Annotated in this window: 111 protein-coding genes and 1 tRNA gene (2 of these 112 cut by a window edge); 63 read left to right on the forward strand and 49 right to left on the reverse strand. The window is 36.4% G+C overall.

Translation table 11 applies throughout. From position 1 onward, the window contains the following. The 4 genes from AC2JF9_RS04975 to AC2JF9_RS04990 form a co-directional block, all read right to left on the reverse strand. A protein-coding gene (locus AC2JF9_RS04975; RefSeq protein WP_500725691.1) for an ATP-binding cassette domain-containing protein crosses the window boundary here: on the reverse strand, window positions 1-250 show its beginning. The gene continues 1,307 nt to the left of window position 1, outside the view; only the first 250 of its 1,557 coding nucleotides appear in the window; the start codon lies at window positions 248-250; its stop codon lies off the left edge, out of view. A gap of 305 nt (window positions 251-555) precedes the next feature. Continuing rightward, complete coding sequence (locus tag AC2JF9_RS04980; RefSeq protein ID WP_500725692.1) at window positions 556-987, reverse strand: ASCH domain-containing protein; 432 nt, start codon at window positions 985-987, stop codon at window positions 556-558. A 38-nt stretch (window positions 988-1,025) separates the two neighbouring features. Beyond that, window positions 1,026-1,511, reverse strand: coding sequence for a GNAT family N-acetyltransferase (locus tag AC2JF9_RS04985; RefSeq protein ID WP_500725693.1), 486 nt, complete (start codon window positions 1,509-1,511; stop codon window positions 1,026-1,028). Window positions 1,512-1,627: 116 nt separating this feature from the next. Further along, the gene (locus AC2JF9_RS04990; protein WP_500725694.1) at window positions 1,628-2,515 is read right to left on the reverse strand and encodes an SDR family oxidoreductase; all 888 of its coding nucleotides are present in this window, start codon (window positions 2,513-2,515) and stop codon (window positions 1,628-1,630) included. 161 nt (window positions 2,516-2,676) lie between these two features. On the opposite strand from AC2JF9_RS04990, the gene AC2JF9_RS04995 reads away from it, so the two are divergent. Further along, complete coding sequence (locus tag AC2JF9_RS04995) at window positions 2,677-3,045, forward strand: DUF805 domain-containing protein (protein ID WP_500725695.1); 369 nt, start codon at window positions 2,677-2,679, stop codon at window positions 3,043-3,045. A 65-nt stretch (window positions 3,046-3,110) separates the two neighbouring features. Here the strand turns inward: AC2JF9_RS04995 and AC2JF9_RS05000 are convergent, their stop codons facing one another. Continuing rightward, window positions 3,111-3,551, reverse strand: a complete 441-nt coding sequence (locus AC2JF9_RS05000; protein ID WP_500725696.1) for a MerR family transcriptional regulator — start codon at window positions 3,549-3,551, stop codon at window positions 3,111-3,113. Between the two features lie 193 nt (window positions 3,552-3,744). Between AC2JF9_RS05000 and AC2JF9_RS05005 the strand changes: the two genes are divergently transcribed. The 4 genes from AC2JF9_RS05005 to AC2JF9_RS05020 all read left to right on the forward strand — a co-directional run bounded on the left by AC2JF9_RS05005 (window position 3,745) and on the right by AC2JF9_RS05020 (window position 6,743). After that, window positions 3,745-4,389 carry an NAD(P)H-binding protein gene (locus tag AC2JF9_RS05005; RefSeq protein ID WP_500725697.1) on the forward strand — a complete coding sequence of 215 codons (645 nt, stop codon included), beginning with the start codon at window positions 3,745-3,747 and terminating at the stop codon, window positions 4,387-4,389. A gap of 40 nt (window positions 4,390-4,429) precedes the next feature. Next, window positions 4,430-5,473 (forward strand): zinc-binding dehydrogenase, encoded by a 1,044-nt coding sequence (locus tag AC2JF9_RS05010; RefSeq protein ID WP_500725698.1) that lies wholly within the window; start codon window positions 4,430-4,432, stop codon window positions 5,471-5,473. Window positions 5,474-5,481: 8 nt separating this feature from the next. Next, a complete protein-coding gene (locus tag AC2JF9_RS05015) occupies window positions 5,482-5,943 on the forward strand; it encodes a flavodoxin family protein (protein WP_500725699.1) in 462 nt (153 codons plus the stop codon). 245 nt (window positions 5,944-6,188) lie between these two features. Continuing rightward, window positions 6,189-6,743, forward strand: a complete 555-nt coding sequence (locus AC2JF9_RS05020) for a hypothetical protein (RefSeq protein WP_500725700.1) — start codon at window positions 6,189-6,191, stop codon at window positions 6,741-6,743. 25 nt (window positions 6,744-6,768) lie between these two features. Here the strand turns inward: AC2JF9_RS05020 and AC2JF9_RS05025 are convergent, their stop codons facing one another. The 4 genes from AC2JF9_RS05025 to AC2JF9_RS05040 all read right to left on the reverse strand — a co-directional run bounded on the left by AC2JF9_RS05025 (window position 6,769) and on the right by AC2JF9_RS05040 (window position 9,628). Then, on the reverse strand, window positions 6,769-6,999 hold the full coding sequence (locus AC2JF9_RS05025) for a hypothetical protein (RefSeq protein ID WP_500725701.1): 231 nt from the start codon (window positions 6,997-6,999) through the stop codon (window positions 6,769-6,771). 236 nt (window positions 7,000-7,235) lie between these two features. Next, window positions 7,236-7,592: a hypothetical protein gene (locus AC2JF9_RS05030; RefSeq protein ID WP_500725702.1), complete on the reverse strand. Its 357-nt coding sequence runs from the start codon at window positions 7,590-7,592 to the stop codon at window positions 7,236-7,238. A 265-nt stretch (window positions 7,593-7,857) separates the two neighbouring features. Beyond that, window positions 7,858-8,097, reverse strand: a complete 240-nt coding sequence (locus tag AC2JF9_RS05035) for a hypothetical protein (RefSeq protein WP_500725703.1) — start codon at window positions 8,095-8,097, stop codon at window positions 7,858-7,860. A 709-nt stretch (window positions 8,098-8,806) separates the two neighbouring features. After that, window positions 8,807-9,628, reverse strand: coding sequence for an AraC family transcriptional regulator (locus AC2JF9_RS05040; RefSeq protein ID WP_500725704.1), 822 nt, complete (start codon window positions 9,626-9,628; stop codon window positions 8,807-8,809). Window positions 9,629-9,919: 291 nt separating this feature from the next. Between AC2JF9_RS05040 and AC2JF9_RS05045 the strand changes: the two genes are divergently transcribed. Together AC2JF9_RS05045 and AC2JF9_RS05050 are read left to right on the forward strand one after the other, a co-directional pair. Beyond that, the gene (locus AC2JF9_RS05045) at window positions 9,920-11,386 is read left to right on the forward strand and encodes a glycoside hydrolase family 1 protein (protein ID WP_500725705.1); all 1,467 of its coding nucleotides are present in this window, start codon (window positions 9,920-9,922) and stop codon (window positions 11,384-11,386) included. Between the two features lie 27 nt (window positions 11,387-11,413). Then, a complete protein-coding gene (locus AC2JF9_RS05050) occupies window positions 11,414-13,267 on the forward strand; it encodes a glucose PTS transporter subunit IIA (protein ID WP_500725706.1) in 1,854 nt (617 codons plus the stop codon). 595 nt (window positions 13,268-13,862) lie between these two features. Here the strand turns inward: AC2JF9_RS05050 and AC2JF9_RS05055 are convergent. Further along, a complete protein-coding gene (locus tag AC2JF9_RS05055) occupies window positions 13,863-14,816 on the reverse strand; it encodes a 1-phosphofructokinase family hexose kinase (RefSeq protein ID WP_500725707.1) in 954 nt (317 codons plus the stop codon). Window positions 14,817-14,837: 21 nt separating this feature from the next. Next, on the reverse strand, window positions 14,838-15,581 hold the full coding sequence (locus tag AC2JF9_RS05060; protein WP_500725708.1) for a DeoR/GlpR family DNA-binding transcription regulator: 744 nt from the start codon (window positions 15,579-15,581) through the stop codon (window positions 14,838-14,840). Between the two features lie 165 nt (window positions 15,582-15,746). On the opposite strand from AC2JF9_RS05060, the gene AC2JF9_RS05065 reads away from it, so the two are divergent. The 5 genes from AC2JF9_RS05065 to AC2JF9_RS05085 are packed head-to-tail and all read left to right on the forward strand — an operon-like array spanning window position 15,747 to window position 18,885. After that, complete coding sequence (locus tag AC2JF9_RS05065; protein ID WP_500725709.1) at window positions 15,747-16,205, forward strand: PTS sugar transporter subunit IIA; 459 nt, start codon at window positions 15,747-15,749, stop codon at window positions 16,203-16,205. Then, complete coding sequence (locus AC2JF9_RS05070; RefSeq protein ID WP_500725710.1) at window positions 16,202-16,525, forward strand: PTS sugar transporter subunit IIB; 324 nt, start codon at window positions 16,202-16,204, stop codon at window positions 16,523-16,525. Before AC2JF9_RS05065 ends, AC2JF9_RS05070 begins: the two co-directional genes overlap by 4 nt. 24 nt (window positions 16,526-16,549) lie before the next feature. Next, window positions 16,550-17,902, forward strand: a complete 1,353-nt coding sequence (locus AC2JF9_RS05075; protein ID WP_500725711.1) for a PTS galactitol transporter subunit IIC — start codon at window positions 16,550-16,552, stop codon at window positions 17,900-17,902. A 9-nt stretch (window positions 17,903-17,911) separates the two neighbouring features. Beyond that, window positions 17,912-18,097, forward strand: coding sequence for a hypothetical protein (locus AC2JF9_RS05080; protein ID WP_500725712.1), 186 nt, complete (start codon window positions 17,912-17,914; stop codon window positions 18,095-18,097). A 20-nt stretch (window positions 18,098-18,117) separates the two neighbouring features. Next, window positions 18,118-18,885, forward strand: coding sequence for a class II aldolase/adducin family protein (locus AC2JF9_RS05085; RefSeq protein WP_500725713.1), 768 nt, complete (start codon window positions 18,118-18,120; stop codon window positions 18,883-18,885). 209 nt (window positions 18,886-19,094) lie between these two features. On the opposite strand, the gene AC2JF9_RS05090 is transcribed toward AC2JF9_RS05085, so the two are convergent. From AC2JF9_RS05090 to AC2JF9_RS05140, 11 genes are all read right to left on the reverse strand, one after another. Beyond that, entirely contained in the window at window positions 19,095-20,117 is a 1,023-nt protein-coding gene (locus AC2JF9_RS05090) for a branched-chain amino acid aminotransferase (protein WP_500725714.1), read from the reverse strand. A gap of 236 nt (window positions 20,118-20,353) precedes the next feature. After that, window positions 20,354-22,459, reverse strand: coding sequence for an ATP-dependent Clp protease ATP-binding subunit (locus tag AC2JF9_RS05095; protein ID WP_500725715.1), 2,106 nt, complete (start codon window positions 22,457-22,459; stop codon window positions 20,354-20,356). A gap of 220 nt (window positions 22,460-22,679) precedes the next feature. After that, window positions 22,680-25,211, reverse strand: a complete 2,532-nt coding sequence (locus AC2JF9_RS05100; protein ID WP_500725716.1) for an AAA family ATPase — start codon at window positions 25,209-25,211, stop codon at window positions 22,680-22,682. A gap of 302 nt (window positions 25,212-25,513) precedes the next feature. Then, the gene (locus AC2JF9_RS05105; protein ID WP_500725717.1) at window positions 25,514-26,215 is read right to left on the reverse strand and encodes a DUF975 family protein; all 702 of its coding nucleotides are present in this window, start codon (window positions 26,213-26,215) and stop codon (window positions 25,514-25,516) included. A gap of 258 nt (window positions 26,216-26,473) precedes the next feature. Next, window positions 26,474-27,424 (reverse strand): serine hydrolase domain-containing protein, encoded by a 951-nt coding sequence (locus AC2JF9_RS05110; protein WP_500725718.1) that lies wholly within the window; start codon window positions 27,422-27,424, stop codon window positions 26,474-26,476. Continuing rightward, window positions 27,424-28,719 (reverse strand): D-alanyl-lipoteichoic acid biosynthesis protein DltD, encoded by a 1,296-nt coding sequence (dltD, locus tag AC2JF9_RS05115; protein ID WP_500725719.1) that lies wholly within the window; start codon window positions 28,717-28,719, stop codon window positions 27,424-27,426. Before dltD ends, AC2JF9_RS05110 begins: the two co-directional genes overlap by 1 nt. Continuing rightward, window positions 28,712-28,951: a D-alanine--poly(phosphoribitol) ligase subunit DltC gene (gene dltC, locus AC2JF9_RS05120; RefSeq protein WP_500725720.1), complete on the reverse strand. Its 240-nt coding sequence runs from the start codon at window positions 28,949-28,951 to the stop codon at window positions 28,712-28,714. Before dltC ends, dltD begins: the two co-directional genes overlap by 8 nt. Before the next feature lie 29 nt (window positions 28,952-28,980). Continuing rightward, entirely contained in the window at window positions 28,981-30,219 is a 1,239-nt protein-coding gene (dltB, locus tag AC2JF9_RS05125) for a D-alanyl-lipoteichoic acid biosynthesis protein DltB (protein WP_500725721.1), read from the reverse strand. Continuing rightward, window positions 30,219-31,733 carry a D-alanine--poly(phosphoribitol) ligase subunit DltA gene (gene dltA, locus AC2JF9_RS05130; protein ID WP_500725722.1) on the reverse strand — a complete coding sequence of 505 codons (1,515 nt, stop codon included), beginning with the start codon at window positions 31,731-31,733 and terminating at the stop codon, window positions 30,219-30,221. Before dltA ends, dltB begins: the two co-directional genes overlap by 1 nt. A 12-nt stretch (window positions 31,734-31,745) precedes the next feature. Then, window positions 31,746-31,898: a teichoic acid D-Ala incorporation-associated protein DltX gene (locus AC2JF9_RS05135; RefSeq protein WP_500725838.1), complete on the reverse strand. Its 153-nt coding sequence runs from the start codon at window positions 31,896-31,898 to the stop codon at window positions 31,746-31,748. 130 nt (window positions 31,899-32,028) lie between these two features. Further along, entirely contained in the window at window positions 32,029-32,346 is a 318-nt protein-coding gene (locus tag AC2JF9_RS05140) for a hypothetical protein (protein WP_500725723.1), read from the reverse strand. A gap of 568 nt (window positions 32,347-32,914) precedes the next feature. Here AC2JF9_RS05140 and cbpB point away from each other — a divergent pair. The 3 genes from cbpB (at window position 32,915) to AC2JF9_RS05155 (ending at window position 36,386) form a co-directional block, all read left to right on the forward strand. Further along, window positions 32,915-33,394, forward strand: coding sequence for a cyclic-di-AMP-binding protein CbpB (gene cbpB, locus AC2JF9_RS05145; protein WP_500725724.1), 480 nt, complete (start codon window positions 32,915-32,917; stop codon window positions 33,392-33,394). Between the two features lie 286 nt (window positions 33,395-33,680). Next, a complete protein-coding gene (locus AC2JF9_RS05150) occupies window positions 33,681-34,325 on the forward strand; it encodes a hypothetical protein (protein ID WP_500725725.1) in 645 nt (214 codons plus the stop codon). Between the two features lie 186 nt (window positions 34,326-34,511). Continuing rightward, complete coding sequence (locus AC2JF9_RS05155; RefSeq protein WP_500725726.1) at window positions 34,512-36,386, forward strand: heavy metal translocating P-type ATPase; 1,875 nt, start codon at window positions 34,512-34,514, stop codon at window positions 36,384-36,386. 87 nt (window positions 36,387-36,473) lie between these two features. On the opposite strand, the gene AC2JF9_RS05160 is transcribed toward AC2JF9_RS05155, so the two are convergent. Then, window positions 36,474-37,160 carry a CPBP family intramembrane glutamic endopeptidase gene (locus AC2JF9_RS05160; protein ID WP_500725727.1) on the reverse strand — a complete coding sequence of 229 codons (687 nt, stop codon included), beginning with the start codon at window positions 37,158-37,160 and terminating at the stop codon, window positions 36,474-36,476. A 267-nt stretch (window positions 37,161-37,427) separates the two neighbouring features. Here AC2JF9_RS05160 and AC2JF9_RS05165 point away from each other — a divergent pair, with 267 nt between their 5' ends. The 12 genes from AC2JF9_RS05165 to AC2JF9_RS05220 all read left to right on the forward strand — a co-directional run bounded on the left by AC2JF9_RS05165 (window position 37,428) and on the right by AC2JF9_RS05220 (window position 47,987). Further along, window positions 37,428-38,516 (forward strand): YdcF family protein, encoded by a 1,089-nt coding sequence (locus AC2JF9_RS05165; RefSeq protein WP_500725728.1) that lies wholly within the window; start codon window positions 37,428-37,430, stop codon window positions 38,514-38,516. Between the two features lie 197 nt (window positions 38,517-38,713). Beyond that, window positions 38,714-41,059: an ABC transporter ATP-binding protein/permease gene (locus tag AC2JF9_RS05170; protein ID WP_500725729.1), complete on the forward strand. Its 2,346-nt coding sequence runs from the start codon at window positions 38,714-38,716 to the stop codon at window positions 41,057-41,059. A gap of 161 nt (window positions 41,060-41,220) precedes the next feature. Next, window positions 41,221-41,946 carry a glucosamine-6-phosphate deaminase gene (locus AC2JF9_RS05175; RefSeq protein ID WP_500725730.1) on the forward strand — a complete coding sequence of 242 codons (726 nt, stop codon included), beginning with the start codon at window positions 41,221-41,223 and terminating at the stop codon, window positions 41,944-41,946. 153 nt (window positions 41,947-42,099) lie between these two features. Continuing rightward, on the forward strand, window positions 42,100-42,654 hold the full coding sequence (gene amaP, locus AC2JF9_RS05180; RefSeq protein WP_500725731.1) for an alkaline shock response membrane anchor protein AmaP: 555 nt from the start codon (window positions 42,100-42,102) through the stop codon (window positions 42,652-42,654). 11 nt (window positions 42,655-42,665) lie between these two features. Continuing rightward, a complete protein-coding gene (locus tag AC2JF9_RS05185) occupies window positions 42,666-42,845 on the forward strand; it encodes a DUF2273 domain-containing protein (RefSeq protein WP_500725732.1) in 180 nt (59 codons plus the stop codon). 22 nt (window positions 42,846-42,867) lie between these two features. Continuing rightward, window positions 42,868-43,374, forward strand: a complete 507-nt coding sequence (locus AC2JF9_RS05190) for an Asp23/Gls24 family envelope stress response protein (RefSeq protein WP_500725733.1) — start codon at window positions 42,868-42,870, stop codon at window positions 43,372-43,374. Between the two features lie 180 nt (window positions 43,375-43,554). Continuing rightward, window positions 43,555-44,052, forward strand: a complete 498-nt coding sequence (locus AC2JF9_RS05195; protein WP_500725734.1) for a GNAT family N-acetyltransferase — start codon at window positions 43,555-43,557, stop codon at window positions 44,050-44,052. Between the two features lie 213 nt (window positions 44,053-44,265). Then, window positions 44,266-44,916 carry a deoxynucleoside kinase gene (locus AC2JF9_RS05200; protein ID WP_500725840.1) on the forward strand — a complete coding sequence of 217 codons (651 nt, stop codon included), beginning with the start codon at window positions 44,266-44,268 and terminating at the stop codon, window positions 44,914-44,916. A 12-nt stretch (window positions 44,917-44,928) separates the two neighbouring features. After that, a complete protein-coding gene (locus AC2JF9_RS05205) occupies window positions 44,929-45,615 on the forward strand; it encodes a deoxynucleoside kinase (protein WP_500725735.1) in 687 nt (228 codons plus the stop codon). Between the two features lie 202 nt (window positions 45,616-45,817). Continuing rightward, entirely contained in the window at window positions 45,818-46,459 is a 642-nt protein-coding gene (locus AC2JF9_RS05210; protein ID WP_500725736.1) for an amino acid ABC transporter permease, read from the forward strand. 15 nt (window positions 46,460-46,474) lie between these two features. Continuing rightward, window positions 46,475-47,140, forward strand: coding sequence for an amino acid ABC transporter ATP-binding protein (locus AC2JF9_RS05215; protein ID WP_500725737.1), 666 nt, complete (start codon window positions 46,475-46,477; stop codon window positions 47,138-47,140). Then, complete coding sequence (locus AC2JF9_RS05220) at window positions 47,130-47,987, forward strand: amino acid ABC transporter substrate-binding protein (protein ID WP_500725738.1); 858 nt, start codon at window positions 47,130-47,132, stop codon at window positions 47,985-47,987. The genes AC2JF9_RS05215 and AC2JF9_RS05220 overlap by 11 nt, the downstream gene beginning before the upstream one ends. Here the strand turns inward: AC2JF9_RS05220 and AC2JF9_RS05225 are convergent. After that, complete coding sequence (locus tag AC2JF9_RS05225; protein WP_500725841.1) at window positions 47,984-48,781, reverse strand: Cof-type HAD-IIB family hydrolase; 798 nt, start codon at window positions 48,779-48,781, stop codon at window positions 47,984-47,986. The genes AC2JF9_RS05220 and AC2JF9_RS05225 overlap by 4 nt on opposite strands. A gap of 223 nt (window positions 48,782-49,004) precedes the next feature. Between AC2JF9_RS05225 and AC2JF9_RS05230 the strand changes: the two genes are divergently transcribed. Together AC2JF9_RS05230 and AC2JF9_RS05235 are read left to right on the forward strand one after the other, a co-directional pair. After that, on the forward strand, window positions 49,005-50,312 hold the full coding sequence (locus tag AC2JF9_RS05230) for an NCS2 family permease (protein ID WP_500725739.1): 1,308 nt from the start codon (window positions 49,005-49,007) through the stop codon (window positions 50,310-50,312). 130 nt (window positions 50,313-50,442) lie between these two features. Beyond that, on the forward strand, window positions 50,443-51,753 hold the full coding sequence (locus AC2JF9_RS05235) for an NCS2 family permease (RefSeq protein ID WP_500725740.1): 1,311 nt from the start codon (window positions 50,443-50,445) through the stop codon (window positions 51,751-51,753). Window positions 51,754-51,902: 149 nt separating this feature from the next. Here AC2JF9_RS05235 and gnd read toward each other — a convergent pair whose 3' ends face one another. From gnd to AC2JF9_RS05300, 13 genes are all read right to left on the reverse strand, one after another. Continuing rightward, window positions 51,903-53,288 carry an NADP-dependent phosphogluconate dehydrogenase gene (gnd, locus tag AC2JF9_RS05240; RefSeq protein WP_500725741.1) on the reverse strand — a complete coding sequence of 462 codons (1,386 nt, stop codon included), beginning with the start codon at window positions 53,286-53,288 and terminating at the stop codon, window positions 51,903-51,905. Between the two features lie 107 nt (window positions 53,289-53,395). Next, window positions 53,396-55,207: a pyruvate oxidase gene (gene spxB, locus AC2JF9_RS05245; RefSeq protein WP_500725742.1), complete on the reverse strand. Its 1,812-nt coding sequence runs from the start codon at window positions 55,205-55,207 to the stop codon at window positions 53,396-53,398. Between the two features lie 266 nt (window positions 55,208-55,473). After that, window positions 55,474-57,369, reverse strand: a complete 1,896-nt coding sequence (mnmG, locus tag AC2JF9_RS05250; protein WP_500725743.1) for a tRNA uridine-5-carboxymethylaminomethyl(34) synthesis enzyme MnmG — start codon at window positions 57,367-57,369, stop codon at window positions 55,474-55,476. Between the two features lie 12 nt (window positions 57,370-57,381). Next, complete coding sequence (gene mnmE / locus AC2JF9_RS05255) at window positions 57,382-58,767, reverse strand: tRNA uridine-5-carboxymethylaminomethyl(34) synthesis GTPase MnmE (RefSeq protein WP_500725744.1); 1,386 nt, start codon at window positions 58,765-58,767, stop codon at window positions 57,382-57,384. A 109-nt stretch (window positions 58,768-58,876) separates the two neighbouring features. Continuing rightward, complete coding sequence (locus AC2JF9_RS05260) at window positions 58,877-59,743, reverse strand: membrane protein insertase YidC (RefSeq protein ID WP_500725745.1); 867 nt, start codon at window positions 59,741-59,743, stop codon at window positions 58,877-58,879. Between the two features lies 1 nt (window position 59,744). Then, entirely contained in the window at window positions 59,745-60,113 is a 369-nt protein-coding gene (gene rnpA, locus AC2JF9_RS05265) for a ribonuclease P protein component (RefSeq protein ID WP_500725746.1), read from the reverse strand. A gap of 51 nt (window positions 60,114-60,164) precedes the next feature. After that, the gene (rpmH, locus tag AC2JF9_RS05270; protein WP_003549412.1) at window positions 60,165-60,305 is read right to left on the reverse strand and encodes a 50S ribosomal protein L34; all 141 of its coding nucleotides are present in this window, start codon (window positions 60,303-60,305) and stop codon (window positions 60,165-60,167) included. A 149-nt stretch (window positions 60,306-60,454) separates the two neighbouring features. After that, window positions 60,455-60,733: a hypothetical protein gene (locus tag AC2JF9_RS05275; RefSeq protein WP_500725747.1), complete on the reverse strand. Its 279-nt coding sequence runs from the start codon at window positions 60,731-60,733 to the stop codon at window positions 60,455-60,457. 236 nt (window positions 60,734-60,969) lie between these two features. After that, window positions 60,970-61,707, reverse strand: a complete 738-nt coding sequence (locus tag AC2JF9_RS05280) for an SIS domain-containing protein (RefSeq protein ID WP_500725748.1) — start codon at window positions 61,705-61,707, stop codon at window positions 60,970-60,972. 1 nt (window position 61,708) lies between these two features. Further along, window positions 61,709-62,968, reverse strand: a complete 1,260-nt coding sequence (gene ulaA, locus AC2JF9_RS05285; protein ID WP_500725749.1) for a PTS ascorbate transporter subunit IIC — start codon at window positions 62,966-62,968, stop codon at window positions 61,709-61,711. Window positions 62,969-62,971: 3 nt separating this feature from the next. Then, the gene (locus tag AC2JF9_RS05290; protein WP_500725843.1) at window positions 62,972-63,256 is read right to left on the reverse strand and encodes a PTS sugar transporter subunit IIB; all 285 of its coding nucleotides are present in this window, start codon (window positions 63,254-63,256) and stop codon (window positions 62,972-62,974) included. A gap of 2 nt (window positions 63,257-63,258) precedes the next feature. Next, window positions 63,259-63,696, reverse strand: coding sequence for a PTS sugar transporter subunit IIA (locus tag AC2JF9_RS05295; protein ID WP_500725750.1), 438 nt, complete (start codon window positions 63,694-63,696; stop codon window positions 63,259-63,261). A 2-nt stretch (window positions 63,697-63,698) separates the two neighbouring features. Next, the gene (locus tag AC2JF9_RS05300) at window positions 63,699-65,348 is read right to left on the reverse strand and encodes a BglG family transcription antiterminator (RefSeq protein ID WP_500725751.1); all 1,650 of its coding nucleotides are present in this window, start codon (window positions 65,346-65,348) and stop codon (window positions 63,699-63,701) included. 464 nt (window positions 65,349-65,812) lie between these two features. Between AC2JF9_RS05300 and dnaA the strand changes: the two genes are divergently transcribed. The 13 genes from dnaA to AC2JF9_RS05365 all read left to right on the forward strand — a co-directional run bounded on the left by dnaA (window position 65,813) and on the right by AC2JF9_RS05365 (window position 80,246). Next, on the forward strand, window positions 65,813-67,180 hold the full coding sequence (gene dnaA, locus AC2JF9_RS05305) for a chromosomal replication initiator protein DnaA (RefSeq protein ID WP_500725752.1): 1,368 nt from the start codon (window positions 65,813-65,815) through the stop codon (window positions 67,178-67,180). 176 nt (window positions 67,181-67,356) lie between these two features. Next, window positions 67,357-68,487 carry a DNA polymerase III subunit beta gene (gene dnaN, locus AC2JF9_RS05310; RefSeq protein ID WP_500725753.1) on the forward strand — a complete coding sequence of 377 codons (1,131 nt, stop codon included), beginning with the start codon at window positions 67,357-67,359 and terminating at the stop codon, window positions 68,485-68,487. A 219-nt stretch (window positions 68,488-68,706) separates the two neighbouring features. Then, entirely contained in the window at window positions 68,707-68,922 is a 216-nt protein-coding gene (yaaA, locus tag AC2JF9_RS05315) for a S4 domain-containing protein YaaA (RefSeq protein WP_500725754.1), read from the forward strand. Window positions 68,923-68,928: 6 nt separating this feature from the next. Next, window positions 68,929-70,065 (forward strand): DNA replication/repair protein RecF, encoded by a 1,137-nt coding sequence (recF, locus tag AC2JF9_RS05320; RefSeq protein ID WP_500725755.1) that lies wholly within the window; start codon window positions 68,929-68,931, stop codon window positions 70,063-70,065. Continuing rightward, a complete protein-coding gene (gene gyrB / locus AC2JF9_RS05325) occupies window positions 70,058-72,019 on the forward strand; it encodes a DNA topoisomerase (ATP-hydrolyzing) subunit B (protein WP_500725756.1) in 1,962 nt (653 codons plus the stop codon). Before recF ends, gyrB begins: the two co-directional genes overlap by 8 nt. Before the next feature lie 9 nt (window positions 72,020-72,028). Next, a complete protein-coding gene (gyrA, locus tag AC2JF9_RS05330) occupies window positions 72,029-74,542 on the forward strand; it encodes a DNA gyrase subunit A (RefSeq protein ID WP_500725757.1) in 2,514 nt (837 codons plus the stop codon). 208 nt (window positions 74,543-74,750) lie between these two features. Beyond that, window positions 74,751-75,047: a 30S ribosomal protein S6 gene (rpsF, locus tag AC2JF9_RS05335; protein ID WP_220220418.1), complete on the forward strand. Its 297-nt coding sequence runs from the start codon at window positions 74,751-74,753 to the stop codon at window positions 75,045-75,047. Window positions 75,048-75,092: 45 nt separating this feature from the next. Further along, window positions 75,093-75,614, forward strand: coding sequence for a single-stranded DNA-binding protein (gene ssb / locus AC2JF9_RS05340; RefSeq protein WP_500725758.1), 522 nt, complete (start codon window positions 75,093-75,095; stop codon window positions 75,612-75,614). Between the two features lie 22 nt (window positions 75,615-75,636). Continuing rightward, window positions 75,637-75,873: a 30S ribosomal protein S18 gene (rpsR, locus tag AC2JF9_RS05345; RefSeq protein WP_500725759.1), complete on the forward strand. Its 237-nt coding sequence runs from the start codon at window positions 75,637-75,639 to the stop codon at window positions 75,871-75,873. 143 nt (window positions 75,874-76,016) lie between these two features. Further along, the gene (locus AC2JF9_RS05350; RefSeq protein ID WP_500725760.1) at window positions 76,017-78,035 is read left to right on the forward strand and encodes a DHH family phosphoesterase; all 2,019 of its coding nucleotides are present in this window, start codon (window positions 76,017-76,019) and stop codon (window positions 78,033-78,035) included. An 11-nt stretch (window positions 78,036-78,046) separates the two neighbouring features. Next, window positions 78,047-78,502: a 50S ribosomal protein L9 gene (rplI, locus tag AC2JF9_RS05355; protein ID WP_500725761.1), complete on the forward strand. Its 456-nt coding sequence runs from the start codon at window positions 78,047-78,049 to the stop codon at window positions 78,500-78,502. A gap of 42 nt (window positions 78,503-78,544) precedes the next feature. Further along, window positions 78,545-79,927, forward strand: a complete 1,383-nt coding sequence (gene dnaB / locus AC2JF9_RS05360; RefSeq protein WP_500725762.1) for a replicative DNA helicase — start codon at window positions 78,545-78,547, stop codon at window positions 79,925-79,927. Window positions 79,928-80,087: 160 nt separating this feature from the next. Beyond that, window positions 80,088-80,246: a hypothetical protein gene (locus AC2JF9_RS05365; RefSeq protein ID WP_500725763.1), complete on the forward strand. Its 159-nt coding sequence runs from the start codon at window positions 80,088-80,090 to the stop codon at window positions 80,244-80,246. Window positions 80,247-80,320: 74 nt separating this feature from the next. Here the strand turns inward: AC2JF9_RS05365 and AC2JF9_RS05370 are convergent, their stop codons facing one another. The 3 genes from AC2JF9_RS05370 to AC2JF9_RS05380 form a co-directional block, all read right to left on the reverse strand. Beyond that, on the reverse strand, window positions 80,321-81,520 hold the full coding sequence (locus AC2JF9_RS05370) for a DUF2974 domain-containing protein (protein WP_500725764.1): 1,200 nt from the start codon (window positions 81,518-81,520) through the stop codon (window positions 80,321-80,323). Window positions 81,521-81,625: 105 nt separating this feature from the next. After that, window positions 81,626-82,327, reverse strand: coding sequence for an MgtC/SapB family protein (locus AC2JF9_RS05375; protein ID WP_500725765.1), 702 nt, complete (start codon window positions 82,325-82,327; stop codon window positions 81,626-81,628). A gap of 137 nt (window positions 82,328-82,464) precedes the next feature. After that, on the reverse strand, window positions 82,465-83,211 hold the full coding sequence (locus tag AC2JF9_RS05380; protein WP_500725766.1) for a MurR/RpiR family transcriptional regulator: 747 nt from the start codon (window positions 83,209-83,211) through the stop codon (window positions 82,465-82,467). A gap of 152 nt (window positions 83,212-83,363) precedes the next feature. Here AC2JF9_RS05380 and AC2JF9_RS05385 point away from each other — a divergent pair, with 152 nt between their 5' ends. From AC2JF9_RS05385 to AC2JF9_RS05395, 3 genes are all read left to right on the forward strand, one after another. Beyond that, on the forward strand, window positions 83,364-84,773 hold the full coding sequence (locus AC2JF9_RS05385) for a glycoside hydrolase family 1 protein (protein WP_500725767.1): 1,410 nt from the start codon (window positions 83,364-83,366) through the stop codon (window positions 84,771-84,773). 18 nt (window positions 84,774-84,791) lie between these two features. After that, a complete protein-coding gene (locus AC2JF9_RS05390; protein ID WP_500725768.1) occupies window positions 84,792-86,201 on the forward strand; it encodes a PTS transporter subunit EIIC in 1,410 nt (469 codons plus the stop codon). A 150-nt stretch (window positions 86,202-86,351) separates the two neighbouring features. Further along, a tRNA-Thr gene (locus AC2JF9_RS05395) sits at window positions 86,352-86,424 on the forward strand. 586 nt (window positions 86,425-87,010) lie between these two features. On the opposite strand, the gene AC2JF9_RS05400 is transcribed toward AC2JF9_RS05395, so the two are convergent. The 4 genes from AC2JF9_RS05400 to AC2JF9_RS05415 form a co-directional block, all read right to left on the reverse strand. Continuing rightward, complete coding sequence (locus AC2JF9_RS05400; protein ID WP_500725769.1) at window positions 87,011-88,930, reverse strand: FtsX-like permease family protein; 1,920 nt, start codon at window positions 88,928-88,930, stop codon at window positions 87,011-87,013. Between the two features lie 16 nt (window positions 88,931-88,946). Next, a complete protein-coding gene (locus tag AC2JF9_RS05405; RefSeq protein WP_500725770.1) occupies window positions 88,947-89,690 on the reverse strand; it encodes an ABC transporter ATP-binding protein in 744 nt (247 codons plus the stop codon). Window positions 89,691-89,802: 112 nt separating this feature from the next. Beyond that, window positions 89,803-90,087, reverse strand: coding sequence for a lanthionine synthetase LanC family protein (locus AC2JF9_RS05410; protein WP_500725771.1), 285 nt, complete (start codon window positions 90,085-90,087; stop codon window positions 89,803-89,805). A gap of 144 nt (window positions 90,088-90,231) precedes the next feature. After that, a complete protein-coding gene (locus AC2JF9_RS05415) occupies window positions 90,232-91,068 on the reverse strand; it encodes an Rgg family transcriptional regulator (RefSeq protein WP_500725772.1) in 837 nt (278 codons plus the stop codon). 125 nt (window positions 91,069-91,193) lie between these two features. On the opposite strand from AC2JF9_RS05415, the gene AC2JF9_RS05420 reads away from it, so the two are divergent. From AC2JF9_RS05420 to AC2JF9_RS05435, 4 genes are all read left to right on the forward strand, one after another. After that, the gene (locus AC2JF9_RS05420; protein WP_500725773.1) at window positions 91,194-92,774 is read left to right on the forward strand and encodes an ATP-binding cassette domain-containing protein; all 1,581 of its coding nucleotides are present in this window, start codon (window positions 91,194-91,196) and stop codon (window positions 92,772-92,774) included. Between the two features lie 346 nt (window positions 92,775-93,120). Continuing rightward, the gene (locus AC2JF9_RS05425; RefSeq protein ID WP_500725844.1) at window positions 93,121-93,327 is read left to right on the forward strand and encodes a helix-turn-helix transcriptional regulator; all 207 of its coding nucleotides are present in this window, start codon (window positions 93,121-93,123) and stop codon (window positions 93,325-93,327) included. Further along, window positions 93,311-93,751, forward strand: a complete 441-nt coding sequence (locus tag AC2JF9_RS05430; protein ID WP_500725774.1) for a hypothetical protein — start codon at window positions 93,311-93,313, stop codon at window positions 93,749-93,751. Before AC2JF9_RS05425 ends, AC2JF9_RS05430 begins: the two co-directional genes overlap by 17 nt. 390 nt (window positions 93,752-94,141) lie before the next feature. Beyond that, window positions 94,142-94,756, forward strand: a complete 615-nt coding sequence (locus AC2JF9_RS05435; RefSeq protein ID WP_500725775.1) for a Type 1 glutamine amidotransferase-like domain-containing protein — start codon at window positions 94,142-94,144, stop codon at window positions 94,754-94,756. A gap of 467 nt (window positions 94,757-95,223) precedes the next feature. On the opposite strand, the gene AC2JF9_RS05440 is transcribed toward AC2JF9_RS05435, so the two are convergent. Further along, entirely contained in the window at window positions 95,224-97,494 is a 2,271-nt protein-coding gene (locus tag AC2JF9_RS05440) for a BspA family leucine-rich repeat surface protein (protein ID WP_500725776.1), read from the reverse strand. Between the two features lie 381 nt (window positions 97,495-97,875). Between AC2JF9_RS05440 and AC2JF9_RS05445 the strand changes: the two genes are divergently transcribed. Both AC2JF9_RS05445 and AC2JF9_RS05450 read left to right on the forward strand, forming a co-directional pair. Beyond that, on the forward strand, window positions 97,876-98,073 hold the full coding sequence (locus AC2JF9_RS05445) for a hypothetical protein (RefSeq protein ID WP_500725777.1): 198 nt from the start codon (window positions 97,876-97,878) through the stop codon (window positions 98,071-98,073). 499 nt (window positions 98,074-98,572) lie between these two features. After that, a complete protein-coding gene (locus tag AC2JF9_RS05450; RefSeq protein ID WP_500725778.1) occupies window positions 98,573-99,463 on the forward strand; it encodes a LysR family transcriptional regulator in 891 nt (296 codons plus the stop codon). 129 nt (window positions 99,464-99,592) lie between these two features. Here the strand turns inward: AC2JF9_RS05450 and AC2JF9_RS05455 are convergent, their stop codons facing one another. Together AC2JF9_RS05455 and AC2JF9_RS05460 are read right to left on the reverse strand one after the other, a co-directional pair. Continuing rightward, entirely contained in the window at window positions 99,593-101,428 is a 1,836-nt protein-coding gene (locus tag AC2JF9_RS05455; RefSeq protein ID WP_500725779.1) for an FAD-dependent oxidoreductase, read from the reverse strand. A 70-nt stretch (window positions 101,429-101,498) separates the two neighbouring features. Further along, window positions 101,499-102,914: a DASS family sodium-coupled anion symporter gene (locus tag AC2JF9_RS05460; RefSeq protein WP_500725780.1), complete on the reverse strand. Its 1,416-nt coding sequence runs from the start codon at window positions 102,912-102,914 to the stop codon at window positions 101,499-101,501. Window positions 102,915-103,244: 330 nt separating this feature from the next. Between AC2JF9_RS05460 and AC2JF9_RS05465 the strand changes: the two genes are divergently transcribed. Continuing rightward, window positions 103,245-104,270 carry an alpha-L-fucosidase gene (locus tag AC2JF9_RS05465; RefSeq protein ID WP_500725781.1) on the forward strand — a complete coding sequence of 342 codons (1,026 nt, stop codon included), beginning with the start codon at window positions 103,245-103,247 and terminating at the stop codon, window positions 104,268-104,270. Between the two features lie 155 nt (window positions 104,271-104,425). On the opposite strand, the gene AC2JF9_RS05470 is transcribed toward AC2JF9_RS05465, so the two are convergent. Continuing rightward, complete coding sequence (locus AC2JF9_RS05470) at window positions 104,426-104,968, reverse strand: PAS domain-containing protein (protein ID WP_500725782.1); 543 nt, start codon at window positions 104,966-104,968, stop codon at window positions 104,426-104,428. 118 nt (window positions 104,969-105,086) lie between these two features. Here AC2JF9_RS05470 and AC2JF9_RS05475 point away from each other — a divergent pair, with 118 nt between their 5' ends. The 7 genes from AC2JF9_RS05475 (at window position 105,087) to AC2JF9_RS05505 (ending at window position 110,653) form a co-directional block, all read left to right on the forward strand. Continuing rightward, complete coding sequence (locus AC2JF9_RS05475; protein ID WP_500725783.1) at window positions 105,087-105,992, forward strand: LysR family transcriptional regulator; 906 nt, start codon at window positions 105,087-105,089, stop codon at window positions 105,990-105,992. A 461-nt stretch (window positions 105,993-106,453) separates the two neighbouring features. After that, on the forward strand, window positions 106,454-107,146 hold the full coding sequence (gene deoC, locus AC2JF9_RS05480) for a deoxyribose-phosphate aldolase (protein ID WP_500725784.1): 693 nt from the start codon (window positions 106,454-106,456) through the stop codon (window positions 107,144-107,146). Between the two features lie 101 nt (window positions 107,147-107,247). Next, window positions 107,248-107,988 (forward strand): GntR family transcriptional regulator, encoded by a 741-nt coding sequence (locus tag AC2JF9_RS05485; RefSeq protein ID WP_500725785.1) that lies wholly within the window; start codon window positions 107,248-107,250, stop codon window positions 107,986-107,988. Window positions 107,989-107,996: 8 nt separating this feature from the next. After that, window positions 107,997-108,413 carry a PTS sugar transporter subunit IIA gene (locus tag AC2JF9_RS05490; RefSeq protein WP_500725786.1) on the forward strand — a complete coding sequence of 139 codons (417 nt, stop codon included), beginning with the start codon at window positions 107,997-107,999 and terminating at the stop codon, window positions 108,411-108,413. A 20-nt stretch (window positions 108,414-108,433) separates the two neighbouring features. Continuing rightward, the gene (locus AC2JF9_RS05495; RefSeq protein ID WP_500725787.1) at window positions 108,434-108,940 is read left to right on the forward strand and encodes a PTS sugar transporter subunit IIB; all 507 of its coding nucleotides are present in this window, start codon (window positions 108,434-108,436) and stop codon (window positions 108,938-108,940) included. A 1-nt stretch (window position 108,941) separates the two neighbouring features. Beyond that, window positions 108,942-109,784 (forward strand): PTS mannose/fructose/sorbose/N-acetylgalactosamine transporter subunit IIC, encoded by an 843-nt coding sequence (locus tag AC2JF9_RS05500; RefSeq protein ID WP_500725788.1) that lies wholly within the window; start codon window positions 108,942-108,944, stop codon window positions 109,782-109,784. An 11-nt stretch (window positions 109,785-109,795) separates the two neighbouring features. Beyond that, on the forward strand, window positions 109,796-110,653 hold the full coding sequence (locus tag AC2JF9_RS05505) for a PTS system mannose/fructose/sorbose family transporter subunit IID (protein ID WP_500725789.1): 858 nt from the start codon (window positions 109,796-109,798) through the stop codon (window positions 110,651-110,653). 124 nt (window positions 110,654-110,777) lie between these two features. Here AC2JF9_RS05505 and AC2JF9_RS05510 read toward each other — a convergent pair whose 3' ends face one another. After that, window positions 110,778-112,673, reverse strand: coding sequence for a BglG family transcription antiterminator (locus AC2JF9_RS05510; RefSeq protein WP_500725790.1), 1,896 nt, complete (start codon window positions 112,671-112,673; stop codon window positions 110,778-110,780). A 203-nt stretch (window positions 112,674-112,876) separates the two neighbouring features. Here AC2JF9_RS05510 and AC2JF9_RS05515 point away from each other — a divergent pair, with 203 nt between their 5' ends. The 4 genes in view from AC2JF9_RS05515 to AC2JF9_RS05530 are tightly spaced (at most 12 nt apart) and all read left to right on the forward strand, a layout consistent with a single transcriptional unit that may run on beyond the window. Then, complete coding sequence (locus AC2JF9_RS05515; RefSeq protein WP_500725791.1) at window positions 112,877-113,197, forward strand: PTS sugar transporter subunit IIB; 321 nt, start codon at window positions 112,877-112,879, stop codon at window positions 113,195-113,197. Between the two features lie 12 nt (window positions 113,198-113,209). Further along, complete coding sequence (locus tag AC2JF9_RS05520) at window positions 113,210-114,448, forward strand: PTS sugar transporter subunit IIC (protein ID WP_500725792.1); 1,239 nt, start codon at window positions 113,210-113,212, stop codon at window positions 114,446-114,448. A gap of 7 nt (window positions 114,449-114,455) precedes the next feature. Further along, a complete protein-coding gene (locus AC2JF9_RS05525; RefSeq protein WP_500725793.1) occupies window positions 114,456-114,800 on the forward strand; it encodes a PTS sugar transporter subunit IIA in 345 nt (114 codons plus the stop codon). Continuing rightward, window positions 114,800-115,343, forward strand: partial view of a glycoside hydrolase family 1 protein gene (locus AC2JF9_RS05530; RefSeq protein WP_500725794.1) — the 5' end (the start) only. Its footprint extends 896 nt past the window's final position; only the first 544 of its 1,440 coding nucleotides appear in the window; its start codon is at window positions 114,800-114,802; its stop codon lies beyond the right edge, outside the window. The genes AC2JF9_RS05525 and AC2JF9_RS05530 overlap by 1 nt, the downstream gene beginning before the upstream one ends.

Genomic DNA, 115,343 nt, shown 5'->3' on the forward strand with positions numbered 1-115,343 from the left:
CACCACCGCTTTGTTCGTTATAAGACAGTACCTGTGGAACCATGACAATTGGGCAGTTGCGTCTAATCTGTCCAGTAACACTGAAAATGGTTTGTTCCTGGTTTATGACCTTAAATAATGTTGTTTTACCAGCACCATTTTCACCAATCAAGCCAATTTTTTGTCCTTCATTGACACTTAAATTTGTTATCTGCAGCAATTTTTCGTTTCTATATTCAAGGGCTAGCCCATTTATTTTGATGTATTCCATACTTAACACCTACTTTTTTGTAAAGAAAAAGCACTGATAACCAAATTACCTACGTTTTGATTAGCAGTACACAAAAAAGCCAGTATTCAAGCCAAATACGCCCTTAATGAGTTAATACTAATTTCTGATTATAGGCAAAAGTGCGTACAGAAAACGCAGATTGGTTACCAATCTTTTTTTGCTTATTTATAGAATCAGAAATTAATTTTTCATTTTGGCCGTATCCTCTTTTCTTAAGTTGTCTTTAATATATCATATTAATTTCATTTTGCAATTTAAATTTTGGGATTTACTAGATACAATGGTTATTCAACCTTTTCAAAAACTTCACAAACCATCGGCGCTTGAGGATAAAAAGTGCGATTTTTACTTTCATATTCTTGCTTAAAAAATTCGTCATGGATTTGGCGCCATTCTTCAAAAGTACCTTCGCCTTCGTGATAAGCATGTTCAGCAGAAATTTGATTGTAGGGAACAATTTCCACCACCTTTTCGCGAACCACACAAACTGGCTCACCAGCGCCATCAAGAATAACACTTAGTTCTCCAACTTTAGGTAACGGTTCTTCTCCATAGAATTCATAAGCTGACGTAGTTGCAGTTTTTATGCCACAGTTAACCTTATCTGCTAAATTATCTTCGTCCGTTCCAAACGACCATGCATCGTACGGCGTGTCTTCAGCCCAATTATGTTTTTGGCAAAAAATTCGCCAAAATTCTGTTATTGCTCGTTTCATTAATTACCCCATTTTGTTATTGCTTATCCATAAATTTATTAATTAAGCGCTTTTTCCATCACAACAAATCTGTATGTGCCACCATTTGACTCCGTGTCTTCAGTACCCGTAGTCTGATAACCTGCTTTCTGATAGACTTTTTGAGCACGTTGATTAAACTCAGCTACTGACAAAATAATTTTTTTATATTGATGCTTTTGTTCAACAAAATCTTGGATAATTTTCATCAAAGTTAATCCGCGGCCGTGACCAGTTAGTTCAGGCGCCATACCAAGGCCAACTTCTACTTGGCTTGGTTCTTTTTCAACCGGGTCTAAGCAAAAGAACGCAGTAAGTTGACCATTCTCATCTAAAATTTGGAAATAATGATCTGATCTTAACTCAGGCGTGACAATTTCTTCATAATCCTCTGGGTCATTTTTCATGTCATAAAACGCATAATCGCCATCATAATGCCAGTTATTTGCAATTACTTCAGCATTTTTTTGCGATAGTTGCTCGACTCGACTAAATTCACTTTTCATTTTAGCTCCCCCTATAATAGTTAAAGAATACGATACAAGCCCTATAAAATCAAATTTATATAAACAAAAAGTCCTTACTTGCTGACACAAGTAAGGATGTTCTTTAGTATCATTTTTTAATTAATTGGTTGACCGCCAGTTACACCATAAACTTGCCCAGTAATGTAACTTGCCATATTTGAAGCTAGGAAGATATAAACAGGAGCCAACTCATCTGGTTGACCTGCCCGATTCAGAGGTTCCTCATGTCCAAACTCTGGAATGCCCTCTTTTGGCTGACCGCCACAAACTTGTAATGGTGTCCAAATTGGACCAGGAGCAACACTGTTAACCCGAATTCCCTTAGGAGCCAATTCCTGTGAAAGGTTAATTGAAAAGTTGACAATTGCTGCCTTGGTTGCTGCATAATCCAACAAAATTGGTGTAGGACTAAACCCTTGTACTGAAGTTGTTGTCAAAATGACGCTGCCTGGTTTCATATGAGGAACAGCAGTTTTTACCATTTCATACATTGAAATAATGTTGACTTCGAAAGTGTCATGAACACTATCTATCGATAGTTCTGCTAGGCTATTTGTGTGCTGCTGAATCGCTGCATTCATCACCAGCAGTTCCAGACTACCAAATTCTTTCAATGCTTCCTTGACAACACGTTCGGCTTCACCACGTTTGCGAAAATCTGCCGGAAGCAGAGCCGCCTTACGACCTGCATTTTCAACCAGCTTTGCTACTTCTTTAGCATCTGATTCTTCTTCTGGCAGAAACTGAATAGCAACATCGGCGCCTTCTTTAGCAAAACCAACTGCAACAGAACGACCGATCCCAGAGTCACCACCAGTAACTAATGCATGTCTCCCCTTCAGTAAATCATGGCCTTCATAGTTTGCCATATCACCATCAGGCTGCGGATCCATTTTGCTCTGAATTCCCGGATATTGCTGTGATTGTCCTGAAAACTTACCATCATGATAACGGGTTAACGGATTTGTTAGGTTATTATCCATAGTTAAAATCTCCCTTCTTAAATCCACCCTCAATGTACAGCGTTTGTATTATTAAAACAAAATATATGCTCATAAATGCACACTAATCATATTTTTTGCTGTCTGGCGGTTTTCGTTTTATGATGGAAATAAGAGTTCTATACTCAAGGAGGTTATACTTAATGATTAAAGCTTATAAGAAGTTCTGGAGCAATATTTTTAATTTTTCAGGTCTTGCTAGTCGTTTTGAGTACTGGGTTCCGGTGATTATTAACTGGATTTTAGGCTTTATTTTAATGGCAATTGTGCAGGCGATTTTAGGCCACTCAATCGAAGACATTTATACTTGGGGTGATTGGAGCGCAAAAACTGGGTCACTGATAATTAGCTTTGTTGTTTGGCTTGCAACTTTGTCTATAAGCTTTCGTCGCCTACATGATTCAAATCATTCGGGTTGGTGGATTTTGGTTAACATTCTGCCGTTAATTGGGCAGTTATGGTTTATCATCTTGCTACTTTTGCCTTCTCGCCAAAATCGTTATCAAAAGTGATTCGAACTAGAAACTTAAATCTATCATTTTGACATAAAGTGCAATTAATACGCTATTGTAGTGCATTATTGCACTTTTTGTCTGCCCGCTAAAATATCTTCAAGCCATGCTTTACGATCACTCTGGCAAACGTTTAGGCTTTGCTTTTTGGCTGCCTCGTTGTAAAAATTGATTTTTCGATCAATTATTTTCATTGATTTATTCAATGCTGCAATTTCTTTAGTGACTTTTTGCTTTTGCTCTAAAAACAATTTTTTACGCTTCTCAACCGAATTTAGACCATCATCAGCTAACCTTAGATATTCCTTGATGTTTTTTAAGGACATGCCGGTTTCTTTCAAGCAAATAATGGTATTAATTGTCATTAAATCAGCGGGTTCAAATTCTCGAATACCATTTTCATCACGCTTAACAAAGTTTAGTAAGCCAATTTTTTCGTAATAACGCAAAGTGTACGTGCTGACCCCCAGCAATTCACTAACATCTTTGATTCGATATTTTTTCATAGTTTTCTCCTTACAGTTAACTACAACTGTCAATACTATCAGCTGATTATTTTCTAATCAAACCACAAAAATGATAACACTGATTAAGTAATAATATTACTATTTTTTAGTGCTTAGACACTTATAAAAACATTTGACTTAGAGTAACTCGAAGGCCATATAATCATCTTTAGGTATTAAAAGGAGGTCACGAATGAACTTTTTGATTTTAGCCGCAAACGGCCAAATTGCGCAGATTGTTGAACAACGCATCCTGAACCAGCCTGATTTTGCAGATGTTAAACTGACGCTGGGCCTGCGCAACCATCAGCGTTTGTCTAAATTAGAACCTGATGCTCATGTTTTGGAAGTTGATTTAACCAAATTAGACGATGTTAAAAAAGCAATGCATAATCAAGACATGGTATTTGTTGCTGTTGTAGACCATACAACTGATAACATAATAACTAAAAATGTAATTACGGCTATGAAGGACAACAACGTTTCCCGCGTACTATTTACTAATATTCTAGGAATATATAACGAAGTCGGTGGTGAATTTGGTCGCTGGAATCACGAATATACCCTTCCGGGTTTACAAACAGCAATTAACTCTGACAAGCTCCTTGCCGAATCTGGTTTGCAATACACCACATTGCGCCTTCCTTGGCTTAATGATCGCGATGAAATCAAATACACAATTACGACGCGAAATGAACCGTATGACGGTGTATCTGGTTCACGTAAGAGCATTGCGGATGCCATTATCAAAATGATTCTCAACCCCAAGCTTTATGTGAATGACAGTATCGGTATAGCTGATCCTGACACTCAAGGCGAGGATCGCCCAGTATACTAAAATGTTTTTTAAAAAAATGAATTACAGGAGATATTGCTAAATGAAAGCAGGAACTTTTATTAAACCAGGAAAAGTTGAATTACGTGAATATCCAATGCCTGAACTTAAAGCTGAAGATGATGCAATTTTAAAAATTGTTTGTGCTTCAGTCTGTGGCTCAGACTTATGGTGGTTTAGAGGAATATCGCAGCGCGAATCCGGCATAACTACCGGTCACGAAGCTCTTGGCGTTGTTGAAAAGGTTGGTGCAAATGTAACTAATGTTAAACCTGGTGATTTTGTCGTTGCTCCTTTCACCCACGGTTGTGGTCACTGTGCAGCTTGCCTAGCTGGCTTTGACGGAAATTGTCTTAACAAAAGTAATGAAGTTAATGGTGGCTACCAAGGCGAATATCTTAGATTTTTTAATGCGAATTGGGCATTAGTTAAAATTCCGGGTACCCCTGAGGATTATTCCGATGATCAGCTGAAAGATTTAATGACCCTGTCTGACGTCATGGCCACCGGCTATCATGCGGCTACCAATGCGGAGGTTAAGTCCGGAGATACTGTTGTTGTTCTTGGTGATGGTGCAGTTGGTTTGTGCGGTATCATTGCTTCCAAAATGCGTGGCGCAAAAAGAATAATTGCTATGAGCCGGCACGAAGACCGCCAAAAACTAGCAGTCGAATTTGGCGCAACCGCTATTATTCCTGAACGTGGAAGCGAAGCTGTTAAGCGGGTAATGGATTTAACTAATGGTGCTGGGGCTGACGCAGTTTTAGAATGTGTTGGAACTAATCAAGCGGTTGAAACAGCTCTTGCAGTTGGACGCCCAGGCGCTGTAGTTGGTAGAGTTGGCGTGCCGCAAAATCCTAAAATTGATACTACCAAAATGTTTTGGAACAATATCGGCATGCGTGGCGGCATTGCTTCAGTAACTACCTATGACCGGAAAGTTTTACTTGATGCGGTTTTAAAAGGAAAAATTCATCCTGGCAAAGTCTTCACTAAGACTTTTCGTTTAGATCAAATTCAAGCAGCCTACGAAGCAATGGATCGTAGAGAAGCTATTAAGTCTTTAGTGATTGTTGATCATAAATAGTTTTTCTATTGCTAGCATGCCTTGCTTTAGTTAAAAAGGAAGTAGTTAAAATTATTATTTTTATTAATGCCAGTCAAAATTCAGCAGGAAATACTAGTCGCATGGGACAAGATTTCTTGCGTGGTCAAGACTACAAGCAAATCAACCTATTAGATTATAAAATCTATCAAATTAATCAAGAATATTCTGACGATCAATTTGCAGAAATATTTACGCAACTGCAAAAAGCCGACTGGATTGTTATGGGAACCCCAGCTTATTGGCACTATATGAGTGGCTACCTTAAGACATTTATTGAGAGAGTTGGCCAAAGTCCAAAATTTGATTCTTTAGCTGGAAAAAAGATATCAGTATTTATCCAAGGAACTGACCCCACTGATGCAATTGGACCTGTAACTACCGTAATTAAACGCTTTGCTGATGTTGCTAATATGACTTACGTTGATATCCAAGACAATTTTACAAAATAAACTATTAAAATGTTTCACGTAAAACAATAAAGCGGCCTTTACGTTTTCTGTAAAGCACAGGCAATAACCCCAGCTATCTATAAATCCACTAAGCTGTGTTTGTGTTAAATTTAATCTACATTAATCAAACAAGTTTTCTTTACAATAAAAGCAGAGCAACCTTCAGAAAAGTGCCCTGCTTTTTAAGCATATCAGACTAGTTAACAACCTCTCCTTGCTATAATGAGCAAAGGGAGGTAGATATTATGCGTATTAAAAAGCACATTGTTAATTGGCCTCAAAATTTTATACATGCTCGACCAGTTAAGCAATGGTTCAAGAAAATCGAGCAAGCAACTAATCAGCTACCGCTAATTTGGCGAAAATTGGAAGACCGTAGCTACTCCTGGGATTTATCAGGTTTAAAACAGCTTCAAAGCTTGTTACAAAGTTCTGCCAAACATAGCAAAAAAGTTCAAATACAACTTAAAAAATTATCGCAAGAGGCTAACTCTCAGCTAATCCCCATTTTTAAAAGTCAAACATTTCTAAATGCTCTTGCTCACGAAATGAAGCTTTCTCACCGAACTATTAGCACTATTCCTGCTTTGTTAAATAAATTTGCGCAAACCGAAACTCCGTTTTCATCTACAAACCTACTTATTTTAGTGCTTTTTGTTGCGTTTGGTACGCAAGTACCACTAATTATTAAAGGGTCATTCAATGCGAAAAAAGCACTTTTTACAGTTACTACCGTGTTGGATTACGTTACGACAGCTATTCAGTTAGCTAAACATTTTCAGAAAAATAAAGCGCAATAAGGTTGGAACAATATTCTAATCTTTTTTATTTTCTCTTTTCATACCATCGAACAGCTCCTGGAACGGCAATACAAATCAAAACACTACCACATACTTGCAAAATCCTAACTCCCCAATTGTTTTGTATATCTGTCGGAACGAGTAGCGAATATATAAAACCGTATATGAACATAACTACTCCTACTGCCACACCAGCATGCCAGTCCAAGTCTTTTTTTGGTTTATGTTTAAATTTGTCTTTTAGCTTTCGTGTCATTTTTAGTTCTCACTTTTTAAGAAGTAAATAATTTTGTTATTGCCAGCCACATGGTAGTGTAATCCAGTTCAAATCAAACCAAAGACCACCTTTTACCTGACTGGTTATAATTGAATTTATAACTGCACCAATGGCTGACGCAGCAATTGCGGCACCCGGACTGCCCGTGCCATAACTAATAAGTCCAATAATACCTGAAATACTTCCTGTAAGAGCACCTTTAACAAGCTCCTTATCTAATACACTCTAATATAATTCCAACCAACTGTAACTTTATTTACGCCGTAATGATAGTGACTACACGTTTGAAGTCCTGAATTCTGAAGACCTGAATTTTGTGTTGATGGTGGTAAAACTCTAACTGATTTTCCAGAATCAATAACTTCAAACTCTAAACTTGCAGTTTTGGTAGTTTGGCTTATTACAAGAGATGATTCACTAATAAATTGATTAGCACTAGCTATTTGTGCTTTAGTAGAATTATATTCAGATGAAGTAATAGCATTTTTTACTTCATCATTTGGATTAATTTTGTCCACTATATTTTGAGTTAAAACCTCATTTGGTTGATTAGAAGTAGAAGCTGCTGCCAATAATAAAGTGTTTGATCAAAATAGTGCTGATATTGCTTTATTGAAGCGTTTCATGATTTTTGCCTCCTTTGTCGAAAGCAATAAGTAATAATAACTATATTTTTTAAAAAACATATATGATTAAGCTAAATATAATCTATTATATTTATAAAGTCAAAACAATTATGAAATAACACCATAGTTTAATAATTAAGAAAAGCCACAGGAAAACAAAAAACCAGTCCCAGCAATACTTTGGCTGCTATTGGGCTGGTCTTTTTATTTACTAATTTATATGTTTTCTCTTTTCATACCATCGAACAGCTTCTGCCACGGCAATACAAATCAAAGCACCACCACCTGTTTGCCAGAGTATTTCTTCCCAATAGTCATGTATAACTTTCTGAATGAGTAGCGAATATATAAAAACGCATATGAACCCAATTGCTCCTGCTGCCACAACTGCATGCCTGTCAAAGTCTATTTTTGGTTTATGTTTAAATTTGTCTTTTAGCTTTCGTGTCATTTTTAGTTGTCTCCTTTTTAAGAAGTAAATAATTTTGTTATTGCCAGCCACATGGTAGTGTATATCCAGTTAATATCAATCCAAAAGCCACCTTTAATTTGACCGCTTACAAGTGAACGTATAAAATCTCCAATGAGTGCTTCAGCAGTGTTCGTAATGGCTGGAGCATCTCCCAATAATAGAGCTGATATTACTTTATTAAACCGTTTTACGATTATGTCTCTTTTACCGGAAACATTAGAAAATAATAACTATATTTTTACAAATTTGCATATGTTTAGCCTAAATATAATCCAGTATATTTAGAAAGTCAAAACAATTAAGGAATAATACAATATTTAAATAATTAAGAAAAAGCCGGCAAACAAAAAGACCATCTCAACAATAACTTCGGCTAGTTATAGGATTGGTCTTTTAATTGCTTCGTATGCTTTTCACTATCTTGCAATGTTTGTTGAATTACAAAATACTAAATTAATATATTTATTGTTTGTCATTATTCGAATCACTCCACATTTACGGTATTATAAAAAAAGTTACACTGGCTAATATCCGTATCACGATAACAGCAGATATTTTATGTAGTACACTTGAAAGCTAGAGAAATGCAAATAGACTATTGCTTTGTCAATTAACATCAGCAAGAAAAAAGATGACAGAACAAGGCTTACAACTAAAAAAGTTTCTAGTCTGCTTTAAAGCCAAAATGTCAAATTTCGATTGATCTGTGTTTTTGTCTATATTCTTTTGGTGTTGCACCAAACTTTTTTAAAAATTTGTCGTAGAAAAAAGTAGTGTTTTTAATACCTGTATCTAGCATAATATCTGTAATCGACATTGATGTTTCGGTTAAGAGAAACTTTGCTTTTTTTAGCTGAGCATCAATTTTAATTTGCGTAAAATTCTTACCAGTTGCCGTCACCAACAATTTATAAATTGTACTAGCAGAAAAATGAAATTTCTCCGCCAATTCATTTAAAGAGCAATTGCCATCTTTGTTCTCTATTTCCTGAAGTATCTTCAATACATTTCTATCATTACGATCAATTATTAGGTTTTGGCTGACATCACCAACTAAACGGCTTAGAAAGAAAAAAAGCACTGAGCAATAACTTTCAATCACATGGATACTATTCGCTTTAGGAAAATAATGTTCTTGTAAAATCATGTCAAATACAGCAGCAAATTCAGGAATTTTAGAAGTATGAAAGATCAAAAAGTTATCAAAACTTTTTTTACCTATGACTGCATTTAATAAAAATTCGCTTAAGACATCCGAGCCATTAAACTGAGACAAAAAAATAGATGAGAAAAATTCTTTTTTGAAAATAATGTTGAAAACTATATCATCTTTTTTTTTATACTCAGCGCTATTCACAACATCGGTGTCTAAAATACACACATCCCCTTTTTTTAGAGTTATTCGCTTTCCATTAATTAAAAACGTACACTTTCCCGAATATACATAATTCATTTCCATATCTTTATGCAAGTGGGATGGAATAGTAGTATATCTTGTTTCTCTAATCATTCCCACATTACATCCCTTTAGTGTATTAACGAAATCAAAAAAATACACCTTTTTGCCATTATAATTTTTTGTTTTCAATGATTTATAGAATGGGCTCAGCGTATTTTTATTCTGTATATGCCATTTCTCACTAACGGTAGTTTGATAAATTCTTTTATTTAGTATTTTGTTAATCATTATTTTATTGAATATGATAAAGTAATAAAGCAATTATGATATTTTAAAAAACATTTACTCCTTCTATTATAACATTGTAAGCGGTATTAGCAATTAAATAGAAGAGGGCAATACATGATAAAAAAAGATTATGATAAAAAGTATTTACTAGGCGGGGCAATTTCATGTTCTCAAGCAGATGGAGGGTTTAATGAAGGCGGAAAAGGTATTTCCACTCAAGATTTACGGTATCTAGATTCTACATGGACACCAGAAAAAATAGAAGAAAAGCATCAAAATAATCCATTTTCAAAAGAAGAATATAGTAATGCTCTTAAGGACAATAAGACAGACTACTATCCTTTTAGGCGAGGCATTGACTTTTATCATCACTACAAAGACGATATTAAATTATTTTCCGAACTGGGATTACAAATTTTTAGAACATCAATTAGTTGGTCAAGAATTTTTCCAAATGGAGATGAAAGCCAACCCAATGAAGAAGGCATTAAGTATTACCGCGATATGTTTTCCGATTTTCAGAAAAGTGGCATTAAAGTTTTTGCAACAATGGTTCATTACGACATCCCTGTTAACTTAGTAGAAAAATATGGTGGTTGGAAAAACAGAAAAATTATCAAATTTTTTGAAAGATATGTAACCGTTTTATACGAGCGTCTTGGTGACTTAGTTGATTATTGGCTGCCATTCAATGAAATTAACGCAGCAAAATTTTCCCCTTGGGATGGCGTTTGCTTAATTCCTGGTTCAGAAAAAGATATGGATCAAGAGATTTTTCAATGTTTACATCATCAGTTTTTATGTAGCGCCAAAGCTGTTCAATTAGGTAGAAAACTAGTTCCAGGAAAACCAGTAGGTGCTATGATTGCACGCTTTACAACCTATCCAGCAACATCAAAGCCAGAAGACAACTTGCAAGCTATACAAGACGACCAATATTCAAATTGGTTTTATCTAGATGTACTTGCACGGGGCTATTATCCAGAGTACATGAAACGATACTTCAATAAGATCAATGTCCATGTTCACTTTGAACCAGGCGATGCAGACTTACTAAAAGATGGAACTGTTGAATTTGTTTCGTTTTCCTACTATTTTTCACAAGTATCTACAAATGAAGCGAACTGGGAAAAAACAGCTGGAAATTTGATTATGACTAAAAAAAATCCATATTTAAAAGCGTCAGAATGGGGCTGGCAAATTGATCCAATTGGTTTACGTTTCACTTTAAATCAAATTTATGATCGCTACCATTTACCAATTATTGTTGCTGAAAATGGGTTAGGTGCTCTCGACGAATTAACAAAAGATTATAAAGTACATGATGATTATCGAATTGCTTATCTGAAAGCCCATATTGATCAACTTGACGAAGCCGTTAAAGATGGAGTCGATCTAATCGCTTATACCATGTGGGGAATTATTGACATTGTTTCATGCGGTCCTTTAACAATGGATAAACGATACGGTGTTATATACGTTGATTTAGATAACGGGGGCAAGGGTACTGGCAAACGCTATAAAAAAGATTCTTTCTACTGGTACAGGGATAGGATTAAACAGCACACTAAGAAACAATAAATTCAAAAGTAAAAAGGAGGTATCGATATGGATAAAAAGGAGTTAGCCCAAAAAATTATTAATTTTCTTGGAGGGCCTGAAAATATTAATAACTATTGGCACTGTGTTACTAGACTAAGGTTTACAATTGATAGAGATGAAAAAGCTAATCTATCTGAAATCGAAAAATTACCTGGAGTTTTAGGAACTACCATTAAAAACAATCAGTATCAAGTTGTCATTGGACCTAGTGTAGATACACTATTTTTAGAAATAGAAAAAATTTTAGGTGGTGTAAACAAGAATAGCAGAGATACTAACAAAACATCATCACACAAGATTAATGGAAAAATAATTTTAGATGTTATTTCTGGTGTTTTCCAGCCAATTTTACCTGCCTTAGTTGCTGGAGGGATGTTGAAAGGAATATTAGCAATCATTTTAGCCTTTTCTCCTACACTTGAAAAAAGCACTACAATGGCACTGTTCAGCTTGATTGCTGATGTCCCATTTTACTTTTTGCCTTTTTTACTAGCAATCTCTTCAGCAAGAAAGTTTAAGTTAAATGAATTTTTAGGTATTTGTATGGCTGGAGCCATACTTTATCCTACCTTTGTAGCTAAAATTGCTAGCGGAAATTCTGGATTAACTTTATTTGGACTAAAAATACCAGTTTTCAATTATGCCAATTCAGTTTTTCCAGTAATTTTAGGCGTAGGACTCATGGCCATAATTTATCACTTCATAGACCGTTTTATTCCTGACGTTCTAAAACTGGTTGTCGTCCCGGCTATTACTTTAATTATAGCTGTGCCAATTGCAATGTGGGTTTTGGCTCCCCTAGGCGCTTATGGTGGCTTATATTTAGCAAAGGGCATTGTATGGCTATTTAACAAAGCTGGATTATTAGCCGGATTTCTGCTGGGATTTTTCATGCCGCTGATCGTTTTGACTGGTATGCATCAGTCAACTTCACCAATTCAAATACAAAACATTGCAACTTTGGGCTATGATTACTTATTACCTGTTTCTTTTGTACATAACATGGCAGAATCAGGAGCAGCATTTGGAACTTCTTTACGAATGAAGAATAAGGAACTAAGAGCTGCTGGATTATCGACAAGCTTTTCGGCATTTCTCGGTATATCTGAGCCGGCCTTATACACTATCAACGTTGTTCATAGAAGCTCAATGCTAGCAGCGATGTGCGGTTCTGGCTTTGGTGGTATGTTGACAGTACTACTAGGCATTAAGTGCTTTGCTTTTGTTATGCCTGGCATAACTTCATTACCTGTTTACGTAAAAGCTGGACAAGGCTTTACAAATGTTTTGTTAATGATAGTTTGCTTACTAACATCTTTTTTGGTAAGTGCATTAGTAGCTTTAATCCTAGGTGGTAAAGTTAATAAAGAAAATACAACAGAACTCAAAACTAATAGTAGCGTCGAAATTGTATCGCCTGCTTCGGGGAAGATTGTGCCACTTCAAAATGTCAATGACCCTGTTTTTTCGAAAAAGACAATGGGAGAAGGATTTGCAGTTAAACCTTCATCAGGTAATATCTATGCGCCCGTTTCTGGAAAAATCACTATGATTGCATCAACCAAGCATGGTATTGGTATCACAACTAAAAATGGTATAGAAGTTTTATTACACCTAGGAATTGATACAGTAGATTTGAACGGAGATCCTTTTGAACTATTTATTCACGATGGTGATGAAGTAACTGTCGGCCAAAAAATAGCATTGATGGACATTCAAAAAATAGAAAAGAATAACAAAGACACAACGATTATACTTGTTGTAACTAATTCAAAGGACAAAATTAAAAATGTTACATTTTCAGATAATTTGAAATCAGCTACCGCAGAAAGCAAAGTTATGTTTGCAGATCTAATTTAAAAATCCACATTCATCTGCCAATTCATTTATTTGAATTGGCTTTTTCTATTTCTCGAGAAGTAATCAAATTAATAGTATTGGTTGCAACTATGCTATAAAGAAAAAACAAAAATTATATTCTTCATTCTTTTTAATAGATAAGCGCTCTTTGCCAACCTATCCCTAAAATTCATCCATCAAATCATACATTTGAATTTCAAATATGTTCGTAAAACCTTATAGACGTTGAGTCCTTCAACTAAATTTACTTATTTTGAAACCTTTTTTCTTAAATAGCCTAACTTTAGTATTTAACACTAAACATATTAATTTAGATATCTACTTTATTAGTAATGCTCATGTAATTTAGCATGGTTGAAAAATCAAAAAGCAATAAACCTATTTTTATGGTTTATTGCTTTTTAACATGTACCATTTTTATTTAACTTTACCAACAAAGTGATGCATAATCTAAATTGCGTAAAATCTATTTTAATAGCATCATTTTTAATTGTCTTAAAGATCCACACATATATCTGCTTCTTTAGTGTTTAAGCGACTAAATTTAGCAATTAACTTATAAATTTTCCTATCAAAAATCTTATATGCTAAATATTTATTTAGTTAGTTTTGTCATTTTAATTGTTTTCACTATTTCAAAAACACGTTCTCGTTTAACAAAACCTGTTTTGGTTTCCATTGCATTCGCTGTACCAGCTGCAATTGCCAACTTAATTGCACTTTCAAAGTCATATTTGTGCTCTAACGCATATAGCAATCCGCCAACTACTGAGTCACCCGATCCTTCAGTGTTAACTACAGAAACTGGATCAAAACTAACCTGATAAAAGTCTTTTCTGTGCTTAACTATTGCGCCCTTATCGCCGAGAGAAATAATTATGTTACTAACCTTATCTAACAAGCTATCGCTAATTTCATGTTTTAGCAAATTGCAGTCACGTGTTATAGGCGCATTTAATAATTCTGCCACTTCTTGCTCGTTTGGCTTAATATAGTCCGGCAAATTATTACTTTGCAAAACATCTATCAGTGCTTGACCGGAAGTATCTAAAACAACTTTTATTTCAGAATCAAGTTTTCTTATTAGGGAAATAATTTTTGAATAAATATTTTCACCTTTCATGGGAGGAACGCTTCCATTCAAAGAAATAGCACTGACCTCATTGTTTTTAATTAATGCTGTAACTGTCTCTAAAAGTTGATCCAAGCATCTTGAATCAAGAGGATCTCCAAACTCATTAATTTCTGTTTTTTTACCATCTCTTTGAATAATAGTGTAGCAATTACGCGTATTGCCATTAGTCTTAACAAAGTCACAATTATATTCGTCACTTTTAGCTTGGTCTAGTATGTACTGACCATTAGAACCAGCCAAAAAACCCGTAGCAGAAGTTTTAGCTCCAAGACTGGCTGCCACACGAGCAGCATTTATTCCTTTTCCTCCAACCATTTTCTTTATCAATTGCACTCTATTTAATTCACCAGTTTTTAAATGTTCAAGACGATATAGTCGATCAACAGAAGGATTAACTGTAACTGTAATATCCATTTTTATTCCTATCTTACGTAGTTAATAAATTACCTTAGTATATTTTGAATACTTTTTGACATTTTCTTTACTAATCTTCGAATCGGTAACTAAAAAATCGAATTTATCAAGATTTTGAAAAGTAATAATATCTGAATGATTTAACTTAGTAGTATCAGCTACGACCAACGATTTTTCTGCATGAGCCATTGCTATATTCTGAATATTACCTTCAGGAATAGTACTTGTTGTTACACTATTACCACTAATACCATTAGTAGAACAAATAGCATAGTCGAAGTTAAGTCCTTCAAAAATATTCTCAGCTTTTTCTCCTAAAAATTCTTCTGTATTTCTATGCAACTCGCCACCAGTCAAAAAAAGACGGCAATCGCTTTTATTAATTTCGTTAAAAGCTAGTAAGCTATTAGTAACAAAGGTTATGTTCTTTTTTATTAATAATGGAACTGACATTAATAAAGTTGTTCCTGCACCCAAAAAGATTGTCGAATTATTGGTAATTTTATTTGCCAATAATTTCGCAATTTCTTTTTTTTCTGAAATATTTTTTTGCAACTTTTCATTTGTTGTAGATTCAGTTTGGTAATTGCTTTTTGCACCACCATAAATTCTGGTAATTTGACCTTGTTCTTCTAGCCTTTTTAAATCACGCCTAACTGTCATTGAGGAAACCTGCAAACTTTCAGCTATGTCGACAGTTGTCATAAAGCCTGTTTTACGTAAAAGACTGTTTATGGCTGTTAATCTTTTTTCTTGTAGACTCAAAAAATCACTTCTTTATTTTTTTATTTTACCATCACGTTATAAGTATATCAAACAATCTATAACAATAAAAGTTCATCTATGTTAAAGTTTGTTAAATTTAGGTTGACATTGTTTGACTTACGTATTATATTGAAAACGTATTCAAAAGAGGAAGGAGGTTGTATTTTGTTTTACCAAGACTTAATTGATTTGCACATCAATGTTAAAACTGAGGAACAGCTATTTGATTTTGTGGGATCTCGTGTCATTGACCTTGACTATGCTAGTTTAGGCTACATTTCAAATTTAGAAAAAAGAGAACTGTCTTACCCAACTGGTTTACAGTTCCCCCTGATTTCTTTAGCTTTACCTCATGTTGATCCACAATATGTTAATCATCCATTTATTTATATTGGGCGTACAACTATGTCGTTAAAGCTCAAACAAATGGGTGACTGCTCAGAAATGACTGCTAATAATTTTTTATTCTTAGGATTAAAAAACGGAGAAAAACAACCCGAGCTTCTAGCTCAAGTTATCTCTGCATTTCAAGATGTACAATTTGTAAACCAATTTAAAGATACAAAAAATACAAAAGACATGCTTTATTTAGTTAAAGAAAAATTTAGGGGGTTATTAAAATGAAAACTATTTTAGTCTGCTGTGGAACAGGCGTTGCTACAAGCCCACAGGTTTCCAATAAAATTAATGAATTTTTAACCGAACAAAAGTTGGATCACGTTGCCAAAGCCATTCCAGAACCAATTGGTGAGGCCAAAACTACAGTTGAAAATGATTCTAACGTAATCATATATGTTGGAATTGCACCTGCTGATGCTGAGCTACAGGAAGCGCTTGATGCAAATAATGTTGTTGGTATGGTGGGATTGCCATGGTTAACTGGAATGCAACAAGATGAAGCTAACCAAAAGGTAGCAGATATTGTTAAAAAAACAACAGAATAAATTAAATAGTCAGAGGTGATCTTTATGGACTGGAACGGAATAGTTCAAGGAATCTTAGGCGTTGGCGCCCAAGTTTTAATTCCAATTTTAATTATAATATTGGGTCTTGTCTTTGGAATGAAACCTTCTAAAGCAATTCTCTCGGGACTTTATCTAGGCACTGGTTTTATCGGCATGTCGATGGCAATTAATCAATTAACCGAAACAGTTAGCCCAGCTGCAAAGGCCTTGGCCAAATACACTGGAATTAACTTACCAGCAGTAGATTTTGGCTGGACAGGTGCTGCTGCAATAACTTGGAGCTGGACTCTAGCCTTTTTATTCTTCTTAGTTGAAATTGTAGTTAATCTCGTGATGATATTTGCAAATATGACTAACACAATGAATGCAGACATGTGGAACGTCTGGGGTATTGCCTTGACCGCTTATATGGTTTACCAGATTTCTGGAAGTTTAATTTGGGGATTTGTTTGTGGTGCAATTCAAGTAGTTATTTGCCTTAAATTAGGTGATATGTGGAGTAAAGAAATTGCTAACATGCTAGGATATGATGGAGTTACTGTGACTCATATTGAGGCATTTACAGCAGTTATTATGTCCCCTATTAACAAATTAATGGACTACATTCCTATTTTCAATCGCGAATGGGATGCTTCATCCTTGAAGCGCAAAATAGGTGTATTCAGTGAGCCCGTAACTATGGGGGCAATTATTGGGCTAGTTCTCGCACTTGCTGGACGATACAGCATTGGTGATGCACTTAACCTCTCAGTAACCGTTGGAGCGGTCATGGCTATCTTCCCAGTTATGGCAAAATTTTTCATGGATGCTTTAACTCCATTTGGAACAACCATGAGTAACTTCATGAAAAAGCATGTTAAAGGTCGAACCTTTTCAATCGGTCTAGATTGGCCAATTTTAGGGCAAAGCACTGAATTGTGGGTAACTATGGTTTTAATGATTCCTATCTCCATTATTTATGCCGCTATTTTACCAGGAAATACTATTTTGCCAATTGCAGGAGTTATAAACTATTGTATTGGCGTTGGCGGCTTATTACTAACTGGGGGTAATTTACTAAGAATGCTAGTATTAGGCATTATTTACGAGCCAGTTTTCTTATATGGAGCTTCTTATTTTGCTGGTGTCTTCACTAAATTGGCAAAGTCCAGCACTTCAATCAGAGTTCCAGTCGGTGCACAAGTTTCTTGGAGTTCAATTGAAGCTCCAGAGTTAAGATTTTTGATGGCTTGGGCAGGTCGCGGAAATGTTTGGGCAATTGTTGGATTAGTTGCCTTACTTGCACTTTTCTGGCTTCTTTACCGTTCTTTCAAGAAAAATCCGATTCCTTCGTTAAGGTACAGTAAATTAAAATAGGAGCAAACTATGAAGAAAATGTTGAGTGAAAAATTTTTTTGGACATGCTTATCTTTTCTAGCTTTTGGTTTGTTTAGCTTAGCAATTATTTCTAAAAATTATTGGATAAATTTTTTTGTCATTGGTTTAAGTTTACTAATTAGTAAGAAGGGAAGTGATATCCTTTTTACTAAAAAATCTACTAAAAACAATTGATATAAGAAAGGAAATAATTTATGAAATATCCAGCAGGAAGAATTCCATTCGAATATGAGCGCGAAGATTTAGCAAAAGTCGTTCGAGAAGTGATGGAACGTCGTGATACTAATATAGTTGGTGGGAATATTAGTATTAAAGTTCAAGATGAAATCGGAAAAAACTACTATGTTATGACTCCTACCATGATGTCAGAGGCGTACATGGGTTACTTAACTGCTGATCAAATTTTAGTAATAGAGCCTCATACGCGTAAAGTTATTTCCGGTAACGGTAAAGTTACACGTGAGATTAATATGCATGAAGCAATATATGATACAAATTCGGACATTAAATGCGTGTTTCATTCTCATGCAGATCAATGCATGTTTTGGGGAACAAGTGGTTTAAATATGCCTAATGTTACTGAAGCAACTCAAAAGCTTAAAGAAATTCGTACACTTGACTGGCATCCAATGTGTACTGAAGAACTAGCCCGATATGTAGCGTTTGAAATAAAAAAAATTGGATCTAAAGCTCTTAGAAATGGCTTTATTCTAAATTCACATGGTACATTATTTACTTCCGGAGGAAATGATATAGATCCAATAACAGCACTTCACAAGTCACTGGCAGATGTCGATATCACAGAATATAATGCAAAAGTTGCCTATAAACAAACCGTTTTTCAACAAATTGGTGTCCTAGACGGATATTATTCTGAAGGTACAAGAATTGGTACTTGGGAAGACGTTAAAGCTGGAAAAGCACTTTACAATAAAAAAACACAAAATAAAAAGGGCGACTAAATAGTACCCCTTCTATAAAAATAACTACAATGACAATATAACAAACGCTTACTAATTGCAACTATAATTTCACCTTATTTATATTGAGATTCGGTAAGATCTTTTCAATCAGCAAAAACGCTGGAAATTACATTATTCCAGCGTTTTTATATTGTCATCTATTCGCTTTTTTTGAGATTTACATCAAATACTTAAGTTCTGCTTCCCTATTACTCAATAGTTTGAACCCAGCCTTCAGGTCCTTTCTTGTTGCCATACTGAATATCAATCAATTCGTTATAAAGCTTAGTTGTCACAGGACCCGTTTCAGTTTCACTGTGAATGACATGCTTTTTACCTTTATAAGTAATTGAACCTACTGGCGAAATTACCGCAGCGGTACCCATCGCGCCAGCTTCCTTCATATCAAAAGCCTCTTCCAAAGTGATTTTTCGTTCAACAGGATTCAAACCTTGCCATTCGGCTACTTCAAGCAAAGAGCGTTTTGTAATAGAGATTAGAATTGATTTTGATTTCGGAGTGACAAATTGACCGTCTTGCGTAATGCCATAAAAGTTAGCACCACCGAATTCGTCAACATACTTATGTTGACGCGGATCAAGATACAAGCAATCGGCATAGCCATTTTTGTGAGCTTCAACCGATGGAAGCAAACTACTAGCGTAGTTACCTGACGTTTTGGCTTGACCAGTACCAGCATATGCTGCGCGGTCATAATCACTAACAAGGTAATCGGCTGGATTCAAACCTTTGATGTATGCTCCAACTGGAACCGCAAAAATACGGAAAATATATTCATCTGCAGCTTGAACACCTAAGACATCTGAGCTACCAACCATGAATGGACGCAAATACAAGGTAGCGCCACTATCATATGGCGGAACAAATTCTTCATTGGCACGAACTACTTGTTTTACGGCTTCAACAAATCGGTCTTCTGGAAATGGTGGCATTGCCAAACGTTGAGCAGACAACGTGAAACGATGAGCGTTTTGATCTGGACGGAACAAGTTAATTTTACCGTCTTGTCTACGGTAGGCCTTCAAACCTTCAAAAATTTCCTGTCCGTAATGCAGTACTTCTGACCCTTCGGAAAGTGTAATTGTTGATTTCTCAGTCAGCTTCCCTTCTTGCCATTCACCGTCTTTATATTTAGCTTCATAGCGATATGGTAAATCGCGATATATGAAACCTAGATTTTTCCAATCAAGATCTTCTACTCGTTGTTTCATAACAATACACCTTTTTACTCCTTATAATACAAAAGCAAAGAATAAATTATTCTTAAACTATTTTAATTAATGATTAATTGCTATCTAATTTAGACTATTAATTTTGCAAAGTCAATAGGTTTTCACTTTTAGGCAATAAAAAATAATTACAGCTATTTTCACGTGGAACAACATCGAAATTATTATTTTTGGCAAAAAAAAGCCACCTTTTTGAGGTGGCTTTCATGAAGCAAAAACTATTCAGTTTTTTCTTCATCCTTTGCTTCTGATTTTGCAGCTTTATCTTCCGCTTTTGATGCAATGTCCAAGATGGCATCACCGTTTAAATAAACGTGCTTGTCATCAGCAGTGAATTTAATTTCTTTAGTATCAGATTTTTTCATCAGCAATTTAGCAATTGGTGTTTCTAAGTCTTGCTCAACTACTCGACGCAGCGGTCGAGCACCAAACTTCTTGTCATAACCTTTTTCAGCCAGATAAGACTTAGCTTCATCGGAAATTTCAACTTTAACATCTCTTTTAGCCAAGACATGTGACATTTTCTTTAGATAAATATCGATAATCTTGGTCATATCATTCTTGGTCAAAGAGTTGAACGGAACAATAGCATCTAACCGGTTCAAAAATTCTGGTCTGAAGTATGCCTCCAAAGCGCTAATCATTTTATCATGATCAACCTTGCCGTCTTTAAGCAGGCTATCTGAATAGCCAGCATTTGAAGTCATAATTAAAATTGTATCTTTAAATGAAACTGTTCTGCCTTGAGCATCAGTCAATCGTCCATCATCCATGATTTGAAGTAATGCATTAAATACTTGTGGATTGGCTTTTTCGATTTCATCAAACAAAATTAAGCTGTACGGTTGATGACGCACTTTTTCCGTCAATTGACCGCCTTCACCATAGCCAACATAGCCTGGTGCAGAACCAATTAACTTGTTAACCGCCATTTGATCCTGGTATTCAGACATATCCAGCCTAATTAAGTGATCTTCACCGCCAAATAATTGAATTGCTAGCTGTTTAGCCAACTCAGTTTTACCGACTCCAGTAGGACCCGTGAGTAAAAATGAACCAGTTGGACGATTATTGTCTTTGAAAACTTGCTTACGGGCAATCGCATCCGTAATAACATCAATTGCATGATCTTGATCAATAACTGCCTTCTTCAGCTTTTCAGCTAAATCAAGGTTCTTTTGACTCTCACTTGCATGCAACTCACTCATTGGAATTTTGGTCTTAGCTTCGATTAAAGCGTAAATATCTTGATCTGTTACTCGTGGAGTAGCCGCATCATCAACATGCTCTGCCTTATCACGAAGCTCTGCAATTTTCTTCTTTAAATCACTAGCTTTGGTATAGTCTTCATTTTTAGCTGCTTCTGCTTTTTCATGCTCTAAGTTCTGGATTCGCTTTTGCAAAGTAGCTTCATCACTTGGAATTGAGTCAAGACCCTTCTTAGCACCAGCTTCATCCATTAAGTCAATCGCCTTATCTGGTAAATAACGACCCTGAATATATCTTTGAGACAATTCAACAGCTAAACGTAGTGCGCTATCGCTGTATTTAACGTGGTGATAGTCCTCGTACTTCTTTTTAAGACCTTCCAAAATCTTAATTGTTACTTCAGTTGAAGGCTCAGGAACTTGAACTGGTTGGAACCGACGAGCTAAAGCAGCATCGTTTTCAATTTTACGGTATTCACTAGTAGTTGTTGCCCCAATTAGGTTCAAGTCACCACTAGCTAAGGCTGGCTTTAAAATGTTAGCAGCATCGCCACTATTGTTTTCAGAATCTGTTGAACCAGCACCAACAATGTTGTGAATTTCATCAATGAACAAGATAATATTAGGATTCTGCTTTGCTTCATCGATTACTTTCTTCAGGCGCTCTTCAAAACTACCACGAAGACTAGAACCGGCAACCATATCGTTAATGTTAACCGCAATAATATGCTTGTCTTTCATCTTGTCAGGAACATCGCCTTGGGCAATCTTTTGCGCTAGACCTTCAACAATTGCCGTTTTACCAACACCCGCAGGTCCAACTAAAACCGGATTGTTCTTTTTTCTTCTGCTTAAAATTTCAATTACTTCTTGAATTTGTTCGTCACGTCCAATTACTGGATCGTATTTATTGTTTTTAGCTTGTTCAACTAGGTCTACACCTATTGGTTTTTCCTTCTTAGGCTGACCATTCATTTGACCATTTTGTTGAATATCTTGTGGAGAAATGTTCATGCTCGAATAATGAACTGGAATCGAGCCACTATTATCATTATTAAAGAAAGAACTGTTTAGTTCGTTAAAAAGATTATCAAATTCGTTGTCAAAATATGCCATACATATACACCCCTTATTAGGTAAATTTTCAGTAATTAGCACTCGAACAAGTCGACTGCTAATTCCTTACATCTATTATTGTAGCAGGTTATCCACAGAATGCAACATTTTTGTTTAACTTTTCCACATTTATTTCCAAAACTTGTGAATTTGCCTTTATCTATTTAAAAAGCCTTGCTGCTGCAGCGTTTTTAGCTTCAACAACAAGGCTTAATTGTTCTTATTTTTGATATAAATTAAAGTGCTCGCATAAATATTTAGCGGTTAAACTCGTGCTCTTTTGAGAAATATCCACAGGTAAACCACAAGCAGTAATTCTTCCGCCTTGTTTGCCACCACGTGGTCCCATATCAATCATATAATCGCTGTTTGCCATAATATCTAAATCATGGGTGATGGCAATAATCGTTGCTTTTTGATTAAGCAACTTTTGAAAGACCTGCAGCAATGTCCTAACATCGTATGGATGCAATCCCACGGTTGGCTCATCAAAGACGAATAAACTACCGCTTTGCTGACGGTGAATATGACTAGTTAACTTCAGCCGCTGTGCCTCGCCACCAGAAAGTGCTGGCGTTGATTCACCCAGATGCAAATAACCCAGTCCCATATCATGTAGAGTTGTGATTGTTTTTTCAATTTTTGGTTGATCAGAAAACAAGTTTTGCTTTAGCGTATCGTCTACTGAATGATCTAGTACATCTGCAATACTTAAATTGTGCCACTTAACCTTTAACACACTCTGATTAAATCGCCGACCTCCACAAACTGAGCATGTCTCTACCATGTCAGGCAAATACTGTATATCAAGGGAAATAACTCCCGTGCCTCCACACGCAGGACAAGCACCCTCTTTATTATTATAAGAAAAATGAGAAGCTCGATACTTCAGCTTCTTAGCTAAAGGCCGACTGGCATATAGCTTACGCAAATTGTCCATGATATCAGTATAAGTTGCTACCGTTGAGCGCTGATTTTTGCCAACAGGTGCAGAGTCAACACTAATTACATTTTTGATTCCACTGTTAGACAAGTCTTTTACCCAATCAGGACCTGCTGTTCCATCTTTTTGTGCTTTTAATGCCGGCACTAGTGAATCGAGAATCAGTGTAGTTTTACCAGCACCCGAAAAACCAGTAATGGCTGTCAAACGGCCAATTGGAATTTCAGAATGAACATTTTGCAAGTTAAACCGCTTTGTTACTGTAAATGCGACTTTGCCTTCAGTAAAAATTTGCTTTTTTTGGGCACATGAACGCACGTAGAGAGATGCGTCCCCCTTTAAATATGGACCAATTAACGAGTTTTTATCCTGTTTTATCTCCTCTGGCGTACCTTGAGCAATTATTTTACCACCTTGCGAACCAGATCCTGGTCCAATTTCAACAATCCAGTCAGCTGCTCCAATAATAGCAGCTTCGTGATCAACAACTACTAGGGAGTTACCTTGATTGACCAGTTCGTGAAAAACGTCAATCAGGCCGGCAACATTATCAGGATGAAGACCAACCGAAGGTTCATCTAATACATAAAGCACCCCAGTCGTTTCCGTACGTAATGTCCGACCCAGCTGAATTCGCTGCAACTCGCCCGTAGACAAGGTATTGGCCTGGCGCGAAAGGCTCAAGTAATCTAATCCTAATTTTATCAGTGGCTTAACTTGGTGCATTAATTCTCCGGTAAGGTTTTCAGCTAAATTTTGCATGTCAGCTGGTAACCAGCGCAGAATCTCTTGCATATAACTATTCAATTCGCCCAAAGTTAGCTGCTCAGCCTCTACAATGTTTTTTCCAGCTACCAACTGATCCCAGCGACTCGGATCAATACGATAGCCTTGGCAACGAGGACAAGTACTAAACTTATAGAAAGCATTAATGCGCTCAAGTCCACGCTCCGACTTAGTAGTTTTGCGCGAATTAGCCACAGCGTTATATGCATTCTCATATAATGCATCTAGATGATAAACCCGACCAGTTGAAGACGGAATATCAACTGGTACTTTACGTTCTTGACCATGCAACACAATTTCTCGTTCAGCTTTAGTTAATTTCTCGTATGGAACATCGGTACGCACGCCTAGCTCACGCGCAATGCGCCACATCCAGTTGCGACCGGGAATTTGCCAGGTTGCAACCGCCCCATTTTCTAAACTTAGCTTTTCATTAGCAATAATTTTTTCATCGTCGATCTGCTCAACCGTTCCCAGCCCTTGACACTTTTTGCAGGCTCCATCCGAATTAAAGGCAAAATCTTCAGCGCTAAAAGCATAAAATTGTTGGCCACAAGTTGGACAAGTAATTCGACCCATTGCCTCACCAGCTAAATCCATTGCTTGAGCGATTTTAATTGTCGCAGGAATACGATGGCCATTCGGGCATACAGGTGATCCTAATCGCGAAAAAATCAAACGTAAAACATTAAAAACTTCGGTAACAGTTCCAACCGTTGAACGTATTCCTGGGATTGCTGGGCGTTGACGCAAAGCTAAAGCAGATGGAATATGACGCACTTCATCTACTTGAGCTTGACCTACCTGACTAATGCGCCTTCTAGTATAAGCTGCTAAAGAGTCAAGATAACGGCGTGCACCTTCAGAATAAAGAATTCCCATCGCCAGACTAGACTTGCCTGATCCACTTAGACCTGATATTGCAACAAATTTATGCAGTGGAATATCAACATCAATATTTTTTAGGTTATTAACCCGGCCGCCGATTACTTCAATTTTTGTTGGCTGTTTATGGTATTGCATCAATTATTTGCCTCTTTTTCCATTGGGTTTTAACTGCTTATTTGGTTTTCTTACCACCATATTAGTATTTTTTATAAAATAAAAGCAAATATCAGCCTAACGCTGCTATTAATGCAACGCAAATCATTTTGCTTCACGTGAAACAGCACTTAAAATACAACGCTAATCCATTAATAATTAAAGTGCATCATTGAAAACAGTCTAAGCACGGCTTATTACTTTAAAAATGTTCTTTTTCTTTATACTTAAGTAAATAGTTTTCCCAAGTAAAAAGAGCAGAATCTAAAACTCTGCTCTTATTTTTAATTGTCAAGTTGGTCTCCAATAATATTGCGATAAAAGTTAGCTTTGGTCGTTTGTTCATATGGAACTAGCCAAATAAAACCGATCCCAAAACTTAAGATGGCTAGAATTTCCCAGCCAATAAAGCTCAAATTAAGCACGAATAATTCCCACTTGTGGCCATTCATTAGCCTTCTGCTTTCGGAAATGCCACTTGTTGCATGGACTTCTTCGCCTCTTTTAACCATATCACTAACGATATAAGGTGTTAAAGCATAAGAGTATGACTTAACTATGCCAGGAATAACGAGCAATAATGTCCACAAAAATTGAAAGATACTACTTAAAAGATAATTTAAAAACTCTGGCACAAAACGACCTTCCGTAAATACGGAAAAAAGACCATTAAAAATATGATATTTGTGACCCTCAGTAAATCTTAAAAAGGTAATCGTCAAACTCAGTAAGAAAAACCCGCCAAGGAAAGAGACCCCCGAGTTACGACCAATTTGACCTGCCAAAAGTTCAGGTTCAAAAATTGAGGTGGTACTTGCACTGCCCATTGCATCATTTAAGCTATTCATGGCCTTAAATGCCGTGGAGAAAGCTTGGCCCCAAAATAAGTCGTAAATTATAGCGGTAACAATTCCTAGCCAAGCAGCCCAGCCCCAATTGCCACGAAGCTGTTTTTTCGACTCCGCTTTTAATTCAGCTCTAGTCATAAATACTCCTCCTTTAATACTATATTTCTATTATGATACTATCAAATAGCATAAAATAGCAAAGAAAATACAAAAAGCCTAGTTCCACCAACATCGGAACTAAGCTCACACAGTGTTTGTGCCGCCATTACTGACCACATATAGAAATTTGCATTTTCGCTACCGGAGAAAATGAGTACATTTCCTTTGGCGACACAACAAAATTTTAGCATGCAATCAATGAAAAAACAAGGTTCAACAGATTATATTCTTACTACTTTACTTGCTATCAAGCAATTGTTTCATAATTTGATTAACTTGACCTCGCAATATTTCAAACCTACCACGTCGCGTTTCGTTAGATTGAATAATCAACATTGTCTTACCATTATTTGTGGTCCGCACGAAAGTATAATAGCCTTCACCTGCACCATTAGCAATTTTAGTCTTCATTTCTCTGTTATTATACAAACCACCATTATAATAGCTTGGCGGTCCCGCTGCATATAGTAGCTTGCGGCTCTTTTTCGTCAGCATATTACCGGCTAGAATATAATGAAGCACTTTAGCAAGATCAGAGTTTGACATTACGACCGACCCGGCTCCTAGCTCATTATGAGCATCCCGCAAGGCTTTTTGATGTTTGATTACATTATAGTGACCATTGCGGTAAAAGGTCCCGGGAACTAAGCGACTTGCTACAATTTTACTGGGCTTAGACCACAAAAACTCGGTATGTTTTAATTGTAGCGGTTCAACATAAGTCTCACGGAAAAGTTCTTCATAACTCTTTCCAGTTATTTTAGTAATAATCCCGCAGAGATAGACATAGTTTAATGAGCTGTAATACCATTTGCCAAGCATGTTAGGCGTGTAAACAGTTTTGGTAATGTCACGCTGAAGATTGTCCTCATCCGAAATAAAATGTCGGCAGCCTAGGTTAGTGCCTGGCTTTAAATCAAGCCCAGCGGTCATTGCTAGCAGGTTTTCAATCTTGATTTTGCTAGCGCCGGGAACTTGTGGATAAAACTTGCTGAGTCGATCATGCAAACTCAGCTTTTTTTCTTGCACTAACCGCATTACCATAGCAGCAGTCATCGATTTTTGAACAGAATTAATGAGATAACTAGTGTCAGTAGAATTTTTTTCAGCATAGTTAAGTAAAACATGATTATTTTTAATAACTAAAACTGAGCCTTTGATGTTTAAAGCATCAATTTGCTGGCGCACTATTTTTCTTTTAAACTGTGACCTATTGGGCTTTTATCGGTTTTACTGTCTTCAAATAACTGTTTTTGCCACTTTTTGGTATAGAAGTAGTTATGGATATTATAATTATAGCGAGTATTTGCTTGTTTCATAAACGGTTTAATTGCCTGATCAGCGGCAACCCAACCTCGCCAGCCGAGGTGAATCGTGTCTTCCATGAAGTAATTCTCACAACCTCGTTTAGACAAATCCGCTACATTTTCAAAGCCCTGACTTGCTAACTGATACTTAATCTTTGAAACTGATTTTTGATACATAGTTTGCGATAAGCCGGTATAATTGGACCACTTTTGGTTGATTGGTGGAATAATGAATAGCACATTAGTATGTTGCTTAGCAAATTGGTGTAGCATCAACTCAAAATCGCTATATTCAACTGATTTAGTATAATCAAACTTCTTCTGGCTGTTCTTCAGTTTCGCTAAATTTCGTTTATTTAGTCGCATTTTGAAAAACTTATTATTGATTCCAAAAGCATTGGAATTAGTGTGACTAGCAGCTTGCTCGCTGGCAACCTTATCTAGCGCCGTAGTTGAATAGGCACTTGGCAACAATTTAGCCTGTTTATTAATCTTTTTAATTCGATCACGCAACTGGAACGTACTGAAAAATTTATCCTCATTGTTCAACATCCGGCGCTGGTTTTCAAGCAAAAAACGCTGTGTGCCTGTAAGTTTGCTGCCAGCCGCAACTCTCTTCATTCCAGATTTAATTACACCTTTTACTTCAGGCATTTGTAAGAAACGCTTAGCCGCGTAGCGATTCGTTACGCTATCCTTTTTTACCCCTAGCAAAAAATTGCAGGCCTGCAAAGGTGAGTAATAAAGTGCAAAAGCATCTCGATTTTGTCCTTGTTTGGTAAACCACTGAGGCGAAATAATCACAACCGCTTTTTTATTCTTTAGTTGTTCGGATGTTCCCTGCATCCCTAAAAACTGGGCTAATGACTGACTTCCGGGTCCCCCCAATAAGAACGGTCGATAATTACGGTGATATTTTTGCGCTAAAACACTAGGATGCAATGGATCAAGTCGCGATAACTCACTTGAACCATAGAATGGCACATAGTTGTCCTTAAAGGCATCTTGTTTCATCAATGAGCCCTTAAAAACGGTTGTTGTTTGCGAATTCGCTGCTTGGTAAATTGATCCTTTAGAAAAAGTACGTTCCCATGGCAACAGAAAAATGACCAATAATAAAATAATCGCGCAAAGAACTGGACCGAAGATATGCCACAGCCGGCGTTTATTATTCATTTTCTAAGTTTTCCACTTTTGCAACAATTTTATTTGGGGTATCCCATTCGTTGCGGTCGAATTCCGAAACAGGAACATCAATTTCAAACTTTTCCTGCAAATTAAGCAGCATTTGTACACTTGCCATTGAGTCCATCAATCCGTTATCAAAAATGTTTTCATCCATTCTTTCTGATAAATCTTCACCCGTTAAGTCTTGTAAAATAGCTAAAACTTCTTTTTTGATATCCATAATAAAACCTCTTAAATAAATCTTACTTTCTATTTCCAGCCAAACCAGAGCTCGCTGAGAAAGCCAGAGAAAATTAGAAAACTAAAACAGACAACATTGAATGTAACAAAAATCGCAAGCCCTTTTGTGAATTTGTTTGATGGTATTTTGTCTTTGTGCTTCTTTTTATACCTAATCCAACAATCGTTAATAATAATTGCGATTGCATGGAATAGTCCATATACAATATAGTACCATGTTAAACCGTGCCAAAATCCCATCACTAAGAAAAGCAACAAGTAAGCCGCTTGCGACAGCCTAACCGGGTTCTTAAACAGTTTTTTCTTCATTGCAAAGAAGGTAAAACGCATGTAAATATAATCACGGAACCAAAACGACAAAGTCATGTGCCAGCGATTCCAAAATTCCTTGATATTTTGAGAAACAAACGGCTTGTTGAAGTTCATTGGTGTATGAATTCCCATAAAATAGGAAATTGCTACAGCAAACAGCGAATAACCAGCAAAATCAAAGAACAAGTACATGCTGTAACAATACATGTAAGCTACTAGCCACCAGGACAGCTTTAATCCACCCTTGGCAGTACCTACAATTAATGCTGCCTTGGCAAGTTTTGGCAACCAGTAGGTGCCAAAAAACCACCCAAGAATAAATTTATACAAAAAACCCTGAAACAAGTAGCGGGTAGCTAGACCTAAATCACTAATATACTGTTCTTGCTGCGGTGCAGTGTCACATTCTTTAGCAAAGCGCCGATAACGATCAATTGGTCCAGATGAAATTGTTGGGAAAAAAAGCAAGAAACGCAGGTAAGTTGCCAGGTCCAATTCCTTAATGGCACCATCACGAACTTCCATGATTACCTGGACAGTCTTAAAGGTAATGTAAGAAATACCTAAAAAAGCCAATACGCCAGGTATTTTTGCCTTTGGAAAAGCCGTTTGCACTTTTACTAGTATCAACGGCACAATTGATAGAAAAACTGTTAGATAAAATACCCAGGTCTTGTTTTTACTGTTTTTTCGGTAGCGGAGATAACTGTATGTGATTAGCAGCTCGAATAACAAATAAATTATCAAGCTGATGCCTTGCTGCCATTTATCCCCGTTAAAGATGAGAAATATAAAGACTAATGAAAAAGCTGATTCATAAATCTTAAAGCGGTGTCCGTAATACAGACCTATAATAATTGGCAACAAACCAATCATCAGGTAGATGAAGTAGTGCGGATTCCCATATGGCTGCAAGTTAATAAAATTAAAATGCACTACTCATTTACCTCCTTAATTACCGCCTTAATGTCTACCTTGCCGTTCTGAGAAACCGGCAGTTTTTGGCGGTAAATGTAACGCTGCGGTATCATATATGGCATTAGATTTTTAGCCAAATCTGCACGAAGCACTTTAGTGATTTCGGCTTCAGAATAACGTTCTTGAATACCATCTTTTAGCTGGATTACGGCCACAATTTGTTTAACCGTGTGGTCTTTACCATATTTAGGAGCAGCAACACCATGGTCAACAAATTTGTTTTTACCAATATAATGATTAATTTCTTCCAGCTCAATTCGATAACCATTAAATTTAATTTGGAAATCAATTCTTCCCCGATAAAAAAGCAAGTCTTTGTCAAAGTAACCCTCGTCTCCAGAGCGGTGACTCATATACTTATCGGCTGGATCTTGAAAAAAGGCCTGCTTGGTTTTTTCAGGATTATTCATATAGCCCTTCGAAGTGCTCGGACCTTCAATGATTATCTCCCCTTCTTCGGGCTGGTCACCTTTGGTCTTATCAATGGTAATCCGAGTATCTGCTTTGACCTTGCCAATCGGTAAACGATCATATTTATTTAAAATCTTATCGGTAATTTCAACTTGGGTAACGGCAACAGTTGTTTCGGTAGGACCGTATGTGTTAAAAATTCGAGCATTAGGAAACTTCTTTTTGAGCAGCACAACTTCAGAATGCGGCAATTCTTCTCCGCAGAACAAAAAGTGTGTTAAACCTCGATGATGCTCTTCATCAAATGCTTTATCCAAAAAGCACATTTGCGCAAATGATGGCGTTGAAACCCACACATTAAATTGAAGCTGTGGCACTGTTCTAAATAGCTCGGCAAAGTTCTGAGTAGTATTATGCGGCAAAACTACTAATTTACCACCGCCTACAAGGGCGGGATATAAACTCATAACCGAAAGATCGAATGAATACGGAGCCTGAGCTAAAAAGCTTGGGTGCTCGGGCAAATCAAAATCTGTCATTTCCCAGTTAATAAAACTAAGCAAATTATTATGACTGATTTGCACCCCCTTTGGTTTCCCGCTGGTGCCTGAAGTAAAAATTGTATAAAAGTTCGCATCACCTTCAACGAAACTAGCACTATCAATATGATAGTTACCTTCCTTTACTTCATCAGGATATATAACCTGCATCTTGGGAAGATTTACTTTAGGCAGCTCGTCAATCGCAATAATTGCTTGAGCGTTGGCAACTTCCTGAATTGTTACTATTCTTTCCGGGTTAGAATAACTGGCAATCGGGATATAAGCATGGCCTGATTTGACGCATCCTAGAAAACTGGCAACCATCTCAAACGTTTGACCACCCCAAACCATGACTGGACTGTCTTGAGTGAGTTGTAATGCAGCTATTTTATGAGCCCAAGCATCTGACCGCTGCTTAAGCTCACTGTAAGTATTTGTTTGCCCAAGGTAGTCATAAGCAATCCGAGTTGGCTCAGCAACAGCTACTTCATCAATTTTCTTGATTACATCATTGATCATTTTTATACCGCCTTAAAATTCGTTGTAAATAAAGTGAACCGATGTAAGGCCGCTATATTGATACAAATAAATTAATGCCATTAAGATAACGCAATAAAATAATGTAGTTAGAACAAACTTACCAAAACTCTTTGCACGCGTTTCAGACTTTTCATTTTTTGCCATATGCTTTGAATCTCTCATAATCTCATTTAAATTTACTATTGAATATAGTACTACTATTACAAGCTAGCCCCAAAAATTTGGTTATTCTTTTACCAAATTTAAATATTTATGCTACTGCCACTAGCAATTATTACTGATCATTTAACTTTTGACACGCATTAAAAGCAAAATAGAGTGGAATAAAAACGATTATTGCAACAAACAATATAGCAATCACCATCAAAACAATAATGTTGTTAGACTTAAGCCACATTGAACTATTAGCCGTGCTTAAAACAAATACAGCAAAAGCAACAACTAGGAATAAAGCAATTAAGGCAATTGTCGAAAGATTAGATTGCCCTAAAAACCGATATAAATATAACCACACTGTAGCTGGTAATAGACACAGCCACCCCGAAAAACGAAGCCAAAAAGATATTTTTTTGCGGTATTGCTGTTTTTCCATTTATCTCCTTAGTCCTTATCAAATATTTACTGATAAACAAATCAACCATAATTATAGCAATGTCACTAATAACAGACAATTTTTCATTATTCAAAAATTTACCTTATTTGCAATTTCGTCATACTTTTTTCACATTTACTAGTTATACTGTGGGTGTGACGAGGTATAAGATGAAATACTCTTACATCATGTCACACTCAACTTTTTGTTTTTCATTCATACTCCTCCAAGTATAAATAATGAAAAAACCGAAATGACTTTACAGGTCATTTTCATATCTATCCCTTTCGACTCACGTGCGTTACGTGGGTTTTTCTATGTCTTTAAAACTTCTAAAGGAATTCTTTACTATTTCATAAGAGATTTTGCACCTTTACTTCATATTTTCAGTATATTATCTTAGATGTAGTAAGGAATAGCACCTTACTACATACTCCCACTTTTTTATTTCATTCATTCTTACTCCTTCAAAGTAGATGAAAACTAACAGGCTCGCAAATCTTGCGAGCCTTTTTCCTTTGTTATAGGATAAAGCTAGTACTGAATAGTTAATGAAAGGCCACTCTAAATGTTTTCTCCCTCAATACAACACTTAATCGAAGAAAAATCCGGTTCGTTCATCATTCCCGCAACCCGAATTGCTTTCGTAGAAGATGATAACCCGCTCTACCATGCTTTTTTAATTTTGACGCGGGTAAAATACTCTAAGATCCCTGTGCTTGACAGTAAAAGCCGTGTAGTTGGCTTGCTTAGCTTGGCAATGATTACTGACAAAATGCTAGAAACTGATACCATTTCAATTGAACCATTATCTGAATTAAAGGTCAGTGATGTCATGCAGACTGACTTTGACAAAATAAACTTTGCGCAAACTACACTAGAAACGCAGTTACACCTACTAGTTGATAACGCATTTTTGCCAGTTGTTGATGATTATGGAGTTTTTCAGGGCTTACTAACCAGGCGAGAATGGATAAAGGCTTTTAATTACGTTGTACATAATTTTGATAAAAAATATCAAGTGCAAAAAATTAAAAGAGAAAACTAGCAAAGAAAATTTGAATTTTTCTACAATTATTTAACATTTTTCAAGCGATTTATTATAAACTGTATTATAATTAAGTTAACAAAAATTTGGCGGTTTGACAGCTTTTATATATACATTATATATTAGTATACTATATATTTTTAGCTAATTATAGTGTGCATGTTTTCAATATAAAGTAGCTACGTATTTTTATGAAAAATTAAATAACAAATTGCCAGATTTAAGTTGCAGCATATGGGACAGCTGGGTAATATCCTGTTTATTAGTCAGAATGGAAGACACTGAAATGACAAGTAAAACAACTTCTGAACAATTAGAGTCTTTAATCAAAGCAATTATTAAGGACTGGACATATCCTGGTGGACAAGAACTAACGATTGAAGAACGGCAAGAACTAGTTAATCAACTAAAAGAAGCAGCACGTGATTCAAACGATATTAACGAAGCTAGAATCATCACGGATGCTTTTTATAAAGATAAAGTAGTTAAACACTTCCGCTTACTAGACACTAACTTTTCTTGGATTTTCGAAATTTTGCAACACGAACTAGTTTCTGCTAGTCGCTTACACAAACTGCTGCTTGATATTGCACACGAAGAACACTTCTCTGAAGAAGGAATTAAAAAAATAAACCATTATTTTGCTGAATCGAGCGATGATGGTAATAATGACAATTTCATTACTATGTCTTCCATGGATCTAATTGACTCAATTGGGCGAGCTAAGGCGTTCCAAGTCAATAAAAACAATGACAACGGTGACAGTACCAACTCTACACAACAAAAAGTAGTAATGAAACAGAGCAAAACTGATAACTACCTACACGTTAAGAAAGCAAATATAACTGCAAAGCAACCAGACGATAGCAATTCACGTTTAACTAAAACAAAAACTCACTCTAACAACATTATTAATTTAAAAGACTATTAAAAATACAAAAACTGTGCTGACTAATTAACTTAGCTTGTTATGCAAGTTCGTTAGGTACAGTTTTTTTGTTAATTGTGCAATGAAAAATTTAATGTAATTTAGACTTATTCTAATTAAAAATGACAATTTAGTGCTAAAATGGAAAACATGTAGTTAAATTTCATATTTATGGAGGCAATTTGAACTATGAGCTTAAAACAGCAGTGGAAGTTTTTCCTTGTACTCGCCATTGGTGCCATTGGTCTTATTTGTCAATTCGGTATTCACGCAAACAGTTTATTTACGATTGGTAATTTGCAGTTTCCAATTCAGGCAGTCATCATCGATATCGTAGGAATACTGATGGCTATTTCTCTGCTTGGTGAAATTATCCGTGACTTTAAGTCGGGACGTTATGGCGTTGACATTTTAGCCGTTATCGCTGTTATTTCAACTATTTTAATCGGGGATATTTGGGCCGAGTGGATGATTTTAGTGATGATGACTGGCGGTCAAACCTTAGAAGATTATGCCACAGGACAAGCTGACAAAGAATTGCGAACGCTACTGAGTAATTCTCCAACTATTGCTAACAAGATTGTTAATCAAGAATTAATTTCAGTCGATGTTGACCAATTAAACATTAATGATCATGTTTTAATTAAACCCGGCGAACAAGTTCCGGTGGACGGCAAAGTCATCAGCGGTTCATCAAGCTTTGATCAGTCTTCACTAACCGGTGAATCACTTCCCGTTCATAAAGATATAGGCGATGAATTAATGTCCGGTTCAATTAATGGTAACGTGGCCGTTGAAATGGTAGTCACGAAAAAAGCAAGTGATTCTGAATATCAAACAATCGTTTCATTAGTTGAATCTTCTCAAGCGGCACCGGCAAGATTTGTTAAAATGGCTGATCGTTATGCCGTTCCCTTCACAGCAATTTCACTAATTATCGGTATTGCCGCATGGATTCATTCAGGTAATCCTATTAACTTTGCTGAAGTTATGGTAGTTGCTTCACCATGCCCGCTGTTAATTGCTGCACCTGTAGCCCTTGTTTCAGGTATGAGTTCTATGTCCAAGCACCACATCATCGTTAAGTCTGGACCAACGTTAGAAAAATTAGCCACGGCTAAGACATTTGCCTTTGATAAAACCGGCACATTAACCGAAAATCGTCTAGTCATTGACGAAATTGTTCCTGCAGATACGGAAAACTTTAGTAAAGAAACCATCCAAAGTTATGCAACTAGCGTTGAACAGCAATCAAATCATATTATTGCCAATTCTTTAGTTAGCGCAACCGATAAAAATTTGCTTAAATCTGCAGCCAATATTAAAGAAACAACAGGACAGGGAGTCAGCGGAACTGTTGAAGGCTACGTAGTAAAAGTCGGCAAATTATCATTTGTAATACCAGATGAAAGTAAGGAAGTAAAAGCAATTAATGCAACGGCTATTTACGTTTCAATTGATGGTAAGTATGCCGGTTACATCACTTTTAAGGACCAGGTAAGACCTGAAAGTGCAGGCACAATTGAACGTTTGCAGCGACAAACCAATGCACATATCATGATGCTCACTGGAGATCACAAAGATGTAGCCCAAAAAATTGGTCAAGCAGTTGGCATTAATGATATTCGCTATGATTTATTGCCCGCAGAAAAAATTGAAGCAGTTAAAAATGTCGTAGAAGAGCACCGTCCAGTTGTTATGACGGGGGATGGAATTAATGATGCGCCAAGTTTAACCGCAGCAGATGTTGGCATTGCTATGGGTGCTAAAGGAGCTTCAGCAGCTAGTGAGAGTGCAGATGCAATCATTATGGTTAACGACCTGTCAAAAATTAACGATGCAGTAGCAATCTCAAAACATACTATGAAAGTTGCCAATGTTGATGTACTAACAGCTATTACAATTGTCATTATCATTGAACTTATTGCTTTTACAGGCATTATTCCGGCGTTCTGGGGAGCAATTCTGCAAGAAGTTGTTGACATGATCTCTATCAGCTTAGCCCTTTTAGCCAAAACAACCCCGAAGAACCCAAAACAAACAGGAGCTGTATCAGTTAAATAAAGCAAAATAAAATTTTCAATAAATAAAAAGACCATATGGATAAATATGGTCTTTTTATTTACAAGTCTTTGGAAGTTGAAGTTTTTTCTATATTGCAATAAGAGCTAGCAGATTATTGAACATGTGCGTCATCATTGAGCAGCGTATATCACGCGCCCTTATATATACCCAAGCTAAGATAGACCCCATCGCCCAATACAAAACAAGATACTTAGTAAACTTTGGATCATGAACAATTCCAAAGATTAACCCACTGCACAAAATACCAAGCCATTTATTAGCTGGCGTATCTTTGAAAAAGAAGGTATTGAAAAATAATCCACGAAAAATAAGTTCTTCAAAGATTGGTGCAACAATAACTACTATCACACCATACAAGTTACCTGATTGCAGAGAAATTCGATTTAAGGCCTCTTGATTATTTGACGTGGTTGAATTATTAATGCCAAGAACTATGGGAATCACAATATTTGCTGCCAGAATTAATACTACTCCTAAAAGTGAAATCAATAACTGCCTATTATTCAAAAGAAACTTTTGACTTAAGTCATGATTATTTAGCCTTTTTAATTGCCAGCGATAAAAAGCATAAATCAATAAAGCCCCGATGAGAGTTACTATCGCAATACCAATCATATACGTGTTGTCACTACTAATGTGAAATTTCCTTTTAACCACTTGGGGATAAAAATAGAGCTGCTCGATAACGCCATATATGATAAAAGCTATTATCATGGCTCCAATATTTCCTAGGAAATTAAAAAAATTCTTCATTCGTCCCTGCCTTCATGTATCTTAGTTTTGATTTTTAACTAATTAACTGATTATGTTTTCATAGTATACCCTAAATTCATCAATTTATGGTGTTTAAGTTTCACAAATACCTACTTAGTTTCTGCTAAAATATCATCTTTGTGTTATTAGCACTTATTCGTTATTTCCTAGGAAATAGTTCATTTAAGTACCACTCGTTTTATTTGTTATGACTTTTTGACACTCTCTATTATAATGAACTTAATTATATCTTTTAGGAGGATAACTATGAGTAAGCTTTTTCAAGTATTTGGCGAAAATCAACCTTTTATCTATCTTTCGCTGATGGTTCTTGGGGCCTTCTTGATTTTCATAATTTGTTGGTTGAAAGAGCCTCGTAGACTACTCAATGGTATTTTATTTACTGTTTTCCTTCTTATACTGGGTATCTGGCTAGCAGTAACTGTGTTGTCGACAAGACTGCGCCCATTAATTTTAGCTTTTGAAATTTTACTAGTTATTTTTATTGGTTTAGTCACCTTGGTAGTTACCTTTTCATGGGTCTTCTTTTTGTGGAATGCTTATTTTGTTTGGAAGCGAGAGACCCATACCGTTTCAAACTTGCTGACATTATTCATCGGACTCGCTTTATTAGCTATTTGGATTATTGCTCTAATCGGGCCATTTAATAACTTTCCTTCTTGGGCAAAAACTTTGCTGTATGCCCCAACCCTCGTAATTGACTATTTATTGTTTATTGCTTACAACTTTTTGGTTAATCTTACTCTTTATCAGCTAGTCCCCCGTCAATACAATCAGGATTATCTTATTGTTTTAGGTGCAGGATTATCAAATGGTGAAACTGTCACGCCATTGCTGGCAAGCCGTATTAACCGAGCTATCCAATTCGCCCAGAAGCAGGTTGACAAAGGACGTAAAATGCCTAAATTTATTATGTCGGGGGGCAAAGGGCCTGACGAAAAAATTGCTGAAGCACAAGCGATGACTGAATATGCGGTAGCACGAGGTATTAATCCTGATTACATTTTGAGGGAAGAAAAATCTAAGAACACATATCAAAACATGCAATTTTCAGCCCAAGTAGCCCAAAGTGATTTTGGGAGTGATAATTATCGAGCTAAGTTTTTCAGTAACAATTATCATATCTTTCGTGCCGCCTTATTTGCTAGAAACGCCGGCTTGAATGCTAACGGAATTGGTTCTTATACCCGTTTTTACTTCCTGCCAAATGCAATAGTTCGCGAATTTGCGGCAGTATTACTTATTAATAAAAAGCGCCATGCATTAGTTATTGCAATCATTTTGCTATTTTCTGTAATCTATTCTATATTACAATTTTCAGGTATCGCACATTAGTAATTAATTATTTGTTTCGTAAATTTAATAAGTAGTAGATGCACTATGTGACCTACTACTTTTTGTTTAGTGTATTCAGGGTAAAAAGGTTCTTAAAATAATATAAATTTCAATTGCTTTTCTTAGATTTACGCATCTATAAATGGTAAACTGCTTGTTATTAATTATATATAAATAAAGGGTTAAAAGGACAATATATGCTTCAATTAAAGAATTTACGCAAATCTTACCATGTTGGTGATACTGTCACTAAAGCGCTCGACAACGTTTCTATTTCGTTTCGTAACCAAGAGTTTGTTGCCGTTTTAGGACCTAGTGGCTCTGGTAAGACAACAATGCTAAATGTTATTGGTGGTTTAGATCGCTATGATAGCGGTGATTTGATTATTAATGGTAAGTCAACCAAGAATTTTAAAGAAACTGATTGGGACGCATACCGAAACAATTCGGTCGGTTTTGTTTTTCAAAATTATAACCTAATTTCCCACTTATCGATTATTGCTAATGTTGAGCTTGGGATGAACTTGTCTGGTGTTTCTGTTTCTGAGCGTCACCAGCGAGCAGTCGATGCCTTAACTCAAGTTGGTTTAAAAGATCATATTTCAAAAAATCCTAATCAATTATCCGGTGGACAAATGCAGCGCGTTGCTATTGCGCGTGCTTTAGCTAATGATCCCGACATACTTCTTTGCGATGAGCCAACTGGAGCACTCGACACAGAAACTTCTGTGCAAATTATGAAGTTGATTAAGAAACTTTCTAAAGATCGTCTAGTCGTGATGGTTACGCACAATCCTAAACTTGCCCAAGAGTATGCAACAAGAATTGTTAATTTCCAAGATGGTAAAATTTTAGATGATTCGAACCCTTATACGCCAGAAGACGAAGAAGATAGTTTCAGCTTAAAACGGACTAGGATGTCATATTGGAACGCTATTAAGCTTAGCTTTACTAATATCATGACTAAAAAAGGACGGACTACCCTAACCGCCTTTGCATCTAGTATCGGAATTATCTCAATTGCTATTGTTTTATCACTTTCAAATGGTTTTCAAAAGCAAATTGATACGACCATGAGCAAGGCTCTGGCAAAATACCCTGTTTCAGTTGCCCAAACTGCTACCGACATGGGGAGCATCAGCAGCCGCAGTGAATCAACTGAAAATGTTAAAAATCGTGGTTATTTGACCGCGAAGCAAAATGCACTTCAACAGTCATCACACCAAAACAAGATTACTAAAGAGTATATTGACTATGTCAAAAAGATTAATCCAGAATATGCCAATAATATCTCTTACCAAGTTGGTGTCTCGCTTAACTTGATTGGCAATACCAACGGTAACGTTAAACCGGTGCAGTTTTCACCACTCCCTGCGGGGACTGCTGCCTCTCAAGCTTACGGTCAAATGCAGTCTCAAGCTGCTAGCATGTCCTTTATTGGATCGGCTGTTTTTCCTACATCACTCAACAAGAACAAAGGAAACTTTTTAAAAGACAATTACCAACTGCTTTCCGGAACTTGGCCAAAAAAATCGACTGATTTGGTATTAGTAATCGACAATGAAAACTCTGTTAATATCAATGTCTTAAAAAACTTAGGTATTAAAGTAAAAGCAAATGAGAAGTTGGACTTCAATAAGCTAGTTGGCAAGGAGTTTAGAGTAGTTGCCAATAACGATTATTACCAAGAGCTGCCAACCGGAATGTTTGTTCCGAAAAAAGCTGATAAGCAGATGTATGACAGTAGCAAGATTAAATTACGTATCGTGAGTGTAATTCGTCCTAAAGATTCAAGCTCGATGGCCTTGCTTTCTGATGGAATTGCATATAGCGATAAATTAGCTGAAAGTGTCATTAAGCAAAACAAAAATTCAGCAATTGTTAAGGCGCAAAGAAAGTCTAACCGTAACGTCATGACTGGGCAAAATATGAATGCCAATGCCAAGAAACAAATGATGCAGTCAATTGGTGGGGTTAGTTTACCGGCCGGAATTATGATTTATCCAAATGATTTTGATTCCAAAGATAAGGTTTTGAACTATCTTGACAAATGGAATAAAGGTAAGAGCAAGAAAGATAAGATTATTTATACTGACATGTCCAGTGCTGTTACTTCAATGACTGGAGGATTGTTAAACGGAATTACTGCCGTGTTAATTGCTTTTGCTGCTATTTCTTTGGTTACCTCAATGATTATGATTGGGATTTTAACTTACACGTCAGTCTTGGAGAGGACAAAAGAAATTGGAATTCTGAAAGCTTTAGGGGCGCGGAAGAAGGATATTACTCGGGTATTTGATGCCGAAACTTTCATCTTAGGTATTTTTTCCGGTGTTTTAGGAATAGTCATTGCTCGACTGCTAGTGTTCCCAATCAACAGTATTCTTTATTCAATTACTGATCTGAAGAACGTTGCTCAGCTTAATCCCCTGCACGCTTTAATCTTAATTGTAATTTCAACCATTTTAACCATGCTTGGCGGTCATCTACCAGCAAGAATGGCTGCTAATAAAGACGCTGCAATTGCTCTAAGAAGTGAATAATTCGCTTAACTATAAAACCATGCTTAGTGTTACATGTGAAACAACATTAATCATGGTTTTTGTTTTGCTTAAATTTCTAGCTACATTTTTTGGTAAAAGTTAGTTGACATATTGGCATATACCAATTTATAATTATCTTAATTATAAATGGAGGCGTAAATATGAAAATAATCATCACCGCTGATAAGGCCAGCGGAAGTACAAAAGGGTTTGAAATTTTTAAAAAGAGCATTAACGATGGTGCAAAGGTCATTGGTTTAGCAACGGGCTCTACACCTGTTGGACTGTATCAGGAATGGACTAAAAGTAATCTTGACAACAGTGATTTAATCAGTATCAATCTTGATGAATATGTGGGATTAACTCCAGATAATGATCAAAGTTATCACTACTTCATGCAAAAAAACCTATTTGATCAAAAACCGTTTAAAAAATCATACGTTCCTGATGGAATCAAAGCCATCAATGATCCTCAAGGTTCGTCTGATGATTACAACCAAATTATTGCAGAAAATCCAATTGATATTCAGCTTTTAGGTCTAGGACAAAACGGTCATATTGCTTTTAACGAACCTGGAACTCCATTTAATTCAATAACTCACGAAGTTAATTTAACTGAAAACACTATTAAGGCAAACTCTCGCTTCTTTAGCAATATCAATGATGTACCTAAAACGGCAATTTGTATGGGAATAGCAAATATCATGGCCGCAAAACAAATTGTCATTATGGCATTTGGTGAAAATAAAGCAGCAGCCGTTAAAAAGATGGTTGAAGGTCAAATAACTGAAGATGTCCCTGCTTCTGTATTGCAGAACCATTCTAATGTCACCTTAATCGTTGATCATGATGCGGCAAGCAAATTAAGTGATAAATACAAAAACTAAACAGGCATTAGCCTATTAAAAGCGACGCAAGTGCGTCGCTTTTTTTGTAGACAAAATTGAATTTTATTGTTCTGTATAAATAAGTGCATATAACTATACTAACAAAATAATCCGTACTATGATTAGAGTAAATCACGAGAGGATGGTGATAAGTTGAAACGAAGTAAAAAGTGGTTACTAATAATATGTATGGTCTTATTAATACCACTGCCAATTTATCTTTTATGGCAAACCAGTAGCTTTTGGCAAAAATACCTTAAAGTAAAATTGCCTAGTATTGGTTCAATAAATCCAATTCTTGCATGGTACTTAGTCGTTATCAGCGCTGTTGTCCTTTTAATTTTAATTATTAGTCTATTAGTTGTTCTGTTCTGGCCAGTTCAGAGATACTTCATTTTAATTCGTAAACCGGATGGTCAGGTTAAGGTAACTAGCAAAGCAATTAACGGTTATGTGCTGAATTCTTTAGCCGACCTACCCTTTATTAGTAAAGTTAAGGTTGATTCACGCCTGACTAATCGGAAAATTCAGATTAAGATTAGCGGCAATTTAGGTAACGGTGAAAACGTTAATGCGATTCTTGAGAATTACCTTGAAGAGCTAAAAAGCAACCTTGGTCGGTTATTAGGGATTGCTCAGAAACCCAAAATTAAAATCAAATTTGTTAATTATCAAAGCTCTAATAATCCGGAAACACGTGTACATTAAAGGAGGTAGCGATGAAAGAGACTTTGCAAAAGCACCTCCCAGAAGTTTGCGGTGCTGTAATTGGTTTGCTAATAGCTTTTTGTTTTTTAGGACTTGGCTTTTTTAAGACCATTTTTGTAATTGTAATGCTAATAGTAGGTCTTTTAGTTGGTCATTATTGGCCCCTACTGAAAAATTTGGTAAGAAAGTAATAGCGGAAAGGAATAATGTAGTATGGTTCAAAATAGTAATCAAAGTAGTTCTAAGCAAGAAATCAAAGGCGATTTGAAGTATGACGAAAAAGTAATTCAAAAAATAATAGGTATCGCTCTTTCAGATGTTAAAGGCCTATTGACTGTTAATGGTGGCTTTTTCTCAAACCTGGCTGACAAAATCGTCAATACCGATGATGTTACTAATGGCATAAATGTTGAAGTCGGCAAAAAACAAGTGGCAGTAGATATTGAAATTGTTGCCGAATACGGAACAGAAGTTCCTAAACTTTATGATGAGATTAGACAAAAAATCTATGACAAAGTAAAAGAAATGACTGGTCTGGATACTGTTGAAGTCAATGTTACCGTAGTCGATATTAAGACCAAAGAAGAACATGAAAAAGACTCAGTTAGCCTACAAGATCGTTTTGCTGGTGCAACCCAAGACGCTAAAGACAAAATCGGAGAGCAAAAAGATAAAGCTGTAGAAAAAACAGAGAAAAAACAAGAAGATCGAGTTAAATAGGAAAAAATTGACTAAAACTTGTTAAAAAGCGAAGTCGCACTCAGATAAGTAGCGTTTCGCTTTTTTAGTTTCACGTGAAACCAAAACTTGCCGACAGGTTATCATCCTTTTACTGTTATGCTAAAAAATAGAGAAGTGTTACACTGGTAAAAAGAAGTTTATCAAATAAGGAAAAATGCCATGAAAGCCCAATTTGAGTATGCTCAAGAAGAAGATTTAGCAGCAATTGTTAAAATTTATAACCAAGCCGTCCCTACCAAAATGGCAACTGCGGACTTGCAACCAGTATCTAAAGAATCAAAACAAAGCTGGTTTAATTCTTTTAATCAACAAGAACGTCCTATTTGGAAAATTACTGTATATCAGCAAATTGTTGGTTGGGTATCACTTGAGTATTTTTATGGTCGTCCAGCCTATTGTCATACAGCAGAAATTAGCCTATATATTGACCAACATTCACAGCGATGCGGATTAGGCCAGCAGGCTCTAAACTTTGTGTTCAGTCAGTTGTCTTCTTTGCAGTTAGACACATTAGTAGCTTATATTTTTAGTCATAATTATCCTAGTCTCGCTCTCTTCCAAAAAAACGGTTTTGTTGAATGGGGGAATTTACCAGCTGTGGCAACAATAGACAATAAGAAATGCGACCTTAAAATTTTTGGCCGCCATTTCGATTAGCTAAGAAGCTTAAGACAGAGCTTAACGCTGGTGTTCCACGTGAAATGCCAACAGAAACGCTACTAACAAATTTTATATTTGTAAAAAAGTTCTATTGTTTTATACAAAATCGCTTGACTTTTTGCTATTGATTTTAATTAATTTTTTTCTTGTGTACCACTATATCTCGTATTAAACTAAATAAGAATCTATATATTGTATTTTAGAAAGAACGTGATCCAAGTTATTGTTTTAAGTGGGCCGATTGGAGCCGGTAAATCCAGTTTAACCAGTATTTTAGCTGAACATTTAGGTACACAAGCTTATTACGAAGGAGTTGATAACAATCCTGTCCTCCCTCTTTATTATCAAGATATGAAACGCTATACCTTTTTGCTCAATATCTACTTACTTAATCACCGTTTAGCCCAGATTAACCAAGCAGTTAAAGAAAAAAACAGTGTTTCAGACCGTTCAATATATGAAGACGCGCTCTTTTTTCAAATGAACGCCGATAGTAAGGTAGCTGATCCGACCGAATTCAAAATTTATGACAGTTTACTTGAAAATATGATGGAAGACACTCCGGGAAATCCAAGTAAAAAGCCTGATTTATTAATTTATATTCGAATATCTTTAGACACTATGCTTAAGCGCATCGAAAAGCGTGGTCGTTCATACGAACAGCTAAGCTCGGATCCCAGTTTAAAAGATTATTATGCCCGTTTAATTCGCTACTATGAACCGTGGTATGAAAATTACACTGCTTCACCAAAAATCGCAATTGATGGTGATAAATACGATTTTATTGGTGATGAAAAAGCCAAAAAAGAAGTCCTGAGCCAGATTGATAATAAATTGCACGAAATTGGCAATTTGAAATAAAGAAGGAACGTGATGACAGTTATTGTTTTAAGTGGCCCAATTGGTGCCGGTAAATCCAGTTTAACCAGTATTTTAGCCAAGTATTTAGGCTCTAAACCATTTTATGAAAGTGTTGACGACAATCCTGTATTGCCACTTTTTTATGCTGACCCTAAAAAATACGCCTTTTTACTTCAAGTGTTTTTCCTAAACACTCGCTTCCGCAGTATTAAAAATGCATTGACTGATGATAATAATGTACTTGATCGTTCAATTTACGAGGATGCTCTCTTTTTCCAGATGAACGCTGATATTGGTCGTGCAACTGAAGAAGAAGTCGATACATATTACGAGTTGCTTAATAACATGATGAGTGAACTTGATCATATGCCGAAAAAGAATCCAGATTTGCTTGTTCATATCAATGTATCATACGAAACGATGCTCAAGCGAATTCAAAAACGTGGCCGTCCATACGAGCAACTTAGCTATGACGCAACCCTTGAAGACTATTACAAACGTCTACTGCGCTATTACAAGCCATGGTATGAAAAATACGACTATTCTCCTAAAATGGAGATTGACGGTGATAAGCTCGACTTTATGACTAACGAGCACGACCGTCAAGTCGTTTTAGATCAAATAGTAGCTAAGTTAAAAGAAATGGGCAAACTACCTCAATCATGGGACAAGTCCACTGACATTAAAATAGACGCATAATTATTTGCCTTTTATCAACTTAATCAAAATCAAAGTCATTTCCTTTAGTAAAAAACTGAGGAAATGACTTTTTTGTCGAATAATCACTTATTTTCCTTTGAATGAGGAAATGTGTTATGATTGTCCTAAGTATTTTTTCAGGTGTTTTTAATTTTATCTAAGTAATATTGATTCACAAATAGTCGATTAAAAAGGAAAAAAGATGAATTATATTATCTCAATCATGCCTTCTCTACTTTCGGGCGCAAAAATGACCTTGCTTTTATTTTTTTGGACAATTATCATTTCCATTCCATTAGGAATTATTGTTAGTTTAGGATTACTCTCACATATTAAAGTCCTACGCTTATTTTTAAAGTTCTATGTTTGGATTATGCGCGGGACACCATTATTACTGCAGTTAATTTTCATTTTTTATGGTTTGCCAATTATTGGTATTATTTTCCAGCGTTATAACGCTGCGCTATTTGCTTTTATATTAAACTATACTGCTTATTTTGCTGAAATATTTCGTGGGGGGTTTCAAGCCGTTCCATCCGGTCAATACGAAAGCGCACAAGTCTTGCAACTTAGCTACTGGCAAACGCTACGCTATGTAGTTATTCCCCAGGTAAGTAAAATTGTCATCCCCTCAATCGGTAACGAAGTCATTAATCTTGTTAAGGACACATCTTTAGTTTATGTTATTGGATTAGGCGAGTTGCTACGCGCAGGTAACGTTGCAACGGCTCGTGACGTTACACTAGTTCCACTAGTTTTAGTGGGGATAATTTATTTAATGATGACAGGAATTACATCCTATTTGTTGAAGAAAATAGAACAAAGTTACTCAAAGTGGAAATAATCATAGGTGGCTATCATGCTTGAACTTAAAGAAATTACCAAAAAATATGGTTCACGAATCATTTTAGATAGACTTAATTTAGCTATTCCAGATAAACAAATTTTAGCCATCGTTGGTCCATCTGGTGCAGGTAAAACTACGCTATTGCGCTGCTTAAGCGGGTTAGAACATGTTGACTCCGGACATTTCTTTTGGAATAATCAGCAATTTGATCCAGCTGAGTTTAATAAAAGCAGTCAGATTATCGGAGTAGTTTTTCAAAACTACGAATTATTCCCTAATTTGACCGTACTGGATAATATTACATTGGCTCCGGTTTTAGCGCTAAAAGAAAGCAAAGATGCAGCTAACACAAAAGCACAAGAGTTGCTTCAAGAGCTTGATTTGCAAGAAAAAGCGCACCTTTACCCTTATCAGCTTTCAGGTGGTCAAAAGCAAAGAGTGGCTATCGCACGCGCTCTTGCTATGGAACCACAAATTCTTTGCTATGACGAACCGACTTCAGCCTTAGATCCGGCTTTACGAAATAAAGTTGGTGAAATTATATTGCACCTTAAGAATAGCAAAGAAATGACCCAAATTGTCGTTACACATGATCAAGAGTTTGCTAAGCAAGTAGCTGATCGTATTTTTAAAGTCAGTGCACTAGACAACAAGAAGGTAAATTTAAATGAAAAATAAACATTTACCAACTTTAATAGTGCTCATTTTTTGTATATTCTTTTTGACAGCTTGCAGTGGGGTTTCCGTCAGCCGGAGAGCAAATCAGATTGATAATTGGTTGCAAATAAAACAGCGCGGCTATGTCATTATTGGGGTTGACGATACTTTTGTTCCTATGGGTTTTCAGCAAAAAAATGGTCATTTAATCGGTTATGACGTAGACTTGGCAAATGCCGTTTTCAAACAATATGGTTTAAAAGTTAGTTTCCAAACAATTGACTGGTCAATGAACACTACGGAGCTACGTAACGGCACCATTGACCTAATTTGGAATGGCTTTAGTAAAACTCCAGCCCGCGCAGCTAAAGTAAATTTTAGTAAAACCTACTTATATAGTACGCAAGTTTTGGTCTCATTAAAGAAAAACAAAATTACCAGTCCAAAGACGATGACCAATAAAACACTAGGAGTTCAATCTGGCTCCTCAGGATATAATGCTGTAATGAACTATCCAAAAGTTTTTAAAAATCGCATAAAAGACCATGAACCCATCCTTTATGACTCGTTCACTAATGCCTTTATTGACTTAAATGCTGGACGAATTCAAGGACTTTTAATTGATAGTACGTATGCAAATTACTACATTTCGCACCAAAAAAAGCCTGAACTATATACTGAAGTCCAAAGCCCCTTCCCAAAAGAGGGCTTTGCGGTTGGTATGCGTAAAAGTGACTTAACTTTACAGCAAAAAATCAATAAGGCTCTCGGTGTGCTCGCACAAAACGGCACCTTAAATCGTATTAATCAAAAATGGTTCGGGAAGCAAGCTCAATCGCCATTATTAAAGTCGACTAGCAAAGATTAATCTATTCTGTTTAACACTTCAGCAATGCCATCATGATTGTTATCCAATGTGACGTTTCCGAATTTCTTTTTCAAGTCACTGGGAGCATTCCCCATCAAAAAAGGATGACCAGCTGCTGTTAGCATTGATTCATCATTGTAATTATCACCAAAAGCCCAGCAACTTTGCAGATCAACGCCAAAATGTTGAGCAGCTATACGAATACCTCTTCCCTTAGAAACGCCCTTAACCATCAACTCAAGTAGATTAGGAGCTGACTTAACTAAAACTAATTCCGCGTATCGTTGCTTAATGTCCAGCTGCACTTCTTCCAACTGATCTGGTTCACCCATAAATAATATCTTGTGCACGCCTTGTAGTTCTTTTATTTGAAGAGCAGTGGTTGGTTTAGCTTTAACCTTAACTATTTGCTCTTCTTTTTCCACCAAGAAAGAACTATTTCCCGGGGAATAATACCAGCTATTGCCACTATACACATTCCACGCAATTTTGTTGTTCTTTTTTTCAATGTAGGAGCAAATTTCTGCTGCTATTTCTGCTGCCATGTATTGCGAGTTCAAAGTTTGACTCATTTCATCCAAGACTAAAGCACCATTATAAGCAACCATAGGACATTTCTCAGTGATTTGTCCTGCAACCGTCATAACAGCCTGTGGCATTCTAGCAGATACAGGTATAAAAATATTGCCGTTAGCAATTTGCTTACGTATTGCGGCACACGTTTTAGGCGTAACTTTTAAATGAGTGTTAATTAATGTTCCGTCAATATCGGAAAAAAGCAGTTTAGTCATAATTTACCTCATTTTTATGAAAATGGTAGATTGCGATTTAACTAATTCTACAAACTAATTGCCCCATAGGTCAATTTACTCTAATGTTTATCTCATTAGTAAATCTTGTTTATTTCATGTTTTTTTTGTATATAATTCGCATTTGCATTTATCTCTGCGTATGATACACTGTAATAGTTCTAAAGTTCTTACTAAACACGAACATTAATATTGTGGGAGAGATTAAATGGATTTTATAAAGAATTATTTCCAACTCGATAAGTATAAAACAAGTGTTAAAGTTGAATTCCTTGCTGGATTAACCACTTTCATTAGTATGTCATATATCTTATTTGTTAACCCTAGTGTTCTAGGTGCTAGTGGTATGGATAAAGGAGCAGTTTTCACCGCTACAGCACTAGCTAGTGCTTTGGGTACTGCGCTAATGGGTATTGTTGCTAACTACCCCATTGGAGAGGCACCTGCTTTAGGAATTAATGCCTTTTTTGCTTATACTGTTTGTGTCGGTATGCATGTTTCATGGGAAACAGCTTTAGCTGCAGTCTTTGTCGCTTCCATTCTTTTCATCTTGATTACCATGTTTAAATTGCGTGAAAAAATCATCAACGCAATTCCAGCTGACTTAAAATTTGCTATATCTTCTGGAATCGGTCTGTTTATTGCTTTTTTAGGAATGCAAGATGGTGGTCTGATAGTTGCAAACAAATCTACACTCGTTGGGCTCGGATCACTTCATGACCCTGCAGTTTGGATTACAATTTTCGGTTTACTAGTTACAGTAGTTTTAATGATATTAAATGTTCCTGGTGCAATCTTCATCGGAATGGTATTAGCAGCAATTTTTGGCGTTATTACTGGGCAGATTGCCTTACCTTCTAAGGTTGTTTCTATTGCTCCAAGTATTGCTCCAACTTTTGGCCAAGCTATTTTCCACGTGAAAGATATTAATACACTGCAAATGTGGGTTGTTGTATTGACCTTTTTACTTGTAACTTTTTTTGATACCGCAGGTACTTTAATTGGCTTAGCACAACAAGCAGGTTTCATGAAAGATAATAAAATGCCTCGTGTTGGCAAAGCGCTAGCCTCTGATTCCACTGCCATGATGGTTGGTTCTGTTTTAGGCACCTCACCAGTTGGAGCATTCGTTGAATCAAGTGCTGGGATCGCTGTAGGTGGTCGTACTGGTTTAACAGCGGTTTTTGTTGCAATGTTCTTCTTGATTTCAATGATTTTTAGCCCGCTGCTTGGTTTATTCACTACTCATGTAACTGCACCTGCTTTAATTATCGTGGGTGTCTTAATGGCTCAAAATACTGCTCATATCCACTGGGAGAAAATGGAAATTGCAGTTCCGGCATTCTTAATCTTAGTTGGTATGCCACTAACCTATTCAATTTCAGACGGTCTAGCATTGGGACTAATTACTTATCCAATTTGTATGCTTGCAGCTAAACGAGGAAAAGAAGTAACACCAATGATGTGGGTACTATTTGTTGTCTTTATTATTTTCCTGTGGGTGTTAAACTTCTAAATTTGCGATATAAGGAAAGCAAACTTGAAAAAGCTTGCTTTTTTTGTTGTCTAGGAAATATTCCTTCAAGGTCTTTAGCTTGTGCTAAACTAGTTTTGTTAACCATTTTTATTTATTATTTGGAGGAAAAATGACGACATTAGACAAAGTCTTTCATTTAAAAGATGCTCATACCACTGTCAAACGAGAATTAATCGCTGCATTAACAACATTTGTCAGTCTCTCCTACATCCTTTTTGTTAACCCTAGTATTCTGCATGCTGCAGGAATTGATAAAGGGGCAGCATTCACAGTTACCGCAATCTCAATTGCAGTAGGTTGCTTTATTATGGGCTTAGTTGCTAACTACCCGATTGCATTAGCTCCTACCCTTGGCAGCGCTGCGTTTTTTGCTTATAACGTCTGTGGTGGGATGCATATTAACTGGGAGACTGCGCTCGCAGCAGTTTTAGTTGCTTCTATACTTTTTATTTTAATTACCATTTTAAAGTTACGAGAAAAAGTTGTTGATGCTATCCCTCAAGATTTAAAATACGCTATTTCGGCTGGAATCGGTTTGTTTATTGCTTTTATCGGTTTACAAAATGGAAAGCTAATTGTCAACAGTGATTCTAACTTGGTAACTTTAGGAAAGTTCAATTCTCCTACAGTTTGGATTACTCTTTTCGGTTTGACACTAACGGTTATCCTAATGGCAATGAACATTTCTGGATCAATCTTTATTGGCATGGTTGTAACAGCAATCTTTGGAATGGCTATCGGACAAATTGCTATTCCAAAGGCGATAGTTTCAAGCGCCCCTAGTATCGCGCCTACCTTTAGCAAAGCGATTTTTCATTTGAAAGACATTAATACGCCCCAGTTGTTTATGGTCGTTTTAACCTTCTTGTTGGTTACTTTTTTTGATACCGCCGGGACACTAATCGGCATGACTGAACAAGCTGGTATGGTCGACAAAGATGGAAAAATCCCTCGAATTGGTAGAGCTTTCCTATCTGATTCGCTTGCAATGGTTGAAGGAGCTGTTCTTGGTACTGCTCCACTTGGAACTTCAGTTGAATCAAGTGCTGGAATAGCAATGGGCGGACGAACAGGCTTAACTGCTGTTTTCATTGGTATTTTCTTCTTGATTAGTATGATTTTCAGCCCATTATTAGCTGTTATACCAACAGCCGTTACAGCTCCCGCTTTAATTATTGTTGGTGTGCTAATGGCCGGTAACTTAAAAAAGATCAATTGGGACAAATTTGAAATTGCTTTCCCCGCGTTTCTAACAGTTATCGGAATGCCACTCACATACAGCATATCTAATGGACTTGCATTAGGTATGATTGCTTATCCAATAACGATGATTGCTTCAAAACAAGCCAAAAAAGTTTCGCCAATGATGTATGTTCTGCTTATTGTTTTCATCATTTTCTTCTTAGTGACAAACATGTAAAAAGCTAGAAGTGTACGGCGCTGAATGAGTACCTTAATTAACTTATATCAGTACGTTTTCTACTAAAATTAAGATAAGCTATTAAACAAAAAAACCAGTCGAGCTATACGCTAACTGGTTTTTTGTTATGTGTTACACGTGTAACACAATTATTTTTCTTCATACCATTCAGTATGATAGACACCCTCACGATCATTTCTAAAGTAGGTGTGCGCACCGAAATAATCACGCTGACCTTGAATTAGGTTGGCCGGTAAACTTGGATTAAAAATTGACTCTAAGTAGTTTAACGACGCACTCAAAGTTGGAGTTGGAATACCTGCTACAGTAGCAAGTTCAATCGCTTCCCGCAAAGCAGGGAGGTCAGCTTCCATTAAATCATTAAAGTATGGATCTTGGAACATGTTATCAAGTTCCTTACCATCAGCAAATGCTTTTTCAATATCTTTAAGCATTGATGAACGAATAATACAGCCCGCTTCCCAAGACTGGGCAATTGCCGGATAACTTAAGCTCCACTTGTAGGCATCAGCAGCCATCTTAAGTTGCTGGAAGCCTTGAGCATAAGCAACAGCTTGGCTTAATTGCAAAGCTTTTTCCAGATTATCAATCAAGTCTTCTGGAACATCACCAGTCCATTTAACATCCTTGCCTTCACGCGTTGTTGCCTTTGACATGAAACGGCTAATAACTGCTTCGGCAATAACACTAATCGGAACACCAAGGTGCACGCCGTCTTCGAGCATCCAATTGCCAGTACCTTTGTACGAAGCAACGTTTAAAATGTGATCAATTATATGATCTGGAGTCAATTCATCTTTTTGCTTTAAAACTTCTGAAGTAATTTCACTAAGGTATGCTTGAACTAGCCCTTGATTCCAAGTTGCAAATATTTTAGACATTTCATCATTAGATTTTCTCGCAACCTTACGTAAAATATCGTAAACCTCAGAAAATTCTTGCATAATGCCATATTCGATACCATTGTGAACCATCTTAACGTAATGGCCGCTTCCTTCTGGTCCGATAAAGCTCACACAGGGCTGACCGTCAGAATTCTTAGCAGCAATTGCTTCTATAATTGGGGCAACTTCCTGATACGCTTTTTCGTCACCGCCAGGCATAAGTGCAGGGCCATTTAGAGCTCCTTCTTCACCACCAGAAACACCCATACCGATAAAATGAATGCCATGCTTTTGCATTTCGTGAAAGCGTCGATTAGTGTCATGGAAGTTGGAGTTTCCACCATCAATCAAAATGTCACCTTTATCTAAAAGTGGTAACAATTTATGTAAGGTTTCATCGACAGGCTTACCAGCCATAATTTGAATTAAGATTTTGCGCGGTTTTTCTAAAGAACTAACAAATTCTTCCCAAGTATAAGTCGGTTTTAGTTTGTCATCTTGATATTTAGCAAAAGCATCAACTTCTTTTTTATTAATGCTAAAACCAGAAACGGAGAAGCCGTTGTTCTTAACGTTTAGGGCAAGGTTCTTACCCATAACGGATAAGCCAATAACACCAAATTGTTGCATCTGTATTCCTCCATAATTAAAAATCATACTCTATTATTATACTTGTATGCTAACAAAAAAGCGAAACTTTCAAAAAGTTTCGCTTTTCATTTTTTTAGCTATATTTATTAGTGTGCTGAAGCACCTGAAGTAGTGTCAGTTTTTTCTGGCTCTGGTTCTGGTTCTTCTTCAGCTTCTGAAGCACCTGAAGCAGTATCTACTACTACGCCATATTTTTCAGCAAAATAACTAAATGGCTTCAAGCCTTCTGCTTGATACTTCTTAACAAATTCTGGGTCATCGAGAGTATTCAACTCAGTTGAGTATGGCATCTCGTGAGTTAGCTTGATGTCAACCAACATTGGTCCATCCATTTGCTTGAATTCTTTGACAGCGTCCTCAAAGTCTTGCTTAGTACGTACGGTTACGCCCTTAACGTTCATACCTTCAGCAACTTTGGCCCAGTCGTTGTCAGGCATGATAACGCCTGACAATGGTTGGTGAGATTCATCAACTTGCTCAGCTTCGATGAATCCTAAAGTTTCGTTAGTGAAGACAACGTTGATAACGTGCATGTTGTAGCGTGCTTGAGTTAAAAGTTCTTGGTTCATCATTGCGAAACCACCGTCACCGCTCAAGTTCCAAACTTCACGTTCAGGACGAGCAGTAGCAGCAGCAACAGCAGCAGGTGAGCCAAAGCCCATAGTTGCGTATAGACCTGAAGTTGCCCAAGTTTGTTCATCATGTAGGTTTACCAAACGTTGGAAGTCAATGTTAATGTTACCAACGTCAACAGCAAATTGAGCATCATCACTAGCATATTTGTTAATAATGTCAAAGATTGGTTCACGACGAATTGGCATTTCGTCTGAATCATCAAAGCTGTGCTCCCAATCTTCCCAGTTCTTACGGTCTTCAATAGATGCCTTGTAAATTGGTGATTCTTCACGGGCTTCACCAGCGTCAATAATTGCTTGCAAAGTCTTAGCACCATCAGCCAAAATTGGAACATCAACTGCATGACGTTTGCCTAATTTTTCTGAATCAACATCAATTTGAACAACCTTAGCGTTTGGTTGGAAGAAGAATAGTGAGAATGGCGAGTCGTTACCTACCCAAATCACAGCATCAGCGAACATTTGAATATCGTCACTTGGCTTAGGAGCAACACGACCAATTGAACCCATGTATGCTGGACACTTGTCTTCAACAACACCTTTGGCCATAACTGAAGATAGTAACGGTGTCTTGAATTTTTCAGCAAATGCTTCTAAAACGTCGCCGTGTCCCTTCATACCTAAACCAAAGTAAACAACTGGGTTCTTAGCTTCTGCAAGAATCTTAACAGCTGCATCTACATCTGCTTTTTTAGGTGCTGCATAGTTAGGAACAGCTGCTAATGCGTTGTAGTTTACGCGGAAGTTATCTTCAATCTTGTCCCAGCCAAAGTCCTTAGGAAGGATTAAAACAGCCGGACCCTTCTTAGCGTATGCCTGACGAATAGCTTCATCCATCATTGCAGGAATTTGTTCTGCGCGCTTAACTTGGTGGTTCCATACAGCAACCGGATCAAACCAAGGCTTTTCATCAAATGCCTGGAAGAAGTCCATGTCTTGACGACTAGTTGGAACGTTAGCAACAATTGCTACCATTGGAACTTTATCGTACTTAGCATCGTATAAACCGTTCATCAAGTGAACCGCACCTGGTCCTGCTGAACCAAAGCACACACCAATTTTGCCGGTGAGTTTATATTCTGCCGCTGCAGCTAAAGCACCAGCTTCTTCGTGCCGTACTTCAATATACTTCATCTTTCCCTTAAAGTCGTGGATAGCATTCATAGTTGAGTCGAATGAACCACCTGGGAAACCATAAATATGATCAATATGCCAGTCCAATAAAACTTGGAGCATGGCATTTGCGCCATTAATTTTTGCCATTTTAAAGTGCATCTCCTTAAATACATTTACTTACATAATGTATTAAAACACATAATTTCACAATTTCAAGTAAGTAAAATTACCGCTTACATAAACATGTAAGCGCTTTGTAAAGATATTAACTTCACAAAGTTATATAGATAACTTGTTGTTTTTTGTTAATAGCAATAATTATATTTGTGATTATCTGATCATTGAGGCAAATTTTTTGTATTTTTTTAGTATATTATTTTCAGAAAAATATTTTTAAATTTTTACTAAGCTAATTACTTAATTTTCGCATATCGTCCGTTCTGAACGTAAACACTTAAAATCGCAATATCAGCCGGATTAACACCAGAGATTCGTTCAGCCTGGGCAATCGTTTCGGGACGAATTTTCTCAAATTTTTCTCGGGCTTCAGTTGCTAATCCTTCAATCGCTCCATAATCAATATCAACCGGAATTTTCTTGGCTTCTTGTCGATGCAATCGATCTATTTGCTGCTGCTCCTTCTTAATATAGCCAGCATATTTAACGTTAATTTCTATCTGTTCTTTAACATACCGCTCACGTGAAATGCGCATTCCGGTTAGTTTTTCAATATCTTCAACTTGCACACGAGGCCGTCTTAAAAAGACATCCGCCTTAACGCCAGCTTTCAATCTTTCCTCACCTATACTTGCAAGGTACTCTTGCACGTTTTCGTCGGGATGTACAGTAATCGACTTAATAGCTGCTTCAGCCTGAGCAAGCTGCTGTTTTTTAGCTAAAAATCGAGAGTACCGCTCTTCAGAAATTAAACCAAGATTGTAGCCATAGTCAGTCAATCGAAGATCAGCATTATCATGGCGTAAAATCAAACGGTATTCTGCTCTTGAAGTCAACAAGCGGTACGGTTCTTCCGTTCCTTTTGTTACCAAGTCATCGATTAAAACTCCTATATAGGCTTCGTCTCTGCCCAAAGTGAACCCTGGTTGATTAGCTGCACGACGTGCTGCATTAATTCCAGCAATTAAACCCTGGCCAGCTGCTTCTTCATAGCCCGAAGTGCCATTCATTTGGCCAGCAGTAAACAAGTTCTTAATGTTTTTAGTTTCTAACGTATGCTTTAATTGCCATGGATCAATCGCATCATACTCAATCGCATAGCCTGGACGCATTAGTTCGGCATCTTCAAGTCCTGCAACTGTATGTAACATCTCTAGCTGAACTTCTTCAGGCATTGAAGTTGAAAAATCTCCAACATAAATTTCTTTAGTATTTATTCCTTCAGGTTCAAGGAAAATTTGATGACGTGGTTTATCCGCGAAACGGACTATCTTTGTTTCAATGGATGGACAATAGCGGGGACCAACTCCCTTGATTTCTCCAGAAAACATCGGGGAACGGGTCAAGTTTTCATTAATAATTTTATGAGTCCTTTTGTTTGTATACGTCATCCAACAAGATACTTGTTCTTTAAGATAGTCTTCGTCTTTGCTTTCAAAAGAAAAGTGACGCGAAATGGTGTCTCCTGGCTCTTCTTCTGTTTTGGAATAGTCAATCGTATTGCTGTTAATACGTGGCGGCGTACCTGTTTTAAAGCGACGCAATTTAAAGCCAAGCTTTTCCAAATTTTCGGACAATTTGATTGCTGGAATGGTGTTATCAGGACCCGAAGAATAATTCAATTCGCCAATATAAATGCGACCACGAGCTGATGTGCCAGTAGTCAAAACCACACTATGGGCATAATATCGTGCTCCGGTATTGGTAATCAGACCCTTGCAAACGCCATTTTCAACAATTAACTCATCAACTGTTGCCTGACGTAAAGTTAAATTAGGCGTATTTTCTATTACGTTTTTCATGTGTTCATGATATTGCCATTTATCTGCTTGAGCACGTAATGCTTGCACTGCCGGACCCTTTCCGGTGTTTAACATTCTCATCTGAATATAAGAAGCATCAATAGTCTTGCCCATTTGGCCTCCTAGGGCATCTATTTCCCGCACCACTGTTCCTTTTGCAGGACCACCAATAGACGGATTACAGGGCATAAATGCAACCATATCCAAGCTAATCGTTAGCAGCAGTGTTTTCTGCCCCATTTTTGCACTTGCTAAAGCTGCCTCACTACCTGCATGACCAGCACCTACAACAATTACATCATAGTCATTTGAGTCGTAGCTTTTAATCATTTTTTACACCTATTATTTTCCTAAACAAAATTGACTAAACAGTTGATTGACTAATTCATCCGGACTACTTTCACCCGTAATTTCACCTAATGTACTCCAAGCATCATTAAAATCAATCTGCGCAATATCGATTGGTACGTCCTTTTCCAGAGCACTAATTACATCATGCAACTGCTTTTTAGCTTTCTCTAGCAGACCTATTTGCCTTTGGTTAGTGACCATAACTTGATCATTAGAATTTTCAATCCCATTAAAAAACAGCTTCTTAATTGCATCTTCAAGCAAGTTAAGGTTTTTTTCTTTCAAAACAGAAATCGCAATGGTTTCACTAGCAGTTAACCGTTTAATCTCTTCAAGTGAAACTTTTTGACCTAAATCCGTCTTATTTAGAATTACAATTCTCTTTTTATTTGCCGTGGCATCGATTAATGTATAATCTTCAGGAGTTAGCTCTTTACTAGAATCAAATAAAAGTAAAACCAAATCAGCTTTAGCTAGTGCCTTTTTTGAACGCTCAACGCCAATTTTTTCCACTTTATTATCAGTATCTCTGATTCCAGCTGTATCGATTAGCTTTAAGGGCACACCTTTGACAGAAACATATTCTTCCAATGTATCACGAGTTGTTCCGGCAACATCCGTTACAATGGCTGTATCGCTCTTGGTCAAATAGTTAAGTAAAGATGACTTACCTACGTTAGGTTGGCCAATAATTGCAGTCGCTAAACCGTTACGTAACGCCGTTCCTTCTCCAGCTGTCTCAAGCAAAGCGTCAATTTGATCAATGACCACCTTGGACACCTTAATCACTTGATTAGCGGTAACCGTATCGGCATCATATTCAGGATAGTCAATGTTAACTTCCACATTAGCAAGTGTATCCAAAATTTCTTGGCGCATCTTTTGAATGGTTTTAAGTAACCCACCTTCAAGCTGGTTTTCGGCAACTTGTCTGGCGCGATCGGTTTTTGCACGAACGATATCCATCACACTTTCTGCCTGTGTGAGATCGATTCGACCATTGACAAAAGCCCGTTTAGTAAACTCTCCCGGATCAGCCATGCGCGCACCGGTTTTTAGCAACAGCTGTAAAATCCGATTTGTCACAACAATTCCGCCATGGCAGTTAATTTCAACCACGTCTTCACGGGTAAAAGTTTTAGGAGCAAGCATTACTGACACCATTACTTCATCGATTATGTGGTTAGTTTCGGGATCAATTATGTGCCCATAGTGAATTGTGTGCGTTGAAACTTTGCTTAAATTAGAACCTTTGAAAACTCTATTGGCAATTTCAACCGCATTTTCTCCTGATAAACGTACAATTGAGATTCCGCCTTCGCCAATTGGCGTCGAAATTGCTGCTATTGTGTCAAATTCAGCCAGAGTCTGTGCCATGATTTTCTCCTTTTTCAATAAAAAAAGCGCGTTATACCACCACGAAAAAACATGATGTATAAAGCACTTTGACTACTTTATCTAAAAATCACTTTAGATTGATATTTATTTACTTTTTACGATTTAACCGTTTGTAGGTTCTCCTGAGCTGACGTTTTCGTTCACGTTCTGCTTCAGCTTTAGCCCTTTGTTCACGACGATATTTAATTGGGTTTTGCAAAATAAAAGTCTGAATAACTTGGAAGAGGTTAGAAACTACCCAATACAAAACAATGGCGGATTGGAAGTAAATACCCATCACACCAACCATAACTGCCATGCCGTAGGTCATAATCCTAGTTGACATTGTCTGCGATTCTTGTGGTGTTGATAGTTGACTAATATAAGTCGATAAGAATGTAAACACCATTGATAAAATTGGCATAATGAAGTATGGATCTGGTTTTCCTAAATCCATCCACATAAAGTGACCAGTCTGTAATTGCGGCGTCTGCCAAATCGACCCATACAAAGCATACATGACCGGCAGTTGAATAAGCAGTGGCAAACAGCCAGCATACGGATTAATTCCGGCTTCTTTATATAACTTATTAGTTTCTTGGGAAAGCAACGTACGCGACTCGGTATCATTACCTGAGTACTTTTTACGCAATGCATCAATTTCTGGCTGAATTCCCTGCATTTTAGTTGTGCTCTTAATCTGAATCGCACTTAGTGGATAGACAAGCACCCGCACAATAACAGTGAAGACGATAATTGCCCAGCCATAACTATTCCCCATCATCTTAGCCAGCCATAGCAAAAACGTTGACATGTAATAAATTACCCAACGATTCCACCAGCTACCGCTAGTATGTGAAATAGGTGCTGGTTTAGCATTTGACGATGCGCATCCCGTTATAACAACAGCAACTCCGACTACCGCCAGTAATACAAGTAGCCGCTTGACATTCTTTTTATTTAAAATGTCTTTCACTCTAATTTTCCTCAACTTTATCAGGTATTTCTTCTATAATATTAGCCAAAATAAGCGCATGAAGCAAATTCTTCCGCACATCATTCATGCTAAAATCACGGGCATACGGTCTAGCAATCACTAGAAAATCAATATGCGGATTAATTGCTAGCTTCTCTTCAGTGAGAACAGCTCGAATATAACGTTTGATGCGATTACGAACAACTGCAGTATGCCCTACTTTTTTGCCGACAGAAATGCCCACCCGGAAGTGTGTATTCTCAATTTTATCTATTTTATAGATGACAAATGCCCGATTTGCTACCGAATTACCGGCTTTAAAAACTCGCTGAAAATCGTTTTCTGTTTTAACTCGATAAGATTTTCTCAAAACGCTTCATTCCACTCTTTGATATTAAAAAAACCACTGGGATTCAGTGGTTTAAGCAGATAAGACTTTTCTACCCTTTGCACGGCGTCTAGCCAAAACCTTACGGCCATTTGATGTGCTCATACGCTTCATAAAGCCATGAACGCGAGAACGGTGGCGCTTTTTAGGTTGGTAAGTTCTTTTAGTTGTCATTAAACTACACCTCCATTTTTAATATGCTGACTGCACAATTTAAATACTAGAATAACATGATTAAGTTGAAAAACCAAGCGAAAACGAAAAAAAGATGTTACTAAGTGCACGTAATCTTATTTTTTGCAAACTACGTTGTCATGCCTTAATTATTGTAGGTCCTCTTTCCCGATTTCAATTGATGGATAATGTCCTAAATCTGGCAAAAAGGTATCTAACGGGCAACTGTATACCATATAATAGGCGCCTTTTTCTTTAGAGTTAAGTTCAGCAAGCTTTTGTTTAGCTTTTTCAACATCATTAGTTACGTATACGACACTTACAACACCAACTTTTTTGTTAGAGGCTTCTTCCACACTACCTTTAAGGATTACTTTTAAATTGCCGTCATTTTTTAGACCCAACTTTACGTAATCGTTATAATCCATATTTATACCTCCCAGAAATTTTCAAATAGCTACGATTAATTATATCTTTATTTTTAGCTTTTTAAAATTCAGTGTCACTATTAGAAAATTCAGTTTATTATTTCAAGAGCATGTCCAAATCTTTTGTTCAAATATCTATTTTATAACTAATTAGGCTATTCTATATTCCAATCAGCTCGCCTGATAAATCATAGTAAAAAGCACTTTGCAAATGCAAAAGTGCTTTTAGTATTTTTTTAAAAATCATAATGAATCATTTGACCGTACTCACTGATTAGTTGACGGTTCTTTTGATCTCCACCATCTAGATTAGCTGAATAAAAAATTGGTGCTTCATGTCCACCTTGATCAACCAGTCTTTGGCTAGCTTCAACAATAATATTATCTAAAATTGCTGCTCCAATTACGGTTGAAGTTGGACCTACTTTTTGGGCAGTGCCTTTTATCTGACAAGTTGCATCCCCAATATCACCATGGTTATCAATTACAACATCTGAAACTTCAAATAAACGCTTACCAGAAGAGTGGCGGCTTGATACAGACTTAGAATAGGCCAAATTTGTCAATCCAATAATTTTTACCCCTTTTTCTTTTGCAGCTAATGCCATGTCAATAATTACTGGGTTCCGCCCAGAAACAGAATGAAGAATAAGAACGTCGTTTGAATGAAATTTCACTGTACTTGCTAAAGCAGTACCATAGCCTTCAAGTCGCTCCATTTTGCTGGTAAAAGTAATTGGCTTTCTGTCCAACATTACTTCTCGGCCAAAAATGGCATTTATTGTAATCATCCCACCTGCACGATAGTACATTTCTTCAGCTAAAATGCCGGCATGACTAGCACCAAAAATGTAAATAGAGTTTTTTCTAATATTGGCATTCGTAATCAAATCAATTGCTGCTTCAATATTTTCCCTTTCATCTTCTTTTATGATGCTAAGAATTTTTTCAATTTTATTGATGTAGCGATACACATTAAATCCCTCCAATCAAGCTGCCAATTAATTTGCTGATAATACTCCAAAGCGAAAGATCATTTCCGCCAAAAATTAAAATCCAATTTTTTATTGTGCTGCCCATCATAACAGCAGAAATTCCAACTAATGCTACCATCGCTACAGAAGCAACTGCTGTACCAATAATAGCACCTCGTATACCTCCCTGGCCTTCACCTATAACAGCGGCACCACCGCATTCAAAGAAGCTAGTAATCATTAAAGGAACAATCAAAACACCAAATACATTCGTTACATTAGCAACTAACACAAGGATAGTTGAGGTAATAAAAGCTGACAAAAAGCCAATAATAACAGCATTAGGCTTATAATTAAACAAAATCGGTACATCAAAAGCTGGCTTTGCACCAGGTACAAGTTTTTCAGAAATGCCCTGAAAGGCCGGAATAATTTGATTTACTAATAAACGAACACCATAAAGCAAGATTAATAAACCACCGCCAAAGTTTAAACCAGCATTCAGTGCCACAGTAAATAAATTTCCCCCTTTTGGAACTAATGCTGGAGCAATTATGCCAACAATGATATCAACTGTAAACATCACAATTCCACCAGTAATTGATATGTCACGGAAAAATGACAATCCTTTTGGTACATTTATGTCTTCGGTTGAGTGTTTTTTATCTCCAACATGTTTTGCTACAAAACCTGAGATAAGAGACAAAATTGTCGTTGGATGCCCTATCAAAAAAGAATCATCGCCTGTTGCTGCCCAAACATATTTTCGTAAAACCCACGGTGCGACTGAAAAATAAATAGCTGAAAGAATTGCGCTGACTATAATCAGGCTAGTGCCTCGCAAGCCACCCTCTACACCACCAGCAACAATAACAAATGGAACCCACCATAACATGTGTCCAGTTAGAAAAATAGTCTTAAATGGTGTGAAACGTGCTATCAAAATATGGATAACAAGCGCTAAAAACATTGCCATGCCAACTGCTCCACCATATTGAGCTGTAAATGTTACATCTGTCATGCCTTTTGCTACCTGAACGCCCATTTTGGTTTGAATAGCTACGTTAATGGCTGAAACTACGCCTGTCAGCATGTTTACACCTGCAGTTAAGATAATCATCCCAAACGCTGCCGAAATACTTCCTTTGACAATCTCTGCTACTGGTTTTTTCTGAACAATTAAGCCCAGCATAGCTATCAATCCTAACAAAACTGGTGGATCTTGTAGAATATTATTTGAAATAAACTTTAAAACTTCCATTAGTTATACCCCTTCTTTATTTGCCAAAAAATCTTGCATGGCTGTTAAAACTTCATTTTTATCCATATACCGTTTAATTGCATAAACTGGTTTATCTGTATATGATTCAATATCTGGTTTTAGCTCTGCACTAGTAAAATAAACATCCGCTTGCTCAGACTTAGCCGACGCTATATCAGTGTTTTTTACGTCTGCATCAATTCCTAGCTCCATAACTACTTTATCTATAGTCATTTTTAAAACCATTGAACTACCTACACCAAAACCACAAACTGCTAAAATTTTCATCATTAAACCTTTGCTTCCTTAAACATTGCAATAATTTCATTTTTATTCGCACCTAAAATAGTCTGATACGATTTGGTGTCCATAAAAATCGAAATTACCTTTTTCAAGCTTTCCAAATGGCTAGTATTATCGACGGCTGCCATTACTAAAAATATTTTCACTGGTTTGCCTTCTAAATCAATTGGTTTACGAGAAACTAACAGGCTCATGCCTAATCTGTTAACACCTTCCCCAGGACGGGCATGCATCAAAGCAAAGTAGTCCGCTAAAACCATATAGGGGCCATTAATTTTAATGCTTTCAATCATATTCTTGACATATTTCGGCGTTATTATCTTTTCCTTTAATAGAGGATCGCTTGCTTGTTTCAACGCTAACTGCCAATTATCAGCATCATCAATTACTTGAATGTTATTTTCATTAAATAAAGTATCTGTCACTATTATTTAGCCTCCATCATTTTTGAAATAAACCATTCTTTATCATTTATTCCTCGCATAATTAGATTCATAAACGGCTCTACATTTTTTTTATCATCTTGTTTAATCATCAACATAGCTACAATATCAACCCGATTGTTGCCCCAATAAATCGATTTGTCGAGAACTGCAACTGCAATATGGCTTTCAGTAAGTAGGCTCGGATCACCATGAGGAATTGCAAAACCATTACTTAAATAAGTGGTCTGCAGTTTTTCTCGGTTTAAAACTGATTTTTTGTAATTCTCAGTACTTTGCTTATTAACCCATTCACCTTTTTCAAGCAATAAATCAATAATCTGATCAGCGCTCTTTTTAGTCGTAAAAATCACATTTCCTTTTAAAAGTGGTAAAACACTTTTAAAATCGGATTTGTTATTTTTCGATTTTTGTTGCATTACAATATCAATATATTTATTTGCAATATTTTTCATATCTTTAACAGTTAAAATGGGAGAAATATTTACTACCGGAACTTCTTGTTCAGACAATTCTACCGTCGAGATTATCAATGAAACATTTGACAAGTCTTTTTTAGCTAAATTATGTTTAGATACGACTTCCGTAAGAGCAGCAGAAGGTAAAATTCTTCGGATTTTTGCACTAATTAGTGAACTCATACCAATGCCATTTGGACAAACAAATAAAATCCGATTAATTTTCTTATTTCGTTCAATGGCAGCTTGAAAATGTAAAGTAACAAAACCTACTTCATCGTCAGAGACAGTAAGATAGTTAATTCCGCTAAATTCACTTAACGCATACCATACAACTCCATATAAATTTGAATAGCTCTCTTTTATTTCTGCCAGCATTGGATTAATAACCGTTGTCTTTGATCGCAAACGAAACTCCATTTGATACAGGTGAACTAAAAGTGAACTCAATAGAACCGTATCTCTAGTTAAATCAATGCAAAGACTCTCTCCAACATTTTTTATTAGTTTTTCTACTTCATTTTTAAAGTTTTCCGGAATTTGTCCATCTTTCATGAAAAAGTTGAAACCATTCCCTATAACTATGTAAGAAAGATACTGCATTTCTACATTGTCAAAGTGATAAATTTCTTTTTCTTCTACTGAACTGAGCAGCTGATAAACAAGTGGATACTTATCAAACTGAGCAAATATTTCATTAAATCGAGTTTTATTTTTCCAAGAAATTTGATTTCCATTTTTTCCTCTAAAAACCAAAATAGCAGTTGAAATAGCTATATCTTCTACATAGTTTTCTGGGACTTCAAGTTTCCATGATAGTAATTTCTCATGAAATACCTCAAGAATAACTTGAAGCAAATTAGTATCAAGAAATAAATCAGTCAGCCCTTTTTGTTGTTCATCTTTAATCTTCAACAAATCAATTACAACCCTTTTAATTATCTTTTGTTTATCTATTTCACCTCCACCAATATATGAGCCAGAATTATTAAAAAGAAGAGGGATATTATCCTTTGACAAACGAGCTTTAATAGCAGCTATATCATTTGCAATACTGCTTCGTGAAACAAAATAGTCTTCTGCTAAACGATGATAGCTCAAGTGCTCTCCATTAATTAGCCTTGCCAAAATGAAAAACTTACGTTCCTTACTATTTGAAAATTCTTGTGTTTTCAAAATTATCACCCTCTACTATTCTATATATTAATAAGTGCTCAAAAATCTGAGAAGAACAAAGATAAATACTTTTTCCTAGCCAAAACTTGAACACCTGAGAATTTAGTTCTTAACCAACCCCAAATTTGTTCAAAAAGAAACCATAGTTTTTTATCCACAAGTTGCAAATCACATTTCTTTGCACAGCATTATCCACAGTTCACAGCTTGTCAAAAAAGATATGCACAGCATGTGGATATTTCGTCTATCCTTTCACGAAAACCCTTATTACAATAGCTAAAGCTTTCCACAGACTCACCTGTACATTACTACTTTTTTGACTTATTCTTAGCTAAATTTGTGTATTTTCAGGAAATATCTATCCCCAACTTGTTGATTTTGGATTAAACTTATTCACTTGTGGAAAACAGTTTATTTAAATGGTAAAATAAATTTTGCTTAACGCTATCAAGGGGGATACTATTTTGTTTGACATTAATAAATTTTGGCAACATTTTAACGACGAAATGCATGAGCGTTTTAATGATATTGCTTATAACGCTTGGTTTAAAAGTACTAAACCGATTTCTTATGATAAAGATAGCCATGAATTGAAAATTGCCGTGCAAAATCCCGTAACAAAAGGCTATTGGGAAAAAAATCTTTCGGCACAATTAATTCAATCGGCGTATGGCTATGCAAACATTGAAGTTCTGCCGGTTTTTCAAATCGAAGGCGATACTAGTAGTGAGCGTATCGTAACACCTAAGCCTCAAAACCAAGAAGTTCAAGACCAACCCCGTCAGCAAACAAGTAATGCCTTTATGCGTAACCTTAAGCTAAACGATAAATATACTTTCGATAATTTTGTTCAAGGTGAAGGAAATAAACTAGCTGCCGGTGCTGCTCTAGCAGTAGCAGACAGTCCTGGCAGCTTCTACAACCCCTTATTCATTTTTGGTGGCGTTGGTCTTGGTAAAACGCACTTAATGCAGGCTATCGGTCAACAGATGTTAACCGAACGGCCAAATGCCAAGGTCGTTTATATTCAAAGTGAAACCTTCGTTAACGACTTCATCAACTCCATCAAAAATAAAACGCAAGATCAATTTCGCGAGAAATACCGTACCTGCGATTTACTATTAGTAGATGATATTCAGTTTTTTGCTAAAAAAGAAGGTATTCAGGAAGAATTCTTCCATACTTTCGAAACACTATATAACGATCAAAAACAGATCGTCATGACTAGTGACCGACTGCCAACAGAAATTCCCGATCTATCGGAACGGTTGGTATCAAGATTTACTTGGGGTCTGCAAGTTGAAATTACTCCGCCAGACTTAGAGACGCGTATCGCGATTTTGCGCAAAAAAGCTGAAGCTGAAAATCTCACCATTGATGACAATACGCTGGATTATATCGCTTCTCAAGTTGATACTAATATCCGCGAACTTGAAGGTGCCTTGGTTAAAGTACAAGCCCATGCAACAATTCAGCATGAAGATATCAACGTAAATTTAGCGCGAGAGGCACTAGCTGACTTAAAATTAGTCCAGAAGAATCAAGGTTTACAGATTTCTAAAATTCAAGAAGTTGTTGCAAATTATTTTCAAACCCCTACTTACGAACTCAAAGGTAAAAAGCGGGTGCGCCAAATTGTCGTACCAAGGCAAATTGCTATGTACTTATCCCGTGAACTAACGGATTCAAGTTTACCCAAAATTGGTCAGGAGTTTGGCGGAAAAGATCATACTACCGTAATGCACGCTTGCGATAAAATCGCGCGCGAAATTAAAACTGATTCTGAAATTAAAACTGCAGTCTTTGATTTGAAACAGATGCTCGACCGATAAAAAGTGATTAAATTGTGGACAACTTTCAATCTTGTGCACAATTTCTTAACCGACGTAATTACGTTATTTTAGGGTAAACTTAACTTTTCAACAGTAATCACAGGACCTACTAATACTACTTAATTAAATATATAATTAATATAAATAAAACAGACACGAAATCCAGGAGGCAACAAATGAAATTTACCGTAAACAGAAATCTCTTCGTTGATAATTTAAATAATGTAATGCATGCTATTTCTTCTCGAGCTACGATACCGATATTAAGCGGAATCAAACTTAATTTAACTGAAGACGAATTAATTTTAACTGGAAGTGATACTGACATTTCAATTGAAATTAGAATTCCGGTAAGTGAAGATTTAACTGTTGCTTCACCAGGGACAATTGTATTACCGGCGCGTTTCTTCAGTGAAATCATCAGGCGCTTACCAGGTAAAGAATTTTCACTTGAAGTAAAAGATAGTTTTCAAACCCAAATTATTTCTGAAAACAGTGAATTTACGATTAATGGTTTAGATGCAAATAACTACCCAAGATTACCAGAAATATCAGACGATTCCGCTTTTGTTATTTCTGGCAAGACTTTTCGAGAAATTATCAATGAGACCCAATTTGCAGTTGCTACTCAAGAAAGTCGCTTAGTTTTAACTGGTGTTCATTTTAATTTCAGTCCAGACAAAATTCATGCAGTTGCCACCGATTCACACCGCCTTTCAAGTCGAGCATTAACACTAGAAAATGGTCCACAAACAAAAGCAGATTTAATTATTCCGGGGAAGAGTTTACTTGAATTAGCACGAATTATTGGTGAAACGGATCCCGAGATTAAAGTTTGTCCTGGTGAAAATCAGGTACTCTTTGAAATTGGAAATATTTTGTTCTATTCCCGTCTGCTTGAAGGAAGTTATCCTGATACTGAACGTCTAATTCCAACAGAAAGTACAACAGTGGCTGAGTTTGATTTAAGTGAATTATCAAGCGCACTTGATCGGGCTAGTTTACTTACTCATGCTGGGCGCAATAATGTAGTTGATTTAACTTTAGATACAGAAAATCACTCGGTTAAGTTATCTGGTGAATCTGCGGAAATTGGTAATGTTGAAGAAGATGTTAGTTTTAAAAAGCTTGAAGGTCAAAAGCTGAAGATTTCCTTTAACCCTGACTACTTACGTGATGCTTTACGAGCTTCAGTAACTGATTCGGTAATAATGGAATTTACGCAGCCACTACGTCCATTTACAGTTAATCCTGACAAAGATGATATTGATTTCGTTCAATTAATCACTCCAGTCAGAACTTTTTAAGCAATTACAAATTCTAAGAAAAAGCTGTCAATTGATGGCTTTTTTTATGCTCATTTGGCAAAATCAGCCAAATAAGCTCGCTGTTCTATTTTTAGGGTCGTCTTTATGGTGGGATGTTTATTTGCTTAAAAACCGCTTATATGGCTTTATATTGCGTTTTGAGTTGTATTTTACCTGCCAAACGCTTATACTTAAGTATGAGTAATTAAAGGGGTGAAGGTGGATATTATCAAAGAATTTCGCGTAAAGGGTGAGTATGTAACCCTAAGTAAATTTTTAAAAGAAGAAAGTTATATTTCTTCGGGCGGTCAAGCTAAGTGGTACCTGCAGGAAAACCCAGTTTTACTTAATGGGGTTAAGGAAAATCGGCGTGGCAAAAAAATTAGACCAGGCGATGAGCTTGAAGTTGCTCAAGAACTGTATGAATTTCGGTAATGCAAAATGTATCTCAAGCATTTTATTGCCCAGAATTATCGTAATTTAAAACCACTTGATGTTGACTTTGATCCCAACGTTAATATTTTCATTGGTCAAAATGCCCAAGGCAAAACCAACCTGCTTGAGGCAATTTACTTTTTAGCACTGACCCGATCCCATCGCACAAGCGCGGATAAGGAATTGATTGCTTTTGGACAGGACTATGCTAACGTTTCTGGTCATGTTTACAAAAGTCAAGTTGACTTAGCGTTACGAGTTTTGATTACCAAAAAAGGGAAAAAGGTCTGGGTTAATCGCAAAGAACAAGCAAAATTGTCTAAATATGTTGGTCAACTGAATGCTATTTTGTTTTCACCAGAAGACTTGGATCTGATTAAGGGGGCGCCATCATTAAGGCGCCGTTTTATGGACCAAGAATTTGGTCAAATCAATGCTGAGTACTTATATTTTGTTGGTAAATACAAGCAAGTCCTGCAGCAAAAGAATAATTACTTAAAACAATTAGTTCAGGGTCAAGCAAATGATACGATGTTCTTGGATGTTTTATCTGATCAACTTGCCGGCGTGGCGGCTGAAGTAATTGTGCGTCGGTTTAAATTTTTAAGTTATTTGAACAAATATGCAAGGGATGCATACGCACATATTAGTTCAAGTAATGAAAAATTAACGGCAATTTATCGGCCCTCGGTTAAAGGGGTAACTGATAAAGATAGCGTAGAAGATGTTTATCATAAGGTACAGACTAGTTTTCAAACTAATAAGAAAATTGAGCTGTTGAAGGGCACCACTTTAAGCGGACCACACCGTGATGATATTGAATTTGAGTTAGACGGTAAAGATGCCCATTTGTATGGATCTCAAGGACAGCAAAGGACGATTGCACTAAGTATTAAACTTGCAGAAATCCAGCTAGTATATCAGCTGACTGATGAATATCCACTGCTTTTACTTGATGACGTGATGAGTGAACTTGATCATAGTCGTCAAAGTGCCTTACTCAATTACATTCATGGCAAAACACAAACTTTTATTACGACAACAGATCTTGCAGGTATTTCCTGGGAAATAATTAAAAAACCAAAAGTTTACCGAATTAAATCTGGAGAGATTTATTTAGAAGAGGGGAAATTGAATGGCTGATAATAAAGAAAACCTCGACCAAATCAAAAAATATGAAAAAGAAGCTGATAAGTATAATGCCAGTCAAATTCAAGTTTTAGGTGGACTTGAAGCTGTGCGCAAACGGCCGGGTATGTACATTGGCTCTACTAGTTCTCAAGGATTGCACCATTTAGTTTGGGAAATAATTGATAATGGTATTGATGAGAGTCTGGCTGGTTTTGCTACTAAGATTGAAGTTACCATTAATGAAGATGACAGTGTAACCGTCCATGATGATGGAAGGGGTATTCCCGTTGACATTGAAAAGAAGACAGGGCGCCCAGCTCTAGAAACTGTCTTCACTGTTCTTCACGCCGGAGGTAAATTCGGCGGTGGCGGATACAAGGTTTCTGGTGGTTTGCACGGTGTTGGTGCTTCAGTCGTTAACGCACTGTCAACTAAGTTGGATGTTACTACTATGCGTGACGGCAAAAAGTACTACATCGATTTTGATCATGGTCGAGTTGATCATGAGATGAAAATGACTGGTTCGGTACCTTTATCAGAGCACGGAACGACTGTTCACTTTTTCCCAGATCCAGATATCTTTACTGAAACTACTTCTTTTGACGATATAGTTTTAAAGAACCGGATTCGTGAATTAGCTTTTCTGAACAAGGGACTAAAATTAACCTTTACCGATAAACGAAAGGAATCTGCCGAAACAGATGTATACCACTACGAAGGTGGTATACAAGAGTATGTTTCCTTCTTAAATCGAGACACCGAAGTATTGTTTGATGAACCAATATACGTTGAAGGCACTTTTAGCGATATCAACGTTGAAGTATCGTTGCAATATACAAAAGGCTATAAAACAACCTTAATGACATTTGCCAATAACATCCATACCTACGAAGGTGGTATGCATGAAGCTGGTTTTAAAACTGCCCTAACGCGTGTAGTTAACGACTATGCGCATAAGACTAAAATACTAAAAGACAGTGATGATAACCTTTCAGGTGAAGACATTCGTGAAGGTATGACTGCAATTGTATCGGTTAAGCACCCGAATCCTCAATTCGAAGGTCAAACTAAGACTAAACTTGGCAATTCTGATGCTAGAACCGCAGTTGACCGCGCCTTTTCCGAGACTTTTACCGCGTTCTTGATGGAAAATCCACAAGTTGGCCGTAAAATCGTTGAAAAAGCACAACTGGCTGAACGTGCTCGGACTGCTGCCAAGCGTGCTCGAGAAGTTACACGTAAAAAGTCTGGGCTTGAAATTGCCAATTTGCCAGGGAAATTAGCTGATAATACAAGTAATGATCCCAAAATTTCTGAATTGTTTATCGTTGAGGGTAATTCTGCCGGAGGTTCGGCCAAGCAAGGTCGTTCGCGATTAACGCAGGCTATTTTGCCAATTCGTGGGAAGATTTTGAATGTTGAAAAAGCTTCAATGGATCGAATTCTGGCTAACGAAGAAATACGTTCGCTTTTCACTGCTTTGGGTACAGGTTTTGGGGCTGATTTTGACGTTTCCAAGGCTCGGTATCACAAGCTCATTATTATGACTGATGCCGATGTCGATGGTGCTCATATTAGAACACTTTTACTGACACTCTTTTATAACTACATGCGTCCTATGATTGACAAAGGATATGTATACATCGCGCGTCCGCCACTATATCAGGTTCGTCAAGGAAAGGTCATCAGATACTTAGATACTGATGAAGAATTGCATGACTATTTAGGAAGTCTGCAGCCAAGTCCCAAACCACTTGTGCAACGGTACAAGGGGCTGGGCGAAATGGATGCCGAGCAATTATGGGACACCACCATGAATCCTGAAAACAGAAGATTGGATCGAGTTAGTCCAGAATATGCTAAAAACGTAGATGAAGTTTTTGAGTTGTTAATGGGTAACGAAGTTGCCCCTAGACGTAACTTTATTGAAACTAACGCTAAATATGTTGAGAATTTGGATGCTTAGGAGGTTTAAATGGATAACGATAATCAAAGTCAAGACCACAGAATAAGAAACGTTGACTTGACCAACGTGATGAACAGTTCGTTTCTTGATTACGCTATGTCAGTTATTGTGGCACGGGCTTTGCCTGATGTACGCGATGGCTTAAAACCAGTTCAACGGCGTATTCTTTATGGAATGAGCGAGCTGGGCGTTACACCTGATAAACCATATAAAAAATCAGCCAGAATTGTGGGGGAAGTAATGGGTAAGTTTCACCCCCACGGTGACTCTTCGATTTATTTGGCAATGGCGCACATGGCGCAAGACTTCAGTTACCGTTATATGCTGGTTGATGGTCATGGTAACTTCGGTTCTGTTGACGGTGATGAACCGGCCGCAATGCGTTATACTGAGGCAAGAATGAGCAAAATTGCCGTTGAAATGCTGCGGGATATTAATAAGAATACTATTGACTGGCAAAGAAACTACGACGACTCTGAAAGCGAACCAGTAGTTTTACCTGCTAGAATTCCTAATCTTTTAGTAAACGGTACTAGTGGAATTGCGGTCGGAATGACCACCAATATTCCACCGCACAATTTGTCTGAAGTTATTCAAGGCATTCATATGTTGATGGATGATCCTGACATTTCGACTAAGGACCTAATGAAAGCAATTCCTGGCCCTGACTTTCCAACTGGTGGTACGATTATGGGTCGCGGTGGAATTTATCGCGCATATGAAACTGGTCGCGGGAACATCGTTGTACGTGCAAATACTACAATTGAAACTGAAAAAAGTGGTCGCGAGCGGATTGTGGTTACCGAAATTCCTTATTTGGTCAACAAAGCGGAGTTAGTTAAGAAAATTGCTGATTTGGCACGTTCTAAGACGATTGATGGTATTACTGGCGTTCGTGATGAATCCGATCAAACTGGTATGCGGATGACAATCGATATTCGGCGTGATGCTAGTGCAAGTGTTATCCTGAATAATCTATTCAAATTGACACAAATGCAAGCTAATTTCGGAATGAATATGGTTGCTATTGTCGATGGTGCACCACATTTCTTAAGTCTAAAAGAAATGCTGCAATACTACTTGAAGCACCAAGAAGACGTAGTTACCCGCAGAACCAAGTTTGATTTAGCCAAAGCTGAGGCTAGGGCACATATCCTTGAAGGTTTAAAAATTGCTCTGGACCATATTGATGAAATCGTTCATATCATTCGGCAAAGTGAATCAAGCGATATTGCTAAAGCTGCCTTAATTAGCCGCTTTGGATTGGATGACAAGCAATCACAAGCGATTCTGGATATGCGGTTAGTTCGCTTAACCGGATTGGAAAGAGACAAAGTTGAAGCTGAATATAAAGAACTGAAGGCCAAAATTGCCGACTACAAGGATATTCTAGCTAGACCTGAAAGAATTAACGAGATCATCTACGATGAATTACTTGATATTCAGAAACGCTTTGGTGATGATCGTCGTACTAAGATTGGCGAAGGCGAAGTTATTTCAATTGAAGACGAAGACTTGATTGAAAAACAAGATGTTTTACTCACCTTAACGCATAGTGGCTACATTAAGCGGATGCTGATTAATGAATTTAAGACGCAAAACCGTGGCGGTAAAGGTATTAAAGGAATGGGAATTAAAGACGGTGACTTTATTGAGAAGTTGATGTACTCTAGCACCCATGACATGCTGTTATTCTTTACCAATAAGGGTAAGGTATACTCAAAGAAAGCATACGAAATACCTGAATTTGGTAGAACGGCTAAGGGCCTGCCAATTGTTAACTTGCTTCAATTTGAAAAGGGCGAAAAGATTCAGACAATTATCAATATTCCTGAAGATGCAGATGACCAATATCTCTTCTTTATTACGAAGATGGGTACGGTCAAGCGCACCCACGTCAGTGAATTTGCCAACATTAGAAATAGTGGCTTAATTGCACTTACGCTGCGTGATGGCGACGAATTGAACAATGTTTTGACCACTGATGGCAACCAAGAAATCCTAATCGGTACGCACTTGGGTTATGCGGTTCGCTTCGATGAGGCAGCGGTTCGTTCAATGGGTCGAACTGCAGCCGGCGTACGTGGAATTAACTTGCGGGATAATGATTATGTTGTTGGTTCTGGAGTAGTAAAAGACAGTAACGAAGTCCTGGTTATTTCTGAAAAAGGTTACGGAAAACGTACTTCTGCTAGTGAATATCCAGTTAAAGGTCGTGGCGGCAAGGGTATTAAAACTGCCAATGTGACGGAAAAGAATGGTCCACTTGCTGGTGTGACAGTAGTTGACGGTAGCCAAGACATCATGGTCATTACGGATGACGGAATTATGATTCGCTTTAAGATTGCTGATGTTTCTCAAACTGGTCGAAGCACGATCGGTGTTCGCTTAATCAAAGTTGGCGCTGACAATAAGGTGGCAAGTCTTGCAATTGTCCCTGCTGAAGAAGATCAAGAAGTGGCTAACGCTGAGGAAAAAGAAACTGCTGAGTTGCCAGAAGAAACTGACAATTCACAAGAATAGTTACTAATAATTAAAAAAATTACAAAAATTATCGAACTTTTTACGTATTTACAGATAAGGGGTGAAAAATTCCTTGCAGGATCACGTAAAGTTAGTTTGGTAATTTTTTTGTTTATGTGCTAGAATTAGAAATTGCGAGTAAGGAAATTACTCCTTGTTCTTGAATTTTTAGCAAGAACCATATAGACCAAAAGGAGGTGCACTAGTAATGACAACTACTAAGTATGAAATAACTTATATTATCAAGCCAGATATCGATGAAGAATCAAAAAAGGCTTTAGTTGAAAACTATGATAAGGTTATTGCCGACAACGGTGGTACGATGGTTGAGTCAAAAGACTGGGAAAAGCGTCATTTCGCATATGAAATCAATAAATACCGTGAGGGAACTTATCACGTTATGACTTTCACTGCTGACAACGCTGACGCAGTTAACGAATTTGATCGTTTGTCCAAGATTGACACTGCTGTTTTACGTTCAATGACTGTCAAAGTTGGCGAATAAAAGAACTTATCGTTTTCGTGATTTAGGAAAAGGAGGACCTAGAGTATGATTAATCGAGTTGTACTTGTTGGCCGTTTAACACGTGATCCTGAATTACGTACTACTGGGAGTGGAATCTCGGTTGCTACGTTTACGCTTGCTGTTGACCGTCAGTTTACTAACGCTCAAGGCGAGCGAGGTGCGGATTTTATCAGCTGTGTAATTTGGAGAAAGTCGGCGGAGAATTTCTGCAACTTTACTTCTAAAGGTTCACTTGTTGGTATTGACGGCCGAATTCAAACCAGAAGTTACGATAATAAAGATGGGCAAAGAGTATATGTAACTGAAGTTGTCGTAGATAACTTCTCATTGCTTGAATCACGCAAAGATCGTGAAGCCCGTGGTCAAAATGGTGGTTTTACACCTAATAATAATGGGAACTTTGGTAATCTAAATACCAATAACTCCCCAAGTATGGGAGCATCTAGTCAGAATAACCCGATGAATAATCAATCAGACGTTTCACAAGATCCGTTTGCTGGTTCGGGTGATACAATTGATATTTCTGATGATGATTTACCATTCTAAACTTAAAGAAAGGACCTAGGATATGGCTCAACAAAGAAGAAGCGGCGGTCATCGTCGTAAGGTTGACTTTATCGCAGCCAACCACATTGATTACGTTGACTACAAGGACGTTGATCTGTTGAAACATTTTATCTCTGAGCGAGGTAAAATTTTACCACGTCGTGTCACTGGCACTAGCGCTAAAAATCAGCGTAAGGTAGCTAAGGCAATTGAAAGAGCTCGCATTATGGGCTTATTGCCATTTGTTTCTGAAGACTAAACAAGTAAATAAAAAATGCGGAAACTCAGTTTTCCGCATTTTTTGTATGCAAATAAATGCTGAACATTCAGGAGTTTCTTATCAGGTGAATCCAAGGTATAATAATAATGATGTATTCTACATTGATTTAGGAAGGACCTTACATGAAAGATTTTTTACGTAAGCTTGAATTTCCTGCTTTTATTAAAGATTCACGTTTGACAGCTTCTGTCATTATCATTTTGGCTCTGTCACTTTTAGGCAGTATTGTTGCAATGATTATGAACCCATTATTCGGCTTAGCAATGGTGGTAATTTTTATTTTGACCGTTGCGTGTGTCGTTTATGGTGCTTATGTATTAGCCGGCAACGCGAATAACTTTGCTGTCAGCTTGTCTTATCGAATTAAACGCAGTAAACAAGAAGCAATGCTTAAAATGCCGCTTGGAATTTTACTTTATGACAAGGACAGACAGATTCAGTGGGCCAATCCCTATTTGCAGCTGTATTTAAAAGATGATGATTTAATCGGTCATACAATTAAATCGGTTGATCCAGATTTGGATAAATTAATCGATGATTCGATGAAAGCTAAAACCGCTGAAAATCATGTTGTAAATTGGGATGGTCACCAGTTTGAAATGGTTATCCAGGATAATTTGGGTGTCATCTATTTATTAGACATTACACGTTATGCCAAAATTGAACAAAAATATAATAATGAACTGTTAGCAATTGGTCAGGTTTTCATTGATAATTATGATGAATTGAGTGAAACGATGCATGATCAAGAGCTTACGGCAACCAGTTCTTATGTGCAAAATACTCTGAGTGATTATGCTAAAAACTATCATGCCTATCTTAAACGCATCGATGAAGACCATTTCTTGCTTTTGTTGCATATGCAGGATTTAGCCAAGATGGAAAAAGATAAATTTTCCGTTCTGGACAAAATGCGTATGGAAACTAGCCGTAATAATACACCACTGACTTTATCAATAGGAATTGCTTTTGGCAGCAGTTTAATTACTGAATTAGCTGATCAAGCGCAGTCTAATCTTGATTTGGCTTTGGGACGAGGTGGTGACCAAGTCGTTTTAAGCCAGCCTGGAAAGACTGCTCGTTTTTACGGTGGTAAGTCGAATCCGATGGAAAAAAGGACTCGAGTTCGCGCGCGGATGGTTTCACAGGCAATTAGTGAATTGTTCAAAGAGGCTGATCGTGTTTACGTAGTTGGGCATGCTAATCCTGATATGGACTCAGTAGGTAGTGGTATTGGCGTAGTTAAAATCGCTAGATTGCATAATGTTAAAGCGAACTTTGTCTTAGACGTTAATAAAACGAATTATGATGTCAGCAGGTTAGTGGCTAAACTACAGCAAGTTAAAGACAATGATTTGTTTATTTCCCCTGAAGAAGCGCTAGAGAGTTTAACCGATAAGTCAATGCTAGTTATGGTTGACCATTCGAAGTATTCAATTACTTATTCAAAAGACCTGTATGATAGACTGAAAAATCGCATTATTGTGATTGATCACCACCGCCGTGGCGAAGAATTCCCAGAAAACCCAATGCTGACTTATGTTGAGCCCTATGCTTCTTCTGCGAGTGAATTGGTCACGGAAATGGTTGAATATCAGCAGCCTAATTCAGGCCAACGAGTTTTGACTGATCTTGAAGCGACAGCAATGCTAGCTGGGATAACGGTTGATTCCCGAGAGTTTTCTTTGCGCACGGGTACTCGAACCTTTGATGCGGCCAGCTATCTTCGCTCGATTGGCGCTAGTTCAGTTGGTGTCAGTGAATTACTCAAAGAAGATATTGACAGCTTCCTGGAACGCACACGACTTGTTAGCAGCCTGAAGATGATTCGGCCACAAATGGCAGTTTTGTGTGGGGAAGATAAGAAGATTATTGATCCTATTATTACGGCTCAAGCTGCTGATACTGCACTTGATTTAGAAAATGTCGAGGCTAGTTTTGCGATTACCAGACGTGATAAGGATACGATTAGTATTTCTGCACGTTCAATGGGCGAAATCAACGTTCAGGTTATTATGGAAAAACTAGGCGGCGGTGGGCATTTGTCCAATGCTGCCACTCAAATTAAGGGTGTTAACATTCAAGCGGCACTTGCAAAGTTACTTGAAGCGGTTGATACTTATGAAAAAGAAAACGAATAAAGGAGAGCAAAATGAAAGTTATTTTTACCCAAGATGTAAAAGGCCGTGGTAAACGTGGTGAAGTTAAGGATGTTCCCGATGGCTACGCCCAAAACTTTTTATTAAAGCGCGGTCTTGCTAAAGCAGCCACTAAGTCTAATTTGCATACTTTAGAGCGAGTTGAAGCCAATGAAAAAGCAGTTTATGAAAGTGAAAAGGCTGAAGCTGAAAAAGTTAAGGCAGAGCTTGATAAAGACGAAACAGTGGTCAACTTTAAATCTAAAGCCGGCTCAGATTCTCGTTTATTCGGTTCAATTTCCAGCAAGAAAATTGTTGAAGGTTTAGAGCAACAATTTAATATTAAGATTGATAAGCGTAAATTGGTCCTTCCTGAGCCGATTAAAACACTAGGTTACACCAATGTACCTGTTAAGTTGTTTAAGGGCGTAGAAGGCAAAATACGTGTTCATATTACCGAACAAGATTAGTGTCTTAAGTTAGTTTAATTCTGAAAAAAGTGGTCAAGATTAATGGATAATATTGTTTCGCAACAAATACCGCATGATGATGAAGCTGAAAAAGCGGTTTTAGGTGCAATTTTTATTGATCCTGAAGCAATTGCTGATGCAAGTGCAGAGGTTCAACCAAGCGATTTTTATAAAAAAGCAAACCAATTGATTTTTCAAGCGATGTTGGATCTATCAGACCGCGAAGATGCGATTGATCCCCTAACTCTACAAGATGAATTAACCAAGAAAAATCAGCTTGAAGACATTGGTGGTATAGCTTATGTTTCTGAGCTTGCGGTGGCTACGCCAACTTCAGCTCACGTTGCTTACTATGCAAAAATTGTGCATCGCAAAGCACTTTTGCGTCGACTGATTTCTGCCAGTCAAAAAATTATTACTAATGCAATGCAGGATTCTGATGATGTCACGGATATTCTTGATAACGCCGAAAGCGAAATCATGAATGTTTCTTCCGAAAACAATGCCAATGGTTTTCGGGGGATAAAGGAAATTGTTAATTCTGCAATTGATGAGATTAATAATATTCCCGAAGATGGCAACATGGTTACCGGTTTGCCAACAGGCTTTTTAGAGCTAGACAAAATGACGACTGGATTTCACGATGATGAACTAGTAATTATTGCTGCTCGGCCTGGTGTGGGTAAAACGTCGTTTGCGCTGAATGTTGCGCAATACGTTGGTCTGCATGCTGATAAAACAGTAGCGATGTTTTCCTTGGAAATGAGTGGAGAGCAGTTAGTGCAACGGATGCTGGCTTCTGAAGGTTTGATTAACTCGCAACATCTGCGTACCGGGCAACTAGATGAGGAAGAATGGAGCAAATTAATTGTAGCTTCAGGTTCTTTAGCTAATGCCAAGATCTATATTGACGATACTCCCGGTATCAAAATGAGTGAAATCAGGGCCCAGGCGCGTCGACTTGCTAAAGAAAAAGGGGACTTAGGCTTAATTGTAATTGACTATCTGCAGTTAATTGAAGGTCCCCGCAGCGAATCCCGTCAGCAAGAAGTTTCGGCGATTTCGCGGCAACTAAAGAAATTGGCTAAGGAACTGCATGTACCGGTCATTGCGTTATCGCAGTTATCCCGTTCAGTTGAACAACGGCAAGATAAGCGACCTGTTTTGTCTGATATTCGTGAATCCGGATCAATCGAACAGGACGCCGATATTGTTTCTTTCTTATATCGGGATGATTACTATCGTGAAGAAAATGGAGAAGATGGCGAAGGTCCCCAAGAAGTTGGAGCAGAAGCAGATAATGGCGAAGTAGAAGTCATTATTGAAAAGAACCGTTCAGGTAGTCGGGGAACGGTCAAATTAATGTTTTCTAAGCCATACAATCGCTTTTCAAATCTCGATTATAGTCATAATCAGCCAAACTAATAAAATATTCAAAGCCTCGGACTTAGATTTACAAAGTTGGTGGCTTTTTTAATAGTTGATTTTACAAAAAAGCGCATATTCGATGACTTTATTCACATAAGCTTGTACTATGAAGTTGTAAATAGATATTTTTGCATATTTTTTGAAAGGACAGAAAATTATGGCTGATAAAGGATTTAAAGATAAAGTAGCTGGAAAAGCTAACGAACTTAAAGGTAAAGTGCAACAAGCTGCTGGCGATGTTAAAGACAAAGCCCAAGATGCTGCTGAAGATGTTAAAGATAAAGTTGATGACGCTAAAGAAAATATCAAGAAGTAGTGTCATGATAAGTAAAAGACCAGGAAAGCAATTATGCTTTTCTGGTCTTTTTGCGTTACACATGAAACAAGTTACTAGCGCAGCTTGCTTTTCACATCTTCAGGAAGTTCTAAATTTGGGTGATTAGGGTCATAAAATTCGTAAAATACTGGTGCTTTGTTGGAATCATTACTCTTTGGATATAGTTCGTAGTTATTTGCCATCAGAGGCAAAGTCATGTTGTTTCTATAGGAATCCCAAATCTCACTGAAAATTTGGGTGAGTAGCTTGCGTTCTTCTGGCCCAAGTGCTAAAAAGACGCGACCAAGTCGGTAAGTACCAAGTAATTTATTACTGGTCAGTTGGTGCAATTCATTAATGTCGTAGTTTTCAAAGGCTTCAAATAAGGCTGAAAAAGCCTCATTACGCTTTTCATCAGGAATTGAATTGTTAAAGTTAATTAAAGCATGTCGAAGCACGCGACTGCCCGGGGTTAAGCCATCGGCTAAAGTAAAACTATCGCGACCTACGGACCAGCGCCGTGGGTCATGCTGATTACGCATGGCAGCAGTACTTTTGACAACAATTGTTTGCTCTGGATGATCAAGCATTGCGCCAAAAATTGAGGCTTGTGGAATGTAAGTCTTCATTTTGGACATTGATTTTTGAAAACCAGGGTTGGTATAAACTTTATGGAAAAATCCCGGTCCATCAAAGCTCAGTGCTTTGATTACACGCTTTTGAATCTCTGGTTTAACCGCACTTAGAGCGTATTGCGCAAAATTGCCACCTTTTGAGTGACCCAGAAGATAGATCTGCTTATTAGGAAACTTTTCGGCGATTTCTTGCAAGTATTCAGCGGCGACGTTTTGACCATAAATTTCAGGCAAATAGTTCATCCGCATGTCTTCTTTCCAGCCAATCATTGTGCCATCGGTACCGCGAAAAGCGATAGCGATTGTATTGTCATCAATAGCAAAAGTGCCAGCACTAAATTGCAATGGATAGGGCTTTTTCTCTAACCGATCAGTCCAATCAAGAATCTTGATATTGCCAATGCGCGTACTTTCTGGCAGCAGAATAATTTCGGCTGCCGTCTCTGAATGCATTTGATGCTGAAAATCTGGTAAATTCCGCAAAGTTTCAGCTAATTCACCTAAAGTATGATTGGTTGAAGACTCATCAGCTGGGAGATATACCAGCGATGATAGCAGTGACGCGTCAACGCTGTTAAACGGTTTTTCCGCAAAAGACAAATCTCCTCGCCAACGTAAATAATCCAGTGAACCGGCCATAAAATTACCCCTTTCATTTATATAGCTATTTTAGTTAATTTATTTCATGATAACAAAAAATAAGCAATAGCTAAATTTCTACTGCTTATCTCTTCTGCGATATAATTATTTACCCAGACTGTTGTAGCTAATACGCTCAATATCAGGATATTTGCGCAGGGCCATGATAATATCATTTTCATCGATATTATTGTTAATAATGCCATCGGCAAAGAAAATGATTTTTTCATCGCTAACAAAAAGAATTTTGACAGAAGCATTTTCAACATGATTTGTTTCTAATTCGTGCTGAATAGTTTCTAAAATATGTGGGCGGTTTACTGCTTCAATTTGAATGTTAAAGCGAATATGCATGATGACTTTGTTAATAATGCTGTCATCATGAAATACCATTTGGATAACAAACAGAAGAGCAGTTGCTAAAACGCCTAAAAAGTACAAACCAGACCCAATGGCCATTCCAATTGCTGCGGTTGCCCAAATTCCAGCGGCAGTAGTTAAGCCGGAAACTTGGTCTTTCTTAATCAAAATGGTTCCGGCACCAATAAAGGAAATACCCGACACAATTTGGGCTGCGATACGCGAAGCATCATACTCGATACCGGATGTTTTGATGAGATCGTAGAAGCCATACTTAGAAACAATCATAAATAATGCCGAGGAGAAAGCCACTACAATGTGGGTTCTAACTCCAGCACTTTTTCGTTGAATTGCTCGTTCATAACCGATTAAAGCTCCACATAAAGCTGCCAATACTAATCTCCAAATCCAAGGCAACTGTGCTTCAATTGGTGCTATGTTTGTCATTATGTAATAATACCTTCATTTCTATATGATAACAGTATATTATACTCCAGTTTTAAATACATGAAACAAGAGATATAGTTTTAATTTAGTAATTATTATGACTGTTATTGTGATTCTAAGAGTAAAAAATACTGTTATCAGATTTTAGAATATCTAATAATTTCATTAGTCAGCAAGTCATTGAAAAGATAAAACAATAAATGATTACTAATTGAATGCTTATTTAAGTCTCGGACATTTGGTAAAGTAAAAGTCTCAGTTGTTTGAAATGGCAACTTGCTAGCGGCCGTGACAGCGTACAAATTAACCTTACTTTCTTGTGCGCCTTTAATAATACTATTAGTTAAGGCACTTTTACCGGAAACAGTATAGACAATGACCAAATCTTTCGGCTTAAAGGCATAGCTAAAGCTATCAGAAAAGTATATTTTGTCGATTACTTCAGCATAAATATTCAATGTCTGTAAATTATATTTAAGTTGCTCTGCGCAAGGCGAAGACTTTCCAGTAGCCACTAACTTAATTACGGGCGAATTAATTATCTGTTTGGTTAACTCTTTTAAATCTAAGTTATAGGTAATTAATTTATCAAGCATCAGCTTGTATGATTGAATCATTTCATTAACGGTTGATGAATTGGCAGGACTAGTGATTTTCTGTGCAAAATAAGCATTAACCGCATACTTAAATTCTGTATATCCCTGAAATCCAAGCGTTTTGCAAAAGCGGGTGATAGTGTTGCGCGAAACGCCGATACTATGCGCTAAACTAGTAATATTTTTTTCCAGTACCAGTTCCGGAAATTCAAGTATAGCATCGGAAACTATTTTTTCTTGGCGAGTTAGTTTAGAACGGGCGGATTTAATCAGTAAAAAAATATCCATTATGATTTCCTTTCTATATTTTTGCTGTGCAATTGCACGTATATATTATCATAAATGTGCTATTGCATAAGTTGAATAAACACTTTAAAATTAGTACTGGATACACAGCATAAGTTGTGATTCAGTACTTTTTTAGTTAAAGAGGTCCTTACATGGAGAACAAATTTCCCGCAGAATTTTTGTGGGGCGGTGCCATCTCAGCTAACCAAAGCGAGGGCAATTGGCAAGCGGATAACAAAAGTCCGTCAGTAGCAGATATTATGCATGTAAACGAGCATCTTGCACCTTCATTGAAAGAGATTGCTGAACGTGTGCAGGATAAGCAGGATGATAAATATCCTAAACGTAAAGGAATCGATTTCTATCATACCTACGAGCAAGATTTAGAACTGATAGCTGAAACTGGCTGCCAAGTTTTCCGAACTTCAATTGCTTGGAGCCGAATTTTCCCGCAAGGTGATGAAAAAAAGCCAAATCAAGCAGGACTTGATTTTTATTATAAGCTATTTAGAAAATGTAAAAAACTTGGACTAAAAATAATGGTTACTTTGTCGCATTATGAAATGCCATTATATTTGGTTGAGCACTATGGCGGCTGGAAGAATCGCCAATTAATCGCGTTTTATGTTAACTATTGCCAAACAGTAGTTGAAGCATATGCCGATTTGGTTGACTTTTGGCTTCCCTTTAATGAAATTGATAGTGTGTTTCGACATCCGTTTATTAGCGCTGGATTAGTAAAAGAAGACCAGGATTTAGCTAACTTATGTCAGGCAATGCACTATCAATTTGTAGCTAGTGCAAAAGTGACAGCTTATATTCGTCAGACAACTTCAGCACAAGTCGGCTGTATGATTACTGGAATGGAAATCTATCCAGCAACATGTCGTCCGGAAGACAATTTCTTAGCTCAGCAAATAAGCCATGAAATGTATCTTGCTGGCCAAGTTCAAATTGAAGGTCATTATCCTAAGCGAATTTTAAAATTAATGCAAACTAGGTTAAAACTGGATATTACAGATAAAGACTTGCAGGAGCTTACTCAAGGAACCGGAGATTTCCTAGCATTTAGTTACTATACTTCAATTACGCAAGGCGTTGAAAAAAATAGTGAAACGGCGCAAGGAAATACCATCAGTGGACAAAAGAACCCCTACTTACCATCTTCGAAATGGGGCTGGCAAATTGATCCGGTTGGTTTAAGAACACTGTGCATGGATTTAGCTGATCGATTTAATGTTCCGCTGTTCATTGTTGAAAATGGCTTGGGAGCAGAAGATAAGGTAACTGAAAACCAGCAAATCCATGATGAGTACCGAACGCAGTATTTGGAAAAACATCTAGAACAGTTGAAATTATCCCTAAATCAAGATGGCGTTGAAATTATGGGCTATCTAATTTGGGGCATGATTGACATTGTTAGTTCTTCGACGGCTGAAATGAGTAAGCGCTATGGCTTGATTTATGTTGATTATGATAATGAGGGTCATGGCAGTGGACGTAGACTAAAAAAGGACAGTTTTTATTGGTATCAAAATATGATTAAGGAAAACAATCGTTAGTGATTGGAGGATAAGCTAATGGATGATAAATTATTTGCCCAGAAAATTCTTGAATTGGTGGGCGGTCCCGACAATATTGAGAAGTCTTGGCATTGTGCCACGCGTTTACGTGTTATTCCTAATAACGCCGCAAAAATTAACTTGGATGAGTTAAAGCAGCTTAAAGGGGTTTTAGGAGTTGTTCAAAGTGGTGATCAATATCAAATTGTAATTGGTAATCAAGTTGATGGTGTCTACAAAGAATTTCAGCAGTTGCTGGGTAAGCAAGACGATGATGCCAACCAAGCAACAACCAAAACCGAAACTGACCAAAATGCTAAAAAGCCTAATATTTTTAGTCGCATGTTATCGGCTTTAGTTGGTTGTATTACGCCATTAATTCCGGTTTTAATTGCCGGAGGAATGGGTAAGTGCATTGTTATGCTATTACCAATGCTGAAAGTCTTAGATAAAAATTCCAGCACCTATCAGATTTTATACTTTATTTTTGATTCATCATTTTACTTTTTGCCAGTTTTTGTAGCAATTGCTGCTGCAAAGCAATTTAAAACTAATGTTTATCTGTCGGCCTTGGTTGGTGCAACCCTAATCAATCCGACTTTTATCACGATGATTCAAAGTGGAAAGCCACTTAACCTATTTGGTATTCCCGTAAGTCCAGCTAGTTATGCGAATACTATTATTCCAGCGATTGTAGCAATTTGGGCTTTAGGCTATGTAGAGCACTTCTTTGACCGCTATCTATGGCGGCCAATTAAGAGCTTTATGGCTCCGCTACTAAGTATTATAATTGTGGTTCCGCTGACTCTGCTAGCTATTGGACCAGCAATGACTTGGGTTTCAAAGGGAATAGCAACAATCATGTTTTTCTTGAGTGGAAAACTTGGGCCTTTTGCCATTGCCATCTTTGCCTTAATTTATCCATGGATCGTTACAACTGGGATGCACTCAGCCTTAGCAATTGCCGGATTAGAAGCGATTACTAAAAGGGGAGTTGACCCATTTACACGGGTTTTGACATTACTACATAACATTACGCAAGGTGCAGCAACATTAGCAGTTGCAGTTAAAACTAAGGATAAAGAATTACGTGCAACTGCAATTTCAGCAGCTTTAACAGTATTTTGCGCCGGGATTAGTGAACCTTGTCTTTACGGGGTAACTTTAAAGTATCGTAAGCCAATGTACTCATGTATGATTGGTGGTTTTGCTGGGGGTATTTATGCCGGTATTATGGGCGTTAATGCTTATGTATTTATGACCCCAGGTCTAATAACTTTGCCAATGTGGATTAACCCTAATAATACAGGCAATCTGCAAAACTTGTTCAATGCTCTAATTTCAGCAGCAATTGCAGCAATAGTAACTTTTGTAGTGCAACTATTTATGGGTATAGACGAAAAGAAGCCTGAAGTGACAGGGAAATAAACTTTAATTACAAAATAAAATAGCAGTTTTAGAGTCAGTAGTTGACGATAAGACTGCTATTTTTGATTAAAAAAGCGATTTTGCTAGTGAAAGTACTTGCGAAAACTATGTTGATATGTTTTAATTAATATCGTTGTCGAGTAAGACAATGCTGACTTAGCTCAGTTGGCAGAGCACGTCACTAGTAATGATGAGGTCGGAGGTTCGAATCCTCTAGTCAGCATTTAGAAGAATTATTCAAAATCATTAACCTTGATTTATCAACGTTTTATACGGGTAAGTCAAGGTTAATTTTTTGTATAAAGAAAAATGATGCACATAAAGTGCAATTCTTGCACGCGTTTTTTGAGAGCGAAATAATATAATGAGGCATGAATATAAAAATTTATGCCTTTTTTATTTATGATTAATTGTGAAATGAAGTTGAACACTTGCCTTGATTAGAAAATACAAAAAGTCCAATGGACTTCTTTGATAGAATGTAATTACCAACCTAATTCTAGAAAAAAGTTTCCAGTGAACTCGCTTAATTCTTCCATATCTACTCAAAAAAGCCAACATCTTGCTTTTTAAGACTGCGTAAGTATCCAAGTTTTCCACTATGAATCCGGCAAGTTACTGTATCTCAGTATCGTTCAGATTGCGGATTATTACGAAAACTAAAACGATCTTCTCAAGCAAAGTAGCTTTAAGAAGATCACCATCACAGCAGTTCATAAATTGTTTCGGACTGTCACTACTTAATCAAGTTTGACCAAACCTGTAATTACAACTTGATTGATTAATAGATTATCTTAATTAAATTTTACTTATAATCTCAGTAAAGCTTTTGTTTTATGGTAAGAAAATAAATAGATGGTGCCATAAGCAATAAAAAATAGTAAACAAGTTACAGCTATTGGTTCTCCAATCATCTTAAAAGTACCTAAAAACTTAATAACGTCTATAGCCAAAAATTCAAAACAAAAGCCTGCAAAAGCCATCAAACCATTAAGTAATCCTATAATTACAGGTGGCGCGAAAATCAACAAATTATTAGCCGTAGCTATTTTTCTTAATTGCTTTTTATCATAACCAATATCGCTTAAGAACCCAAATTCTTCCGTAATACCTACATTTTCCATAAGGATAGTAAAGTAAAGGATACAGCCAATGAAAACAAAAAACAAAACAGCAACAAATGTTACCATCAAAAGAGCTGCACTATTATTTGTTACTACATCTTTGTTAGTTTTATAAGCGCTTAAAAAGTTTACTTTCAATTTTTTTATCTTTTGATAAAGTTGTTCATTGTCCCTTAACTTGGGTCCATTAATTGTATAGATCATTTGTCCAGAATTGTGACGACTTAATTGATTATAAATCTGATTATTAACGACTACATAAGCATTCATGCCTTTGGCATATGTGGGCCAAAGTTGAATTTCTTTCAATTTAATATTATAGTTACCGACTTTTACTGGGGCACGAGTATTTCTAATTGTATAAAGTGTAAAAAGATAAGCCGTTGTTTTAGACAAATCAATATTTGGATATTGGCCACTAGCCTGCTGTTCTAACAGTTCCGTATAATCCTGTTTATCAATAGCTCTTACATTTTTCGTGGACACAGTTTTACTTATCTCTATTGGTCGATTAGAAACTGCATTAACTATCTTTATTGCTTTAAATTTACCACCATAATTTTTAGCTATTTTCCTTACCTTAATGACTTGCTCTGAAGTTAGTTTTTGATCAATCTCAATAGCTGAAGGAACAGTTTTCATTAATGAAGCATTTTGATAGTTCATAAGTGAAAAGCTTGCTGTCGTGAGAGCAATGATAGCTGATATAACCAATGATAATATAATTAATAAATTTGATTTAGTTTTCAGTTTGAATAATGCCTCTGGAAGAAAAATATTATTAGTTGGTTTGTACAATTGTTGATGATCAGTAACTCTGTGATAAATAATATGGGTAAAGGTACTCTTTATGATCAAAACTGTTCCTAAAATTACTAAAATCAATGTAATTATCGCTAAGGGAGCAAATCCAATTTTACTCCATAAGGATTGAGTACGCATAGCAAGGTTCAGTATTAATAGATAGGCTACCAACAAAGAACCGATTCCCAAATAGGCAGTTAAAGGACTAGACTTAGTAGTCGCTTTCTCACTTGTCTGACTTAAATTGGAAATATTTAAAATAGATAAACGCTTAATTATATAATGACTATCCAGAAAAAAAACTACTAACATGAGGAAAGCAAGCACCAGTGTAATTAAAAATGGTGGGATGGCTAGTGGAGTTAAAATAGAAATATTAAGCTTTAAAGTTGTTATCAAAACTATTTTGATTAAGCTGTATAATAGAATACTTGAAATTATTCCAGATAAAAATGCAAAAGCAATGATAATCGTATTTTCTACCATTAAAATCAACGTAATTTGCTGTTTCGACATGCCCAACATCGAATAGATGCCCAATTCTTCTGAGCGCTGTTTTAAAAAGAAGTGATTAAAATATATAATAAAAAAAACGGTAAATAAGGTAAATAAAGCGGACGTAACATATGACATGAATTCTACTTTGCTTGATTCAGATAAAGCGTTAGTAATTACTTTGTCTTTAGCAAAGATTTGCAGAGTACCAAATAATGTTATAACTAAAAAAAGAGAGATAAAATAATTTTTATATAGACCAAAAGCATTTTTGATATTATTCTTTGCTATAACCTTGAAATCCATATTCTGTTCTCCCTTATTAAGATTCTATCTTTGCTAGCTTTTGCGCTAAAAGCTGTTGAAAAAGTTCATTATCATCTTGTTTAATAATTTGATCAACAACCTTTCCATCTTTTAGAAAAACAACCTCATCGGCATAGCTTGCTGCTAAACTATCATGTGTAACCATAAGAATAGAAGTGTTAAATTTTTGATTAACATTTACTAAATATTTCATAATTAACTTAGCTGCTTGTGAATCTAATGCACCTGTGGGCTCATCTGCTAATAATAATGCTGGATTTTTAATAATAGCCCTAATTATCGCTACACGTTGTTTCTGTCCCCCGGATAAAGCGACTGGATATTTTTCAAGTTGGTCACTTAATTTAAAATACTCAGCTAATTTACTAATCTTTTGATCAACTTCTTTGCTATTTTTACCAATCAATGACATTGGTACTGCAATATTTTGTCTTACCGTTAGGCTTTTTAATAGACGATAATTTTGAAAAACAAAACCTAATTTTTCTTTACGAAAACTGGCAGCCTCGTCGTCAGATAAGCCGGAAACTTCATGACCATCGATATAGATTTGCCCACTAGATGCTGTATCTAATGTTGAAATCATATTCAGTAATGTTGTTTTACCTGATCCAGAAGCGCCCATAATTGCGGTAAATCTACCTTTCGGTATATCTAAAGACAAGTTGTCTATTACATTGGATTCGCCCTTATTATATTTTTTACAAACTAACTCAATTTTAATGATTTGCTCTTCCATAATAACGTCCTTTTCCAATTAATTTTTAGAAAATTAATAAATTTATGTCGACTATTATTGCTTCCAATGCGATGAATACCACAAAATAGTAAATAAAGTAAGTTGCTGCTAGTTATAAATTGATTGTGCTAACTATATATACACTATAATGGCGAATCGGATCTTTAAAAAGTTCAATTCTTTTATCGGCAATTCCATTATTTCCAATTTGAATTGCCTTTTCAATCATTAAATCAAGATTTAGATTTTTATTAAAATCTCTTGCTTTATATAGTGCATAAATAATTCCACTGAGTCCATGAGAAATACCGTTTAAATGATGATCTGGATCTATACCTGACTTCCAAACTTCTTCTTTATTCTGATTTTTTGTAATATTATTTATGTTCTTCCTCAAGTCTAAATCAGGAAAATTATTTTCGAGTTCACATAAAGCAACTAGTACTTCAGACGCACTATAAGGTTAAGACATATAAATAAAACGTTGATGTAATGGGAATGTTGCTAGCTCCTAGAATCTTCTAGTCAGCATTTAGAAGAATTATTCAAAATTTGCTTTTAGTGAATTGAAGATTTCTAAAAAATAAGATGCCATGTGTTTCATATTTAATTTTGTTAAAAAGTTGATGATTTGTAAGATTTCCTGGTCATTTCTATTTTCTAAATAAGCCATAAGAGAGTTAAAAAAATATCTGCCCATGATTAGTTGCATTTCATTTTCTGGCAATATAATGAGATTAATCTTATTCAAAATGCTTTGAGCGTGTTTAAACTCGGAGGCTTTTAATAGACTAATAATTGCTTCAAATAAAGTAGTAATTGCAAAGTGTAAAGTGTTTTTACCAGCTTTATTGATGAAATCGAAATTGGCAATAACTTGCGAACTAATTTGAAATATAATTGACGGACTAAGAATGTTCGTAACATTTTGGAATAACGACAAATTTTCTTGCGACCAAACTGTAAGTTTAGAAAGTTGCTTATTTAGTTTATTTTGATCAGATACAGGAAAAATATTAATTTTACTGATGCGCTGATATAATGCGCAAGCAAGGGCTGCATAATCAAGACTAATTAATTTATTGTCCTGGTGAAACTTATCTAGACTTTTTTGGGCGATGACTTTTAATTCTTGTTCATTTTGGGTATTCCATGCAGATTCTAATTCTTGTGCTTCATTGTCAGGCATGTCCAGTTTGTTTAAAGCAATATATTCCGAAGTGGTGATATTAATTCGTACAAATAGCTTAACTGCTTTATTAAAGTCCATATTCCCTTGGCCGTTTTCCCAGCGAGATAACATGGGAACAGAACATATTCCTTTAGAGGCATCATTTAGCGTAATATGTTGAGCTTTTCTTAATTCTTTGAAATTCATAATGAACATCTCCCTTTTATAAAATCAGGCAAATTTATCATATATGAAAAAACTATAAATGCAAATGAAGTATCCGTGATATGATATGATCAACTTAAGTCAACCAGATTTAAAAGGGAAAAATTATGTCGTTAAAGTTTGCTAAAAAAGGAAAATTGGCACTGTATGTTCTGTTAGCTACAATTAGTGCCTGTGGCAATGTTGTTATTGCTTATATTACTAAAATTATGTTGAATAGTGCGCAATATCATCATGGGACACTTAAGCAGTTAGTTTTAATTGCGCTTATTGGAGCCGGAATCTTAATTGTAATTATGTTTACTAATTTTGCTTATCGCTACCTTCGCTATGATATTGTGCGTGACATTAATGTTGAGATTAAGGACAAAACCATTAGCTACATCATTCAGCAGCAATCCGATTCACAAAAAGATGGTTTAAACTTAATGACTAACGATTTAAAGCAAATTGAAACGTCTAAAATCACTAATGAATTATTGATTATTTCTGAGGCGCTTGCCTTCGCGATTTCAATTATTGTTGGCTTACTTAATTCTTGGATTCTAACTTTGATCTTTGTCGTCGCAACAGCTATCCCAGGTTTTGTCCAAAAATTTTTCATTAAAAGCATTCAAGAAAAATCTGCTAGATGGGAAAAACAAAATGCAGAATACACTCAAGCTGTATCAGATGCCATTAATGGCTCAAAAACCGCGATGCTCTATGATGTGCAAATTCCAGTTGTTTCCTATGTGATTAAACAAGCCAAGCAAATGGAAGATGCTTTGCGTTCATTAAATTATACTCAAGGGGCGGTTTCAACGATCATTACCACTGTTGCGGATATTTTCAGTTTTATCATTCCGTTTTTGGTTGGAGCCATTCTGATGTTTAACGGGCAAATTGGTGCGGGTACTTTAGTCATGATCGTCCAGTTATCTAATGAATTTATTAATCCTGTTACGATGATTTTTGATCAAATTAATCAAATTCGTGCAACTAAGCCAATGTGGGACAAAGTTGAAAAAGCGCTGGCAGGTAAAGCAATCAGTTCAGAAAATAAGGCTGCGCAATCTTTTAATGAATTGGACGTTGAGAATCTTGCCTATGAGCAAAATAGTAAATTGATTTTTGCTAACGTCAATTTTTCTCTTAAGTCTGGCGAAAAAATACTGCTAATGGCACCTAGTGGTTGGGGTAAAACGACTTTACTACGTTTATTAGTAGGTCAAATTTCTCCAAGTATAGGGACAATCAAAATTGATCAAGAGGAGATTAATGGTAATTGGGCTAAAGCTCACGATTACTTTGGCTACATTAATCAAAAGCCTTTTGTTTTTGATCGCGATTTAAAATTCAATGTTACTTTAGGCAAAAACGTCACTGATCAGCAACTTGAAGATGCCATCAAAGAAGCTGGCTTGTCTAAATTGGTTAAGGAAAAAGGACTAAATTATGCTGTTGGACAAAATGGCAGTAACTTATCTGGCGGTCAAATTCAAAGAATAGAAATTGCTCGTGCGCTGCTTGCCAAGCGGCCAATTCTTTTGGCAGATGAAGCAACTAGTGCATTAGATGCTAAACTTTCTTTGCAAGTTCACCAAACTTTACTCAATAATCCTAACGTGGCTGTAATTGAAGTTGCTCATAAAATTTCTGAGCAAGAAAAAGCAATGTTTAATCGCATTATCGAACTAGGAAGTTAATAGGGAAGTAAGCCAGTTTATGATATTGGGTTGAATGAACCTATTATACTATTGCTAACTTATCAAATCTTAACTTTGCATATCACTTAGAATTTAAAGTTATTGGACAAACAATTAATTTAACAACACAGGCTCCGGTTGTTTACCTGCTAGAACGTTTGTCGCGAGCTCTTCAAGATGATAATTAATTATAATTTAGGCGCGATACCAAGTAATGTTTGGTATCGTGCTTTTTGTATGCAAGAAAATAATCAACTTGCAATTCAATACTTTTGTAACAAAATATGAAGTTAATTACATGAAACAAACTTCATATAAATGAGCAGGTGGTATTATCAATAATTTAATTAAGGAAAACAGAAAAAGATGCAAGTTAACCCAGCGTGAACTTGCCGCAAAAGTCGATGTGACTGAGCGAACAATTATTTCGCTGGAAAGCGCCAAGTACAAACCGTCAATTATTCTTGCCTATAAACTTGCACGGGTTTTTGATACTAATATTGAAACTTTATTTTGTTTAAAGGAGTACCTCGAAAATGAAGAAAAAGAATAAAAGAAAGAAACTAAGATATTATCTTACAACTATCTTCTTTATTTTAATGGTTGCTTTTTGGTTAGGTCTTGCTGGCGCATATGTTTTAAATAAGCATAAATGGGACAAAGCAATAGAAAACGGAATTTTGGCTGTTCTTTCTGCTCTAATTTCTTTTTTCTATTATCGTCAAACTAAAAATGTTGGAACAACTAATGGAGATGATGAGCGTGACGAGTATTTGGAAACGAAAACTAATAGTCAAATGTTTAAAGTCACAAATGTACTGATTTTTCTAATTTGGGGTGCATTTTTATGGCAAAATTCTGGTACAAATACCTTAGTTATAATTTTGATGACTATCGCAGTTACATTGATTGTACTGTGGAATATATTGCTGTTAATTCAGCTAATATTAGGAATTATTAATGAGATTTGTGATTAAAGGTGGGATAGCTGCACACGTTATGACATGATTGTAATGGCATTTTAAAAAGCAGATAAGAGTACTGCTATACTTTTATCTGCTTTAATATTTAGCGTAGAGTTTAAGTTTTACTGTGGGGGCATGCATTATTTTAAATAAAGGTAGTTAAGTTTTTCCTGCTAGGGGTATTAAATAGCAGGAAAAACAGAATAACGCCTTTCCCTTTAAATGTCTATATATTAACTCTACTTTTTGTATTCTTTTTACATTACAAAATTGTCTATACCTAATGGTAAAATATTAGTGTATGTTTTATTGCTAATAATAGATTAGCTGTTTGCGTGTCTTAACCAATTAAACGATGCTAAAAACAGGATAAGTGCTTATTAACCAAGATTAGGAGAAAACATGAAAAAACTATTTTTATCGTCATATTTTACGGGAGTAACAAATCAATTTCAAAGTTTCATTCAAAACAATGCTATTGAAGACCGCGAAATTTTGTTTATTCCAACTGCAAGCAATGTTGAAGAATATACTGATTATATTGGTGAAGAACGTCAAGCATTAAACGATTTAGGATATGCTGTTGACGAGCTGGATATTGCAAGTGAAAGTTTAGCAATTGTCACTAACAAATTTCAAGCAGCAAAAATGTTCTTTTTTACAGGTGGCAATACTTTTTATCTTTTACAAGAGCTAAAGCGGAAAAATCTTTTGCCGATAATTAATGAAAAAATTAATGCTGGGGTGCCTTATATTGGTGAATCTGCAGGCTCAGCGATTGCAGCCCCCAGCATTGAATACGTAACTATTATGGACGATGTCGGTGCTGCTCCCGATCTAAAAGACTATAATGCCTTGGCGCAAACAAGTTTTTATACACTGCCACACTTTAATGAAGAGCCTTTTGCTGAAGGTGATGAGAAAATAATTGCTGCATATAAAGACAAAATTGATTTGGTACCAATTAATAATAGTCAGGCAATTATCAGTAATGGTGAAAATTACCAAATAGTTTAAACTTTATTTAAGTAGTTTAAGTTTACTGTATGCTCACGTTCAGATCACATATTAGTCGTAAAATTAACTTTAAAAGTTTCACTTTTAAAAGCATCATTAATAGTCTTAGGCACTGTATTAGTTCTATTTGCAGTTTTTACAGCTACTCCTTTTGGAGCTGAGGTTATTATGAAACTGACGTAATTAAACTAATATGTTTAGGAGTTGAAAATATTCAAAATCGATGGCATTTTATAAGGCTACTGGTTTTAAATGTTATGTAAAAGAAAACCCGTGTAATAGTCATGTTGGGCAATGTTAATGAGATTCGCAATTAAGAAGAAAGAGTAAAAACTTCTATAAAAAATAAAAAATCATTTCAGACATACAAGTTTGAAATGATTTTTACTTTTTTGCTAAGCCTACCGCAAGTTAGTAGAAAACTAACCTAAAAGCAGGTGCTTTTTGTATCAAAGCTGTCTTAATAATCAACTGTTTAATTTGTTTTTCTCACGTTTTCTAATAATCCGTCCTGCACTGACAGCTAGTGCTGATATTACCAAGCCAAGAGTGGCAGTCAATAAGCGACTACGCTCATTTGAGCCTGTCTGCGGCAGTTTTTGGCGTTGATCAGAATCTTTTGGAATATTATTAGTAGTTTTCTTAGGCACTGGAGTTTTTACAGTTTGTTTGACTGGGTTTCTATGTTTGCCAGTATGCGTGGTTGGTGTATGTTTCTCCGGAGTTGAGCCATTTTGAACGTATATATAGGTAACTTCTTGACGAGCAGTAGTGAAGAAACCGGTGGCATTGATAGGCATGCTTTTTAAAGTATAGCCAGCAAAGTTTTTAGAAGAAGAAGTATAGCCATCACCGACCTTACCACTTAAAATAATGTCAGGTGCAAGTGAATTGCCGCTTTCATCTTGATAATGAACAATGACTTCAGCAGTTTTGCCAGGTGTTACCGGATTATCTGGCGAATTCTTTTTATAAATATAGTAAACATCGGTTACTGTATTGTCTGCAAAATTTCCATTAGCATTATCTGGCACTTTGGTTAGAGTATATCCGGGAATATTTTTGGCTTCTGTTGTATACGCATCATTAATTCCGCCTTTTATAATAACATCAGGGGCAAGAACAATGCCATTTTCATCTTGGTAGTGAGCGATAACCAAGGCTGCATACCTAACATAGGTATCATAATCAGTCTCTGGATTATACTTCTCCATCAGTTTCTCAGAAGTCCATCTGTGATTTTTATCAGCTTCAGGCAGTTCAATTGTGCCCGTACCAACTTTAACCCAGATTCCAGGAGTGTTAAGACCGGTATTTGGCATGCGGTTAGTTTTGCCTAATTTTAATTGATCCAAGCTCGACAAATCACTTAGCATATGATCAACTTTATATGGATCCGTAATATTCATTACAAAATTGCTGATATCAAGCGTTTTTAACCCTGAACATGAGGCAAACATGTAGCTCATGTCAATTACTTTTTCCGTGTTAAAGTTGCTGACGTTTAATTTTTCCAGCTTAGGGCAGTACTCAAACATTTGCGACATATCGGTTACTTTTTCCGTGTGGAAGTTGCTAACATCAATATTCTGTAAATTTAAACAACATGCAAACATTCCCATCATACTGGTTACTTTTTCCGTGTGGAAGTTGCTAACATTTAAATCGGTTACGCTTTTGCACCACGTGAACATTGCCTGCATACCAGTCACGTTGCTAGTGTCAAAATTACTAACATCTATGGTGGCCACGTTATAACATAAACTGAACATACAAATCATGCTTTCGACACTGGAAGTATCAAAGTTACTGACATCCAGGACAGGCACATTATTACAGCCGTAAAACATATGATTCATATTTTTAACTTTAGCGGTTTTGAATCGACTGACATCTAAGTGTGTTAATCTCTGGCAAAGATCGAACATACTACTCATGTCAGTAACGTTATTAGTAACAAAATTGCTAACATTTAAAATTGTGAGACTTCGACAAGATTTAAACATTTCGGACATATCGGTTACTTTTTCCGTGTTAAAATTGGTAACATCTAATGTGGCCAATGTTTGGCAACCGTCAAACATGCGCTTCATATTATTTACATTAGTGGTATTGAGATTCTCAATACCGATAATTTCTTCTAATTCAGTTAAGGAACCGAATAGGCCACAAGCTGAGCCATTAATCTTTAATGGCCCTTGAATAATAATTTTTTTAGGTCTGATTTTGTTTAAATTATCATAATATATATTTTCAATAGGAGTTGGATTCGTTACTTCACCTGCGGGTATGGTTAGTGTAGCAGTATTTCTATCATATTGAAGAACCAACGACTCCCACGTAAGAGGTGGGGTCGTTGCCTTAGTGAGTTGATTATCAATGGTATCTTTAGAACCGTCATTAGCAGAATCAATTTTGGGATTTGATTCTAATTGACTAGAGCTATTCTCAGATGAATTATTCTGATTTTCTTCATTGTTTGTTAAATTAGGTTGCGTTTCAAGCTGTTCAGATGAACTATCTGTCAGCTCATTGCTTGCTACTCCTCCTGCTTCTAATGTGACTTTTGGTTTCAACCGAACAGGTTTAGTGGTTGAAACTTTTTTTTGTTTGGCTTTCGCAGTCACTAAATGATTAGCGGCCAAGTGGTCAGCTTTAACTACTTGAGAATTACTTCCTAAAATTCCAAGCGTAGTTGCTAAACCTCCTAATAATAGTCTATTTCCATTTTTTCTCATAGCATAAATATTTCCTTAGTTTTTTAAATTAATATAAACAAACATAATTCAGTGATTAATTTAAACATACTCTTACTCGGCTTAACAAGTAACTCTGTTAATGTTTGATAAATATATATATAGTAAAAGTGATGCACTTGAGAAAGAAATTCAATTCTCAAGATCAAAGGTATTATGCAAGCCTAAAATGAAAATCATTAAACAAGTTATTACACTATTCAAATAAGAAAAATTGTTATTTTAAATGGTGAAAATTACCAAATAGTTTAAATATTATTTAAGTAGTTTAAGCTTACTGTATGCTCACGTTCAGATCGCATATTAGTCATAAAATTAACTTTAGTAATAAAAGAGAGCTTATGTGACATGTGGAGGTGCGCTATGAGTTTTTGGATAATGGCTTTGTCTTTTACTATTGGAATTGCCATGATAGTTATAGCTTTTAAACGAGACTTTTCAAAAACAAAAAAAGTTTCACTTTTAAAGGCATCATTAATAGTCTTAGGCACTGTATTAGTTCTATTTGCAGTTTTTACAGCTACTCCTTTTGGAGCTGAGGTTATTATGAAGCTGACGTAGGTCACAAAAAACGTGTAAATAAAAAAGAGACGTATTTGAGTCTCTTTTTTTGCTTGTGAATATGATTTTTCCGAACAACTAATATCACTTCTTGGTTAAAGTGACTGCAGATTTTATCATTTACGAAAAGTTATTTAATTTTAGGCAGCTTTCGCAATGCATCAGCTGAAATTGAAGCACCAGAAATAGCATCAATTGCAACGGATTTTAGGCTGTTTTTCTCTTTTAGCCGGTTTTCAATCCCCGCTGTGAAAGCCTTTTGCCTCAGCACTATATTGTGTCATAGTTATTACCTCCTAATATTATCTGCTTGTACTTTCTATCCCATTATCCATTCGGACAGCTCCACCATTAATATGATTAGCTTGTTCAGAAGCTAGGGAATACGGCTACGTCAGCAGTATCTGCAATCACTGCGTAGCGCTTACAAATTGAATTATAAATGATTTCTATCTATAATAAAAATAAAATAGCTTTATATTAAATTAGGAAAAAAATTATGGATATCAACAAACTTAGAATTTTTGTGAATGTAGTTGAAACGCAAAATTTCACCCGAACGGCTCAGAACTTAAATCTAACTCAGCCGAGCGTTAGCTATATTATTAAAGCTATTGAAGATGAAATTGGACAACAATTATTTATTCGCAATAAAAGAAATGTAGTTCCAACCCAAAAAGGCATGATTTTTTATAATCAAATTAAGCCTATGATTAATAAGTATTATGTTGCTTTGCAAAGCATACAAGATGATGAAAAGGGAAAAGCAAGTGTCATTAATATTGGCTGCATGGTAACTCCCTATAACATAGAAGCCCTGCCTAAATGGATAAAGAAATTTAATTTAAAATATCCTAAAGTAACTTTTAATGTGACAATTTTGGATCATAATAAGCTAAAGCAGTACTTGGAAAGTGAAAATATCGATGTGTTCTTAACTAGTAAGGGGGATGCCAAAGACCTTAAAAATACTAAGTTTTATCCGTTAACTAAAGGAAACTTTTTTGCTATCGTGCCTAATAATAATCCGCTTGCCAGCAAAACAGAATTGGAACTTGATGATTTTTCCAACCAAAATATGATATTTGTTGATAACAATTGGACAGGGATTGAAATGATTGACTTGCAAAACAAGTTGATTAATGCAAATACTAATATGCATGTTACTTATACTAACAACAGAATGAGTGCATCCATTTTGGCTGGCGCCTTGCAAGGTATTACAATGGGACTGAACTTTGTCTACAAAGAACATAGTGAAGGGGTAGTGCACATTCCTCTAAAGGCAGACTTTGGTGTAACTTATGGTGCAGTTATTAAAAAAGGCAACAATAGACAAATAGTTAAAAAGTTCATTCAGTCTATTCAGGAAGACTTACAAAAAAGTTAATGAGATAACGATTGATATCAAGTAGAAAAGGACATTGCTTTTATATAAGCTGATACTTTTCAATAAAAAACCCTTCGGATTAACAAATAATCTGAAGGGTTTTTTATTTGGATTACATAGAACAGCTTTTTATGATTTGTTAGCTTTATCTAATGAGTCCTTAACAGCTTCTTTTATAGCCCGACTTGTTTGTGATGCACCAGACACAGCATCTACCTCGTAAGTATTTTGTTCAACTATCTTTTCAGGTAGTTCTTTAACTGCCTTTTGACCGTAGTCATCACTTTCAGACTGCTTTAAAATTTCAACTTGTTTAATTTTGCCTTGATCGTCTAAGGTAGTCCGAACGACCACGCCATCACCCATGCCTTTGGAGCTGAATCCCAGATACTGATTTTTGCCAGTTTCATAATGGCTTTCGCCTTCATCACTTGTAGGATTGAAACTATCATTAATGTCTGCAGCAAATATATTTTCAATTGCTTTTGGTAAATCATCTTTCTTGACAGCAGCATTTTCTCCAGCAATTTTACCGGAAATTAGGCAGTCAGCGATATTTCCGCCTCCTGTGTATTTATTGACAAATGGGGATCCTAACTCGCCTGCTTCATATAAGTGTGGAATCGGTTTATTGTTTGGATCAAGAACCTGCGCATGACCGTCACGTCGTCCACCACCTTGGGTGTTAAGGATGTTTTGCCGTAAGGCAATAGCGTAGTAAGGCCCTTCTTTACTGAATTCACGCAGTGTTTTCGGATCACGGTGATACGCGTAATCTTTGCCTTGTTGAGCCATGAAGTTAAATTCATCAATAGTGTTGGTAAGAACTTCTGGTTTTTTATCAATAGCTTCTGCTAAATCAACAATAGTATTGCATTTGATGACATGGTCTAAGTAATGTGGCACTTTCCAGCCACCCTCAGGTTCATTAGCTAGTTCGTCATATTTTCTTTGGTCAAAGATCATGTAAGGATGATTTTGGTTTAGAGGAACGACCCAGTCACCGTGATTATAAATGTGTCCGTGACGGTTTCGTTGAGATTCGTCAAAGTAGCGTGTACCATCATCGCCGACAACAATTGAGCTGCCCTTATAGATTTCGGCCCAGAAAGCATATCCTCTATTGGTGTAAGTAGAACGAACGCCTTCTTTTTGCCGCAGTGATAGGCCATGGAATTGACCAAGAGATTCAAATGAACGCATATTCCATAATTGTGCATTGACTTCTTCTAGCAACTTGATGCCATCACCCTTATTGTAAAGTGAGCCAATTGGAGATAAATATGGTGACTGAAGGAAAATCTGAATCATTTCTTTATTATTTTCAAAGCCACCGGTGGATAAAACAATACCGTTGTTTGCTTTAATATTACGCAAAACATGGTCACGCTCAATCTGGACACCGAGTACAACTTTGGAAGAACCATCCTGAATTAAGTGTTTTGCTGGGCTACTGTACCAGACATCAATTTTATCTAACCGATCTAAAACTTTTTGGCGTAATAGTTTCCATAGTGCCGAGTCACCAGTTCCTTCATGGACTAGATAATGGTCATAGGAATCGGCTCCAGGCAATTCTGGATATTCAGTTACATGAAGGGGTGAAGGGTTTTTGGCAATTAGTTCTTTTCTACTTACTGGCTTAACACCTAAGTACTTTTCAAAATATTCCCCCATATTTGCCATGCCTTTAATTAAATTTTCAAAAGGTTCTTTATCAGGCTTAAGTGGGGCAGCTAGGCCTTCATGATATTTTTTTAAAGCATCATAATCGGTTCCTGCGCCAACTAATTGTCCAGCATAACGAGTATTACCACCCTCATGCCCTTCTGGAGCGCTATCAACTAGAAGAACCTTTGCTCCTTTATCAGCAGCAAATCTTGCAGCCGTTGCGCCAGCACCACCAAAACCAATAACAACAACATCGTAAACGGCATCCCATTGAAATTTTTGTTCTTTTGACATCTTTATATCTCCTTTAAATTATGTTTTTTGATTGTTTATGAATAAAAATTATTATTTTTTCCGTTCCTACTTACCACATGCCAATTACTTTAGTCCATAATAGACCGCCGCCTAACCAGATGATGTTTAGCACCACACCAATAATTGCGCTTAAAGTCCACCAATCTTTATTTGAAACATAGCCAGTGGAAGAAAGCATAGCGGCTGGCCCCGCAGAATAACTTGAGGTGGATAAAAATAATGATCCGTCAAAGCCTAACATTATTGCAGCTAATACTGGCGGCACTCCGGCTCCAACAGCGACTGATAAAAAGCCGGCATATAGTGCTGAAATTTCTGTTAACACGCTTGGGAACAAATAGTGAAGGTAGAAATAAGCTAGGTATAAAATTACTAATACCAAAATCCAATTCATTCCATGAAGTGTATTGCCCAAAGCTTTTGAAAACCAAGGGAAAAAGCCCAGCGTCATCAACTTTTGGGACATTAACATGATGATTGAAAGCCAGGTTAAAATGTTCCAGGCAAAACTTTGATTGAGAATGTCTTTAACGTTAATTACTCCACAAATTAATAAAACTGCAACAGCAATGAAACTAACCTGAGTTGCATCAATGCCAATACTAGGTCCTATTAACCACAGAGCAACTCCAAGAATAAAATCAAAGCACATGATTTTTTCAGCAGGAGTCATTTTGCCTAGTTCTTTTAACTTTCCGTCTGCCCAAGCGTGAGCATTTGGTGTTTTCTTAATCTTTGGTGGATAAATTTTGTACAAGATAAACGGAATAAAAAGTAAAGAAATTACTCCAGGTACAACTGCTGCAGCAAACCATTGCATCCAAGAAAATGAAATATTTTGGGTCTGGGCAATTCCAAGAGCAACTAAATTACCAGGCAAGCCAGTCAAAAATATGGTTGAAGTTACAATATTGGTTTCATATTCGTTGAAGACTAAATAAGACCCGATATCCCGTTCAGTTCCTTTTTTAGGGTCTGACCCCATCTCTTTTGACAGGTTATCAATTATTGGATACATAATGCCGTTAACACGAGCGTTATTACTCGGCATGCCGATAGCTAAGACTGTTTCTACCAAAGATAGGGCGTAGGCCAAACCTAGGGTTCTTTTACCGAAAGTTTTTACAAAAAGATAGGCGATCCTTTTTCCCAATCCTGATTTGATAAGCCCGGTAGCCAAGAACATGCACATTACAACCATCCATGGTGTAGGATTACCAAAGCCCGCAGTTACTTCGGTCATCTTGAGAGTGCCAGTAAGCGTAGATATAACTACCGCTATAATTGTTGTTGCCATCATTGGCAAAGGCTTGGTTACGCAAGCAATAATTGTGGCAATAAAAATTGCAAATAAATGCCAAGCTTGGACATTTATTTCAGCTGGCCTAACTGGGGATAAAAGCCACACGATAATACCAACTGACATTGGTAAAATCCACTTTTTCCATTGAAATTTATCTAACATTTCTTCTCCTTAAAAACTTCTTTTACCTCAATTAATATTTATGATCATATTTTTGTTAACTTTAGCGCTTACAAAAAATTATAAATGACATTTATTTATAATAGAAATAAAATATTTTTATGATTAATAAAAAGAAATAATCGTTAAAATCAAGTGAGCAAAATTTTAGATAATTTTTTGCCGAAATAGGTTTTATTAAAAGTGTTAGTATAATAAAATTGCATAGACTTTAAAGCTTAAGCCCAAACTATTTAAAAGACTTTAGAGGTAGTTCTACCATGCTTAATTTGCAGAATGTAAAGTTGATATGCATGAGTCTAAGGAGAAACTATGAATAAAAAGCAGAATATTGCCTGGTTCAAAAATGCTAAGTATGGCATGATGATTCATTGGGGTTTGTATTCGCTACTTGCTGGTGAGTATGAAGGAAAAGCAGCGGGCGAATACGCTGAATGGATTCAATCCCGATTACAAATCCCAATTGCTGAATATCGAAAATTAGCGGTGGCATTTAATCCCATCTTTTTTGACGCCGATAAGATTGTGTCATTTGCTAAGGGCTGTGGTATGAAATATCTTGTGGTTACTACTAAACACCATGACGGCTTTGCAATGTATCACTCTCATGTCGATCCATATAATGTGTACGATGCTACACCTTTTCACCGCGACGTAATTGGTGAACTTGCTCAGGCATGCCAAAAAGCAGGACTAAAGTTTGGTCTGTACTATTCGCAAGATTTAGATTGGCACGAACCTAATGGTGGCGGCTACCTTTCAAACGATATTGATTCTGCAGGAACCACTTGGGATAACAGTTGGGATTTTCCGCAGAAAGATAAGAATTTCAATCAGTGCTTTACCGATAAGATTATGCCGCAGATTAAAGAAATTATGAGCAATTATGGTGAAATTGCAACTGCGTGGTTCGATGTTCCGATGACTTTGAGCGAAGAGCAAAGCCAGGAAATTTATGATACGGTCAAAGAGCTGCAGCCAGAATGCCTAATTAACTCACGTCTTGGCAATGGCAAATATGACTACGTTTCGCTTGGCGATAACGAAATTCCAAGTGAAAAAGAAACGTCACAGAAAAATGTTGATTATAATGCTGTTAACGGCTTTAAGCCCTCACCGTATGGCCTATATGAAACAGCGGGAACAATTAATGATTCGTGGGGTTTCTCTTACCGTGACCAAAACTGGAAGTCTTCTGAAACCATTTATCAGTACCAAAACCATTTAAATCGTCTTGGAATTAATTACCTTTTGAACGTAGGGCTTGACGGTCTTGGAAGGATCCCGCTGCCAGCTCAGCAAAATATCAAGGCAGCTGCAAAATTGGCCCAAGGTTAAATAATCAACGGTTTTATGACTAGAACAGCGATTTCGAAAAAAAGATAATAGCTAAAATGACAAATAGCCCAACCACTTACGACATTTTGTAAGCCGAGTTTAATAAAGAAAAAACCTGTAGCATTTACGCGAATGCTGCAGGTTTTTTAATTAAATTATGCTTGTTTAGAAGCACCGGAACTGGCATCGGCAGTTTTTTTGGTTTCATCAGGAACGAGCTTTTGCCCAGTTTCCTCCAAATACCGGTTAATTATTGGCAAGAGGTCGACAATCCATTCGGTAACACCGGCGTAATCGCCATTTTTGTCACGCATATCTTTAAAAGAAGCGACCATATATACATCATCACTGGGGCGAATCAGCCTATAGGTTTTGCCAGTCTTGGCGTAATCCATTATTTGCTGAACGTGCGGCATAGAGGACGATTTGTGAACTTCCGTTAGTGTTTGTCCAAGTTTTTCAGGCCAGCGTGGTGAGAGGAGCTTTTCCTTAGGAATTTCGTTGTTGCAGTATACATAGCGATTATCTTTATCAATTGTAATAAGTTCAAGCGGTAGGCAATTGAGTACTGCATCGATTTGATCTACAGTCATCAGTCCTTGATCTAATTCAACATAGTCTGATCCCTTAGCTGCATTGACTTTCTTAGAAGTTTCAGTAACCCAAGTGCTAGTAGCTTCTTCTGTATGTTTAACCATTTTTTGTCTCCTTAATTGCTTTCATAAAATGTTTACACAAATAGTATATTTTGTTTATACTTATAAGTGAAATTAATATCAGTTATTGATAATAGAAATCACTTATAAAGGAAAGACTATGGATATTAAAAAACTGGTAACGTTTATTAATTTAGTCGAAACCCAGAACTATACAAGAACTGCTGAAGCTATGCATGTTACTCAACCAACAGTGACTCATGATATTAATGCCATTGAAAATGAGGTTGGAGTTAAACTGTTTAATCGCAATAAACGATCTGTCAGTGTTACACGAAATGGCTGGGCTTTTTATCAAAAAATCAGGCCATTGATTAATAATTATTATTCTGCTGTTCAAGATATAAAGAAAGAAAACTTGGAAGAAAGTTCGCAGATAACCCTAGGCTTTTCATACTCAATTTTTAATGACTTGTATATTCCTATTTGGATAAAACAATTTCAAAAAAAGCATCCCCAAGTTAAGTTTGTAGTAGAAGATTTAAACCATAATGAACTAAAACAACGTTTAATATCAAATGAATTGGATGTAATGATTACTACTAGTAGAGAAGCTGAGGATTTATCGGATATAAAAAAATATTTGATTGAGACTGAGCCTTTTAAGGCAATTATGCCAAAAAGTAATCCTTTAAGTAGGCGCCCAATGCTAAAATTAGAAGATTTTCAGGGTGAAAAAATGCTGTTCCTAGATGGTAACTGGGCTTCAGTTGATCAAATTAATTTACAAAATAAAATTATTCGTTTAAACGACCAAGTTAATGTTACGTATGCTGGAGATTTACCTGCACTTAATATTTTAATCAAAAGTGAACAGGGGATTGCTGTAGGATTATATTGTATCTACGCTAATCTGACTGAGGGCTTAACTTATGTTCCGCTAGACTGGGATCCAACGGTAGATTTAATCGTAATTACTCAGAAAAATAATGATAAAAGAATTGTTCATCAATTTATTAAATTTATTCAGGAATTTAAACTGGATATGAAAAATAATATTAAGTAAGACTGAACTAGAAAATTTAAATTTGTCTCTACAATTTAAATGCAGAGCCGTTTTATGAAGATAAAATTGTAGGCCGCTTTGACAAAAAGGCGTTTGGCTCGTTGGGTTTAACTTACAACTGGTATGGAAATTATTTAAAAATCAGACAATGGTATGAATTCCAAAATTAGGATAAATTAAATAATTATACTAAGGACATAATTCTCGACATTTTGAAGGAATTAGTCCTTTTATTATGGTTTAGATTTTTGACATTTCACGCAAAATTTCTGAGCTAGCAAATTCTGCTATACAAAAAAGTGGATAAATATACTAAAGTGACCGTTTTTAAACCCCTAAAAAGCAAAAAAATAATTTTTCTCTTGACATAGACGTCCATAAATGTTTATATATAACTGTAAGCGATTACAGATCATTGCAATGAATAGAAAACTTATTGAAAAAACGAAAGGCGGTTAACAATGTTAAATTTATCAGATAAGGAATTAGCGGCAACAATCCAACATACTAATGTTAATCCTGAGCTTACTCCGGAAGACATAAAAAAACTATGTGATGACTGCAAGCACTTTGGTTTTAATGGTGTTATGATTCAACCACAGTGGGTAAAACTGGCTAGAAAAGAATTAGAGGGAACCGATATTCAGGTTGCTACCTGCATGAGTTTCCCAATGGGTGCTCAAAAAACTGAGGTAAAAGTCTTTGAAGCAGAAAAATGTTTTGAAGATGGTGCCGATCAGCTAGACTGGATGCCCAATGTTGGCTTCCTAAAAGCTGGTATGTATGACGAATACCAAAAAGAAGTTGCAGCGGTTGTTGATGCTGCTAAAGGCAAAGTAGTAAAGATTATGCTTGAATTTGGCATGCTGACACGTGATGAAAAAGTCAAAGCTGCCGAATTATCAAGAGATGCTGGTGCGACTTACCTCAAGAACTCAAGCGGTTGGGGCAAGGGTGGTCATGCAACCATTGATGATATTCAATTATTAAAGCGGATTGCAAAAGACAAATGCTTAGTGAAAGCTTCTGGAGGAATCAGAAATCGTCAGCAGGCTCTGTCTTTACTTGAAGCAGGAGCATCACTCTTAGGCACAAGTGCCGGTCCGCAAATTATTACTGGTGAGGAAAGAGAAAATAATTCTATAGCAGATTAGCTAATTTATCTACACTGCTTTTAGGGCTAATAGTATAATGCTTTATAATGAAAATAAAGATTGTACTATAATTTAATCGTTTGAAAAAGGAATGTATCCCTATGAGCAATATAACAATAGATAATAATTCTCCAATTTCTATTTACCAGCAAATTGCAGACCAAATAAAGGCAGACATTAGCAAAAAGACTCTAAATCCAGGTGACAAAATTCCATCCGAAAAATGGTTTGTTGACACTCTAGGCGTGGCCAGAGGAACAGTGCGAAAAGCGATTTCGCTATTAGTTGAAGAAGGAACTTTGGAAAAAGTCCAAGGAAAAGGGACATTTGTAACAAAACCAAAGATTTCCTACCCTTTTGCTCAAGAATTAGTTTCATATGCTGAAACGATGAAAGCAAAGAACACCAACTTTACGACGCAAGTCATAGAACAAAAGGTAGTCAAACCTTCTGTGGAAATTCAAGAAAAGTTGAAACTAAAAAGCAGGCAAGAAGTATTGTATTTAGTTCGTTTAAGAAGCATGGAAGATATTCCAGCCATATTGACTTTTAACTGGATTTCTCTTGATCGCTGCCCAGGTTTAGAAACGGTTGATTTCAATCAAGTAGCCTTATTTGACGCAATTGAAAAAAACGTAGGAATAAAAATTAAATATGGTGTCAGAAATTTTTCAGCACGAAATCTTAACCGAAAACAAGCAAAAATAATGGAATTAGCTCAAAACGATGCTGTTTTGGAATTAAATCAAGTTACTTTTGCTTCGGATGATGAACCGATAGAATGCTCTGATGCTTTGCTTAGAACTGATCAGTATAAAGTCACTTCTATCTTATACAGATAAGGGAAAACATGATGAGGATATTAGTTACAACGCACGGAAATATGGCAAAGGGAATTTGCAGCAGTTATGAGATGCTAGCAGGTTCAAATGATAAAATTGATTACTTAACGCTAGCTCCAGATGATACTGGGCAGTTTAAGCAAAAACTTGCTCAAAAAATCGAGCAAGAACAAGATGATTTGCTAATCCTTTGTGATATTAAAGGAGGTTCTCCTTATAATGAGTGTTTTGCAAAGTACTTAGAAAATCCTCGAAAAATTAGAGTTGTGTCAGGCCTTAATCTGCCAATGCTACTCGAAGTAGGCTTATCTCTGCTTAGTGAACCAAGCTTAGATCAAATCACGGATTTAGCTGAAAAATCTGGAAGAAAAGGAGTTTGTGTAGCTGAAGACTCAGCAAGTTCCGATCAAGATATTGAATTTTAGCTAGAGGAAGGTGTTTCTCTATGGCAATAACATTAGCTAGAGTAGATGACCGAGTGATTCACGGACAGACTACTACGAGATGGTCTAAGGAAAGACCAATAGATGGGTTTTTGGTTGTGGGTGATAAAATCATTCACGATAAACTAAGAACAAAAGTTTTAAAGGCAGCTGCGGGAGACTTAAAGGTCGGTATATTCAGTGATGATAAAGGACCGGAAATAATTAAGAAAGGGATGGAATCGCAGAAGAGTTTCTTCTTAATTTCAAATTCACCGCAGACATTTGCTAAACTCCTTAAAATGGGAGCAGATTGGGGCAAAGAACTAAATGTTGGCCCAATGAATACGCGTGAGGGCTCAATTGTTGTTGAACGCACGCTAGCCCTTGATGATAAGGACTACGAAGCGTTTGAGTATATGTACAATCAGGGTATAAATATTTATTTTCAACTAATTCCTGATGAAAAACGAAAAACATGGCCCGAAGTTAAAAAGCACTATAACGAGTTGAAAGCCAAGGAGGCATAAGATGAATGGAGCTCTTTTTTGGCAAGCTGCACTAGTAGGAATCCTTGGATACCTCGGTGCGGTGGATAGCATTGTTATGGGCGGTGTGGCCTATGGCTTTTACATTTTAGGTCGACCGCTTGTTGCCGGTTTTATGTGTGGATTGATCTTTGGTGATGTTAAGGCTGGTGTACTATGTGGCCTGGCAGTTCAGGCCGTCTTCATTGCCACAATGCATACGGGCGGTACTTCAAGTACTGAAATCACTTATGCATCGTATGGTGGCATCGGTCTTGCGATGGCTACAACTAAAGACCCGGCAATTGCAGTTACGTTGTCAATTTTTATTGGTCAAACGTTTGGTCTAATTTTTTACAATTTAAGAATGGCGGGGTTTTCATACTTTAACCACCGGGCAGATCATGATATAGACCGGTTTGATAAGCATGCATTGATTATGGATCAGGTTGTCTGGCCACAAATTATTACCTTTTTAGTACGTGCAGTGCCTATTTGGGCCGCTATCTACTTTGGTCGGGGTGCTGTAGAAGCCCTGCTAAAGGTTATTCCGACAGAAATAACTAGCATTATCACTGTCTTGGGTGGATTGCTTCCTGCCCTAGGTATTGCAATGCTGATGAATATGCTAATTAAAAACAAATTGCAGCTGATTTACTTCTTATTTGGTTTCGCAATGGTGGTTTTTGCGAAAATGAGCACTATTGGGTTAGTATTCATTGCCGTATTGATTGCCTACCTTGTATACCAGATTTCCGCTAAAAGCAATAGTAACAAGAATGGCGATTCTCCAGCAGAAGAAGCTGTTCAAAATGATGATGAATATCAAGATGCAGACTTATTCTAAGGAGGTACAAAATGGCTAGTAATGAAGAAATCGCAAAACAAAAAAGTAAGACTTCTAAGCCAGAGCGTTTAACTAAAAAAGAATTGCGTTCAATCTTTTTGAGATACATGTTTCTGCCTGAATCTGCTATGAGCTATGAGAAAATGCACGGTGCGGCTTGGGCAGTTTCCTATATGCCATTAGGAAACAAGTACTATAAAAATGACAATGACGCTTATAAGCGGCTGCTTAAACGGCACTCACCTTTTTACAACACCGAGCCACAAACTGGACAGTTAGTGAATGGTATTGTTGCGTCACTAGAAGAACAAATTGGTATGGGTAACACTAATATTAGTGAGGAAATGCCAGTTGATGTCAAAGCTTCACTGATGGGACCTTTAGCCGGTATTGGCGATTCGTTGGTGCAGGGAATACTGATTCCGACACTTTTATCGATTGCTATGGGTCTTTCAAAGGGTGGGAATCCATTAGGACCGCTGTTTTATATCTTTAGTTATGCAATTATTACTACTATTGTTGAAATTGTTTGTTTTAAAGGTGGCTATCGATTAGGCGTATCGGCAGTAGATAAAATAGTTGGTGAGAGTGCCAAGCGCTTAACCAATATGTTCACGGTTTTGGGCACAATCGTTATCGGCGGTTTGGCTGCATCCACGATTGCTCTGAAAACGACCGTCAAGATTCCATTTGGTTCGCAAACTAAGCCGCTCGAAACAATTATCGATGGTTTCTTTCCTGGATTGTTACCATTAATTGCAGTACTGTTTACATTTTGGTTGATTTCATCTAAAAGGATGAGTGCAAACAAAGTAATTTTAATTTTGACAGTTGTTGCAACGATTGGTGTACTGATTAAGTTCTTGTAAATTTTATCAAAAGGTAATACCCATAAATTTAATATAGTAAGTAATTAATAAGGTGCTTTCTGACAGTTAGAAAAACTAACTATCAGGAAGCATTTTTTCGTTTATTGAAAAATAATTTTGCGTTTCAAGACAACAGGCTCTTGTAAAACTCATCAATTGTACTAGACTCTAGAACTCTGTTAAAAGTTTCTTCATTTGAAAGAAAGTCCATGAGATTTTCATAAATATCTCTAAATTCATCTTTATATTGCTTTGAAATTGAAATTATAAAGACCATATTTACAATTTTATTATCCCAGTCAATTCCATTTTTTGATAAAACTACTGCAACCATAGTCTTTATAGAGGTGTAACTCATAGGGTGAATAATTGCAATTTTATTGAAAGCAGTGGAACCCATCGCTTCGCGTTGCATAATTTCTGGGTAAAAAGATGAATTAACGATATTTTGAGATTCCATCTCTTTGCAGACCCTTTTGGTCACCTCTGCCTGAGAAGTTTTATTATCAATATTCCAAAAAAGTTCATCAGTAAAAAAAGGTAGTGATTTTTGTTTGAATGCTTCCTTTTTCATACGTAACGAGGTTTCATCAATTATACTTTGAATTTTTGACTTTTGCTTATTTAGTTCGAAAGGATTCAGTTGAATATATTTGCTACTGATTTGTTCCTTTTCGTTTGGAAACATAATCAAAAAGATAATGTCGTAAGCATCATTGCTATTTTTACTGTCTATTTTATCGGTTTCTTTTACAATAGCTATGTCTTTAGTGAAATTTCGACGAAAAAAATCATGAACTTGTTCCTTAATATTTAAATATCTTGGAACTATAAGTTCGGCCTTCAGTTTTTGTGGTGCTTGTTTTTGGCGTTCAATTTCTGCACCAATGTGAAGAGCAATAAACGATATTTCATCTTCGGAAATTTTAAAATGCCAAATTTCATTAATCTGAAATGCGACATAGGTAGCAATATCATAAATTAAAGGAAAGTTATTACTAATGTCAGTTTTAACTGGATTATGGATTACAAGATTATGCTTAAGCCGATAAAGCAGATTATAGGTGTGAATAGAGAAAGGCTGAACAAATTTATCAGAACTAAGATCAACGAGATACATATTTTCAACTTTCTCAATAATTTTCTCTATGTTTTTCATAAACGACTTATCAAAATATTTTTGATTAGAAATTTCAGAATATAGATTTGCGTTTGACTTAAATAGAACATCTATTTCTTGAATTTCTGACGGGGTAATGTCAGCTGAAAATGTTTCCTTAATTGATTTAGCTAAATCAATGGTATATTTTCCTAAAGTATTGTCACTTTCTGAAACCTGCTGCGTAATTGTTTTACCAATTGATAATCTGGAGACTAGGATTAGTAAATGAAGTAGTAAGTTGTTATAAGAAAATTCGTTTAATTGAAGCCTATACTTTTTAATGATTTTGTCTGTCATTGATTGTAATTCAGAAGATATTTTCTTGCCAAATGACTTTTCTAAATAATTACTATTTAATAAATTTCCTGTACTTTCTCTGTAAATTAAATAACTGAATAATTGTCGTTTATTACTTTCTTTTCCGGATAGTGATAGTTGATCATGAGACGAAATAATTCTAATTTTCCATTGGCTTAACCGCTTATTAATGTAATTGATTGTTCGTTTTAAAGTTGCATAAGAAATGTAAAGTTCATTAGCTAGACTAAAGGAGTCTAAAAAATTATTTCGAAGTAATTTTTGAACGATGTAAGTAAACCTTTCTTCATTATTTTGTGGAATATGACTGCCAACTTCTTGCTTGATTCGAAGCAACTCAGTAGCTGCAAGTTTGTCAATAATATAATAGCCATTGCTGTTTGCTGAAATTATATTATTATCGCTTAATCCGTTAATTTCATGAACGTAGTTTCTAATTGTTCTTGCAGATACATGCAATTGTCCGGCTAACTTTTTGCCAACGACTGAACTTTCAGATTTCAAAAGAATTTTAATCAATTCACTCAATTTATCCTGCACGGTTAGCCTCCTTTAATAATCTATATACGTAACTTAAAATTAATTTTCATCTGGGAAGATAAAAAATTCAACTCGCATTTTTCTTAAGTATAGGAAACCATTTACTTCCCCCTCATAGGAAAACGTTAAGAGGAAGTATCATTGAAAAGTTGTGATAATAAAGTTGTTTTTAGAGTAATCGAGAAAAGCTTAGGAGGTTCGAGATGTCTGAAGCAAAAAGAATTTTATTAGTCTGTGGGATGGGTATGTCCAGTGGCTTTTTAGCAACCAGTGCAAGAAAAGCCGCAAAGAAACTAGGCGAAAACTATCAAATAGAAGCACGAAGTGAAACCGAAGTTTCTTCGTTTTTACCGTCAATTGACGGATTACTTATTGGGCCCCACTATTCACAAAAGCTAGAGTCATTTCAAAAACAGGCTCAGCCTTATCATGTTCCTGTTGAGATTATTCCGGAAAGTATTTATGGAATGATTGATGGCAAGGGCCTAGTCAAATTTATACAAAACAACTTATTTAAAGAATAGGAGGCATAAATTATGAATAATGTTATTGACTGGTTATCGAATAAAGCTGCTCCAACAATGAAAAAGTTTGTTAGCAGACCTTGGGTGGCAACTATTGCAGATTCGATGCAAAAAGTTATCCCGTTTATTTTAGCGGGATCACTAATCTTTCTTTACAATGTTTTTCGTTCGTATATACCAGCTCTCCCTGATTTATCTAATTTATCTAATTTTACCTTTGGAATGTTGGGAATTTTAGTCTCATACTTGATTGCTAGTGAAGCAATGGATAACTTGAAACACCCACAATATTCACAAATGGCGGGATTAACTGCTATAGTAGCATTTTTGATTTCAATTGATCCAAAAGTCAATTCTAAAGGTGTTTTTATGGCAGAGTTTAGTCGCTTTGGTGCAACTGGCCTACTGGTGGGAATGTTAACGGGCTTAATCGTTGCTATAATTTTTCACCTTTGGAGTAAATTACACCTTCTAGAAGGCTCAAGTGTTCCAGACTTCGTTGTTGGCTGGATTAATACAATTATTCCGATTTTAATTAATGTCTCTTTGTTCAGTGCCATCGTCTTTGTTGCTAAACTTGATCCATTCAAGTTGATTGACCTAATTTTTAGTCCGTTACAAAATTTTGGCCAAACGCTTCCTGGATTCATACTGCTAAGTTTAATTCCAACATTTTTATATACATTAGGAATTTCATCTTGGTCTTTTAATGCAGTGTCAACACCAATTTTCATGGCGGGAATAACTGCTAATATTGCTGCAGTTGCTGCTGGTAAGCCTGCAATGAATATTTCCACTAGTGAGGTAATGTTTACTACCGCTTTAATTACTATGGGCGGCATGGGAGCAACCTTAACATTAAATGTATTAATGTTGTTTGCAAAATCAACAAGACTTAAGGCAATAGGCAGAATCTGCATAGTTCCGTCAATTTTTAATATTAATGAACCTATTATGTTTTCCGCACCGGTTGTTATGACTCCGATTTTAATGATTCCAACATGGATTAATGCAATTACTGGTCCACTAATTGTCTGGATAGTAATGCGACTCCATTGGTTAAATATTCCATCTAAAATGATACAAATTGGTCAAATACCTGCTCCTTTTTCATCGGTTATGATTACTCAAGACTTAAGGGCTGTTCTTTGGTATGTTGTCCTGTTTATCGTTTATATACTGACTTGGTATCCTTTCTTTAGAGTTTATGATCGTCAGCTAGTAAATGAAGAAAAAAGTCAAGAAAGGTAGATGAAATATGGAAGAAAAAAATAAATCAGATGAATTAATATCAGCGGCAATGAAAATTATCATGTCCGCGGGGAATGCTAGAAATTTAGCCGATGAAGCTTTTGAATATGCTAAAAAACTCGATTTTAAGAATGCTAAGGCAAAAATGGAGACAGCAAATAAGGAATTAATACAGGCGCATAATGCGCAGACCAATATTATTCAAAGCGAAGCAAGGGGAGAAAAGTATGATTATTCTCCACTTTTTGCTCATGCTCAAGACACACTGATGACTATTTCTAGTGAGATAAATAGTGATAAAAAAATGGTAGATTTACTGAAAATTATTTTTTCAAGAAAGGAAAACTTGTAATGCTAAAAACTTTTCCAGATTCATTTATGTTCGGTGGTGCAATAGCTGCTAATCAGGCTGAAGGTGCTTACGATAAAAATGGTAAGGGATTAAGTACTGCTGATATTCAACCCTACTTGCCGGGTGTACCGAAGACTGACTTGCACTTTAATAACATGGATTCAAAAACGTTAAATGAGTACATAAATGGAGATTTTTATTATCCTAAACGTACCGGCGTTCACTTTTATGAGCGTTACCGTGAATATATAGATGCATTGGCAAAAATGCATTGCCAAACTCTTAGGTTATCAATAGCATGGACGCGAATTTTTCCTAATGGGGATGAAAATGAGCCTAATGAAAAGGGGCTAGAGTTTTATGATAATCTGTTTAACTATATGCATCAAAAGGGTGTTGAACCTATCGTAACAATTAATCATTATGAATTGCCACTGAATTTAGTTCAAAAGTATGGCGGTTGGTATAATCGTAAGCTCATAAAACTTTTTGTTGATTATAGTAAAGTAATACTAAATAGATATCATAAACAAGTAAAATATT

Source organism: Lactobacillus sp. C449L (assembly GCF_059900815.1).

What these genes read in the sequence shown, in the direction of transcription:
- AC2JF9_RS05090 (WP_500725714.1), bottom strand. Translation starts at nt 20,117, where the DNA reads ATGAAACAACGAGTAGAAGATCTTGATTGGAAAAATCTAGGTTTCATA.
- dnaB (WP_500725762.1), top strand. Translation starts at nt 78,545, where the DNA reads ATGGATAATATTGTTTCGCAACAAATACCGCATGATGATGAAGCTGAA.
- AC2JF9_RS05205 (WP_500725735.1), top strand. Translation starts at nt 44,929, where the DNA reads ATGACAGTTATTGTTTTAAGTGGCCCAATTGGTGCCGGTAAATCCAGT.
- AC2JF9_RS05415 (WP_500725772.1), bottom strand. Translation starts at nt 91,068, where the DNA reads ATGAATTTCAAAGAATTAAGAAAAGCTCAACATATTACGCTAAATGAT.
- AC2JF9_RS05055 (WP_500725707.1), bottom strand. Translation starts at nt 14,816, where the DNA reads ATGGATATTACAGTTACAGTTAATCCTTCTGTTGATCGACTATATCGT.
- AC2JF9_RS05350 (WP_500725760.1), top strand. Translation starts at nt 76,017, where the DNA reads ATGAAAGATTTTTTACGTAAGCTTGAATTTCCTGCTTTTATTAAAGAT.
- AC2JF9_RS05040 (WP_500725704.1), bottom strand. Translation starts at nt 9,628, where the DNA reads ATGATTAGAGAAACAAGATATACTACTATTCCATCCCACTTGCATAAA.
- AC2JF9_RS05455 (WP_500725779.1), bottom strand. Translation starts at nt 101,428, where the DNA reads ATGTCAAAAGAACAAAAATTTCAATGGGATGCCGTTTACGATGTTGTT.
- AC2JF9_RS05085 (WP_500725713.1), top strand. Translation starts at nt 18,118, where the DNA reads ATGAAATATCCAGCAGGAAGAATTCCATTCGAATATGAGCGCGAAGAT.
- AC2JF9_RS04980 (WP_500725692.1), bottom strand. Translation starts at nt 987, where the DNA reads ATGAAACGAGCAATAACAGAATTTTGGCGAATTTTTTGCCAAAAACAT.
- deoC (WP_500725784.1), top strand. Translation starts at nt 106,454, where the DNA reads ATGTTAAATTTATCAGATAAGGAATTAGCGGCAACAATCCAACATACT.
- AC2JF9_RS05155 (WP_500725726.1), top strand. Translation starts at nt 34,512, where the DNA reads ATGAGCTTAAAACAGCAGTGGAAGTTTTTCCTTGTACTCGCCATTGGT.
- AC2JF9_RS05160 (WP_500725727.1), bottom strand. Translation starts at nt 37,160, where the DNA reads ATGAAGAATTTTTTTAATTTCCTAGGAAATATTGGAGCCATGATAATA.
- AC2JF9_RS05010 (WP_500725698.1), top strand. Translation starts at nt 4,430, where the DNA reads ATGAAAGCAGGAACTTTTATTAAACCAGGAAAAGTTGAATTACGTGAA.
- AC2JF9_RS05025 (WP_500725701.1), bottom strand. Translation starts at nt 6,999, where the DNA reads ATGACACGAAAGCTAAAAGACAAATTTAAACATAAACCAAAAAAAGAC.
- rpmH (WP_003549412.1), bottom strand. Translation starts at nt 60,305, where the DNA reads ATGACAACTAAAAGAACTTACCAACCTAAAAAGCGCCACCGTTCTCGC.
- rpsR (WP_500725759.1), top strand. Translation starts at nt 75,637, where the DNA reads ATGGCTCAACAAAGAAGAAGCGGCGGTCATCGTCGTAAGGTTGACTTT.
- AC2JF9_RS05165 (WP_500725728.1), top strand. Translation starts at nt 37,428, where the DNA reads ATGAGTAAGCTTTTTCAAGTATTTGGCGAAAATCAACCTTTTATCTAT.
- AC2JF9_RS04990 (WP_500725694.1), bottom strand. Translation starts at nt 2,515, where the DNA reads ATGGATAATAACCTAACAAATCCGTTAACCCGTTATCATGATGGTAAG.
- mnmG (WP_500725743.1), bottom strand. Translation starts at nt 57,369, where the DNA reads ATGATTAAAAGCTACGACTCAAATGACTATGATGTAATTGTTGTAGGT.
- AC2JF9_RS05440 (WP_500725776.1), bottom strand. Translation starts at nt 97,494, where the DNA reads ATGAGAAAAAATGGAAATAGACTATTATTAGGAGGTTTAGCAACTACG.
- AC2JF9_RS05105 (WP_500725717.1), bottom strand. Translation starts at nt 26,215, where the DNA reads ATGACTAGAGCTGAATTAAAAGCGGAGTCGAAAAAACAGCTTCGTGGC.
- gyrB (WP_500725756.1), top strand. Translation starts at nt 70,058, where the DNA reads ATGGCTGATAATAAAGAAAACCTCGACCAAATCAAAAAATATGAAAAA.
- AC2JF9_RS05485 (WP_500725785.1), top strand. Translation starts at nt 107,248, where the DNA reads ATGAGCAATATAACAATAGATAATAATTCTCCAATTTCTATTTACCAG.
- AC2JF9_RS05275 (WP_500725747.1), bottom strand. Translation starts at nt 60,733, where the DNA reads ATGGATTATAACGATTACGTAAAGTTGGGTCTAAAAAATGACGGCAAT.
- AC2JF9_RS05000 (WP_500725696.1), bottom strand. Translation starts at nt 3,551, where the DNA reads ATGAAAAAATATCGAATCAAAGATGTTAGTGAATTGCTGGGGGTCAGC.
- spxB (WP_500725742.1), bottom strand. Translation starts at nt 55,207, where the DNA reads ATGGCAAAAATTAATGGCGCAAATGCCATGCTCCAAGTTTTATTGGAC.
- AC2JF9_RS05390 (WP_500725768.1), top strand. Translation starts at nt 84,792, where the DNA reads ATGGATGATAAATTATTTGCCCAGAAAATTCTTGAATTGGTGGGCGGT.
- AC2JF9_RS05430 (WP_500725774.1), top strand. Translation starts at nt 93,311, where the DNA reads ATGAAGAAAAAGAATAAAAGAAAGAAACTAAGATATTATCTTACAACT.
- AC2JF9_RS05210 (WP_500725736.1), top strand. Translation starts at nt 45,818, where the DNA reads ATGAATTATATTATCTCAATCATGCCTTCTCTACTTTCGGGCGCAAAA.
- rpsF (WP_220220418.1), top strand. Translation starts at nt 74,751, where the DNA reads ATGACAACTACTAAGTATGAAATAACTTATATTATCAAGCCAGATATC.
- ssb (WP_500725758.1), top strand. Translation starts at nt 75,093, where the DNA reads ATGATTAATCGAGTTGTACTTGTTGGCCGTTTAACACGTGATCCTGAA.
- AC2JF9_RS05135 (WP_500725838.1), bottom strand. Translation starts at nt 31,898, where the DNA reads ATGGCAAAAAATGAAAAGTCTGAAACGCGTGCAAAGAGTTTTGGTAAG.
- AC2JF9_RS05465 (WP_500725781.1), top strand. Translation starts at nt 103,245, where the DNA reads ATGAATAAAAAGCAGAATATTGCCTGGTTCAAAAATGCTAAGTATGGC.
- ulaA (WP_500725749.1), bottom strand. Translation starts at nt 62,968, where the DNA reads ATGGAAGTTTTAAAGTTTATTTCAAATAATATTCTACAAGATCCACCA.
- AC2JF9_RS05235 (WP_500725740.1), top strand. Translation starts at nt 50,443, where the DNA reads ATGACGACATTAGACAAAGTCTTTCATTTAAAAGATGCTCATACCACT.
- AC2JF9_RS05075 (WP_500725711.1), top strand. Translation starts at nt 16,550, where the DNA reads ATGGACTGGAACGGAATAGTTCAAGGAATCTTAGGCGTTGGCGCCCAA.
- AC2JF9_RS04985 (WP_500725693.1), bottom strand. Translation starts at nt 1,511, where the DNA reads ATGAAAAGTGAATTTAGTCGAGTCGAGCAACTATCGCAAAAAAATGCT.
- gyrA (WP_500725757.1), top strand. Translation starts at nt 72,029, where the DNA reads ATGGATAACGATAATCAAAGTCAAGACCACAGAATAAGAAACGTTGAC.
- AC2JF9_RS05190 (WP_500725733.1), top strand. Translation starts at nt 42,868, where the DNA reads ATGGTTCAAAATAGTAATCAAAGTAGTTCTAAGCAAGAAATCAAAGGC.
- AC2JF9_RS05175 (WP_500725730.1), top strand. Translation starts at nt 41,221, where the DNA reads ATGAAAATAATCATCACCGCTGATAAGGCCAGCGGAAGTACAAAAGGG.
- AC2JF9_RS05475 (WP_500725783.1), top strand. Translation starts at nt 105,087, where the DNA reads ATGGATATTAAAAAACTGGTAACGTTTATTAATTTAGTCGAAACCCAG.
- AC2JF9_RS05195 (WP_500725734.1), top strand. Translation starts at nt 43,555, where the DNA reads ATGAAAGCCCAATTTGAGTATGCTCAAGAAGAAGATTTAGCAGCAATT.
- AC2JF9_RS05170 (WP_500725729.1), top strand. Translation starts at nt 38,714, where the DNA reads ATGCTTCAATTAAAGAATTTACGCAAATCTTACCATGTTGGTGATACT.
- AC2JF9_RS05035 (WP_500725703.1), bottom strand. Translation starts at nt 8,097, where the DNA reads ATGACACGAAAGCTAAAAGACAAATTTAAACATAAACCAAAAATAGAC.
- AC2JF9_RS05380 (WP_500725766.1), bottom strand. Translation starts at nt 83,211, where the DNA reads ATGGATATTTTTTTACTGATTAAATCCGCCCGTTCTAAACTAACTCGC.
- dltD (WP_500725719.1), bottom strand. Translation starts at nt 28,719, where the DNA reads ATGAATAATAAACGCCGGCTGTGGCATATCTTCGGTCCAGTTCTTTGC.
- mnmE (WP_500725744.1), bottom strand. Translation starts at nt 58,767, where the DNA reads ATGGCACAGACTCTGGCTGAATTTGACACAATAGCAGCAATTTCGACG.
- AC2JF9_RS05515 (WP_500725791.1), top strand. Translation starts at nt 112,877, where the DNA reads ATGTCTGAAGCAAAAAGAATTTTATTAGTCTGTGGGATGGGTATGTCC.
- AC2JF9_RS04995 (WP_500725695.1), top strand. Translation starts at nt 2,677, where the DNA reads ATGATTAAAGCTTATAAGAAGTTCTGGAGCAATATTTTTAATTTTTCA.
- AC2JF9_RS05100 (WP_500725716.1), bottom strand. Translation starts at nt 25,211, where the DNA reads ATGCAATACCATAAACAGCCAACAAAAATTGAAGTAATCGGCGGCCGG.
- recF (WP_500725755.1), top strand. Translation starts at nt 68,929, where the DNA reads ATGTATCTCAAGCATTTTATTGCCCAGAATTATCGTAATTTAAAACCA.
- AC2JF9_RS05495 (WP_500725787.1), top strand. Translation starts at nt 108,434, where the DNA reads ATGGCAATAACATTAGCTAGAGTAGATGACCGAGTGATTCACGGACAG.
- dltA (WP_500725722.1), bottom strand. Translation starts at nt 31,733, where the DNA reads ATGATCAATGATGTAATCAAGAAAATTGATGAAGTAGCTGTTGCTGAG.
- AC2JF9_RS05505 (WP_500725789.1), top strand. Translation starts at nt 109,796, where the DNA reads ATGGCTAGTAATGAAGAAATCGCAAAACAAAAAAGTAAGACTTCTAAG.
- AC2JF9_RS05450 (WP_500725778.1), top strand. Translation starts at nt 98,573, where the DNA reads ATGGATATCAACAAACTTAGAATTTTTGTGAATGTAGTTGAAACGCAA.
- AC2JF9_RS05490 (WP_500725786.1), top strand. Translation starts at nt 107,997, where the DNA reads ATGATGAGGATATTAGTTACAACGCACGGAAATATGGCAAAGGGAATT.
- AC2JF9_RS05220 (WP_500725738.1), top strand. Translation starts at nt 47,130, where the DNA reads ATGAAAAATAAACATTTACCAACTTTAATAGTGCTCATTTTTTGTATA.
- AC2JF9_RS05095 (WP_500725715.1), bottom strand. Translation starts at nt 22,459, where the DNA reads ATGGCATATTTTGACAACGAATTTGATAATCTTTTTAACGAACTAAAC.
- AC2JF9_RS05070 (WP_500725710.1), top strand. Translation starts at nt 16,202, where the DNA reads ATGAAAACTATTTTAGTCTGCTGTGGAACAGGCGTTGCTACAAGCCCA.
- rplI (WP_500725761.1), top strand. Translation starts at nt 78,047, where the DNA reads ATGAAAGTTATTTTTACCCAAGATGTAAAAGGCCGTGGTAAACGTGGT.
- AC2JF9_RS05290 (WP_500725843.1), bottom strand. Translation starts at nt 63,256, where the DNA reads ATGAAAATTTTAGCAGTTTGTGGTTTTGGTGTAGGTAGTTCAATGGTT.
- AC2JF9_RS05385 (WP_500725767.1), top strand. Translation starts at nt 83,364, where the DNA reads ATGGAGAACAAATTTCCCGCAGAATTTTTGTGGGGCGGTGCCATCTCA.
- AC2JF9_RS05460 (WP_500725780.1), bottom strand. Translation starts at nt 102,914, where the DNA reads ATGTTAGATAAATTTCAATGGAAAAAGTGGATTTTACCAATGTCAGTT.
- AC2JF9_RS05525 (WP_500725793.1), top strand. Translation starts at nt 114,456, where the DNA reads ATGGAAGAAAAAAATAAATCAGATGAATTAATATCAGCGGCAATGAAA.
- cbpB (WP_500725724.1), top strand. Translation starts at nt 32,915, where the DNA reads ATGTTTTCTCCCTCAATACAACACTTAATCGAAGAAAAATCCGGTTCG.
- AC2JF9_RS05470 (WP_500725782.1), bottom strand. Translation starts at nt 104,968, where the DNA reads ATGGTTAAACATACAGAAGAAGCTACTAGCACTTGGGTTACTGAAACT.
- AC2JF9_RS05230 (WP_500725739.1), top strand. Translation starts at nt 49,005, where the DNA reads ATGGATTTTATAAAGAATTATTTCCAACTCGATAAGTATAAAACAAGT.
- AC2JF9_RS05080 (WP_500725712.1), top strand. Translation starts at nt 17,912, where the DNA reads ATGAAGAAAATGTTGAGTGAAAAATTTTTTTGGACATGCTTATCTTTT.
- AC2JF9_RS05500 (WP_500725788.1), top strand. Translation starts at nt 108,942, where the DNA reads ATGAATGGAGCTCTTTTTTGGCAAGCTGCACTAGTAGGAATCCTTGGA.
- dltC (WP_500725720.1), bottom strand. Translation starts at nt 28,951, where the DNA reads ATGGATATCAAAAAAGAAGTTTTAGCTATTTTACAAGACTTAACGGGT.
- AC2JF9_RS05005 (WP_500725697.1), top strand. Translation starts at nt 3,745, where the DNA reads ATGAACTTTTTGATTTTAGCCGCAAACGGCCAAATTGCGCAGATTGTT.
- AC2JF9_RS05520 (WP_500725792.1), top strand. Translation starts at nt 113,210, where the DNA reads ATGAATAATGTTATTGACTGGTTATCGAATAAAGCTGCTCCAACAATG.
- AC2JF9_RS05150 (WP_500725725.1), top strand. Translation starts at nt 33,681, where the DNA reads ATGACAAGTAAAACAACTTCTGAACAATTAGAGTCTTTAATCAAAGCA.
- gnd (WP_500725741.1), bottom strand. Translation starts at nt 53,288, where the DNA reads ATGCAACAATTTGGTGTTATTGGCTTATCCGTTATGGGTAAGAACCTT.
- AC2JF9_RS05435 (WP_500725775.1), top strand. Translation starts at nt 94,142, where the DNA reads ATGAAAAAACTATTTTTATCGTCATATTTTACGGGAGTAACAAATCAA.
- AC2JF9_RS05400 (WP_500725769.1), bottom strand. Translation starts at nt 88,930, where the DNA reads ATGGATTTCAAGGTTATAGCAAAGAATAATATCAAAAATGCTTTTGGT.
- dnaN (WP_500725753.1), top strand. Translation starts at nt 67,357, where the DNA reads ATGAAATTTACCGTAAACAGAAATCTCTTCGTTGATAATTTAAATAAT.
- AC2JF9_RS05140 (WP_500725723.1), bottom strand. Translation starts at nt 32,346, where the DNA reads ATGGAAAAACAGCAATACCGCAAAAAAATATCTTTTTGGCTTCGTTTT.
- AC2JF9_RS05050 (WP_500725706.1), top strand. Translation starts at nt 11,414, where the DNA reads ATGGATAAAAAGGAGTTAGCCCAAAAAATTATTAATTTTCTTGGAGGG.
- AC2JF9_RS05370 (WP_500725764.1), bottom strand. Translation starts at nt 81,520, where the DNA reads ATGGCCGGTTCACTGGATTATTTACGTTGGCGAGGAGATTTGTCTTTT.
- AC2JF9_RS05185 (WP_500725732.1), top strand. Translation starts at nt 42,666, where the DNA reads ATGAAAGAGACTTTGCAAAAGCACCTCCCAGAAGTTTGCGGTGCTGTA.
- AC2JF9_RS05365 (WP_500725763.1), top strand. Translation starts at nt 80,088, where the DNA reads ATGGCTGATAAAGGATTTAAAGATAAAGTAGCTGGAAAAGCTAACGAA.
- AC2JF9_RS05020 (WP_500725700.1), top strand. Translation starts at nt 6,189, where the DNA reads ATGCGTATTAAAAAGCACATTGTTAATTGGCCTCAAAATTTTATACAT.
- AC2JF9_RS05375 (WP_500725765.1), bottom strand. Translation starts at nt 82,327, where the DNA reads ATGACAAACATAGCACCAATTGAAGCACAGTTGCCTTGGATTTGGAGA.
- AC2JF9_RS05045 (WP_500725705.1), top strand. Translation starts at nt 9,920, where the DNA reads ATGATAAAAAAAGATTATGATAAAAAGTATTTACTAGGCGGGGCAATT.
- AC2JF9_RS05445 (WP_500725777.1), top strand. Translation starts at nt 97,876, where the DNA reads ATGAGTTTTTGGATAATGGCTTTGTCTTTTACTATTGGAATTGCCATG.
- AC2JF9_RS05405 (WP_500725770.1), bottom strand. Translation starts at nt 89,690, where the DNA reads ATGGAAGAGCAAATCATTAAAATTGAGTTAGTTTGTAAAAAATATAAT.
- AC2JF9_RS05420 (WP_500725773.1), top strand. Translation starts at nt 91,194, where the DNA reads ATGTCGTTAAAGTTTGCTAAAAAAGGAAAATTGGCACTGTATGTTCTG.
- AC2JF9_RS05215 (WP_500725737.1), top strand. Translation starts at nt 46,475, where the DNA reads ATGCTTGAACTTAAAGAAATTACCAAAAAATATGGTTCACGAATCATT.